The organism is Sediminibacillus terrae, from assembly GCF_009602435.1.
Taxonomy (GTDB): Bacteria; Bacillota; Bacilli; order Bacillales; family Amphibacillaceae; genus Sediminibacillus; species Sediminibacillus terrae.
Window position 1 is genome coordinate 111,818 of the sequence record NZ_VZDQ01000027.1, and the last position, 115,343, is coordinate 227,160.

The 115,343-nt window shown below is 44.1% G+C and carries 129 protein-coding genes, 5 riboswitches and 1 other annotated feature (2 of these 135 running past the window's edge); of the genes, 101 read left to right on the top strand and 28 right to left on the bottom strand.

From position 1 onward, the window contains the following. The 7 genes from splB to F6X55_RS17475 form a co-directional block, all read left to right on the top strand. Positions 1-891, top strand: partial view of a spore photoproduct lyase gene (splB, locus tag F6X55_RS17445; RefSeq protein WP_026571451.1) — the 3' portion only. The gene continues 138 nt to the left of window position 1, outside the view; 891 of the gene's 1,029 nt are visible here — the last part of the coding sequence; the start codon falls outside the window, past its left edge; it ends in the stop codon at positions 889-891. A 60-nt stretch (positions 892-951) separates the two neighbouring features. Continuing rightward, positions 952-1,054: riboswitch (TPP riboswitch) on the top strand. Positions 1,055-1,226: 172 nt separating this feature from the next. After that, on the top strand, positions 1,227-1,931 hold the full coding sequence (gene tenA, locus F6X55_RS17450) for a thiaminase II (RefSeq protein ID WP_153464980.1): 705 nt from the start codon (positions 1,227-1,229) through the stop codon (positions 1,929-1,931). Between the two features lie 24 nt (positions 1,932-1,955). After that, the gene (gene thiD / locus F6X55_RS17455) at positions 1,956-2,783 is read left to right on the top strand and encodes a bifunctional hydroxymethylpyrimidine kinase/phosphomethylpyrimidine kinase (protein ID WP_153464982.1); all 828 of its coding nucleotides are present in this window, start codon (positions 1,956-1,958) and stop codon (positions 2,781-2,783) included. Beyond that, positions 2,776-3,573, top strand: coding sequence for a hydroxyethylthiazole kinase (gene thiM, locus F6X55_RS17460; RefSeq protein WP_153464984.1), 798 nt, complete (start codon positions 2,776-2,778; stop codon positions 3,571-3,573). The genes thiD (F6X55_RS17455) and thiM overlap by 8 nt, the downstream gene beginning before the upstream one ends. Before the next feature lie 3 nt (positions 3,574-3,576). After that, positions 3,577-4,221, top strand: coding sequence for a thiamine phosphate synthase (gene thiE / locus F6X55_RS17465; RefSeq protein WP_153464986.1), 645 nt, complete (start codon positions 3,577-3,579; stop codon positions 4,219-4,221). Positions 4,222-4,375: 154 nt separating this feature from the next. Continuing rightward, positions 4,376-4,900 (top strand): type 1 glutamine amidotransferase domain-containing protein, encoded by a 525-nt coding sequence (locus F6X55_RS17470; RefSeq protein WP_026571446.1) that lies wholly within the window; start codon positions 4,376-4,378, stop codon positions 4,898-4,900. A 112-nt stretch (positions 4,901-5,012) separates the two neighbouring features. Next, positions 5,013-5,486, top strand: a complete 474-nt coding sequence (locus tag F6X55_RS17475) for a DUF456 domain-containing protein (protein ID WP_026571445.1) — start codon at positions 5,013-5,015, stop codon at positions 5,484-5,486. A 113-nt stretch (positions 5,487-5,599) separates the two neighbouring features. On the opposite strand, the gene F6X55_RS17480 is transcribed toward F6X55_RS17475, so the two are convergent. After that, a complete protein-coding gene (locus F6X55_RS17480; protein WP_026571444.1) occupies positions 5,600-5,896 on the bottom strand; it encodes a DUF3817 domain-containing protein in 297 nt (98 codons plus the stop codon). A gap of 114 nt (positions 5,897-6,010) precedes the next feature. Here F6X55_RS17480 and F6X55_RS17485 point away from each other — a divergent pair, with 114 nt between their 5' ends. From F6X55_RS17485 to F6X55_RS17505, 5 genes are all read left to right on the top strand, one after another. Beyond that, entirely contained in the window at positions 6,011-6,340 is a 330-nt protein-coding gene (locus tag F6X55_RS17485) for a hypothetical protein (protein ID WP_026571443.1), read from the top strand. Positions 6,341-6,362: 22 nt separating this feature from the next. Next, the gene (thiD, locus tag F6X55_RS17490; RefSeq protein WP_153464988.1) at positions 6,363-7,163 is read left to right on the top strand and encodes a bifunctional hydroxymethylpyrimidine kinase/phosphomethylpyrimidine kinase; all 801 of its coding nucleotides are present in this window, start codon (positions 6,363-6,365) and stop codon (positions 7,161-7,163) included. Between the two features lie 362 nt (positions 7,164-7,525). Beyond that, positions 7,526-8,428 (top strand): ABC transporter ATP-binding protein, encoded by a 903-nt coding sequence (locus F6X55_RS17495; protein ID WP_153465210.1) that lies wholly within the window; start codon positions 7,526-7,528, stop codon positions 8,426-8,428. Then, the gene (locus F6X55_RS17500; RefSeq protein WP_337189844.1) at positions 8,415-9,362 is read left to right on the top strand and encodes an ABC transporter permease; all 948 of its coding nucleotides are present in this window, start codon (positions 8,415-8,417) and stop codon (positions 9,360-9,362) included. Before F6X55_RS17495 ends, F6X55_RS17500 begins: the two co-directional genes overlap by 14 nt. A gap of 27 nt (positions 9,363-9,389) precedes the next feature. Continuing rightward, on the top strand, positions 9,390-9,803 hold the full coding sequence (locus tag F6X55_RS17505) for a DUF4064 domain-containing protein (protein ID WP_026571439.1): 414 nt from the start codon (positions 9,390-9,392) through the stop codon (positions 9,801-9,803). Between the two features lie 127 nt (positions 9,804-9,930). Here F6X55_RS17505 and F6X55_RS17510 read toward each other — a convergent pair whose 3' ends face one another. Together F6X55_RS17510 and F6X55_RS17515 are read right to left on the bottom strand one after the other, a co-directional pair. Next, positions 9,931-10,725, bottom strand: a complete 795-nt coding sequence (locus tag F6X55_RS17510; RefSeq protein ID WP_153464990.1) for a carbon-nitrogen family hydrolase — start codon at positions 10,723-10,725, stop codon at positions 9,931-9,933. A gap of 19 nt (positions 10,726-10,744) precedes the next feature. Then, on the bottom strand, positions 10,745-11,848 hold the full coding sequence (locus F6X55_RS17515; protein ID WP_419866472.1) for an iron-containing alcohol dehydrogenase family protein: 1,104 nt from the start codon (positions 11,846-11,848) through the stop codon (positions 10,745-10,747). A gap of 83 nt (positions 11,849-11,931) precedes the next feature. Continuing rightward, positions 11,932-12,033: riboswitch (SAM riboswitch) on the bottom strand. A 147-nt stretch (positions 12,034-12,180) separates the two neighbouring features. On the opposite strand from F6X55_RS17515, the gene F6X55_RS17520 reads away from it, so the two are divergent. Then, on the top strand, positions 12,181-13,359 hold the full coding sequence (locus F6X55_RS17520) for a pyridoxal phosphate-dependent aminotransferase (protein ID WP_153464994.1): 1,179 nt from the start codon (positions 12,181-12,183) through the stop codon (positions 13,357-13,359). Between the two features lie 610 nt (positions 13,360-13,969). On the opposite strand, the gene F6X55_RS17525 is transcribed toward F6X55_RS17520, so the two are convergent. The 7 genes from F6X55_RS17525 to F6X55_RS17555 form a co-directional block, all read right to left on the bottom strand. After that, positions 13,970-15,094: an MBL fold metallo-hydrolase gene (locus F6X55_RS17525; protein WP_153464998.1), complete on the bottom strand. Its 1,125-nt coding sequence runs from the start codon at positions 15,092-15,094 to the stop codon at positions 13,970-13,972. Between the two features lie 533 nt (positions 15,095-15,627). Next, positions 15,628-16,440, bottom strand: a complete 813-nt coding sequence (locus F6X55_RS17530) for a TatD family hydrolase (RefSeq protein WP_237648704.1) — start codon at positions 16,438-16,440, stop codon at positions 15,628-15,630. Further along, on the bottom strand, positions 16,398-17,135 hold the full coding sequence (locus F6X55_RS17535; RefSeq protein ID WP_153465000.1) for an ABC transporter ATP-binding protein: 738 nt from the start codon (positions 17,133-17,135) through the stop codon (positions 16,398-16,400). The genes F6X55_RS17530 and F6X55_RS17535 overlap by 43 nt, the downstream gene beginning before the upstream one ends. Beyond that, positions 17,128-17,895 (bottom strand): ABC transporter permease, encoded by a 768-nt coding sequence (locus F6X55_RS17540; RefSeq protein ID WP_026571432.1) that lies wholly within the window; start codon positions 17,893-17,895, stop codon positions 17,128-17,130. The genes F6X55_RS17535 and F6X55_RS17540 overlap by 8 nt, the downstream gene beginning before the upstream one ends. Then, a complete protein-coding gene (locus F6X55_RS17545; protein WP_026571431.1) occupies positions 17,895-18,185 on the bottom strand; it encodes a thiamine-binding protein in 291 nt (96 codons plus the stop codon). Before F6X55_RS17545 ends, F6X55_RS17540 begins: the two co-directional genes overlap by 1 nt. After that, positions 18,182-19,189, bottom strand: coding sequence for an ABC transporter substrate-binding protein (locus F6X55_RS17550; protein WP_153465002.1), 1,008 nt, complete (start codon positions 19,187-19,189; stop codon positions 18,182-18,184). The genes F6X55_RS17545 and F6X55_RS17550 overlap by 4 nt, the downstream gene beginning before the upstream one ends. Before the next feature lie 174 nt (positions 19,190-19,363). Next, positions 19,364-19,475, bottom strand: a riboswitch (TPP riboswitch). Positions 19,476-19,537: 62 nt separating this feature from the next. Beyond that, positions 19,538-20,479: a DUF4349 domain-containing protein gene (locus F6X55_RS17555; protein WP_161993111.1), complete on the bottom strand. Its 942-nt coding sequence runs from the start codon at positions 20,477-20,479 to the stop codon at positions 19,538-19,540. A 416-nt stretch (positions 20,480-20,895) separates the two neighbouring features. Between F6X55_RS17555 and F6X55_RS17560 the strand changes: the two genes are divergently transcribed. The 5 genes from F6X55_RS17560 to argF all read left to right on the top strand — a co-directional run bounded on the left by F6X55_RS17560 (position 20,896) and on the right by argF (position 29,004). Further along, positions 20,896-22,155, top strand: a complete 1,260-nt coding sequence (locus F6X55_RS17560) for an argininosuccinate synthase (protein WP_026770928.1) — start codon at positions 20,896-20,898, stop codon at positions 22,153-22,155. Continuing rightward, on the top strand, positions 22,152-23,570 hold the full coding sequence (argH, locus tag F6X55_RS17565; RefSeq protein ID WP_153465007.1) for an argininosuccinate lyase: 1,419 nt from the start codon (positions 22,152-22,154) through the stop codon (positions 23,568-23,570). The genes F6X55_RS17560 and argH overlap by 4 nt, the downstream gene beginning before the upstream one ends. A gap of 130 nt (positions 23,571-23,700) precedes the next feature. After that, a complete protein-coding gene (locus F6X55_RS17570) occupies positions 23,701-24,804 on the top strand; it encodes a carbamoyl phosphate synthase small subunit (RefSeq protein ID WP_026770926.1) in 1,104 nt (367 codons plus the stop codon). Then, positions 24,797-28,042 (top strand): carbamoyl-phosphate synthase (glutamine-hydrolyzing) large subunit, encoded by a 3,246-nt coding sequence (gene carB, locus F6X55_RS17575; RefSeq protein WP_153465009.1) that lies wholly within the window; start codon positions 24,797-24,799, stop codon positions 28,040-28,042. Before F6X55_RS17570 ends, carB begins: the two co-directional genes overlap by 8 nt. A 2-nt stretch (positions 28,043-28,044) precedes the next feature. Next, positions 28,045-29,004 carry an ornithine carbamoyltransferase gene (gene argF / locus F6X55_RS17580; RefSeq protein WP_153465011.1) on the top strand — a complete coding sequence of 320 codons (960 nt, stop codon included), beginning with the start codon at positions 28,045-28,047 and terminating at the stop codon, positions 29,002-29,004. Positions 29,005-29,175: 171 nt separating this feature from the next. On the opposite strand, the gene F6X55_RS17585 is transcribed toward argF, so the two are convergent. Further along, positions 29,176-30,057, bottom strand: coding sequence for an STAS domain-containing protein (locus tag F6X55_RS17585; RefSeq protein ID WP_037328928.1), 882 nt, complete (start codon positions 30,055-30,057; stop codon positions 29,176-29,178). A 216-nt stretch (positions 30,058-30,273) separates the two neighbouring features. On the opposite strand from F6X55_RS17585, the gene F6X55_RS17590 reads away from it, so the two are divergent. The 13 genes from F6X55_RS17590 to F6X55_RS17650 all read left to right on the top strand — a co-directional run bounded on the left by F6X55_RS17590 (position 30,274) and on the right by F6X55_RS17650 (position 42,045). Beyond that, a complete protein-coding gene (locus F6X55_RS17590) occupies positions 30,274-30,993 on the top strand; it encodes an ABC transporter ATP-binding protein (protein ID WP_026770923.1) in 720 nt (239 codons plus the stop codon). After that, positions 30,990-32,003, top strand: a complete 1,014-nt coding sequence (locus F6X55_RS17595) for an ABC transporter permease (protein ID WP_153465013.1) — start codon at positions 30,990-30,992, stop codon at positions 32,001-32,003. Before F6X55_RS17590 ends, F6X55_RS17595 begins: the two co-directional genes overlap by 4 nt. A 21-nt stretch (positions 32,004-32,024) precedes the next feature. Then, complete coding sequence (locus F6X55_RS17600; protein ID WP_026571421.1) at positions 32,025-32,675, top strand: TetR/AcrR family transcriptional regulator; 651 nt, start codon at positions 32,025-32,027, stop codon at positions 32,673-32,675. Positions 32,676-33,329: 654 nt separating this feature from the next. Continuing rightward, positions 33,330-34,280, top strand: coding sequence for a UDP-N-acetylmuramate dehydrogenase (gene murB, locus F6X55_RS17605; protein WP_026770920.1), 951 nt, complete (start codon positions 33,330-33,332; stop codon positions 34,278-34,280). A 168-nt stretch (positions 34,281-34,448) separates the two neighbouring features. After that, positions 34,449-34,593, top strand: a riboswitch (FMN riboswitch). Between the two features lie 193 nt (positions 34,594-34,786). Further along, positions 34,787-35,881, top strand: coding sequence for a bifunctional diaminohydroxyphosphoribosylaminopyrimidine deaminase/5-amino-6-(5-phosphoribosylamino)uracil reductase RibD (gene ribD / locus F6X55_RS17610; protein ID WP_153465214.1), 1,095 nt, complete (start codon positions 34,787-34,789; stop codon positions 35,879-35,881). Beyond that, a complete protein-coding gene (locus F6X55_RS17615; protein ID WP_026571415.1) occupies positions 35,882-36,541 on the top strand; it encodes a riboflavin synthase in 660 nt (219 codons plus the stop codon). An 11-nt stretch (positions 36,542-36,552) separates the two neighbouring features. Further along, entirely contained in the window at positions 36,553-37,758 is a 1,206-nt protein-coding gene (locus tag F6X55_RS17620) for a bifunctional 3,4-dihydroxy-2-butanone-4-phosphate synthase/GTP cyclohydrolase II (protein WP_153465016.1), read from the top strand. A gap of 20 nt (positions 37,759-37,778) precedes the next feature. Next, the gene (gene ribH, locus F6X55_RS17625) at positions 37,779-38,246 is read left to right on the top strand and encodes a 6,7-dimethyl-8-ribityllumazine synthase (RefSeq protein ID WP_153465018.1); all 468 of its coding nucleotides are present in this window, start codon (positions 37,779-37,781) and stop codon (positions 38,244-38,246) included. Positions 38,247-38,486: 240 nt separating this feature from the next. After that, positions 38,487-38,810 (top strand): hypothetical protein, encoded by a 324-nt coding sequence (locus tag F6X55_RS17630; RefSeq protein ID WP_153465020.1) that lies wholly within the window; start codon positions 38,487-38,489, stop codon positions 38,808-38,810. A 126-nt stretch (positions 38,811-38,936) separates the two neighbouring features. Beyond that, positions 38,937-39,503, top strand: a complete 567-nt coding sequence (locus F6X55_RS17635; RefSeq protein ID WP_026571411.1) for a TetR/AcrR family transcriptional regulator — start codon at positions 38,937-38,939, stop codon at positions 39,501-39,503. 122 nt (positions 39,504-39,625) lie between these two features. Further along, positions 39,626-39,946 carry a DMT family transporter gene (locus tag F6X55_RS17640; protein ID WP_026571410.1) on the top strand — a complete coding sequence of 107 codons (321 nt, stop codon included), beginning with the start codon at positions 39,626-39,628 and terminating at the stop codon, positions 39,944-39,946. A gap of 89 nt (positions 39,947-40,035) precedes the next feature. After that, positions 40,036-40,236, top strand: a binding site (T-box leader). Between the two features lie 68 nt (positions 40,237-40,304). Continuing rightward, entirely contained in the window at positions 40,305-41,744 is a 1,440-nt protein-coding gene (proS, locus tag F6X55_RS17645; protein ID WP_153465023.1) for a proline--tRNA ligase, read from the top strand. Between the two features lie 79 nt (positions 41,745-41,823). Beyond that, positions 41,824-42,045: a hypothetical protein gene (locus F6X55_RS17650; RefSeq protein ID WP_153465025.1), complete on the top strand. Its 222-nt coding sequence runs from the start codon at positions 41,824-41,826 to the stop codon at positions 42,043-42,045. A 43-nt stretch (positions 42,046-42,088) separates the two neighbouring features. Here the strand turns inward: F6X55_RS17650 and F6X55_RS17655 are convergent, their stop codons facing one another. The 6 genes from F6X55_RS17655 to F6X55_RS17680 form a co-directional block, all read right to left on the bottom strand. Next, entirely contained in the window at positions 42,089-42,568 is a 480-nt protein-coding gene (locus F6X55_RS17655) for a glutathione peroxidase (RefSeq protein ID WP_026571407.1), read from the bottom strand. 468 nt (positions 42,569-43,036) lie between these two features. Next, positions 43,037-44,011 (bottom strand): oxygen-dependent tRNA uridine(34) hydroxylase TrhO, encoded by a 975-nt coding sequence (trhO, locus tag F6X55_RS17660; protein WP_026571406.1) that lies wholly within the window; start codon positions 44,009-44,011, stop codon positions 43,037-43,039. A 164-nt stretch (positions 44,012-44,175) separates the two neighbouring features. After that, positions 44,176-45,378, bottom strand: a complete 1,203-nt coding sequence (locus tag F6X55_RS17665) for a site-specific integrase (protein WP_153465028.1) — start codon at positions 45,376-45,378, stop codon at positions 44,176-44,178. 5 nt (positions 45,379-45,383) lie between these two features. Continuing rightward, positions 45,384-45,872, bottom strand: a complete 489-nt coding sequence (locus F6X55_RS17670) for an ImmA/IrrE family metallo-endopeptidase (RefSeq protein WP_161993112.1) — start codon at positions 45,870-45,872, stop codon at positions 45,384-45,386. Positions 45,873-45,948: 76 nt separating this feature from the next. Continuing rightward, a complete protein-coding gene (locus F6X55_RS17675) occupies positions 45,949-46,590 on the bottom strand; it encodes a DUF4352 domain-containing protein (protein ID WP_153465033.1) in 642 nt (213 codons plus the stop codon). Between the two features lie 82 nt (positions 46,591-46,672). Then, the gene (locus F6X55_RS17680) at positions 46,673-47,023 is read right to left on the bottom strand and encodes a helix-turn-helix domain-containing protein (protein ID WP_237648705.1); all 351 of its coding nucleotides are present in this window, start codon (positions 47,021-47,023) and stop codon (positions 46,673-46,675) included. A 151-nt stretch (positions 47,024-47,174) separates the two neighbouring features. Between F6X55_RS17680 and F6X55_RS17685 the strand changes: the two genes are divergently transcribed. The 54 genes from F6X55_RS17685 (at position 47,175) to F6X55_RS17945 (ending at position 87,665) form a co-directional block, all read left to right on the top strand. After that, positions 47,175-47,411, top strand: a complete 237-nt coding sequence (locus F6X55_RS17685; RefSeq protein ID WP_153465038.1) for a helix-turn-helix transcriptional regulator — start codon at positions 47,175-47,177, stop codon at positions 47,409-47,411. Beyond that, complete coding sequence (locus tag F6X55_RS17690; protein ID WP_153465040.1) at positions 47,411-48,088, top strand: Rha family transcriptional regulator; 678 nt, start codon at positions 47,411-47,413, stop codon at positions 48,086-48,088. The genes F6X55_RS17685 and F6X55_RS17690 overlap by 1 nt, the downstream gene beginning before the upstream one ends. After that, the gene (locus tag F6X55_RS17695) at positions 48,089-48,415 is read left to right on the top strand and encodes a DNA-binding protein (RefSeq protein WP_153465042.1); all 327 of its coding nucleotides are present in this window, start codon (positions 48,089-48,091) and stop codon (positions 48,413-48,415) included. It abuts the gene before it with no gap. Positions 48,416-48,475: 60 nt separating this feature from the next. Next, positions 48,476-49,090, top strand: a complete 615-nt coding sequence (locus F6X55_RS17700; RefSeq protein ID WP_153465045.1) for a helix-turn-helix domain-containing protein — start codon at positions 48,476-48,478, stop codon at positions 49,088-49,090. After that, the gene (locus tag F6X55_RS17705) at positions 49,087-49,341 is read left to right on the top strand and encodes a hypothetical protein (RefSeq protein ID WP_153465047.1); all 255 of its coding nucleotides are present in this window, start codon (positions 49,087-49,089) and stop codon (positions 49,339-49,341) included. Before F6X55_RS17700 ends, F6X55_RS17705 begins: the two co-directional genes overlap by 4 nt. 118 nt (positions 49,342-49,459) lie before the next feature. Continuing rightward, on the top strand, positions 49,460-49,603 hold the full coding sequence (locus F6X55_RS17710) for a hypothetical protein (RefSeq protein ID WP_153465050.1): 144 nt from the start codon (positions 49,460-49,462) through the stop codon (positions 49,601-49,603). Between the two features lie 297 nt (positions 49,604-49,900). Continuing rightward, the gene (locus tag F6X55_RS17715; RefSeq protein WP_153465052.1) at positions 49,901-50,161 is read left to right on the top strand and encodes an AbrB/MazE/SpoVT family DNA-binding domain-containing protein; all 261 of its coding nucleotides are present in this window, start codon (positions 49,901-49,903) and stop codon (positions 50,159-50,161) included. Between the two features lie 5 nt (positions 50,162-50,166). After that, positions 50,167-50,448, top strand: a complete 282-nt coding sequence (locus tag F6X55_RS17720; protein ID WP_153465054.1) for a hypothetical protein — start codon at positions 50,167-50,169, stop codon at positions 50,446-50,448. Positions 50,449-50,549: 101 nt separating this feature from the next. Continuing rightward, positions 50,550-52,583 (top strand): AAA family ATPase, encoded by a 2,034-nt coding sequence (locus F6X55_RS17725; RefSeq protein WP_161993113.1) that lies wholly within the window; start codon positions 50,550-50,552, stop codon positions 52,581-52,583. Then, the gene (locus tag F6X55_RS17730; RefSeq protein ID WP_153465058.1) at positions 52,583-52,915 is read left to right on the top strand and encodes a VVA0879 family protein; all 333 of its coding nucleotides are present in this window, start codon (positions 52,583-52,585) and stop codon (positions 52,913-52,915) included. Before F6X55_RS17725 ends, F6X55_RS17730 begins: the two co-directional genes overlap by 1 nt. Then, positions 52,916-53,941: a recombinase family protein gene (locus tag F6X55_RS17735; RefSeq protein ID WP_153465060.1), complete on the top strand. Its 1,026-nt coding sequence runs from the start codon at positions 52,916-52,918 to the stop codon at positions 53,939-53,941. Continuing rightward, positions 53,941-54,645, top strand: coding sequence for an MBL fold metallo-hydrolase (locus F6X55_RS17740; protein ID WP_153465062.1), 705 nt, complete (start codon positions 53,941-53,943; stop codon positions 54,643-54,645). Before F6X55_RS17735 ends, F6X55_RS17740 begins: the two co-directional genes overlap by 1 nt. A gap of 199 nt (positions 54,646-54,844) precedes the next feature. Beyond that, positions 54,845-55,846 (top strand): Lin1244/Lin1753 domain-containing protein, encoded by a 1,002-nt coding sequence (locus F6X55_RS17745; RefSeq protein ID WP_153465064.1) that lies wholly within the window; start codon positions 54,845-54,847, stop codon positions 55,844-55,846. Positions 55,847-55,964: 118 nt separating this feature from the next. Further along, positions 55,965-56,744, top strand: a complete 780-nt coding sequence (locus F6X55_RS17750) for a DNA-methyltransferase (protein WP_153465066.1) — start codon at positions 55,965-55,967, stop codon at positions 56,742-56,744. Positions 56,745-56,761: 17 nt separating this feature from the next. Then, positions 56,762-56,977, top strand: a complete 216-nt coding sequence (locus F6X55_RS17755) for a hypothetical protein (protein WP_153465068.1) — start codon at positions 56,762-56,764, stop codon at positions 56,975-56,977. Then, on the top strand, positions 56,974-57,507 hold the full coding sequence (locus tag F6X55_RS17760; RefSeq protein WP_153465070.1) for a Holliday junction resolvase RecU: 534 nt from the start codon (positions 56,974-56,976) through the stop codon (positions 57,505-57,507). Before F6X55_RS17755 ends, F6X55_RS17760 begins: the two co-directional genes overlap by 4 nt. Before the next feature lie 58 nt (positions 57,508-57,565). Further along, positions 57,566-58,096, top strand: a complete 531-nt coding sequence (locus F6X55_RS17765) for a hypothetical protein (RefSeq protein ID WP_153465072.1) — start codon at positions 57,566-57,568, stop codon at positions 58,094-58,096. Between the two features lie 37 nt (positions 58,097-58,133). After that, a complete protein-coding gene (locus F6X55_RS17770) occupies positions 58,134-58,700 on the top strand; it encodes a hypothetical protein (protein ID WP_153465074.1) in 567 nt (188 codons plus the stop codon). A gap of 67 nt (positions 58,701-58,767) precedes the next feature. After that, entirely contained in the window at positions 58,768-58,974 is a 207-nt protein-coding gene (locus F6X55_RS17775) for an XtrA/YqaO family protein (protein WP_272914952.1), read from the top strand. Positions 58,975-59,042: 68 nt separating this feature from the next. Next, the gene (locus tag F6X55_RS17780) at positions 59,043-60,314 is read left to right on the top strand and encodes a hypothetical protein (protein WP_153465078.1); all 1,272 of its coding nucleotides are present in this window, start codon (positions 59,043-59,045) and stop codon (positions 60,312-60,314) included. 14 nt (positions 60,315-60,328) lie between these two features. Then, entirely contained in the window at positions 60,329-61,471 is a 1,143-nt protein-coding gene (locus F6X55_RS17785; protein ID WP_153465080.1) for a hypothetical protein, read from the top strand. A 416-nt stretch (positions 61,472-61,887) separates the two neighbouring features. Then, positions 61,888-62,379 (top strand): sigma-70 family RNA polymerase sigma factor, encoded by a 492-nt coding sequence (locus F6X55_RS17790; protein ID WP_153465082.1) that lies wholly within the window; start codon positions 61,888-61,890, stop codon positions 62,377-62,379. A gap of 193 nt (positions 62,380-62,572) precedes the next feature. Next, positions 62,573-63,016 (top strand): hypothetical protein, encoded by a 444-nt coding sequence (locus F6X55_RS17795; RefSeq protein WP_153465084.1) that lies wholly within the window; start codon positions 62,573-62,575, stop codon positions 63,014-63,016. A gap of 74 nt (positions 63,017-63,090) precedes the next feature. Continuing rightward, positions 63,091-63,318 (top strand): hypothetical protein, encoded by a 228-nt coding sequence (locus tag F6X55_RS17800; protein WP_153465086.1) that lies wholly within the window; start codon positions 63,091-63,093, stop codon positions 63,316-63,318. A 54-nt stretch (positions 63,319-63,372) separates the two neighbouring features. Then, positions 63,373-63,810, top strand: coding sequence for a hypothetical protein (locus tag F6X55_RS17805; RefSeq protein ID WP_153465088.1), 438 nt, complete (start codon positions 63,373-63,375; stop codon positions 63,808-63,810). Positions 63,811-63,823: 13 nt separating this feature from the next. Further along, entirely contained in the window at positions 63,824-64,243 is a 420-nt protein-coding gene (locus F6X55_RS17810) for a DUF3908 family protein (protein WP_153465090.1), read from the top strand. A gap of 159 nt (positions 64,244-64,402) precedes the next feature. Further along, a complete protein-coding gene (locus F6X55_RS17815; RefSeq protein ID WP_153465092.1) occupies positions 64,403-65,074 on the top strand; it encodes a hypothetical protein in 672 nt (223 codons plus the stop codon). A 1-nt stretch (position 65,075) separates the two neighbouring features. After that, the gene (locus tag F6X55_RS17820; protein ID WP_161993114.1) at positions 65,076-66,698 is read left to right on the top strand and encodes a terminase large subunit; all 1,623 of its coding nucleotides are present in this window, start codon (positions 65,076-65,078) and stop codon (positions 66,696-66,698) included. 18 nt (positions 66,699-66,716) lie between these two features. Next, positions 66,717-69,002, top strand: coding sequence for a phage minor head protein (locus tag F6X55_RS17825; protein ID WP_153465096.1), 2,286 nt, complete (start codon positions 66,717-66,719; stop codon positions 69,000-69,002). Then, positions 68,995-69,234: a hypothetical protein gene (locus F6X55_RS17830; RefSeq protein ID WP_153465106.1), complete on the top strand. Its 240-nt coding sequence runs from the start codon at positions 68,995-68,997 to the stop codon at positions 69,232-69,234. Before F6X55_RS17825 ends, F6X55_RS17830 begins: the two co-directional genes overlap by 8 nt. Positions 69,235-69,238: 4 nt before the next feature. Next, positions 69,239-70,456 (top strand): hypothetical protein, encoded by a 1,218-nt coding sequence (locus F6X55_RS17835; RefSeq protein ID WP_153465108.1) that lies wholly within the window; start codon positions 69,239-69,241, stop codon positions 70,454-70,456. Next, positions 70,456-70,863: a hypothetical protein gene (locus tag F6X55_RS17840; protein WP_153465110.1), complete on the top strand. Its 408-nt coding sequence runs from the start codon at positions 70,456-70,458 to the stop codon at positions 70,861-70,863. Before F6X55_RS17835 ends, F6X55_RS17840 begins: the two co-directional genes overlap by 1 nt. A 15-nt stretch (positions 70,864-70,878) precedes the next feature. Next, a complete protein-coding gene (locus F6X55_RS17845) occupies positions 70,879-71,967 on the top strand; it encodes a phage major capsid protein (RefSeq protein ID WP_153465118.1) in 1,089 nt (362 codons plus the stop codon). Positions 71,968-71,980: 13 nt separating this feature from the next. After that, the gene (locus F6X55_RS17850; protein WP_153465120.1) at positions 71,981-72,388 is read left to right on the top strand and encodes a hypothetical protein; all 408 of its coding nucleotides are present in this window, start codon (positions 71,981-71,983) and stop codon (positions 72,386-72,388) included. A gap of 1 nt (position 72,389) precedes the next feature. Continuing rightward, positions 72,390-72,809, top strand: coding sequence for a DUF3199 family protein (locus tag F6X55_RS17855; protein WP_153465122.1), 420 nt, complete (start codon positions 72,390-72,392; stop codon positions 72,807-72,809). 4 nt (positions 72,810-72,813) lie between these two features. Continuing rightward, complete coding sequence (locus F6X55_RS17860; RefSeq protein ID WP_153465127.1) at positions 72,814-73,173, top strand: hypothetical protein; 360 nt, start codon at positions 72,814-72,816, stop codon at positions 73,171-73,173. Between the two features lie 5 nt (positions 73,174-73,178). After that, positions 73,179-73,583 (top strand): hypothetical protein, encoded by a 405-nt coding sequence (locus F6X55_RS17865; RefSeq protein ID WP_237648706.1) that lies wholly within the window; start codon positions 73,179-73,181, stop codon positions 73,581-73,583. Then, positions 73,580-73,936: a hypothetical protein gene (locus tag F6X55_RS17870; protein WP_153465129.1), complete on the top strand. Its 357-nt coding sequence runs from the start codon at positions 73,580-73,582 to the stop codon at positions 73,934-73,936. The genes F6X55_RS17865 and F6X55_RS17870 overlap by 4 nt, the downstream gene beginning before the upstream one ends. 11 nt (positions 73,937-73,947) lie before the next feature. After that, positions 73,948-74,175, top strand: a complete 228-nt coding sequence (locus tag F6X55_RS17875) for a hypothetical protein (RefSeq protein ID WP_153465131.1) — start codon at positions 73,948-73,950, stop codon at positions 74,173-74,175. Then, positions 74,168-74,977: a phage tail tube protein gene (locus F6X55_RS17880; RefSeq protein ID WP_153465133.1), complete on the top strand. Its 810-nt coding sequence runs from the start codon at positions 74,168-74,170 to the stop codon at positions 74,975-74,977. The genes F6X55_RS17875 and F6X55_RS17880 overlap by 8 nt, the downstream gene beginning before the upstream one ends. A gap of 10 nt (positions 74,978-74,987) precedes the next feature. Then, complete coding sequence (locus F6X55_RS17885) at positions 74,988-75,449, top strand: hypothetical protein (protein ID WP_153465135.1); 462 nt, start codon at positions 74,988-74,990, stop codon at positions 75,447-75,449. Between the two features lie 2 nt (positions 75,450-75,451). Next, the gene (locus F6X55_RS17890; RefSeq protein ID WP_153465137.1) at positions 75,452-75,778 is read left to right on the top strand and encodes a hypothetical protein; all 327 of its coding nucleotides are present in this window, start codon (positions 75,452-75,454) and stop codon (positions 75,776-75,778) included. Between the two features lie 39 nt (positions 75,779-75,817). Then, a complete protein-coding gene (locus tag F6X55_RS17895) occupies positions 75,818-78,115 on the top strand; it encodes a phage tail protein (protein ID WP_153465139.1) in 2,298 nt (765 codons plus the stop codon). After that, positions 78,116-78,979 (top strand): phage tail family protein, encoded by an 864-nt coding sequence (locus F6X55_RS17900; RefSeq protein ID WP_153465141.1) that lies wholly within the window; start codon positions 78,116-78,118, stop codon positions 78,977-78,979. A 16-nt stretch (positions 78,980-78,995) separates the two neighbouring features. Next, a complete protein-coding gene (locus tag F6X55_RS17905) occupies positions 78,996-79,961 on the top strand; it encodes a hypothetical protein (protein ID WP_153465143.1) in 966 nt (321 codons plus the stop codon). Between the two features lie 11 nt (positions 79,962-79,972). Further along, positions 79,973-83,527, top strand: a complete 3,555-nt coding sequence (locus tag F6X55_RS17910; protein WP_153465145.1) for a Gp37-like protein — start codon at positions 79,973-79,975, stop codon at positions 83,525-83,527. Between the two features lie 11 nt (positions 83,528-83,538). After that, the gene (locus F6X55_RS17915; protein ID WP_153465147.1) at positions 83,539-83,817 is read left to right on the top strand and encodes a hypothetical protein; all 279 of its coding nucleotides are present in this window, start codon (positions 83,539-83,541) and stop codon (positions 83,815-83,817) included. Beyond that, complete coding sequence (locus F6X55_RS20350) at positions 83,818-83,952, top strand: CD1375 family protein (RefSeq protein ID WP_272914953.1); 135 nt, start codon at positions 83,818-83,820, stop codon at positions 83,950-83,952. Between the two features lie 85 nt (positions 83,953-84,037). Then, on the top strand, positions 84,038-84,304 hold the full coding sequence (locus F6X55_RS17920; RefSeq protein WP_153465149.1) for a hypothetical protein: 267 nt from the start codon (positions 84,038-84,040) through the stop codon (positions 84,302-84,304). A gap of 77 nt (positions 84,305-84,381) precedes the next feature. Next, positions 84,382-84,591 carry a BhlA/UviB family holin-like peptide gene (locus F6X55_RS17925; RefSeq protein ID WP_153465151.1) on the top strand — a complete coding sequence of 70 codons (210 nt, stop codon included), beginning with the start codon at positions 84,382-84,384 and terminating at the stop codon, positions 84,589-84,591. 35 nt (positions 84,592-84,626) lie between these two features. Further along, complete coding sequence (locus F6X55_RS17930) at positions 84,627-84,887, top strand: holin (RefSeq protein WP_153465154.1); 261 nt, start codon at positions 84,627-84,629, stop codon at positions 84,885-84,887. A 14-nt stretch (positions 84,888-84,901) separates the two neighbouring features. After that, the gene (locus F6X55_RS17935) at positions 84,902-85,912 is read left to right on the top strand and encodes an N-acetylmuramoyl-L-alanine amidase family protein (RefSeq protein WP_153465156.1); all 1,011 of its coding nucleotides are present in this window, start codon (positions 84,902-84,904) and stop codon (positions 85,910-85,912) included. 387 nt (positions 85,913-86,299) lie between these two features. Then, positions 86,300-86,695 (top strand): DUF5412 family protein, encoded by a 396-nt coding sequence (locus F6X55_RS17940; RefSeq protein WP_153465158.1) that lies wholly within the window; start codon positions 86,300-86,302, stop codon positions 86,693-86,695. An 85-nt stretch (positions 86,696-86,780) separates the two neighbouring features. Then, complete coding sequence (locus F6X55_RS17945) at positions 86,781-87,665, top strand: hypothetical protein (RefSeq protein WP_153465160.1); 885 nt, start codon at positions 86,781-86,783, stop codon at positions 87,663-87,665. A gap of 171 nt (positions 87,666-87,836) precedes the next feature. Here the strand turns inward: F6X55_RS17945 and F6X55_RS17950 are convergent, their stop codons facing one another. Further along, positions 87,837-88,169 carry a YolD-like family protein gene (locus tag F6X55_RS17950; protein WP_153465162.1) on the bottom strand — a complete coding sequence of 111 codons (333 nt, stop codon included), beginning with the start codon at positions 88,167-88,169 and terminating at the stop codon, positions 87,837-87,839. A gap of 496 nt (positions 88,170-88,665) precedes the next feature. Between F6X55_RS17950 and F6X55_RS17955 the strand changes: the two genes are divergently transcribed. The 3 genes from F6X55_RS17955 to F6X55_RS17965 all read left to right on the top strand — a co-directional run bounded on the left by F6X55_RS17955 (position 88,666) and on the right by F6X55_RS17965 (position 89,991). Further along, the gene (locus F6X55_RS17955) at positions 88,666-88,863 is read left to right on the top strand and encodes a cold shock domain-containing protein (RefSeq protein ID WP_026571405.1); all 198 of its coding nucleotides are present in this window, start codon (positions 88,666-88,668) and stop codon (positions 88,861-88,863) included. Between the two features lie 119 nt (positions 88,864-88,982). Further along, the gene (locus F6X55_RS17960) at positions 88,983-89,669 is read left to right on the top strand and encodes a class I SAM-dependent methyltransferase (protein ID WP_026571404.1); all 687 of its coding nucleotides are present in this window, start codon (positions 88,983-88,985) and stop codon (positions 89,667-89,669) included. Between the two features lie 10 nt (positions 89,670-89,679). Beyond that, positions 89,680-89,991, top strand: a complete 312-nt coding sequence (locus F6X55_RS17965; RefSeq protein WP_026571403.1) for a hypothetical protein — start codon at positions 89,680-89,682, stop codon at positions 89,989-89,991. Between the two features lie 575 nt (positions 89,992-90,566). Here the strand turns inward: F6X55_RS17965 and F6X55_RS17970 are convergent. Beyond that, positions 90,567-91,448, bottom strand: a complete 882-nt coding sequence (locus tag F6X55_RS17970) for an NAD(P)-dependent oxidoreductase (protein WP_153465164.1) — start codon at positions 91,446-91,448, stop codon at positions 90,567-90,569. A gap of 252 nt (positions 91,449-91,700) precedes the next feature. Further along, positions 91,701-91,893: riboswitch (cobalamin riboswitch) on the top strand. 235 nt (positions 91,894-92,128) lie between these two features. On the opposite strand from F6X55_RS17970, the gene F6X55_RS17975 reads away from it, so the two are divergent. The 4 genes from F6X55_RS17975 (at position 92,129) to F6X55_RS17990 (ending at position 97,091) form a co-directional block, all read left to right on the top strand. Next, complete coding sequence (locus F6X55_RS17975) at positions 92,129-94,381, top strand: ribonucleoside-diphosphate reductase subunit alpha (protein WP_026571401.1); 2,253 nt, start codon at positions 92,129-92,131, stop codon at positions 94,379-94,381. Positions 94,382-94,397: 16 nt separating this feature from the next. Continuing rightward, on the top strand, positions 94,398-95,441 hold the full coding sequence (locus tag F6X55_RS17980; protein WP_026571400.1) for a ribonucleotide-diphosphate reductase subunit beta: 1,044 nt from the start codon (positions 94,398-94,400) through the stop codon (positions 95,439-95,441). 362 nt (positions 95,442-95,803) lie between these two features. Further along, complete coding sequence (locus tag F6X55_RS17985) at positions 95,804-96,256, top strand: GNAT family N-acetyltransferase (RefSeq protein WP_153465166.1); 453 nt, start codon at positions 95,804-95,806, stop codon at positions 96,254-96,256. Positions 96,257-96,389: 133 nt separating this feature from the next. Then, complete coding sequence (locus tag F6X55_RS17990; RefSeq protein ID WP_026571398.1) at positions 96,390-97,091, top strand: TraR/DksA C4-type zinc finger protein; 702 nt, start codon at positions 96,390-96,392, stop codon at positions 97,089-97,091. A gap of 180 nt (positions 97,092-97,271) precedes the next feature. Here the strand turns inward: F6X55_RS17990 and F6X55_RS17995 are convergent, their stop codons facing one another. Both F6X55_RS17995 and F6X55_RS18000 read right to left on the bottom strand, forming a co-directional pair. Continuing rightward, on the bottom strand, positions 97,272-97,670 hold the full coding sequence (locus F6X55_RS17995; RefSeq protein ID WP_026571397.1) for a GNAT family N-acetyltransferase: 399 nt from the start codon (positions 97,668-97,670) through the stop codon (positions 97,272-97,274). A gap of 26 nt (positions 97,671-97,696) precedes the next feature. Then, complete coding sequence (locus F6X55_RS18000; protein ID WP_026571396.1) at positions 97,697-98,152, bottom strand: GNAT family N-acetyltransferase; 456 nt, start codon at positions 98,150-98,152, stop codon at positions 97,697-97,699. 196 nt (positions 98,153-98,348) lie between these two features. On the opposite strand from F6X55_RS18000, the gene F6X55_RS18005 reads away from it, so the two are divergent. Then, on the top strand, positions 98,349-98,639 hold the full coding sequence (locus tag F6X55_RS18005) for a hypothetical protein (RefSeq protein ID WP_026770907.1): 291 nt from the start codon (positions 98,349-98,351) through the stop codon (positions 98,637-98,639). 156 nt (positions 98,640-98,795) lie between these two features. On the opposite strand, the gene F6X55_RS18010 is transcribed toward F6X55_RS18005, so the two are convergent. Continuing rightward, positions 98,796-100,115 (bottom strand): S1C family serine protease, encoded by a 1,320-nt coding sequence (locus F6X55_RS18010; protein WP_153465168.1) that lies wholly within the window; start codon positions 100,113-100,115, stop codon positions 98,796-98,798. A gap of 189 nt (positions 100,116-100,304) precedes the next feature. Here F6X55_RS18010 and F6X55_RS18015 point away from each other — a divergent pair, with 189 nt between their 5' ends. From F6X55_RS18015 to F6X55_RS18040, 6 genes are all read left to right on the top strand, one after another. After that, positions 100,305-101,000, top strand: coding sequence for a response regulator transcription factor (locus tag F6X55_RS18015; RefSeq protein ID WP_153465170.1), 696 nt, complete (start codon positions 100,305-100,307; stop codon positions 100,998-101,000). Then, a complete protein-coding gene (locus tag F6X55_RS18020) occupies positions 100,997-102,319 on the top strand; it encodes a sensor histidine kinase (RefSeq protein WP_026571392.1) in 1,323 nt (440 codons plus the stop codon). The genes F6X55_RS18015 and F6X55_RS18020 overlap by 4 nt, the downstream gene beginning before the upstream one ends. A gap of 133 nt (positions 102,320-102,452) precedes the next feature. After that, the gene (typA, locus tag F6X55_RS18025) at positions 102,453-104,282 is read left to right on the top strand and encodes a translational GTPase TypA (protein ID WP_026571391.1); all 1,830 of its coding nucleotides are present in this window, start codon (positions 102,453-102,455) and stop codon (positions 104,280-104,282) included. Between the two features lie 307 nt (positions 104,283-104,589). Beyond that, positions 104,590-105,672, top strand: a complete 1,083-nt coding sequence (locus tag F6X55_RS18030) for a PQQ-dependent sugar dehydrogenase (RefSeq protein WP_153465172.1) — start codon at positions 104,590-104,592, stop codon at positions 105,670-105,672. Between the two features lie 44 nt (positions 105,673-105,716). Beyond that, positions 105,717-105,998, top strand: coding sequence for a YkvA family protein (locus F6X55_RS18035; RefSeq protein ID WP_153465174.1), 282 nt, complete (start codon positions 105,717-105,719; stop codon positions 105,996-105,998). 745 nt (positions 105,999-106,743) lie between these two features. Next, positions 106,744-107,553: a ZIP family metal transporter gene (locus F6X55_RS18040; protein WP_235162426.1), complete on the top strand. Its 810-nt coding sequence runs from the start codon at positions 106,744-106,746 to the stop codon at positions 107,551-107,553. A 158-nt stretch (positions 107,554-107,711) separates the two neighbouring features. Here F6X55_RS18040 and F6X55_RS18045 read toward each other — a convergent pair whose 3' ends face one another. Beyond that, a complete protein-coding gene (locus tag F6X55_RS18045; RefSeq protein ID WP_153465176.1) occupies positions 107,712-109,061 on the bottom strand; it encodes an ABC transporter permease in 1,350 nt (449 codons plus the stop codon). Further along, entirely contained in the window at positions 109,051-109,749 is a 699-nt protein-coding gene (locus tag F6X55_RS18050; RefSeq protein ID WP_026571386.1) for an ABC transporter ATP-binding protein, read from the bottom strand. The genes F6X55_RS18045 and F6X55_RS18050 overlap by 11 nt, the downstream gene beginning before the upstream one ends. Positions 109,750-109,946: 197 nt before the next feature. On the opposite strand from F6X55_RS18050, the gene F6X55_RS18055 reads away from it, so the two are divergent. Then, positions 109,947-110,042, top strand: a complete 96-nt coding sequence (locus F6X55_RS18055; protein ID WP_110943307.1) for a putative holin-like toxin — start codon at positions 109,947-109,949, stop codon at positions 110,040-110,042. Between the two features lie 442 nt (positions 110,043-110,484). Here F6X55_RS18055 and F6X55_RS18060 read toward each other — a convergent pair whose 3' ends face one another. Next, a complete protein-coding gene (locus F6X55_RS18060) occupies positions 110,485-110,652 on the bottom strand; it encodes a YfhE family protein (RefSeq protein ID WP_074600626.1) in 168 nt (55 codons plus the stop codon). A 394-nt stretch (positions 110,653-111,046) separates the two neighbouring features. Here F6X55_RS18060 and argS point away from each other — a divergent pair, with 394 nt between their 5' ends. Further along, positions 111,047-112,738: an arginine--tRNA ligase gene (gene argS / locus F6X55_RS18065; protein ID WP_153465178.1), complete on the top strand. Its 1,692-nt coding sequence runs from the start codon at positions 111,047-111,049 to the stop codon at positions 112,736-112,738. A gap of 55 nt (positions 112,739-112,793) precedes the next feature. On the opposite strand, the gene F6X55_RS18070 is transcribed toward argS, so the two are convergent. From F6X55_RS18070 to F6X55_RS18080, 3 genes are all read right to left on the bottom strand, one after another. Continuing rightward, a complete protein-coding gene (locus tag F6X55_RS18070; RefSeq protein ID WP_026571384.1) occupies positions 112,794-113,300 on the bottom strand; it encodes a cupin domain-containing protein in 507 nt (168 codons plus the stop codon). 86 nt (positions 113,301-113,386) lie between these two features. Beyond that, positions 113,387-114,196 carry a DUF2935 domain-containing protein gene (locus tag F6X55_RS18075; RefSeq protein ID WP_026571383.1) on the bottom strand — a complete coding sequence of 270 codons (810 nt, stop codon included), beginning with the start codon at positions 114,194-114,196 and terminating at the stop codon, positions 113,387-113,389. Between the two features lie 186 nt (positions 114,197-114,382). Continuing rightward, positions 114,383-115,343, bottom strand: partial view of an ATP-binding protein gene (locus tag F6X55_RS18080; RefSeq protein ID WP_161993115.1) — the 3' portion only. The gene runs 17 nt beyond the window's last position; only the last 961 of its 978 coding nucleotides appear in the window; the start codon falls outside the window, past its right edge; its stop codon occupies positions 114,383-114,385.

Below are 115,343 nucleotides of genomic sequence, written 5' to 3' on the forward strand. Positions count from 1 at the left end.
AATTTGCCGGGTGAAAACGATTTTCAGAAGTACCGCAATGCAAAATCCACCCTCGTTGTAGGGATAAGAAAGACACTGAAATTTGATACCTCCAAGCCTTCTGCTGAATATGCGATTCCGTTCGCGACGGGGTGCATGGGGCACTGCCATTATTGTTACTTGCAAACGACGATGGGCAGCAAGCCGTACATCCGGACTTATGTCAACACCGAGGAAATTTTTGACGCAGCGGAAAAATACATGCGTGACCGGGCTCCTGAATTTACGCGATTCGAGGCTTCCTGTACTTCGGATATCGTCGGGATTGATCACCTGACCCACACGTTGAAACGGGCAATCGAGTATTTTGGAAAATCGACTTACGGGAAACTTCGCTTTGTGACCAAGTTTGCCCATGTCGATCACCTTCTGGATGCCGAACATAACGGCAGGACCAGGTTCCGATTCAGTATCAATGATGATTATGTAATCAAGTACTTTGAACCGGGGACCTCAAGACTTGCCGAGCGGATCGGAGCAGCGGTCAAAGTGGCAGAGGCCGGTTATCCGCTCGGTTTTATCGTTGCGCCGATTTACTTGCATGAAGGCTGGCAGGAAGGCTATCCGGAAATGCTGGAAAGGCTGGCAGATGCACTTCCATCTTCCGCAAAAAAAGATCTGACATTCGAACTGATCCAGCATCGGTTTACGCAGCCGGCTAAACGGGTCATTGAAAAAAATTACCCGATGACCAAACTGGAGTTGGACGAATCAAAGCGAAAATGGAAATGGGGCAGGTATGGTATTGGCAAGTACGTCTATAAGGACGAGGAACAGGAAGAAATGAAAGATGTATTGAAGTCGACCATCCACAAGCTTTTTCCAAAGGCAACAATCGAATATTTCACATGATCGTGGCTTGTTTGACATTATGGTCCATTCATGTTTTAGTGAAAGTAGTTAAATATTTTGGAAGTCCACTAGGGGCGCCTGTAAGGCTGAGATAAGGAATAACCTTGGTCCCTTAGAACCTGAACTGGTTAGTACCAGCGTAGGAAAGTGGAGACGGGATACGTATATCTATGGATAAACCTTACCAAGATTGTATAAACCGCTCCAGTTTTCTGGAGCGGTTTTTTTGCGTTCCGGGAACTGTGCGGCTGACTGCACACTATTTCTCCGATATGGACTCCCCTCCATTTCCCAGAGGTTGCGGACTTCCTCCAAAAAAAGGAGGAGTTTTTACCATGACATTTTCCGAACAGTTGAGAAAACAGGCAGATGAAGTTTTCAAAGGAATCCTGCAGCATCCTTTTATAAGGGGAATAGCCGCAGGAACTGTACCAAAGCAGGCTTTGATTCACTATGTAAAAGCAGATTATGAATATTTGTCTGCATTCAACCGAATATACGGCCTGGCGATTTCGAAGTGTGAGGACAGGTCCGACATGGTTTTTTTCCAGGAACAAATCGGGTTCGTCCTCAACAATGAAATTCATCCGCATGAAAATTTTTGCAGGGTGGCAGGGGTGAACTATGAAGAACTGCAAGGAAGCCCGCTTCCGCCCACAGCAGATCACTATGTCGCCCACATGAGCAAAGCCGCCTACAGCGGAACGATGGGTGAAACCCTGGCAGCATTGCTTCCATGTCCATGGACTTATCTGGAAATCGGTTTGGCATTGAAGGAAGAAAAACAGCCTGACAATTCCCATCCGTTTTATGAATGGATTTCTTTTTATGCAGACGGAGAAATTGCAGAAGTCACTCATGAATTATGCAGGAAAATCGACCGCTGGGCAGCCAATGCCAGTGAACGGGAGAAACAAAAAGCGGCCCAGGCCTTTTTGAAAAGCTGCCTGTTGGAATACAACTTTTGGGAAATGGCCTATACACAGGAAACATGGCCATTCTCTGTGCTTACCAACCAACAGATCCAGCTGTTGCATTAAAACCTGAAAAAAGGGGGGAACCGCATGATTGCAAGTGCTTTGACCATTGCCGGAACAGATCCAACTGGCGGAGCCGGCATACAGGCAGATTTGAAAAGTTTCCAGGAAAGAGAAGTTTACGGGATGAGTGTGGTCACCTCTGTAGTGGCCCAAAACACCATGGGAGTCAAGGATGTCCAGCATTTGTCAGTCGATTTTATCGAAAAACAGCTGGATGCCGTATTTGAGGATATCACTCCCGATGCGGTAAAAACGGGAATGATTGCTACGAGCGATATGATGGAACTGATAGCAGATAAATTGATAAAACAACAGTCTCCATATGTAATCGACCCGGTCATGGTGGCCAAGAGCGGTCACGCTCTGATGGAAGAGAAATCAAGACAGACGGTCAGGGATAAATTGATTCCTTTGGCTGCTATTGCGACGCCGAACATTCCGGAAGCGGAAATGCTGGTCGAGTTTCCGATAAGAAATCTTTCAGATGCCAAGCGGGCAGCCAAGCTGATTGTGGAAGAGCTTGGAGCCGGAGCTGCAGTTGTGAAAGGTGGACATTTATCGGGAGAAGCTATTGATGTTTTATATGACAAACAGGAATATCATTTGTTTCAGTCGCCAAGGGTGGATACCAAGCATACCCATGGAACGGGCTGTACATTTTCTGCGGTCATCGCATCCGAGCTGGCAAAAGGAAGAACAATATACGAAGCGGTTTCGACAGGCAAGGAATTCATCACCGCAGCGATTCATCATACCTTGGGAATCGGCAAGGGTAACGGTCCGACCAACCATTGGGGTTACCGGATACACGGGCTTCCCGGCCTGAAGGAAGGAGTGGAGTCCAATGAATGAGAATACCAGTTTACTAACGAACGTGAGAGATAGGCAACCGTTGATCCACAATATCACCAACCAAGTCGTCACCAATTTCACGGCAAATGGGCTGCTGGCCATGGGGGCTTCCCCCGTCATGGCCAATGCGGAAGAAGAAGTCGCTGACATGGCAGCAATAGCCGACGCGCTAGTATTGAATATCGGCACGCTGACTGCATCGCAGGTAAATGCGATGATCAAGGCAGGACAGGCAGCAAATCAAAAGGGGATTCCAGTCGTGTTTGATCCAGTAGGAGTCGGAGCAACCTCCTATCGTAACATGATAGCCTTGAGAATCCTGGAAGAAATCGATGTATCATTGATTCGTGCCAATGCAGGGGAAATTGCTTTTCTGGCCGGGGCAGATGCAGAAATGAAAGGTGTTGACTCAGCTTTTCAAGGTGATGCCCGGAAGATAGCAGTTGAGGCCGCGAAGCAGCTGGAAACAGCTGTGGTGCTTACTGGAGAACAAGACATCATCACGGATGGAGAAACTATATATGTAAGCAGGAATGGCCATCAATTGCAGACGAAAATTACCGGGGCAGGATGCCTGCTCAGTTCAGTGATTGCTGCCTTTTTAGCAGTGGGAAGAGAAAAACTGCCAGTCGCTGGAGCTGCTGTCAGCTATTATGGGGCAGCTGCCGAAATGGCCGCTTCCATGAGTGATGGACCGGGCAGTTTTCAGCGAGCATTTCTTGATTGCCTGTATCGGTTGGATGAGAAAGGGTGGCTGGAAAAAATGCAGTTGAAACAGGTGGATGGATAACGGATGCTCTTACGTCAGTCTTTACAAGTCTACTTTATCATGGGAAGTAATAATTGCACCGGAAATCCGTTAGCCGTTTTGGAGCAGGCGTTAGCCGGCGGCATAACCATGTTTCAGTTTAGGGAAAAGGGCCGGGGGGCAAAGACCGGTATAGATAAACAATTGCTGGCTTTGCAAATGAAAGAGTTGTGCCATCGACACCATGTCCCATTTATTGTGAACGATGATGTGGATTTGGCCATCGACGTGGGCGCGGACGGAATACATGTAGGTCAGGAAGATGAACCGATTGACTCTGTCCGACGCCGTTGTCCAGGCCACTTTATTGTCGGAGTATCGGCAACCAATGTGAGAGAAGCCCATGAAGCCGACTCCGCAGGGGCAGACTATATTGGTGCCGGACCAGTTTTTGCTACTGCCACCAAACACGATGCCAAGGCACCTATCGGTATAGAAGGCTTGTCCCGGATTAGAAGGTTGATCGGCAACACACCGCTTGTAGCAATAGGCGGCATTCATGAAAAAAATGCAGAAGAGGTGATCATGGCCGGGGCGGACGGTATATCGGTCATTTCGGCAATCAGCAGAGCGGAGAATTCCTTGACAGCAGCACAGCAGTTAAAACTCCGGACGACTGTAACCGAATAGGGTTCTGTGTGAAAAAAGCATGATGCCACTGCAAAGGCTGCTTTTTCCCATCCAAAGCAGAGGGTTATTCATTTCGTAAATTGGCGTTTGATGATAAACTGAAGGGTAGTGAAGTTGCCGACAGTGGCAGCATGTAGTGAAGGAGGGTGCGAAAATGCGCTTGCAGGACAAAAAGGTCATTGCACTCGTTGCCCATGATTTCGAAGATCTGGAACTGTGGTATCCGATTCTTCGTCTTCAGGAAGAAGGAGCGACCGTGCATTTAGTCGGGGAAAAAGCCGGCGAAAAATACATTGGAAAATATGGAGTCCCTGCGATCTCGGATTATGCCTATGCTGATATAAAAGCAGAAGATTACGATGCAATCCTCGTTCCGGGAGGATGGGCGCCAGATAAAATCCGTCGCTTCCCAGAAGTATTGGAAATGCTTCGGCACATGGATCATTATGAAAAGCCGATCGGTCAGATATGCCATGCCGGCTGGGTGTTAATTTCCGCAGATATTGTCAGGGGAAGAAACGTCACCAGTACGCCTGGCATCAAGGATGATATGACAAATGCGGGCGGTAATTGGCAGGACTTACCGGTAGTTGTAGATGGACATATCGTTTCAAGCCGCCGTCCGCCGGATTTGCCTCCATATATGAAGGAGTTTGCTGATTTACTTGCCGATTCCTGATAGAAAGCGGGCTGTACAAGTTGTTGTGCAGTCTTTTTTCATCTTCTTGAATTTTCCTGAGCCGGTGGATTTACGGTGAAACCTGTGACTGAACGGAAGGGAGGTTAACGTCATAGATATTGTCATTTGGATTTTAATTGCAGCTAGTTTTCTACTAAGTTTTGCCGGAATTATTTTCCCGTTGATTCCGGCTCCCCTAATGCTCTGGATCGGCTTTTTGCTGTACTTTTTCTTTATGGACGGAGAATTATCGATACTGTTTTGGATTGCCATGGTGGTACTAACAGTCATCCTGATTGTATCGGACATCATTGCCAATAGCTATTTCGTGAAAAAATATGGCGGTTCCAAGTGGGGAGAAAGAATTGCAGCTGTTGGAGTAATTGTCGGTTCCTTTATCATTCCGCCGTTCGGAATCATCATCGTTCCGTTTGTCGCCGTGTTCTTGACGGAAATCATCCAACAGAAAACGACTGAACAGGCATGGAGGGCTTCGCTAGGTTCTTTGATGGGATTTCTCGGAGGAGCCGCAGCCAAAGTCGTCATTCAGTTAATCATGATTATTTGGTTCTTTTTTGCTATTTGATAAAAAGCAGCCTTTTATCGCCGGCTCGGCGGGAGGCTGCTTTTTATCATCGTTATACTTCTGTCTCCCTCGAGGTCTAAGCTTGCCAGGAGCACCGAGGCGTCCCGTGCATTTTAGACATAACGGGATTTCTGTAGACGATAATCCAATACATAGTTGCCAAAAGGGATGAAAGCTACCAGCAGGGAGCCGAACAGCCACTTGAACGCCCAGCGGATTTTAATTGTCGTATAGGCTATGACCAGCAGGTAGACGACAAAGAAAAAACCGTGAAGGGAGCCGACCAGGGTGACTACCTCCGGGAAGCCTGCTATGTATTTCAATGGCATGGCGATAAACAAAAGGACGACAAGAGAAGTTCCTTCGATCATGCCGAATATCCGGAACAGTCGAATTGGGGAGTTCAACATGCGATACCTCCATTCCAAACATGTTTTCTTCTTTAGTATAATAGATAAAAGGATGCTAAACTATAGATTGCCGAATGTTCTGCATAATTTCATCAAAACAGAGGAGAGAATACGTTGAAAAATATATTGCCGTTGATCCTGCCGACTTTTTTGATCGTTTTTGGGGTCACTAGCTATCTGACCACCGAGTTGGCGGCGGGAGCACTTATCATCTTGTTGATTGGCATGATCGTATTTTTAGTCGAGTTACGATACATAAGAAAAGGCAGGCCGAGGTATCGGACAGCTATTACGTTATGGACAGCGGGTATTGTTTATTTAATGTTCGTCGTTGTGGAACAATACCTCTATGGAAAAGTGTTTAATTATTTCTTTGCGACCGTTCTCGCAATAGGTGCAGGCGTTATTGTCAATGTATTGATGCGGGACGGAAATGGGAATTAGATGACAGAAAGGAGAATCGACCATGATTGCACGAGTACTGACGGTTGCTGGATCTGCGGCACAAGGCAGTGCGGGTATCCAGGCCGACTTGAAAACATTTCAGGAACGGGACGTCTATGGCATGGCTGCCATTACAGCCATTGTCGCCAACAATCCCGTCACCAGTGAAGGAATGTTCACCAATTCGCTGGAAGCGATAGAAGCGCAGTTTTATACAGCAGTTAAAAATGTCGGAGTGGATGGTGTGAAAACCGGTATGTTGTTTACGAAAGAGATCATCAGTCTGGTTGTCCGACTCCTTGAAAAAAATGCCCCCGCAAGTTTGGTGGTGGACCCCGTCATGATCGGTAAAATGGGGTCGCAGCTTTTAAAAGATGACGCAATTGAAGAAATGAGGGAGAGGCTGTTTCCGCTTGCTACCGTTATCACCCCTAACTTGCATGAAGCGGAAAGAATAATGGAGAGCGGTCCGATTACCAGTAAAGAAGAGATGAAACATGCTGCAAAATCGCTCCACCGCTTTGGGGCGGATTATGTCATCATCAAAGGTGGTGCTCTACCGGAAGATGCAGTCGATATCCTGTATGATGGAAATGGATTTATGGAGTGGGAGCAGCCGCGCATCGATACCATTCATACGAGTGGAGCAGGCTGCAGTTTCTCGGCAGCGATTGCCGCAGAACTGGCCAAGGGAGCTGCTGTGGAGCAGGCGGTGAACATAGCCAAGGCTTATGTCACTGCTGCGATCGAGCATGCCCTCGATTTTGGCAAAGGAATAGGGTCCACTTATCACGCAGCATATCGAAAACACCGGCCCCGATAATTGTCATTCTGTGTTTCAGAGTATTTATACTGCAGGCGTTAGCCGGGGCCGCGCAAAATCCGACACACGATAAGTCGTTAAATGAAAAGTTCCTTTTCTTAGAATTAGTGCATTTTACAATGAAACCTTTTAAGCTGCAGTTATGTTCTAAGGTTAGGAAAGATAAGGGTGTGCTAATGGCTATGACCCCCTTTTTACAATCTTAAACAAACGTTTGACCGACTATTCTCGGAATCTAGCTATTTTTTTGTCCAGTGGAAGGAAATAGTAATTTTATTGAAACCTCTGGAAAGGCGAATACGTACAAGAAGGAAGAACGGATTACAAATGGAGGTGTCCAGTAAGTGGCAGCAGAGCCAGCAATGAAATTAATCGACTTAAAGAAAGATATCGGTAAAAAGCAAATAATCAAAGGGTTGACGTTTGATATAAACCCAGGTGAAGTATTCGGTTTTCTTGGGCCGAATGGAGCCGGGAAAACGACGACAATCCGGATGATGGTCGGGCTGATGAAAATTAGCGAAGGGGATGTGGTGATCAAAGGAAGTAGTATCAAATCCAACTACAAGGATGCTATTCGACATGTGGGAGCAATCGTGGAAAATCCAGAAATGTATCCCTTCATGAGCGGTTGGAAAAACCTTCTCCACTACGCAAGAATGATGTCTGGCATCACCGAGGAGCGGATCAAGGAGGTTGTTTCCCTAGTAGGATTGGAGAAGGCGATCCATGAAAAGGCCGGTAGGTACTCCCTTGGGATGCGTCAACGGTTGGGGATCGCCCAAGCCTTGTTGCATCGACCGTCGGTTTTGATTCTTGATGAACCAACCAACGGACTCGACCCGCATGGCATTAGAGAAATACGTCAATACATCCGGAGTTTGGCGGAAAAAGAAAACGTGGCTGTCATTGTCTCCAGTCACCTGCTTTCCGAGATAGAAATGATGTGCGACCGTATTGGTATTATTAAGAATGGGGAACTTGTCGCAATTGAAACAGTCAAAGGACTGACAAAAACAGACGAAGATCTGATACATATTGAAGCTGTGCCGCTTGACCGGGCAAACGAGCTTCTGCGCCAGACGTTACAGCTCGAACCAACCGTGGAAGAGGAGAATATAAAATTGACAGTAAAACGGGAGGAAATTCCGAGTATTGTAAAATGTCTGGTAGAAGGGCAAGTGGATGTATTCGGTGTACAAGTGCAACGCTCGACACTTGAAGATAAATTTTTAGATGTGATTGGGGAGAATGCGATTGAGTAATTTTTTCAAGCTCGTCTATAACGAGCAAGTGAAACTTTATGCCAGAAAGTCTACCTGGATCATGTTCGGAATCCTTGCGGCTATCATACTGGGTGTGGCCATTCTCGGTAAAACGGTAGGAAATGTGGACGAAGCGCAGTATGGCGATGACTGGCGTCAGCAATTGGAACAGGAAAACGCCGAAATTGCCGAGGGAAGCAGTGAGGAAGAGGTCGCCAATCATTGGGGTATACAGGAAAACAACTACTATTTGGATAATGACATTAAACCTTTAGAGTATGACGCGTGGCAGTTTGTGGTGGAAAATGTGATGTTGTCCGCTCTGTTGAGTCTCTTTACCATCATCGTAGCTGCAGGGATCATTGCCCATGAGTTTCGATGGGGAACCGTCAAGCTATTGTTGATCCGGCCGGTTGCCCGGACTAAAATCTTGTTTGCTAAATATGCATCCGTTTTGTTGTTTGCCTTTACATCGCTTGTGTTTTTGCTTGTGTTTTCCTGGATAACAGGGGCGATATTTTTCGGGGTCAATGGCGCGAATCCTTTGCTGGTGATCCAAAACCAAAATGAATATACGCAAATCGCTGCTTGGGCAGAGATGGGCCGTTCCTATGGATTGCAATTGATCAACCTGGTGATGATGGCCACTTTTGCATTCATGATTTCTTCGATTTTCCGAAACAGCGGTTTGGCAATCGGCTTTGCGATTTTCCTGATGATGGCCGGGAATTCCATCATAGGCTTTTTCATGCAATACGATTGGGCCAAATATATTTTATTCGCAAACACAAACTTGGAACAGTATTTTAGAGGAACACCACTGATCGAAGGCATGACATTGTCGTTTTCAATTGGTGTCCTGATTGTTTACTATGTTATTTTCATGGTCCTGTCCTGGTTGTTTTTCACAAAACGGGACGTAGCGGGACATTAAAGAATTCAAAAAGAGGAGGAAATGGAGATGAAACGAACAGCAGAAATTGCACTTGGGGTTATCGGAGCTATCCTGTATGCTCTTTTCACATTCTTCGGAATAGTATTGATGACTTTGAAAGGTAACGATGAATTTATTCAGGAAATGGAAAATGCGTTTGCGGAGCAGGGAATGGATAATATGGGGAGCATCTCTGAGATGATTTCCGGCGGAAGCTGGTACTTGATCATCGTTTCGCTGGTGGCAATTATTCTGGGAATTGTAGCCCTCGTATTTTTGAAGGGAAATAAAAAGCCTAAAGCCGCAGGAATCATATTGATTATCACCGCTGTCTTATCTTTCGTTTTGTTTATGGGAATGAGTCTGATTCCGGCGGTGTTGTACTTGATCGCTGGTATTATGGCCTTGGTAAGGAAGCCCAAAACCCCGATAACAGCCTGAACGGTCGTTGTAGGACAAAGACAAGCGACTGGGAAAAAAGCATCGTAACCAATAAAAACCGAACGATTTATAAAATTCGTTCGGTTTAGCTTTTGTCCCGCTCTGTTTGTTTCTGCTTGGGATTCGCTTATTTCAGTTTGTATAAGTCAGTCCTACGGTCACTGTATATCGGAATCGTAGCCCTGATTTTCTCTACTTCGTTCAAATCAACGGTTCCCGTCAATATCGTTTCCTCCTGTCCTGCCTCGCCAAGAATTTCACCCCATGGATCGATAATCATCGAATTACCGCCAAACTCGTTATTCGGATCAGATCCTGCGCGATTGCAGGCAACCACAAAGCATTGATTTTCGATAGCCCGGCTGATAAGGAGAGCACGCCAATGATCAATACGCTGCTTCGGCCATTCAGCGACGACATAGAGAACCTTTGTGTCATCCAGCATGTGCGTTCGGATCCATTCAGGGAAACGGATATCATAACAAATAACTGCTGCGCTCTTCTGGTTTTCTAATATAAACGTTCCGTCACTGTTACCTTCTATTAAATATTTTTCTTCATCCATCAAACGGAACAGATGAGCTTTGCTATATTGCTTGATAACATTTCCTGTGCGGGCAACAACTATCAAGGTATTGCTTGTTGCTTCCCCGACCCTGTTGGCTACCGAGCCTGCTATCATATTAATGTCCAGTTCCTTTGCCAATCTGCTCAGAAATGCAATCGTCACATTGGCGCCTTCATCCGCTATTTCATCGAGCCGTGTCAGGTCATACCCGGTTGTCCAAAGCTCGGGGAGCAGGATGGTATCCGGCGCGCTTTTTTCCACCGCTTCCCTAATCAGTTTTTCCGCATGCCGGAAATTGGTTTGCGGATCACCGAAAGCGATATCCATTTGGATTAGTGCATAGGTCTGCTTCATGATTGGGTCCCCTTTCTTATTATGAATACGGAGTCGCATTCACCAGCCACTCTTCCAGCTGTTGAATGCCGGCTGTCACCTGTTGCGCGTCCGTTATATGCATGAAATGAATCGACTCTCCCGGGGCTGTAGCAGCAGCGGCAATCGTTTCTACTGCATTCTTCCGTTCCGGATCGATCCTTAAATCGGACAAGCTGACTGGCAATCCCAGCTCCCGATAATGCGGAAGGAGTCTTTTGATTTCCTCCGGTCGTCCTTCTAACGCTAATTGAACCAGGATACCATAGGCAACTTTGTCACCGTGAAGAATCGAGTGGGTTTCCGGCAAATGGGTCAATCCATTGTGGATGGAATGAGCCCCGGAGATGCGGCCGTATTGGTCACCGAAGCCTCCCACCATTCCTCCAGCCATAATGATTGTTTCAACAGTCCGTTTAAATGAATCAGTGATTGTACCTGCCTCGAGTGCCTTCAGTGCTTCTCTACCTTCTCTAAGCAAAGTATCCCGACAAAGACGGGCAGCCTGCAACGCGATTTCCAATGGAACCTCCTTTGTCGGAAGATCACGTGTCAGTACATCTGCCTCATACCATTTGGCGATAGTATCCCCTATGCCCGCCCGCAAAAAGGATGACGGCGACTCGATCAGTATGTTCGGCTCGACAAGAACCAGCCAGGTGCTTCGGGGAAAAACGGTGTACTCCTCGAAGTTCCCCTCCAAGTCATAAAATACACTAAGCGGTGTCCAGGCTGCGCAGTTCGATGCCAAGGTCGGAATCAAGATCACCGGCAGTCCTGTTCGGCTTCCGGCCGCTTTTGCCAAATCCAAAATCTTACCCCCGCCTATTCCGATAATGAACTCGGAACTCTCTTCAAGCGCTGTCTTGCCAATTCGATCCGCTTCTTCATGTGTACAATCATTTTGATAGGATATGTAAGTCATCGGTACTCCGGGATCGACAAAGTGACGCTTCGCTGCTTCCCACGATTTTTCGCCATGCAGCAGCAGCCCGCGAGAAAATCGCTGTTCCGCGATTTTTTCAGGAAGTAATTCCAGTACCCCTTGATAGCAATGATAGATGGCAGGAGCGCCTTGAACTTGGATTGAACTCAATGTAAGCACCTCGTTTTCTAGTAAAATAACATCCATGCATTTCCGTAAAAAAACCCCTTCCACCAAAGGAAGAGGTTGCGTGTCGGCTCTTCCTCTTATCTTGCAGAATTGTTGCAGGATTTAGCACCGTGTGAGTCTGTTCACCGGTTGCCGGGCTTCGCAGGGCCATTCCCTCCACCTTCTCTTGATAAGAGTTTAAGATTCACTATAATTGCTTGCATTATCCCACCATGAATATTTTCTGTCAAGAAACTAACTGGATGGACGGCTTTACAAATTCCAAGTTAGTAGCTATGATTAGATACTATAATTTTATCGATCTATCGGGAGCGTGACACACTGTGAAAAATTTTGAGCAATCAGACTTACTGAACAGACTGCCCGACCAGTTCTTTGCCAATCTGGTGACAAAGGTGAAAGGCTTGGTTGACAAGGGGCACGATGTGATCAATTTGGGACAGGGGAACCCGGATTTGCCGACACCTGATGCCATTGTAAAAGAATTGCAGGCAGCAACGGAAAATCCGGCTTATCATAAATATTCGCCATTTCGTGGCTTTTCGTTTTTAAAGCAGGCAGCGGCAGAATTTTATAAACGAGAATACCAAGTGAACCTTGATCCAGAATCGGAGGTCGCTGTCTTATTCGGTGCAAAAACAGGACTGGTGGAATTAAGTCAATGCTTGCTTAATCCAGGGGATCTCGCATTGCTCCCTGATCCAGGCTACCCGGATTACATGTCCGGAATCGCTCTGGCGAATGCGGAAACACATTTAATGCCATTGGTGAAAAGCAATGCATTTCTTCCAGATTATCAATCGATAGATACGGAAATTTGGGAGAGAGCCAAACTGCTGTTTTTGAATTATCCTAATAACCCGACTTCTGCTGTCGCCGACAAGTCGTTCTTTGATGAAACGATTGCAATGGCAAATAGACATAACGTGTGTGTCGTCCACGATTTTGCTTACGGGGCACTTGGCTTTGATGGCGAGAAACCGCAAAGCTTTCTTCAATCCGAGGGTTCCAAGGAAGTTGGTGTGGAGATTTATACGCTTTCCAAAACTTATAATATGGCAGGTTGGAGAGTGGCTTTTGCAGTCGGAAACCGTTCGGTAATCGAAAGTATCAACCTGTTGCAGGATCACATGTATGTCAGTTTGTTCGGTGGAATCCAGCATGCTGCTGCCAAAGCGTTGACTGGCGATCAGACTGCAGTTGCCGAACTGGTGCAAACCTATCAAAATAGAAGAGATCGATTTATGGAACGATTAAATCAAATCGGTTGGAAGGTAGAAAAGCCGAAAGGGACCTTCTTCGCATGGCTGCCGGTTCCGGTTGGCTTTACTTCTGAATCATTTGCCGATTTATTATTGGAAAAAGCCCATGTTGCTGTGGCACCGGGAAACGGGTTCGGAAAAAGCGGCGAAGGCTATATACGTGTCGGTCTACTGGACAGGGAAGAACGTTTAGAGGAAGCCGCCGACCGGATAGCTGCTTTGAATCTGTTTGATAAGTAGAGAAATAAAAAGGAGGCCGGGACATTCACTCCGGCAAGGTACTTCACTTTCCGCGGGCACGGCTTGAGCTAACTTGGCAAAGAATACCGCTTTGCCAAGTGGATCTTCAGCTCGCGCTCATCCCGCAGGAGTCTATGTACCTTGCCTCCGTTGAATGAAGTTGGTTTCTCCTCTGACGAGAATTCCGTCTTTCTTTTACGCTGTTGATTCGCAACCTACAATTCTCAAGAATATCGAACCTGCCCTTTCTAATTTTTCGTCTTCATCACTGTTTGGAAACCTATCAGTCAATAGAAGAATACGTTTCTCTATTCTATTCCTCTTGTCTTGATCACAAGGAAATCAGACAGCGAAAATGTAGCGAAAGTAAGATACGGAGACTCCAACGGGAACAGCACGAGCTGAAAATCCCGCAAGAAAGCGGTTGGTGCTTTCTGAGGAAGTGGAAGCCGTGCCCGTGGAAGGCGTAGTATCTTGCCGTAGCGATACGAAACACGCATCAAACAACAGGAAAAAAGAAGTTTATCGAAGTCACAAGCAAAAACCGAACGGACATTTCCAATTCGCCCGGTTTTTGCTTTGGTGCCATACTATTGTCCCAGCTTTTTCGTCAGCTGACGGCACACCGATTAGGGCCGGCTTCCATCTCCTGCTGCTGCTTTGGTTCAGGATGGACGAGTCCTAAATTGGCCTGACGTATTTCCTGATAGCTGTTTGGTTGTGGCGGCAGGTTTTCTGTAACCAATTCGATAAACCGCTTTTGTGGAGAAATATTCAATCGCTGATTGTTTGTGTATAACGCTTGTAATGTACTTTGAACTTTGCCGTCCTCAGTCAATTCATTAGTGCTGCTAAAATGCGTCGGCAATACAACCATTCTTTGAGATAAAGAAGGAAAGCGATCATATAACGTAGCATGCAAGTATTTCGCCCACTCGTCTGCCTTTCCAGCTAAATCCGGGCGGCCTATCGATTGGACAAACAGGGTATCCCCCGTCAGTAAATATTCCTGGTCCACGATAAAGCTTGTACTTCCATAAGTGTGACCCGGAGAAGCTAAGACGGTAACGGCTCGCTGATTGTCTCCCAGGGCGATTGTCATGCCGTCTTGAAGGGGGGTATAGGAAAACGAAGCACCTTCGTCATCTGCTTGCGGGAACCAATAGGAAGCCCCCGTCTCTGCGGCCAACTTCCTTCCTCCTGACAGATGATCTGCATGGAGATGGGTGTCGGCCACATGCTTGATCGAGCATTCATGCTTGTCGGCAAAGGTTTGGTAAACCTCGGTGAATCGACTCGGATCAATTACCATCGCCTCGTTTCCGACCACTACCATGTACGATAGACAGCCTTTTCCCAGCCGGAGGAACTGGTAAATGCTTCCGCCGCTCGGAAGTGTTCCGGCCTTTACTGGTTCCAAGTGCTCTCCCCAGCCGGTTATGCCGCCGATCAAGTATGTAACGTTATCCATGCCTTCTCTTTGCAGAAGGGCTGTAGCTGTCTGGGCAGATATCCCTTTATAGCAAACGACATAGACCGGCCTGTCCAGAGGGAGTTGCTGTTTGGCTTCTGCGGGAGCTGCTTTTATTTCTGCCAGCGGTATGTTGATGTTTTCCACGTTCCTGCCTTCGATTTTCCAATCTTGATAATCTTCCCGTCTCCGGATATCCAAAATAAACAAATCTTCGTGTTGTAACACACGACTGGCGAGCTCTTTTACAGTCAATGGATCCATATTCCGATTCCTCCTCCTTTTTTTCAACTAGTATAACAAATCGCGATTCCAGTTGATAATATATATGCAAGTACCCCCGATTGATTGTAAAGAAACGAAAAAAGCCATCCCGTCTCCGATCATATGGGATGGCTGCTCTCGAGATTCAATAATAGGGCACAGCCCGAAGCTAGCTGAAAAAAGGTGATAGAGTGCTTTCAGTTTATCTGATGAACTTTAACCAACTATCACGGAAAAATGCCTATAGGATTTTGGTGGAACCAGACTAATATCAGCGAAGGAAATGCACGTAGACTCCTTGAAAATACAAAACAATTTTCTTCGTGCGATGCATCGCTGCCGCAGTCTTCCTTGGGACTGCGATTACTCGTCCCACCGAAAACACCTGTCCTGCGGGAGGAAAGGCCTAGGGGAGACCCCGGAGAGCGCTAGCTCGAGGAGGCTCACCAGCCGCCCGCGGAAAGCGTAGTGTATTTCCGGAGCGCAGGATGGAGAACCAATGTAAGAAGTCTGACGAAGTCTAAAATAAATTATCATAGCTGATAAAAGTCTTTTGTGTTGGCAAGTAGCTGGTGATAAACCGAGTCAATCGGGAGTCGTTTCAATTCGGCGATCTTGGCAACGCTGGCATGGATCATCTTCGGATGCGTCATCATGCCAAGGAAAGGTCCTTCAAATGGCCATGGACCATCCGTTTCCACCATCAATGAAGTCAAGGGGATTTTCTGAATCAATTGCTGTATTTCCGATTCATACAAACAATCTGGCGTCACGGAAAGCATATATCCATTTCCGACTATCCGTCGGACCGTGCCATTGTCACCTTTAAACCAGTGAAAATGGGCTTGGCGGATCGAATGCTTTTCCAATAGTTCACATGCCACCGGGGCATCTTCATATACAGCGTGTAAGATTACTGGTTTATTCAAGCGTGCTGCATGGATGATCATCGTTTCCAACAATTCTATATAGGCTTCGTTGCTTATCGACGGATCCTCTTTGCGCGTGTAGTAGGGCAAGCCGACTTCCCCTACAGCTTTCATGTCCGTGTGATGACTCTCCATAAAGTCTAGCAGTTCACTTAGTTCTTCGACAGTCGGCAGCTTCTGTTCCGGGTGGTACCCAAAGGCAGGATGGATACGCTTGTCGGTTTGGGCAAGCTGCCATGTCTTTTTAGCCGAAGAAAGGTGGTTGGATACTGCAATCAATCCCTCTGCATGGTGCTCGTCCAGGTCCTGTACCAACTGTCGCTGTAGCACTTCAGGATACATGTCAAGGTGTATATGGGCATCGATAATCGACTTCATGTCATCACCCGCAGTTCCTGATAAATGGTTTTTTTCCATTCTAAAAAATCCTGTGACAAAACCACGGATTCCTTGCGCGGACGCGGAAAAGGAATCGTGAAATCAGCCTTTACTTGGGCAGGACCGCTGGATAAGACAATGATCCGGTCGGAAAGAAATAGTGCTTCTTCGATGTTGTGGGTGACAAACAGGATGGAGCGTCGGTGCTCCTCCCACATGGAAAGCAGCCACTGCTGCATGTCCAGTCGGGTAAATTCATCCAATGCCGAAAAGGGCTCATCCAGGCACATTAACGGTTGGGGACTCAGCATGCTGCGTATGAAGGCTGCCCGTTGCTTCATACCGCCCGAAAGTTGATCGGGATAAGCCTCCTCGTATCCGGACAGTCCGGCTTTGGCCATCATACTGATTGCTTCCTCCCTGTTTTTCTCCCCGAGGAGTTCTCCGCCTAGCATGACGTTCTCCAGGACAGTGCGCCATGGCAGCAAGGAAGGAGACTGCGGCATGTAACTGATTGCCCCTCTTTTTCCATTCACGCGCTTGCCATCCAAATAAATGTCGCCACTGTCCGGTTCCAGTAATCCGCCTATTAAATGAAACAAGGTGCTTTTGCCGCTTCCGGAAGGACCGACAATCGAGACAAATTCGGCATCGGAAACGGACAAGGAAAGGTTCTCCAATACGTGCCTGCCGCTGAAGGATTTGGAAACATCGATAATTGATAAATCAGCCATGCTGTTCAACCCCTTTCTTTTTCCAGCGGATGACGCGTTTCTCGATGGTGATGATGACAATGAAGAATAGTAGGCACAACACCATGATAAAGAAAATCGCTACAAAAACCCTATCGGTCCTAAAAGACGAAGAAGCAAGTGTCATATACACGCCGATTCCTTGTTGGGCACCGAGCCACTCGGATATCACAGCCCCCATCACACTGTATGTAGCTGAAATCTTCAGTCCGGAAAACAGCGAAGGAAGGGAGGTGGGCCATTCCAGCTTCCAAAAAATTTGCCGTTTGTCTGCACCAGCCATTTTTAAATAATGGAGCAGGTCCGGACTTGTTTGACGGAAACCATCCAATGTAGCTACGGCAATCGGAAAAAAACAGACCAACGTAATGATGATTAGCTTTGGAAGGATGCCGAACCCGAACCAGATGACCAACAGGGGTGCAAGCACAATGATCGGGATATTTTGTGAGAGAATCATCAATGGATAAATGGTTTGTCTCAGCTTAGGCAGCAAATGCAGACAGACAGCTGCTGCAATCCCGATACTCGTTCCAATCAAAAATCCAAGCAGGGTGAGCTGGATGGTCGAAAACAAATGCAGCTTGTAATCCTCCCAGCCGGCAACCGCCTCCATCCAGATTTGCGAAGGTGCCGGCAGCAGCCAAGAGGGAATTTCCGCCACTCTGCCCGCCACCTCCCAAACCAGCAGTAAAAGAAGGATGGCTGCAACCGGCCGCCAACCTGTCTTTATTCGTTTCATTAGCGGTATTTCTCCGTCAGTTTTTCCATGGAGGCGCCATTTGGCTGGTAAAGAACTTTTATTTGGGAAATCACGTTGGTGCTGCCCAGTTCGATCATCCTTCTGTTCATTTTTTCGATAACGGCAAACAACTCGCTCAAATTTCCTTCCATCGTCGTTTCCAGCGGGTTTACCTGATAGCGAACCCCGGATTCTTCGATCACCGCGATTGCTTCATCTACATAAGGAATGACATCTTCTCCGTTTTTTGTTTTTGGGATGATTTGAATACTTACCAGTGAATCACTCATTGTTTTTCTTCTCCCCCGTCAGGTAAAAATTCGTTCGTGAAGGCTTTTTCTGCTTTTAACTCATGTTCAAGCAAGCCATTGTCATACATCCAGCCGGCATAATTTTCCCAGACTTGCTGTTGTTGTTCACCCCATCGTGGGGCATCATCCTGGTATTTAGGAGACAACCACTGCTGACTCGCTTTGACCAGTTCGGCGTCCAAATCGGGAACTGCGTCGATGAGAATGTCGGCGGCTTCATCTGGCTGGTCCGCTGCAAACTGATAACCTTTGGAAGCGGCAGCAACAAAGGCCTCGACTGTCTCCGGATCATCGGCGATTTTCTGCTCACTAGTCGTGAGCACGGGTGTATAGTAGTCCAGTTTTTCGGAGTAGTCGGTCAAGTACTGCATGTTCAACTCTTTCCCGCGAAGCTCTGCTTCGATACCTGTCCAGCCATAGTAAATCCAGGCGAAGTCGATGTCACGCTCGACTGCTGTAAAGAAGTCGGTATCCCCCATATTGACGATACTTACTTTTTCTACGTCGGCTTTTTCCTGTTTCATCAGGGAGTCGATGACCGCTTTTTCCACGGGAGCCCCCCAGCCGCCATAAGTTTTTCCTTCAAAATCTTTTGGCGAAGTGATCCCTTTTTCTTTTGGTGAAGCAAAACCGGAAGTATTGTGCTGAATAATGGCTGCAATTGAAACGATCGGTATATCTTGTACCCTTGCTTCTGTCAAGGCTTCCTGGGCTCCAATTCCAAAATCGGCTTTTCCGGATGCGACCAATTGATCAGCCCCGGCCTCTCCTGGCATCAGAATTTCCACTTCGAGCCCTTCATCTTTGAAATATCCCTTTTCCTTTGCGGCATAAATGCCAGTATGGTTCGTATTAGGCGTCCAGTCCAACACGAGGGACACTTTCTTCAATGCGTCCTTTTCTTCGGTGCCGGCATTTTCCTTGCTGCAGCCGGCTGCCAACAACAGAAGCAGGGCGGCAAGTAAGATTGATAACTTTTTCATCCTATTTCCTCCTAGCGATTAATGATGAAGCACTTAAACAATGCAGGACTGAAATAGGGAACAGGAACCGCGTGAAATATCATGATGTAAGCATGCGGTTCTGTGAAGGCAAGCCGTTAAAGGGCAATAAAAAAATGCACCATAGGCCATACCCAGGGTGCATATTATCGCATACTACCGTTCAAATATGTTCCCTACGCTGGTGTCAGCCAGATCAGGTTCCAAGGGTCAGTATCTTGACGGATACAATCTCAACCAGCAGTAACTGGTCCCCCTACATGAAAGTGATTCATTCAATTGTCTTGATTACATTATAACCTTGCCACAGCCTGCCGATTTTTTCAAGGACTAGTTTTCCTTGGTATCTTGCCGCTTCTTTTTTTTGATTGTCTTTCGTGTAATGAAAATACCAGCTGACACCAGAGCGGCAAGCACCAGTAGAACTGGAAGATTGCCGAATAGGAACACGATCAATCCGGAAAAGAAGGAAAGGAGAAAATCGATGCTTTTGATAAATTGTTCTTTTGTTTTTTGCCAGGTGGTGGTTTCTCCACCGCTGCCGGAAATCCGTACATCGTTTTCCTGAAGACTGATGTCGACAGTGGCCAAGTCGGTTTTATTTTCCAAATAATTGATTCTTCCGGTGATCGTCTCGATTTCTTCTTGTACGCCGGCCAAGTCTTCGGATATTTGCAGCAGATCCTCGGTTTTCTTCGCTTCCTCCATAAAGGCCATCAACCGTTCTTCGACAGCCTTCTTGGACTTTAGGCGGGATTGAAGATCGACGTACTCTTCGGTGACATCCTGTCCGGAAACATTGTTTTCCAGTACTTTGCTGCTGCCCTCTTCGACAAAATCGATGAACGGCTGGAACTGCTCCTGAGGTACTCTTGCGGTGATATGCCCCTCTGTAAGGTCATCCTCGGGGTTTTGGTACGTACTCGACTCTACGATATAACCGCCGGCTTCGCTTACCTTTGATTGAATGGTTTCGAGAGTCTGTTGGTAATTACTTACTTCAATCCGTAGATTTGCATGGTAAATCACTTTCCGGTTTGCTTGCTTTGCTTTGCCGACAGCCGATTCCTCTTCCTGTTGTACTTCCCCTTCTTCTCCCGCGCTATCCTCTGCCGCCTTGTTTTCGCTTAGAACTGCAGAGTCTTGACTGCTTTCTGTTCCAGCGCTGTCCATCTCCACGGGCATGTCGGCATTTTCTGGTGAGTCGTTGCTGCATGCTGCCAACAGCAGGAGTAAACAGACCGCAAGTGAATGGAAGTGCCACTTTTTCATATTTTGACCACCCTTTAGTTTTTTAGGTAGACGTCGGGCAGCCGTGAAGGTTACAACTGACTTTCTTTTTTGCATGGATATTTGCATGGATATGAATGAATATGTATAAAATGCTGCATGTGCGAAAAGGAAGGAAGCTATAGGCGATTGTTTCGCCCGGGGTATGGAAATGGGCGGTGGGCAGGAATCACAACTGTGTACGCCCATCATACATTACATTATAAATAAGCGGCATGGGATGTTCTCACTAAAAAAACAGGAGTACCAGTAGGATATCAACAGGATAATCCACTTTTTCTTTAAAAAAATGAAATTTAACGGTTGAATTAATATACTTAATAGTGCATAATAATTCATACAAACCAAACATGCTCAGTCTATTAATAGATTACAAGCAGAAGGGGAGCGTTAATCAAATGAAAAAAGATAAGATTGTGTTGGCATACTCAGGTGGTCTTGATACTTCTGTCGCTATCAAATGGCTTCAGGATAAATATAATTTTGACGTGATTGCTGTCGCGTTGGATGTGGGGGAAGGGAAGGATTTGGACTTTGTGAAAAATAAAGCCCTCGATGTTGGAGCAGTCAAATCATATGTGGTGGACGCCAAATCGCTCTTTGCGGATGAATATGTACTTCCGGCCTTGCAAGCCAACCTATTGTACGAAAACAAATACCCTTTGATTTCGGCATTGTCCAGACCCTTGATCGCCAAGGTTCTTGTAGGAATCGCCGAAAAGGAGGGTGCGGTAGCTGTAGCACATGGCTGTACGGGAAAAGGGAACGATCAAGTGAGATTCGATGTGGCATTTACTGCCTTGAATCCAGATCTGGAAATTGTCGCTCCAGTGCGTGAATGGGCAATGTCGAGGGATGAGGAAATTGCCTATGCTGAAGAAAATGGGATTCCGGTTCCGGTCGATCTCGATAATCCCTACAGTGTCGATCAGAACCTGTGGGGAAGAAGCAATGAATGCGGCATTTTGGAAGACCCATGGGCGGAAGCTCCCAAAGGCGCTTACGATTTAACAACAGATCCGGTCGATGCGCCCGACACACCTCAGGTCGTCCAAATCACCTTTGAACAAGGGAAGCCAGTATCGCTTGATGGTGAAGCGATGGAATTTTCCAAACTTATACTTGCATTGAACCAGATCGCCGGGAAGCATGGTGTCGGACGGATCGACCACGTCGAGAACCGTTTGGTCGGGATCAAATCACGGGAAATCTATGAGGCTCCAGCCGCACTGACATTGATTGCAGCCCATCAAGAGTTGGAAGCACTGACGCTTCCTCGCGAGGTGGCTCAGTTCAAGCCGACGGTAGAGCAAAAGTTGGCTCAGACGGTATATGATGGGCTGTGGTATTCTCCGTTGACAAAGGCCTTGCAGGCGTTCATTGAACAAACCCAGACCCAGGTGTCGGGAACAGTCAAGGTCAAGCTGTACAAAGGTCACGCACAAGTCATCGGCCGGGAATCGGCACAGTCGCTTTATGATTTTGATTTGGCAACCTATAAACCGGAGGACTCTTTCGATCACGAAGCTGCTCTTGGTTTCATCAAGCTGTGGGGGCTTCCTACAAAGGTCCATGCCGCAGTCAATCGGACCAATACGGTAGCAGATGATTCCATTGAAAATGTTGTCGTCGATGTGAAGGAAGCTGTTAAACAATGAAACTATGGGGCGGACGGTTCACCAAGCCGACTAATGAGTTAGTCGATGAATATACAGCATCCATTCATTTTGACCAAAAGCTGGCAGTCCATGATATACAAGGGAGCCTTGCCCATGTGGAAATGTTGAAGGTTTGCGGCATCCTGTCTGAAGAAGATGCGGGTGACATCACAGATGGATTGAAAGCCGTAGGAAGCAAGATAACAGCTGGAGAGGCTGTGCTAAGTGAAGAGAACGAAGATATTCATATGAATATAGAAAAATTGCTTATTGATGAAATAGGCCCTGTAGGAGGGAAGCTCCATACTGGCCGGAGCCGGAATGATCAAGTCGCTTTGGATATGCGATTGTATTTGCGGGAAGCATTGCTGACGATCAGCCAGTTACTGTTGGATGTGCAAAAGGCGCTGCACAAACAGGCCGGGGACAATCTGGAAACGGTGCTCCCAGGGTACACCCATTTACAGCGTGCCCAGCCCGTCCTGTTTGCCCATCATATGATGGCATATGTTTACATGTTCCAACGGGATATCGAACGCTTATCCGATAGCTGGAAGCGGGTTAATCAGTCACCGCTTGGCGCAGGTGCACTGGCCGGGACAACATTTCCGATCGATCGGCAATATGTAGCCGACAAGCTCGGTTTTGAAGGGATTTGTGAAAACAGCCTAGATGCGGTAAGCGATCGGGATTTTGTCGTCGAGTTTTTGGCCAATGCCTCTCTCGTTTCCACGCATTTGTCCAGACTTTGTGAGGAGCTCGTGCAATGGTCTAGTGCCGAATTCAATTTTATCGAGTTGGACGATGCATTTTGTACAGGAAGCAGTATGATGCCGCAGAAGAAAAACCCCGATGTTGCCGAGCTTGTCCGGGGGAAAACGGGTAGAGTGTACGGACACTTGATGGCCATGCTGACGACGCTGAAAGGACTGCCGCTAGCTTATAACAAAGATATGCAGGAGGATAAGGAAGGGATGTTCGATTCGGTTGAGACCTTGAAAGGAGCGCTTGCCTTGTTTGCCCCGATGGTTGAAACCATGGAAGTAAAGGCTGACAACATGTATGAAGCCGTGGCAAAGGATTACTCCAATGCGACGGACTTGGCAGATTATTTAGTGGGCAAGGGCATGGCATTCCGGGAATCACATGCCGTTGTCGGGCAGGCTGTATTGTACGGTATAAACCACCAAAAATTTTTAATGGATTTATCCCTTGAGGAATTCCGGCAGTTCTCTTCCTTGATCGAGGGAGACATTTACGAGGTGCTGACGCCAAAGGCTGTAGTCAATGCCAGAGATGTAGCCGGAGGTACTGCACAAAACCGGGTAGAGGAACAAATAGCTTCTGCCAATCAACTTTTCCAAATGAGTGTGGAATGGATTGAACAACATAAACAATTGATCGGCTGCGAATAATTTATTTTCATAATAAGGATGGGAACGGCTTGCTCCAGATACGAAGGCAGCAGGCCGTATTTTTCCACCCGTATGTATAAATATTCTTATTTACGAATAAATATCAAACAGCCGCGAGAGGAGTGGAACAATGATCGAAACACCAGGCTATCTTGTGTTGAACACTGGGGACGTGTTGGAAGGGAAATGGCTGGGGACAGAAATTGCCGTTGAAGGTGAATTGGTATTTAACACAGCAATGACAGGCTACCAGGAAGTTATGACAGACCCTTCCTACGCAGGCCAGATTGTCACCATGACGTATCCGCTGATTGGCAACTATGGAGTGAACGATATAGACCATGAAAGCATCAAACCGTCACTGGCGGGGCTGATCATTTCTCATCCATGTCAGACACCCGAACATTATCAGGCAAAGTCCACCGTAAACGAAATGGTGGAACAGTATAAGATACCGGCCTTGTACGGCATCGACACAAGGGCATTGACCAGAATTATCCGTGAACATGGAGAAGTTTATGGCAAAATCACAGCGGAACCTGAAGACCTGCCGGTACATCGGAAAGTGGATCCGGAAATCGTCAAACAGGTTTCCGTTCGCAGTCCGGTCGAAATTCCTGCAAAACCGATGCCTGCCATCACCGGAAAGAAACCCAAACACATTGTTTTGTACGATTACGGTTATAAACATTCCATCACACATACCTTGACGGAGCTTGGCTGCAATGTGACAGTGGTGCCCTATGACACGGATTTGGCGGTCCTGGACAACCTAAAGCCCGACGGAGTCGTGTTGTCCAATGGTCCCGGAGATCCTGAAGACTTGGCTGGATTGGCTCGTATTATCAAGCAAATTACCGACAGTTATCCAACTTTGGGCATTTGTTTAGGGCATCAGCTGGTAGCCCTCGCAAACGGAGGGAAGACAGAACGTCTGCCTTATGGACACCGGGGAAGCAATCACCCGGTGAAGGATTTGCTGACCGGGAAGGTTTTCATCACCTCGCAAAACCACGGTTATGTAGTTGATGAAAACTCTATTAAACTGTCAGACTGGGAAGTATCTCATATCAATGTCAATGATCGATCGGTTGAAGGCCTGGTTCATCGTCATAAGCCCGTCCTGACCGTTCAATTCCATCCAGAAGCCCACCCAGGGCCGATAGATACTTATTCGATTTTTCAGGACTTTTTACAGATGATACCGAGCGAGGGAGAGGTGCAGCATGCCTAAGTTTTCACACATCCATAAAGTTTTGGTCATCGGTTCGGGGCCGATTGTCATCGGCCAGGCTGCAGAGTTTGATTACGCAGGTACCCAAGCTTGCCTGGCCTTAAAAGAGGAAGGAATCGAAGTGGTGCTGGTCAACAACAACCCGGCTACGATCATGACCGATCCTGACATTGCAGATCAGGTATATTTAGAACCGCTGACTAGTTCTTCTTTGACAGCAATTATCGAAAAGGAAAGACCAGATGGCATTTTGCCGACATTGGGCGGACAGACCGGCCTGAATCTGGCAGTAGCTCTATCTGAATCCGGAGCATTGGAAAAATACGAGGTCGAATTGCTGGGGACGCCGCTTGATACCATCCAAAAAGGAGAAGACCGGGAAATTTTCAAATCGATGATGACGGCAATTGATGAACCAGTCCCCGAAAGCATCACGACCAGCTCGGTGGAAGAAGCGGTCCGTTTTGCAAGTACCGCTGGTTACCCGATGATCATCCGACCCGCCTATACGTTGGGTGGAGGAGGCGGTGGGATCGCCAATAATGAAAAAGAGCTTAAGGCGATAGTCCGCAACGGCCTGCATGCGAGTCCGATCGGCCAGGTGCAGGTCGACCAAAGTGTGAAGGGTTGGAAGGAAGTCGAGTATGAGGTGATGCGAGATGCCAATGATACATGCATTATTGTCTGCAATATGGAAAATATCGATCCTGTCGGTGTCCATACCGGCGACAGCATTGTTGTTGCGCCTTCTCAAATGCTCAATGACCGGCAGTATCAGCTGCTTCGTTCCACTTCCTGCAAGGTGATCCGGGAATTAGGGGTGGTCGGAGGATGTAACATCCAGTTTGCTCTCAACCCCGATAGCGACGAGTACGTCATCATCGAGGTGAATCCGAGAGTCAGCCGTTCCAGCGCCCTCGCGTCAAAAGCAACTGGTTACCCGATTGCCCGCATTGCTGCCAAGCTGGCATTGGGCTATCAACTGGATGAAGTGATCAATCCGATTACCGGCCATACTTACGCAAGCTTCGAACCTGCAATCGACTATATTGCCGTGAAAATTCCGCGCTGGCCATTTGATAAATTTGCTGGTGCCGACAGGCTGCTTGGTACGCAGATGAAAGCAACCGGAGAAGTCATGGCACTTGCACGTAACTTTCCTGCTGCCTTGAACAAGGCCGTCCGCTCGCTTGAAATCGGTACGGAGTACTTGAACTGGCCTGCGCATGCCGAGTGGGACGCGGGCGCAATCGAGCAAGCGCTCGTCCAGGCGACGGATGAGCGGATATTTATCATAGCCGAGGCTTTTCGGCGTGGATACTCCATTGATGATATTCATCGACTGACGGAAATCAATAAATATTATTTGAGTGAAATTGCGGGGATGATCCAGACGGAGACCGAGCTTCGCGATAAAAGCTGGCAATCCCTTGGTAAGCAGGAATTGAGCAAACTTAAGTATTACGGATACGCTGATCGACTGTTGGCGGATATCTTTCAGATCAGCCAGCAGGAGGTTCATCAACGCTGCATGGAACTCGGATTGACTCCCGCTTATAAAATGGTCGATACGTGCGCTGCGGAATTTTCGGCAGAGACGCCTTACTTTTATAGTTCATGGAAAGAAAGCGATGAAGTAGAAGCAATCCAGGGAAATAAAAAGGTTGCCGTGCTTGGCTCGGGGCCGATACGGATCGGGCAGGGAGTGGAATTTGATTATTGCTCGGTCCATGCAGCCATGTCTTTACAAGCGCAAGGTATCAAGGCTATCGTGATCAATAACAATCCGGAAACAGTCAGCACCGATTTTAATACAGCAGACCACTTATACTTCGAACCGTTGACGGAGGAAGACGTCCTTCACGTACTGGAAAAAGAAGAGGCGGATGGGGTGCTGGTGCAGTTCGGCGGCCAAACCGCCGTGAACTTGGCAGAGGGACTTAGCAAAGCTGGTATGCCTGTGTGCGGTACCTCCTTGGCTGCTATTGAAGCCGTTGAAGACCGGGATCAATTTTATCGTTTGTTGAAACGGCTGGCGATTCCGCACATTCCAGGGGAAACAGTGATGGACGTGAAGGATGCAGAGGAAATAGCAGAACGAATCGGTTATCCGGTGTTGCTTCGCCCTTCCTACGTGATTGGTGGTCGGGGGATGGTTGTCATACAGGATCAAGAGCAGCTGCTCGACTATATTGACAGTCTGAAACAGCATGCACCTGCTTCGCGAATCTTTCCGCTGCTGATCGATCGCTTTATTTCCGGCTATGAAGTGGAGGTTGATGCGGTTTGTGATGGAGAGGATATTCTGATTCCGGGGATATTTGAACATATCGAAAAAGCGGGCGTCCACTCCGGAGACAGTACAGCTGTGTTCCCTGCTCCAGGTTTGACGGAGGATCAGCGGAATACGATCGAGCGGTACACAAAACAAATTTCAACAGAACTCGATTTAAAAGGAATCATTAACATTCAATTTGTCATCAGCGAAGACAGGCAAGACCTTTACGTGCTGGAGGTAAATCCACGGGCTTCCCGGACTGTTCCGATTGCCAGCAAAGTTACCGGTGTCCCGCTTATCGATTTGGCCACCCGGGTGCAAATGGGAGAATCACTGGCAGAAACGGATTGGAGTACTGGTCTTCATGAGCCGGCCGGCTATTATGCCGTAAAGGTCCCGGTTTTTTCTACCAACAAACTGCCAGGTGTCGATCCGTTTCTTGGACCGGAGATGAAGTCCACCGGGGAAGCAATCGGGCTTGGCTTGACTGTAGAATCGGCAATGGCCAAGGCGTTCGGATGGAAGGAAAACAACCTGTTGGACCTGGAGGGCAATCAACAAATTTATTTATCCCTCGGAAATGACTTCGGTCAATTGCCGGCAGAATTATTCGCCTTGCTGGAGAAATTGCCGGTGGATATCTATGCTGACAAAGCGACGGCTGATTCTCTTGAAAGCAGGGATATTGCTGTTCGTAAGGTTATATCACTTGAGGAGGCTGGAAACAGATGTCTGGACAGTGCATTTGCTTTGGTTTGTGACCTGCTGCAAGGTTCCGGAACAGATGGCCACATGCGACTTAGAGAAGATGCCTTGAAAACCGACACATTATGTATTACTTCAGCGGAAACGTTGACTGCATACTTGAAAGCCTCGACCCAAATCAAAGAACAACCATATGCAATGAATCAATATCTATCCATGAGCGAAGGGTTAAACAAAGCGAAGGAGCGTGTGTGAAGATGGGATTGATGAAAGAGATCAGTATCCAGCAACAATTGGCAGGAAAGGATTTTTTGACGCTTGCCGATTACAGCAAGCCAGAAATCGCTTATTTGCTCGAACTTGCCGCATATCTGAAAAACCAACGCCTCAAAGGTTCAGTGGAGCAGCCGTTACAGGGTAAAACCCTGGGAATGATCTTTGAAAAATCGTCTACCCGTACACGCGTTTCTTTTGAAGCGGGGATTTATCAATTGGGCGGCACAGGATTGTTTCTCAGCTCAGATGATATCCAAATCGGCAGAGGTGAACCGATTTCAGATACAGCTAAGGTACTTTCCGGTTATTTGGATGGCATGATGATTCGGACTTTCTCGCAGCAAGTGGTAGAGGAGTTGGCGGAAAATGCCACCATTCCGGTCATCAATGGGTTGACGGACAGCTACCATCCATGTCAGGTTCTGGCGGACCTGCAAACGATTGAAGAAGTTAAGGGCGGATTATCGGGAGTCAAGCTTGCTTACATCGGTGACGGGAACAATATGGCCCATTCTTTGATGCTGGGTGGGTCTATCATGGGGATGGATATCATTATAGCTGCTCCGGGAGGGTATCAGCCGGAAAAGGCGATCACCAAACACGCCCAGTCGATTGCAGCGTCGAATGGCAGCAAAGTGGAGGTGACCTCCGATGTTGTCGCTGCTGTCGATAAAGCAGACGTAGTTTACACGGATGTGTGGGCCAGTATGGGGCAGGAAAGTGAACAAGCGGTACGGGAGCAGGTATTTCTCGATTTTCAGGTAAACAAAAAATTACTGGAGCTTGCTCATCCGGATGCTATTTTTATGCACTGTCTGCCCGCCCATCGAGGAGAAGAAGTCACGGCAGACGTGATTGATGGAAAAAAATCGGTCGTTTTCCGACAAGCGGAGAACAGACTCCATGCCCAGAAAGCCTTAATGACCGCCCTCATGGGATAAGGGGCCGTTGAAATTGGCTGTACAGGTGCATGATAGATAAGCAGCGACATAACGAGAATGATTCTTCGTCGGCTAAAAATAAGTTTTTGACCAGATGAACAAACAAAGCCATGTGAATAGTGCTGAAAAAGGGGCTTCCCAAATGAATGGGACAGCCCCTTTTCAGTATATCTATAGGTTTTTGTTTGCTTGTAAGGCACTGACGCCGTTACTTTGATCCACTCGTTGATTGACTAAATATTCATCGAGGGCTTGCTGTAAGGTTCCTTTGATTTCCGCCTTGTTTTCGAAAACTAAATCCTGTGCCATCATATTACGGACAGTTTCCGGACGTAACCCTGTAATAACGGGAGTACACCCCATCATGCCTATTCCGTCCAACAGTTTCAAGAAGTTTGTGGCGATATTGGATTCCATTCCCAAAATACCGGACAGATCCATGATCAAGGTACGAATGCGCAGTCTTCCGATTTCCATTAACACCTTTTCCTCGATGGTGGTGACGCGGGAGGCGTCAATTTCTCCAATCAAGGGGAGGATACATACATTTGGCGTAACCGGTATAATCGGGACGGAGAGATTTTCGACCATCTCACGTTGTGATTCGATTAATTCATCTTTATATTTGGAATAACTGATAAAAAATCCATTGAGAAATTCGTCGATCAATGCATTGATTTTGCTCTCTGTGTCATAGAATCGCTCCCGATCCACATCCATTCCGGACAGCAATTCATAATCATGCAAGGCTACCCATAGGGTTCTGCGGATGGCTTGTACCCATTCCAATTTAAATGCCAGCGTCAGGGAGTAGTTCGCCCAGGCTATTCCCTCTTGTTTTGCAAAAGCCACTACTTCATCTTTTTGATCCTCCACGACGTAAAGGACAATTTTGAGCGCGTTCTTCAATAGATTTATATTGCCGATAACACGGATTTCTTCAATCTTGTCCCGGACATTGACAGCTTCATTTAACAGTTTTTGTTCGAATGGTTCTCTGTTTTGGATGAGGAAATCTTTGATGTTCATCCCTTCTTCATAATACCAGTCCATGATTATTCACTATCCTTTCTACGAAAGTAGGAAATATGAGATAAAACGATTGTTTTGTCACTTTTTGCTCAAATAGTGATTAGATTATAACAAAATCTCCATCCGATTAAAATTAATAGGGTGCTTCACAATAGGTATTGGTAAAAATTGTTGTCAATCACCAGCATAAGCTTTATTATAATAAGTGAGTAATCACTCACTAATGGAGGGGATGAAATGGAGATTGTGGAACTGCGACATGTATCGCATTCATTCGGTAAACAGAGTGTCCTGCAGAACATTAGCCTGACCATTCAACGCGGAAGGATTTTTGGATTGCTCGGTCCTTCCGGATCTGGTAAAACGACACTTGTAAAAACGATTGTCGGCACTTTAACGCCTGAAGCAGGAGAAGTAGTAGTGTTGGATACCCGGATGCCATCCCTGCAAACAATGGAATCCATCGGTTATATGGCACAGTCGGATGCTCTTTATCATGAGTTGACAGCAAAGGAAAATCTCGCTTTTTTTGCAGCGATTTACGGTGTGCCCAAAAAACAGGTGGCCGGGCGCATCGATGAAGTTTTAGAAGATGTTGGTTTGCAAGACAGCAAACATAAAATTGTCCAGGGGTTTTCCGGAGGTATGAAGCGGCGTCTATCCTTGGCTGCGGCGTTGATCCATCGCCCTGAACTGTTAATTCTTGATGAACCGACGGTAGGAATCGATCCTTTATTACGCAATAAAATTTGGGATAGGTTTGCCGATCTGAAAAGGCGAGGAACAACCGTTATCGTTACCACTCATGTGATGGATGAAGCAGAACGGTGCGATAAGTTAGGGCTGTTAAGGGGCGGAAATATCATTGCTCACGGATCTCCCCAAGCGTTAAAACGGGATACGGGTACCGACTCGATTGAAAAAGCGTTTCTAAAGTACGGGAGGGAAGAAGCATGAAGATAAAGGCGATTGTAGTCCGGATAATCCGTCAATTTATTCGAGATAAGCGGTCACTTGCGTTGATGATTGTTGCCCCTCTACTAATTTTGACGTTGACCTGGCTGGTGTTGGACCAGGAATCTTATCAACCAAAGCTGGCAGTCGAGGGGGCACCTGCTCCGCTTAAAGCGGCAGTGCAGGACAGTATGCTGGAAATCGTCGAGGTGGAGGATCCCGGCCAAGCGCTTGCCGATTCGGAAATCGACGCCCTCCTCGAAGCAGATGGACAGTATATCCATGTCACGATAGACAACAGCAAACCCAATCAAGCCGAAGCAGTGAAAATGGGTTTGCAGGAGGCTTTGGCATCCCGGTCGGATCGTCAGGTTCCGGATATTTCCGTCGAGTTTTTATACGAGGATAACGCGGAGACGACATTTGATTATACGGGACCGGTCCTGATCGGCTTTTTTGCCTTTTTTTTCGTGTTTTTAGTGGGCGGTATCTCCTTCTTGAGAGAAAGATCACAAGGGACGTTGGAGCGGCTATTCGCCACGCCTTTGAAAGGTTGGGAAATCATCCTTGGTTATATCAGCGGCTTTGGGCTATTCGCAGTGATTCAGTCGTTTATCGTCGCGTTGTATGCCGTTTATGTCTTGGGAGTTCCGCTAAATGGATCCTTATGGCTGGTCATTCTGGTCACCATGCTTCTTTCATTGAGTGCGCTGACACTCGGCATCCTGTTATCCTCTTTTGCCAGAAATGAATTTCAACTTATGCAGTTCATTCCACTCGTGATTGTTCCACAGGCGTTCTTTTCGGGGATGTTCAATCTGGATAACGCTGCTGATTGGGTGGCGTATTTAGAATATTTTATGCCGATTTCTTATGGGGCCGATGCCCTCAAGGAAATCATGATCAAGGGGAACGGACTGGCTGATATACAGGTCGATCTATATGTTGTCCTAGGGTTTTCTCTATTATGTTACCTGTTGAATCTTGGTACACTTAAGGCATACCGAAAATAATGAAAAAGTGAGGATCAGCTTATGCGGGAGTCCTATTTAAGAGAATTGTTGAAAGTGGATGGACAAGAAATCCGATTGACCGAGAAGCAAGCAAACATTCTTGCGGCTGCAATCGAGATTTTTGCCGAAAAAGGGTATGCGGGCACAGCCACAAGTGAAATCGCCAAGCGTGCTGGAGTAGCGGAAGGGACCATTTTTCGGCACTACCCGGCAAAAAAGGATTTGCTATTGGCTATAGTGAAGCCGGGAGTGCTCAAGCTCGCTGTTCCTGTGTTCGCTGACAACATGGTCGAAAATATTTTCAATCGCGAATTTCAAGGCTTTGACGAGCTGTTGAGAACATTCATTTACAATCGATTGGATTTTGCCAGACAAAATGTCGCGATTTTGCGGATAGTGCTCCAGGAGTTTGCCTTTCACCCGGAAATCAAAATGATTATCGAGGAGGCGTTCCTTGAAAAAGTGTACCCGAGGATCAAGCAGACAGTCACTGGGTTCCAGGAAGCGGGACTGCTTAAAGAAATGCCGATTACGACGACGGTCCGTTGTATTGTCTCCCCGATATTGGGGTTCATCGTCACCCGTTTTCTCTTGAATCCTGATGCTGAGTGGGATGAGGCCCAGGAAGTGGAGCATCTCATTGATTTTATTTTGAAAGGCATGGAAGCATGACATAGAAAGGAGGCTCGACAAAAAAGCATTGCGAGTCTCCACTACGGCAAGGTACTTCGCTTTCCGCGGGCGCGGATTCAGCTAACATCGACTTTTGTCTCGAATCGTTACGTTCGGAAAGCTAAGCCGCACTTAAACAGGAGTGCGGCTTTTTAACTTTTATGCTGCTGGCCATCGCACATCCAATTGCCGAAGAATAAAAGGAACTTCTCATCCTGATTTTCCGTCTTCGCCAAAAAAGAGTCTGTCATCGCTGTTTATTGCTTTCCTTTTAAAGAAGTTTGGATATTCTATCAGCCAAAAGAAGAAAACGAATATATTCAGCCGGTCCTGATCGTCCGGAAGCAGAAATTCGCTGTATATTTGGAATTCGTTCTTTTTTGCTTTGGTGGCCATATTTTGTCCGGGTCGGTTTTATCGAATGGACAGTGTGGGAATGTTTGACTGACTGGCCAGCGGGTAGTGATAGGGGTGATTGGTGATTAGGCACGAATTCTTCTGGGAAGACATAACCTTTTAATGAGCTAAATAAAGGTTGGGAAAATCGTAGTTGGCGCTGTCAAGTCCACCTGTTATAATCAAGGTTATGGGAAAAGGGATTCATGGGTCACTTTTAACCATCAACGAAGAGGACAATTAAAGGAATGATTTGATTTGATAAATATCAAACATGTTTATCAGGAAATATCACATATAACAGCTACAGAAAACATTATGCTGGATGAGCTGTTGAAAAACCATACGTACACTCGCCTTGGCGGAAAAGCGGATATCCTTGTCACGCCGGAAACATTTTCTGAAGTTCAGGAACTGGTGAAGCTTTCCAGAAGGGAAAATATCCCGTTCACCCTGCTTGGCAATGGCTCCAATATGATTGTGAAGGACGGTGGAATTCGCGGCATCGTCATGAGTCAAAAACGCTTTCAGGATATCCGGGTAGAGTCTGATACGATATTCGCCCAAAGCGGAGCGGCCATAATCGATGTTTCACGCCGGGCGTTGAACGAGAGGCTGAGCGGGCTGGAGTTTGCCTGCGGAATCCCGGGAACAGTGGGAGGAGCCTTGTTTATGAATGCCGGTGCTTACGGCGGGGAAATCAAAGATGTATTAGAAGAGGCGGTGGTCGTCGATCGGGAGGGGGCATTATTGACCCTTGCTGCAGAAGAGCTGGATTTGGAATACCGGACCAGCAATATTCCAGACAACGGATACATCGTTTTAGAGGCAAAGTTCAAGCTCCAACCAGGCGACTATCAGAATATCAAGGCAGTGATGGACGACCTTACACATAAGCGGGAATCCAAGCAGCCGCTCGAATATCCATCATGCGGCAGTGTTTTTAAACGACCGCCAGGTTATTTTGCCGGCAAGTTGATCCAGGATAGCGAGTTGCAGGGTAAAGGAGTAGGCGGTGCAGAAGTTTCCACCAAGCATGCAGGCTTCATCGTCAATAAAAACAATGCGACTGCAACCGAATATATCTCTGTCATTGAGCTGGTACAAAAGACAGTCAAGGATAAGTTCGGTGTTTTCCTGGAAAGAGAAGTCAAAATCATCGGAGAAGATGCCGATGCGGAAACGGTTAAAGCAGTAAAGCAAAATTGACAAAAGAAATGGCTGGCACAGAAGCATATTGGACAAAGCAAAACCGAACGATGATTCGAATATCTAAGCATTCGAACCCGTTCGGTTTTCTTTTTTGGTTTTTTTTGGATAAGGCTAGTTAGATGCATTTTTCACAAAATAATGCTATGATGTCCTTAATTAAATACGAAATTCCTTTGGGGCAGGGTGTAAATCCCGACCGGCGGTGATGGACAAGTTCATGTCCTCAGTCCGTGACCCGTTTGCGAAAGCAACGGTGGATTTGGTGAAATTCCAAAGCCGACAGTTAAAGTCTGGATGGGAAAAGGAACAGGACGTTTGTGACGTTGATTCGAGTACGGGAAAACGCGGGGCATTTTATGCCGCTGCTTTCTTTGCCGTATTCAGGAAGCACCGTCTCAACTTAACTTTACCTATTTTAAAAGCCCCGGCATCTACCGGGGCTTTTTTGTGTTTTGAATGAAATATCGAAACTCCGTGCTCCGGGAAACGAGAGGATGAAGGATTTGGCATCAAAAGAAACCTATATGGATACAGCGTTGGCGTTGGCAGAAGTGACCATTGGACAAACAAGTCCGAACCCTTCTGTCGGTGCGGTCGTCGTGAAAGATGGCAAAGTGATCGGAATGGGCAGCCACTTGGAGGCAGGGAGTGCACATGCAGAAGTGCATGCGTTGAGACAAGCGGGAGAAGCGGCGGCAGGTGCAGTGATGTATGTCACCTTGGAACCGTGCTCCCATCATGGTAAAACTCCGCCGTGTGCCGATTTGATTGTGGAACATCAATTAGCGAAAGTCTACATTGCCTGTCTGGATCCCAATCCCGAAGTGGCGGGCCGTGGTGTGGAAAGGTTGCGTCAGGCAGGAATCGAGGTCGAAGTGGGCTTGAGACAGGAAAAGGCGTTGGAGCTCAATCGCCGGTTTTTTAAACAAATCAGAGAAAAGTCACCCTTTGTTACATTGAAAGCGGCCATGACTTTGGACGGCAAAACGGCAGCCAGTACTGGTGACAGTCGCTGGGTCACATCGGCAGCTGCAAGAGAGGATGTTCATCGGCAGCGTGACCTCCATGACGCTGTCCTGGTCGGTATAGGGACCGTAGTGGCGGACGATCCACGGCTGACTGTCAGACTTCCGGAAGGCGGCAAGCAGCCGATTCGGATAGTGCTGGACAGCGATTTGAGTATTCCTGCCGGCAGCCACCTGCTGACTAGTCCCGAAGCGCCAACGTGGTTGATTTGTGGATCCTCAGCCGATACGGAACAATCCAAGCTGATAAAACCGCATGTGAAAGTATTCCAAATCGGTACAAAGAAAGTAGAGCTGGACTCCGTGTTGAAACTGCTGGGAGATGAGGGTGTGCAGTCTGTCTATGTAGAAGGCGGAAGTACCGTTCATGGCTCTTTTATCGAAACAGGTTTGTTTGATGAGTGCCATTGGTATATTGCTCCGCTCCTTCTTGGTGGGAGTGATGCCATTCCAGTGGTGGGTGGTGTTTCGCCGGAACGGATGGGGCTAGCAAAACAGCTGGACATTAAATCGGTCGAAAAAATTGGCGGCGATCTTAAAGTCATTGCCATACCAAAAAAGGAGGCGGAGTGATTGTTTACTGGTATTGTCGAAGAAAAGGGAAAAGTAACATCCATCCATCGCAAGCAGGACTCGTTGACGATGAACATAGCGGCTGAAACGGTGACAAGCGATGTGAGAATAGGCGACAGTATTTCGGTGAATGGTGTTTGTCTGACCGTCACGTCTTTTCAAGAGACTGATTTTACGGTAGACATCATTCCCGAAACATTCCGTACCTCCTCGCTGTCCGGGGTCACTCCCGGAACTCGTGTTAATCTGGAACGGGCCATGCGTGCTCAGGATCGATTCGGGGGGCATTTTGTCTCCGGGCATGTAGATGCTGTAGGTATCATCACCCATAAGTGGAAGGAAGCAAATGCAGTTTATATAACCATCGAAGTCCCGCCAGAGGGAATTCCGTATCTATCGGAAAAGGGGTCAGTCGCAGTGGACGGCACTTCCTTGACCGTGTTTGCCGTCCATCCATCGGCTTTTACGATCTCGTTGATTCCCGAAACACAGCGGGCAACCATTCTCGCTGACAAGCAGACAGGAGAAACCGTCAACCTGGAATATGATGTGCTGGCAAAATACATCGATCGTCTACTGACGGCAAAATACCAGCCTGCAGAAGGGAAGACTGGGAAAATAACCACAGAAAAATTACAGCAATTTGGCTTTTTAGATTAGGAGGACTAGTTATGTTCCAAACGATAGACCAGGCAATACAAGACTTGCGGGCTGGAAAAATGGTCATTGTCGTGGACGACGAAGACCGGGAAAACGAAGGGGATTTGGTTGTGCTTGCAGAGCATGCCACTCCTGAATCGATCAACTTCATGGCCAAGGAAGGCAGGGGACTTATATGTGCTCCGATGGACAAAAAGCTGGCCGACAAACTCCGCCTGCCAGCCATGGTGGAAGAAAACAGCGACACTTATGGAACGGCATTTACCATCAGTGTCGACCATGAGGAAACCGATACAGGGATCAGTGCTTACGACCGGGCACTGACCATCCAAAAATTGATTGAGGACAAGACAGAAGCTGCTGCTTTTAAGCGACCTGGCCATGTGTTTCCGTTAGTCGCCAAACGGGCTGGCGTCCTGGAGCGGACGGGTCATACGGAAGCTGCCGTCGACTTGGCGAAACTTGCCGGATCTAAGCCTGCAGGAGTGATTTGTGAAATCATGAACGGCGACGGCACCATGGCGAGGCTGCCGGAGTTGGAAAAAATGGCAGAACGGTATGACTTGTCGCTTATCACCATTCAAGATTTGGTTGCCTACCGAAAAGTGAATGATGTTCTGATCAATAAAGAAATAACCATCGATCTGCCGACTGCCTATGGGGATTTCCGTCTGACTGCTTACACGGAAAAATTCACAGGCAAGGAGCACCTCGCCCTTTTCAAGGGTGAGATAAGCCCGGAGAATCCTGTCCTCGTGCGGATTCACTCAGAATGTTTGACTGGAGATGTTTTTGGTTCCCACCGCTGTGATTGCGGACCGCAGCTCGAGCAGGCTCTCCAAGAGATCGAGGCAGCTGGAACTGGCGTGCTGATATACATGCGTCAGGAAGGCAGAGGAATTGGCTTGCTGAATAAACTGAAGGCTTACAAGCTGCAGGAACAGGGTTTCGATACCGTCGAAGCAAACCACCAGCTGGGTTTTCCGGCAGACTTGCGGGACTATGCAGTGAGCGCCCAAATGTTAAAGGACCTTGGTGTCCGGAAGCTGCAGTTATTGACCAATAACCCGCGGAAAATTTCCGGGTTGAGTGATTATGGGTTGGAAGTGACGGAAAGAAAAGCAATCCAAATACCGGCAAATAAAAGCAATGAAAGATACTTGCAAACGAAAAAAGCAAAGCTCGACCATTTATTTGATTTTCCCGGCAGCAACTGATTTTAAGGAGGATGATAAAAATGACAAATGTTTACGAAGGAAACCTGGTAGGTACGGATTTAAAGATCGGAGTCGTGGTTGGAAGGTTCAACGAGTTCATCACCAACAAGTTATTAAGCGGTGCACAGGATGCATTGAGGCGACATGGAGTTTCGGAAGACGATGTATCGGTTGCATGGGTTCCTGGCGCGTTCGAAATACCGTTGGTTACGAAAAAAATGGCTGCTTCCAAAAAGTATGATGCGGTGATTGCCTTAGGGACGGTCATCAGGGGATCGACTCCTCATTTTGATTATGTAAGCAGCGAAGTTTCAAAAGGAGTGGCCAGTGTATCCATGCAGGAGGATTTGCCGGTGATATTTGGTGTGCTGACCACGGATACCATCGAACAAGCAATCGAAAGAGCTGGGACAAAAGCAGGCAATAAAGGAGCAGAAGCAGCCGTTTCAGCAATAGAAATGGCCAACCTGTTGAAAAATCTGGCTTGAAAGACTATATGCGAAGAAAACCGGGCAGCCCTGACTTGAGTGGTTGCGCGGTTTTTTTGAACAGGGTCTGGCGAGTGTTTGCCACAGAGAGGGTGGACGCTGAAGCTGGAAAAGACTGTTCCTGCCAGTAAATATCCCGCCCCTCGCTGGATGTTTGCTAAGAATGTAAAATACTGATTTTCCTATTCTCCAAACGATGCTTGCCTGTTATGGTACGATAATCGTAATAGGAGGGATACGGTGATTACGTATGAAATCTTGGAAAATAATTTAGGCAGTATAAAGCCTATGGATGAACAGTTCATTTGCGATGAAATCGAAGAACTGATCGAGCGTTTTGCCTTGACTATCACCCAAAGAACCACCTTAAGTACAAAAAATGGCTGTTACCATTGGCACACAAAAAAAGAAAGACAAAAAGGGGTACTCGAGATCACCTACTGGCCAAAACACGGAAGGCTTTGGCTGGAAATAGCGGATAACCGTAAGGCGGAATGGAATATCGAGCTAATTGCCGAGCTTGCCGAAGAGCTCGCTGAAAGATATGGCGGCCAAGTAGGGTAAAAGTGTTTCAGCAAACACGGAAGAATTGACAGCTAGAAGGAATCCAGATAAAATGGAAACTGCAAAAACTGAATGAGTTTCCGTGATTTATTCAATTCACGGGGACGATCTAGAAGGGGTCATAGCGTGAAGGAAAGAATTATCAAGCAGGTCGTCGAGGAAATACAGCAAAGCGGTATGCGTTTTACGGTAGATGATATCACCAACCAACTAGGAATTAGTAAAAAAACGGTTTATGAGCATTTTTCCTCGAAAGAAGAAATTATCGAAACCATCGTGGATAATATTTTAGAAGAGACAGACCAGAAGACCAATCAATTGATGGCTGATGATTCTATTTCTTTTATCGACAAAATCAAACAATTGATGCAAGTACTCCCGGAATATCACCAAATCTATGATCGCCCGATATTGGATGAAATGAAAAGGTATTATCCCGATCAATGGGTGAAGATGGAAGATGCGCTCGAAGAAGATTGGGATGATTTGCAGAAATTGATCGAACAGGGCATGGAAACGGGAGAAATTGTTTCAAACTACTCGATTCCCGTCATCATGAAGGTGCTGATCGAGGCAATCAATACAACGTTGGACCAGCACTTTTTCAATAAAAACAACATTACAGTGGCGGAAGCTTTGTCCCAAATAGTCGACATCCTGCTGTATGGATTGGTACCAGAGAATAAAAGATGAGACGCTTTTATTCTTTGATTTTTGTATAAATAAACGATAAAAACGTTTATAGTTTATTGGTTTTTTGGCTGGCGATGCGGGAAAGAAAAAAAGACGAAAACGGAAACAGGGAGGTATTCAAGATGGCATATTTACTATTGGCAGGAGCCATTATAAGTGAAATTGTCGGAAGTTCCATGCTGAAGATGTCTGCTGGGTTCACAAAATTGATTCCAGGTGCCATGGCGATTATAAGTTATGGTGCATCGTTCTATTTTCTGGCGTTGGCGTTGAAAGAGCTGCCAATGGGGCTCACGTATGCGTTGTGGGCTGGTATCGGCACCGTGATGACCGTGATGATTGGCATTGTTTTTTGGAAGGAACAGTTTTCTGTTCAAACGATGGTTGGAGTCGCCGCAATCGTGATTGGTGTCGTTGTCCTGAATATGCCGCAAGGAGCCTGATAAGGGGACTGTCCCCGAAAAGGAAGTTAGCATGGACAACTTGACAAGGAGCCGGTTAATTCATATAGTATTTATACATTTGAATTTACGAATAAGCGATGACAAGAATCAGTACTGGAACAAGCGGTAGCGCAGAGAGGGAATGGTTGGTGAGAATTCCTGTACAGCTGTCCGGGAACCTGCCTTGGAGCTCGGTATCGATAAGATGCAAGCGGAGATATCCGTTATCAAAAAAAGAGTGCGCAGGAAACTGCGAACAAGGGTGGTACCACCAGACCTCGGTCCCTTTTTCAGGGATCGGGGTTTTTTGTTTTTTGCTGCATGAATTGAAAAATAGAAAAAGAAAAGGTGGTTGAACATGGCCAAAAAAAATAAGCAATTTGTCGAAAAAGTCACCGCAATGGAAGACGATTTTGCCCAATGGTACACAGACGTCGTTAAACAGGCTGATTTGGTAGACTATGGTCCGGTAAGAGGCTCGATGATCATTCGGCCGGATGGTTATGCGATTTGGGAAAACATCCGGGATATACTCGATGCAAAAATCAAAGAAACCGGACATGAAAACATGTACTTTCCATTGTTCATTCCGGAAAGTATGCTGCAAAAAGAAAAAGACCATATCGAGGGATTTGCTCCGGAAGTTGCCTGGGTGACACATGGCGGTGATGAAGAGTTACAAGAACGGCTGGTTGTCCGTCCGACCTCTGAGGTGCTTTTTGCTGAACATTATGCAAAAATCATCCACTCCTACCGCGATTTACCAAAGCTGTACAATCAGTGGAGCAACGTCGTCCGCTGGGAAAAAACGACCAGGCCGTTCCTTCGCTCACTTGAGTTCCTGTGGCAGGAAGGTCACACATGTCATGCATCCGATGAAGATGCAGCCAGGGAAACACGACAAATGCTTGATGTGTATGCAAGTGTCTTCGAGGATTACATGGCGATTCCGGTTCTAAAAGGAAAGAAAACAGAGAAAGAGAAGTTTGCTGGGGCTGCCTATACCTTGACGATCGAAAGTTTGATGCATGATGGGAAGGCACTGCAGGCAGGAACGTCCCACCATTTGGGGACCGGGTTTGCCGAAGCCTTCGATATCCGCTTTACCGATGAAGACGGTGAATTGCAGCCCGTTCATCAAACGTCCTGGGGGTTCACCACAAGATCGATCGGAGCAATGATCATGGTTCATGGGGATAACCGTGGCCTGGTAGTCCCTCCGAAAATCGCCGCCAAGCAAGTGATGATCGTGCCGATCGCCCAGCATAAAGAAGGAGTCCTCGACAAGGCATATCAATTGAAAGAACAGCTTGGAAGCATCGCCAGGGTCGATATCGATGCGAGTGATAAAATGCCTGGTTGGAAATTCAATGAGTATGAAATGAAGGGGGTACCGATCCGATTGGAGATCGGGCCGAAGGATATGGAAAAAGGGCAAGCTGTACTGGTGCGCAGAGATACTGGTGAGAAACAGTTCACACCGATTGCTGAACTGGAAACGGCCATTCCGGAGTTGTTGGAGGATATCCAGCGAAGCTTGTTCGAAAAAGCCAAGCAGCACCGCGAGGCTAAAACCACTGTGGCGAGAAACATGGAAGAGTTCAAACAGAATTTAGAACAAAATCCCGGTTTTATCAAGGCGATGTGGTGTGGAAGTCGGCAGTGTGAGGATCAAATAAAAGAAGAAACCACCGCGACATCCCGCTGTATCCCTTTTGAACAGGAGATAGTCGCCGATACTTGTGTCTGCTGTCAAGAGCCAGCAAAAGAACTAGTCTACTGGGCTAAAGCATACTGACGATCCCTGAAAAAGGTTTGTCCTCCTCCCTATGCAGGGAATAGTATAAAAACACTTTAACATAGTGGAGGTTGGTAGCATGGACAAGTCAGAACGCGAGCTTGGCAGTCTGCTCCCCGATCAAAAAGATGAAATCAAGTTCAAAGAGTCTAAGGAAAAACAGGACAAACGTGATACTTTTGCTGAACCGCAGGAGGATTTCCCGATTGATCAGGTGGAAAAAGATGAAAAAGCAGACAGAAAGAAAAGAACCTCTTATAAAGATATCGAAACCGACGAAGAAAAGGCAAAAGACGAATAACTAAAAGCTGCGGCTTCTCCTATCGGGGAGAGGCCGCAGCTTTTTATGAATCCAGAAGTTGTCGGATGTCCGCTTCTATGCTTTCTGGTTTGGTCGACGGGGCATATCGTTTAACGACATGACCGTCCTTATCGACTAAAAACTTGGTGAAGTTCCACTTAATCTGTCCGGAAAGGATGCCAGGCGCTTGCTTGCTTAAATAAGCAAAGAGCGGATGGGCGTCTTTTCCTTTTACATCTACTTTACTGAACAGCGGAAAGGTGACCCCATAATTTACTTGGCAGAAATCCTGGATGGTTTCTTCTGAACCAGGCTCCTGGTTCATAAATTGATTGCTGGGAAAACCCAATACAACCAAACCTTTCTCCCGATAAGCATCATATAACTGCTGCAGACCTGCATACTGGGGAGTGAAGCCGCACTTGCTGGCGGTGTTGACTATCAGCATCGCCTGTCCTTCGTACTCCTTCAGGGAGATGTCCTCCCCCGAAATGGTTGTGGCGGAAAAGTCATAAACATTCATCTAAAATCCCCTCCTTTATTGCAGGATAGCATAAACCACCCCTTTCCTGATAAGGAAAGCACCAATATATACAAAAGACGACCGTAATGGGAGGTCACTGAAACAGTCCTTTTAATCTAAAGTCGCTGACAACGCTTGTTGTTGATCCAGCGTATCGCTTGGCGGTGGATGCTTGCCGCAGGCGTCACCACCGCTCGCTCATCGTGGAATTACCAAGGGCCAATCTAAAAAAGTTGATTTTTCTTTGATTTAAAAAAGAAAATCACTCTTTTTTCTTGCACAATTAACTGTAATGAAGGCCTCTATGATGGCAAACGTAAAACGAATGAAGGAACAGGGGACACAAACCTCTAATAATTAGACGAAAAGCGGTCAGTGCGGAAATTAAATTCCGCACTGACCGCTTTTAAAAAAAATTATACCTATCATAAAACTTCGGTTTTTCAGTGGCCTCCGTGATGGTCGCCTTTATTGATGGGCTACGCCATCTTCCCGTTCGATTCTTTCCAATCTTGCTTGTATTTCTTCTTCGGAAAGATTGTGTTCTTCCACATACATGTTGCGTGGCGATACACGGCATTCATGCGTACATCCGCGCATGTACTTATGTTCGTTCTCTTCCGAGCAAAGGAACTGGCGGTTACATTCAGGATTTGCGCAGTTTACATAGCGTTCGCAAGGTTCCCCGTCAAAGAAGTCTTTCCCTACGATGACATGTTCTTTGCGATTGACTGGTACAGAAATCCGTTCGTCAAAAACGTAAAGCTGACCATCCCATAGTTCGCCTTGTACTTCAGGGTCTTTTCCGTAGGTGACGATTCCGCCATGTAATTGGCCGACATCCTCAAATCCTTCCTTTACCAGCCATCCAGAGAATTTCTCGCAACGGATGCCGCCGGTACAATAAGTAAGGACTTTTTTACCTTCCAGTTTATCTTTGTTTTCTTCCACCCATTCGGGCAGTTCCCGGAATGTTTCAATGTCGGGACGGATGGCGCCGCGGAAATGACCAAGGTCATATTCATAATCGTTTCGTGCATCCAAAACAACCGTATTTTCATCCCGCATTGCCTCATAAAACTCTTGGGGACTAAGGTATTGGCCGGTTGTTTCATTTGGATCGATGTCATCCTCCAGACGGAGTGTAACAAGCTCCGGACGCGGACGCACATGCATTTTTTTGAATGCATGGCCGTCAGCCTCGTCCACTTTGAAGACCATGTCGGCAAAACGAGGATCTGCGTGCATGTCGTCCATATATTTATTGGTTTGCTCTACCGTTCCAGAGACTGTACCGTTAATGCCTTCTTCAGCAACGAGGATACGGCCTTTCAAACCGAGCTCTTTACAATACTTGAGATGTTCAGCTGCATAAGTCTCGGGGTCTTCGATCGGAACGTAGTTATAATACAACAATACTTGATACTTTTCTTGATTATCCATTTTTATTACCACCTATCAATTCATATTTGCAAGATATAAATGTTTAAGGTGAATTATTCGTTTATACTCTTGCCAAACGTTATTCTATCACGGTTCCCCTCATCAACTCAACCAGCGATTGCTGGTAATAATTGATTTGTGACCATATTTTGACCATATTTATTTCAAAAGCTGATTTTTTGACGGACATCGTTCATCAAATTGCTAAATTTGGCAGCCGTTTTTTTCTTCTGCCCTTTTGTCGTGTGAGCGTAGATTTTGTTCAGCATTTTCATATCTTCATGTCCCAGTCGTTCGGATATATCCCTTAATTCTATCTCGGCTTCGATACATAAAGAAGCGTGTGTGTGTCTCATTGAGTGAGGAGCCAACTTAACGGGATACTCCATTCTTTTTAAAATCTTTTTCATATGTTCATAAATATTCTGGGGAGGAATGGGGTAACCGGGATATTTATGAGTATTTATAAAAACGTAATCCCTATCATAGTATATCTTCCTGTTTTTCATTATAAACGATTTTTGCCATGCTTTGTGTTTTTGTAGCTCATCCATTACAAATTCATCAACATCTATTTCACGAATTGATGCTTGTGACTTTGGCGGAACAGGGGTTACATCATTCGCTCTTTTGCTGGCACTATAGTAAGTTTTAGTAATGGAAAAGGTCTGATTCTCAAAATCAATATCGCTCCATTTTAATACTGCGAGTTCTCCTCGTCTTAAACCGGTATATGCTAATGTTAGAAAAATGATGTAATCTTGAGTAAAAGGTTGGGTTTTTGCAATTTGTAAAAAGGTTGCCAGGTCTTCCTTCTCCAGAAATTTTTCATTATCCTTTAGTTGCTTCTCTTCAATCACCATTTTCTTTTTCAAAAAACGAAAATCAATATTGGCAGTTGGATCTTGTTTAATTGCACTTTCTTCCATTGCTGCTTTAAATATCAGCCTGGCTGTAGAATGGATTGCCTTTATTGTATTTGCAGCTGCCTCTTTTTCATGCAAGTCATGGAGCATAGATTCATAGACCGGCTTAGTTATTTTTCTTAATTGAATATATCCGAAGTAAGTCAACAGCTTATTAACGGATGTTCTTCTACTGTCTACTGTCCCTGGTTGTACTAACTTTGCGTATCTTTTAATCCATTTTTCAGCATAGTCATAGAAAGAAATATCCGACTCCTTTGTATAGACGCCATCGTTCACCTCTTTTTCTAGTTTGGCAGCTGCAAACTGAGCTTCCTTTTTAGTTTGGAAGCCTCGCCTTGTTGTGGGTTTTGGTTTTCCTGTTTCCGGATTAATACCTATGTATGTTTTGAAGAGCCATTTGTAGCCGTTCTTTGTTTTGTATTTCTGAAATGATGCCAACTGTATCACCTCATTTTTATCTTTTGGAAATATAGTGATTCATGCTTTTTGCGGAAATACATATCCAAACGCTTTTCAGCAAGAGCGAAATCAACATTAAAAACTTCAGAGATCATTAGAATAGATTGACTCCTGGTAGTTGGCAATTTTAGTTTTTCGAGCATGAATGATGGAATGGCAAGGTGAAGCATAAAGTTATTGGCCTGCCATTCCTGCATTTGTATATACGGAAAAGGCATGACGTTTTTGTCCCCATAATGCCAAAGAGCGTGTCCTAATTCATGACAGAACTGTTTCCATCTATCTACTTTAGAAAGTCTATTGTTTAAAAAAATACTGTATTTGCCTTTGTGAAACGAGCATCTACTAGGCTCGTCCCAAGTATAGACAGGTATTCCTAACTTTATAGAGATATCCTCATTTAACTGGCTAGCCTTTGTTATTTCTAACGACAGAAGTAATTTTTTTATATAATCCTCTAGATGTGTATTCAATTGACCACCTCTAAATAAAGAACAAGTGTTCGCGTTAATTTTAAAAGAAAAACCCTGAGAAACAGGGCTTAATCTTTTATTGTAACTCGATAGTTTCTGTCACGGTACCGAATATACCTTCTTGTGCTTCGACCACTAAGTCATCAGACTCAGCAATATCAGGAGCGATATCAAAAACAACTTTCCCGGACATCTCAGAACCTGGGTTCAGCTGTTCCATAAAAAAGCTATTTTGAATGGTGCCGTCTTCACCTTGATTTGCTGATATACTTGCCATTGAATCAGCTTCAAAAGTTTTATCTCCTTGCTTTAATTTGAAATAAGAACCATCAATTGTTACTGATTCGTCACCGTTATTAAGTGCAGTAATATCCAATACAAGATAAGTACCATTGGCAGTTTCAGGTGCTACAGACGGACCTACTTCATCAGAAGTTGTTTTCTCGTTTATAGTATAGGTCATGGCACCCACTTCAACAGTATCTCCAATGCCAGGAATTTCTTCTTTAGGCTCTTCTTTTTTATCTTCTGATGTACTATCTTCTGCGCCTGAGTCAGCAGAAGCTGTCTGTTCTCCTGAGTCTTCAGCTTTATCTGAACCAGCGGTAGTGTCATCTTCACCTCCACCAGTCGCGATCGCAATGACAACAATAATTGCTAACGCCCAAACCCACCATTTCTTATAAATAGGCTTTTTGACTTTTTCCTTTTTCGCCATTATAATCTCCCCTTTTTGTGTAATATTTTCTATATTTTACTAAACAAGCTAAAAAAGAAAGCCTGTAAAGTTATAGACTAATTCACTTCTTATCCCCTTTGATAATTTCCCACATCTTTCTAAGTTGCCGGAGCTGATCCTCTTCAGATTGAGGCAGTTCTTCATAATACCAATGTTGCAACTCTGGATCGTTGATAAATTTCTGAAAGTCCTCTTCTTCCTTATCTTTTTTGTAGCTATCACTTCTCCCTAATAAATAATCAGTAGTTACATCGAAGAAATCAGCCATTTTTTGAAGGGTTTCGTAGTCTGGTTGTCTGAATCCTCGTTCGTAATTAGATATATTTTGATTAGGAATTTGTAGTTTTTTAGCAAGAGAAAGTTGAGATAGCCCCTCTCTTTCCCTTAAATACCGCAATCTTTTACCCAACATGACAATTCCTCCCATATACTTATTGTAAAATATTATTCAATATGAATAAATTAATTCTACAAAAAGTATAAAAAGATGTTGATTTCTTCAAAACGTATATGTATAATACAAATAAAGGTTCTTCGAATCGTATAAGAAATGAGGTGATTCAATGAATATTAACTCCAAGGTTCGTGAGATAAGAAAGTCTAAAGGAATAACCCAAGTATTTGTAGCCAAGCAGCTTGGAATAGCAGTACAAACATACAACGGCTATGAACTTGGAAGGCGCGAGATAAAAGCAGAAACCCTTCGTAATATCGCAAGTATTTTAAACGAACCAGTAGAAAATTTTTTTGACAATAATTTATACGATTCGAAGAAAAATGAATCGAAGGAGGCAATCTAGTGAGCCAATTAGTTTTTGTTAAGGACAAGCAAGTTGTAACTGACAGCTTAACCGTCGCTCAAGTTTTCGGTAAGTCACATGACAAAATTCTGAGAGACGTAAGAGATATGGAATGCTCTCAAGAATTTTCACTCGCCAATTTTGGAGAGTCAACTTATGTAAATGATCGTGGCAGAGAGTACCCGAAAATCATTATGACCGAGCAAGGCTTTACAATCCTAGCTATGGGTTACACCGGATCGGAAGCAATGAGATTCAAAGAACAATACATCAACGAATTTCACAAAATGCGTGAACAACTTACTAACAATGTCAAAGTCCTAGATGATCGAACAGCGTTAATTCAATCTCTGAAAATAACTGCTGAAACAGCCGAGAAGCAAGAACAAATGCAAGATTTGCTTAACACCCAGCAACTCAAACTTTCAACCCTTGAAACGAAAGTGGACGAGCAAATCACCTTGAACAGTGGTGAACAGAGACGATTCCAAAAGGGCGTTGCTCGTCGTGTATATAGCTTCACTGAAGACAGAGATGAAGCTAGTCGATTATTTCGAGAGCTTTATCGAGAAATCAAAGATCGTTTCGGGGTTGGCAGCTATAAAGATGTGAAACGAGAGGATCTTCAAAGCGCCCTGGCTTATATCGAAAATTGGATTCCAAGGCAGGTGTCTTAATTGTTTAAAGCAGAACTTCAACCAGAGCCGGGATTTGAAAGCAAAATGTACGACATCATGTTTCAAATCGCAAATAAAGCACAGCAAGATAGAGATCAGCTTAACGACTTACCCTATTTATTGAGTAAAGAACAGCTGGCAAAGCATGTATTTAATATTAGTCCGCAGTCGCTTAGAACCCATGTATTGATCAGACCAGATTTTCCCAAGGTACGCATTGGTGAAAGAGTTCTATATCCAAAAGATAAAGCGATAGAGTGGATTACCAATCACACTGAAATCGCTGATAAATATAGTCCCGCTAGAAAAATCGGAATTGTTAAATAACGTAATTAGTTTCACAAATTAATAATAAAAGATTTTTAAATCCATAAGGAGGAGAACGAGTTGGCGAACATTACAAAGCGTTTAAGTATCTATAGAACCTCATCGGTACCATCCCTATTGAGAATTGCCCGAGAGCGTTCTGACAACCCAAACATGAGGGCGAAAGTAACCCTCTCAGAAGAACTGGGCATTGACAGGAAAAGACTTTCCAGGATGGAGGAAGGTACTTCCCCGATTCCCCTCGATTTAGCGTATGAGTGGTGCAAAGTCTGTGGAGACATGGTGGCATGGAGAGCTATCAAGCATGTGTACGGTGATGGATTGCCGCCCACCGATCCTAGATTAATAGAATCGCTACCTAATCAGCTGCAGAACTACATAGAGCAGGCGGAGGAAGGAATAAAGGCTGCTAAAAAGCTACTGGATATGAGCGCAGACTTGAGACCTGGAATCGGTTTTAACAATCAACAGCTCGAAGAAATTGAAACATTGGCCACTGAGATACGCGACACGGACCAGGCTTCCGAATGTGTCCTGGATTCCTTAACGATTAACTGGGGCGTTTCTCTTGAGGAGGTGGATAGGCGGTGGACTCAGCAAGCATTAGCTGACCATATAGTGATTCCGAGCGTTGATCAGATGGATGAAATCAAAAGGGAGGCTGTCCATGCATGAATTATATGGATCATTTTTTGCCGGAGGATATTGCCGAAGCTGAATTGGCTGTCAAAATAATTGGCTCAACATTATATAAGATTCTTAAACTAACTGATCAAGGAAAGGTCGCAGAAGCAAAAAACGCATCCATTGATTTAACAAAATCACTTGTAGCATTGGACATCTTGGCATATAAAAAACGATCAAATAACCGGATGTACTTACACCATATTATGGCTAAGCCGGATAGGTGGTTCAAAAACGAATGAACTGGCTGAATGAGTTATGCAAGAAAAGGTGGTTTGTAGACATGTGGTACTTATTACTTTTTGTCCTCACTATTTATGTATTTTATCAATCACTGATTTCCGTATAGGAGGGTTGAACTTGAAAGACTGGGAGCTTATCGCAGAGTACGGCTATACTTTTGAATTTGAGTACAGGAATGGAGTAGAAGCAACGGTAATTGCAAGAAGCGAAAAAGAAGCCTGGAAGAAGCTCAAGGCCGCAATGACACAAAGAAAGCACTAACCGCCGACCAAAGCAAATTAGTGCGTCTCAATTTATTAATTAAATTATACCATCAATTTTTGATGGGAGGCAAGCTTTGCTGGTTCTGCCTCAGTGGCCGGGACGGTATTTCCCCCCTAAATATTGACTTTCCCGGCTGCTGAGGTGCAACTAGCAAATGCACCACGTTTCAGTCACCTGCTTAATTCAAATGCCTGGAAGGAGGGTCTACAATGATCCGGCTGGTAATGCGGCCATAGCTTTCATCTAAATGATGGCGGGCTGCGGCCCGCCTTATAAAAAGGAGGATATCACGAAATGAAATCAACTGGTGTAGTAAGGAAGTTGGACGAACTGGGAAGAATAACTCTTCCGAAAGAAATTCGGAAGGTAAATGGCTGGGAAGAAAAGCAGCCCCTAGAAATATTTACGGATGGAAACAAAGTAGTGCTTAGTGCTTATGAAGCAAGCGAGGACAAGAAACAGGTACTTGAAGACCTCAACTACTTATTGGGTGCTGCAGATAATCCAGAAGCTAAGCAAAAGCTTCGCAGTGTACTTACTTATTTGAGGGGGTGAATACTTTGCCAAATCTATTAGATCAACTTAGAGAACATACTGCAGCTGCAGAGCAGGCGGAAAGATTCGGAATCACTTGCAACTGGAAAAAGGAAATGTCTATCAACTCAGAGCTTCTTTTGAAAGTTAAAGAATCCACTGATGTAGAAGTGCAAGTGAAGGTTACTACCTCATTCAATCCTTATGCCATTGCCGCATTTGAGCTAGATGGTTTTGTTTATATTGCAGGATTATCCAGGGAGCAATTCGTAAATCATTTCGCTAAAAAAGAAAAAATGACCAGCTGATAAGCCGGCCATTTCTGTGTAAGGGATGTAACTTCAATAAATCTCGGATGATTTTATTGTAAGTTACATCCCGAAAAAAATCAATCATGGAGGGATTTGTAATGAAAAAGATTCAACTATTGGAACTGCACTTGAGAAATTTTAAAGGCATAAAAGAGTTTTCTTTGAAGGCGGATGGGCAAGATCTGAATATTTTCGCCCAGAATGAAGGTGGTAAAACGACAATTTTTGATGGGTTCACTTGGTTGCTTTTCAACAAAGGCAGCAATGATGACCAAGATTTCGGTATCAAGACTATCAAAGATGGCGAAGTTGTCCATAATCTGGACCATGAAGTCGAAGGGCTGCTCGATGTTGATGGAAAAGTATATAAGTTGAAAAAGACATTCAAAGAGAAATGGACGCAGAAAAAGGGCTCCGGTACCAAAGAATTTACCGGTCACACTACCAAGCATTTTATCAATGGAGTTCCCGGCAGTAAAAAAGAATACGACGATACTATTAGAGAAATCATCGGAACGGACCAGGTCGATTCTTTCTTGAAGCGTTACAAAAAAATGAAGGTCGAAACTGTGTTTAAGTTACTGACTGTACCTAACTTTTTTGTGAACGGTTTGCACTGGAGAGAACGTCGTGACTTGTTGTTAGAAATCACTGGTGATATTTCAGATGAAGAAATCTTGGATAGTGAAGCTAAGTTTCAAAAATTGAAAGAAGCATTGAATGGAAACAGCATTGACGGTCATAAGGAAATCATCGCTTCTAAAAAGAGAGAAATAAACGAGAAGTTAAATACCATTCCAGATCGCATCGATGAAAACCACCACAGTATCCCTGATATTTCGGATTTGGACAAAGCCTCTTTGGAATCTAAATTAGAAGGTCTAAACGGTCAGGTGGAAGCTAAGCAACAACAGATAAATGACATCCGAAACGGTAGCGAAGTTAATACCAAGCGGAAAGCCATTAGCGATATTGATCTCGAGTTAACCAATATCAAGAATGAACATAACCAGAACGGCCAGCAGGAAATTTACAGTATCAAGTCACGCATTCAGGAAGAACAGTCCAATGTTTCTATTCTTCAATCGAAAATAAAAGGACATCAACAACAAAAACAGATGAATGAGGGCCTCATTGCCCGGACTTCTAAAGAACAAGTAGAACTAAGGGAAGAATGGCACGAAGAGAGTAAAAAAGAATTCCAGCATGATGTTGAATGCGAATGTCCGACGTGCGGGCAAGACCTTCCGGGAGAACAGGTAGAAGCAGCCCGGGAGAAGGCACAGAAAGACTTTAATTTAGTCAAAGCTAGAAAGCTGGAAGCCATACAGAATAGAGGGCTCGCTGCCAAAGAAAAGGTGGAAAAAACCCAGGTAGAAAACGAGAAGATCGAGAAAGAAATCACAACTCTGAACGGACAAATCGAAGTGAAACAAGATGCAATCAAGCAGCTGGAAGATAAACTAGTTGCTTTAGAAAGCAATGTAACAGATATCACCGAAAACCCTGCTTATGTAGCCAAACTGAAAGAAAAACAAGCAATCGAAGAAGAAATCAGTCAGATGCAACAATCAGTCGAAAGCTCAATCAAATCTGTCCAACAAGAAATTGTCTCGATTAAAGAACAACAAAGCGCTGTGCAAATTGACTTAAGTAAGATTGAACAAGTGAAAAATATTAAAAATAGAATTGCGGAATTGGAAGAACAGCAGAGAGCTCTTGCTGCTGAATACGAGAAGTTGGAGCAAGAACTAGATTTGATTGATGGGTTCACAAATAAAAAGGTAACTGCAATCGACGAAAAAGTAAGTAAGTATTTTGAAATTACTAGATTCAAGATGCTTGAGAAACAGGTTAATGGAGGTTTAGACGAGAAATGCGAACCAACTTATAAAGGAGTCGCATTCACAGAAGGGTTAAATGATGGAGCGAAGGTATCTGTAGGTTTCGACATTATCAATGTGTTGTCTAGGTACTTCGATATCCAGGCACCTATTTTCTTCGATAATGCGGAACAAGTGACAAAGTTCTTGGTTGAACCAGAAGCACAAATAATAGCTTTGTACGCCCATAAAGATTTCGAGCAACTACATGTAATGCCGAAGTCAGGTTCTATGAAGGAGGCTATCTAATGAATAAACAAACACTAGCAGAATGGCTTGAAGAAGGCGAAAACACATTCGGCTCTCATAAATTGAAATGGCGCTTTAAGTGTCCGGCTTGTGGCCATGAAGCAAGTATAGAAGATTTCGTAGAACACGGCGCTGATCCTAATGAAGCACACCAAAAATGTATAGGACGTGTGAACGGTAAAGGAACCAAGCACCAGAAGGATGAGGGTTTTGGCTGTAACTGGGCGGCTTACGGATTATTTGGCACTTTAGGGAATGGTCGCCTGGTAATCGCAGATGATGGAAAAGAAATCGAAGTATTTGATTTCGCAAAAAGTAAGGAGGCGGTCTAATTGGCGAACGAAAACGCTGTAGCTAAAAAAGAAAAATCACAATCTGAACGATTTATGGAGAAGGTAGTTAAGGAATACGGTTCAGGTGTCGGTGAGGTAGCGCTTACCGATTTTCAAAAACGATTAGCACAAAATTACTTTGTCGCTTTGGACTCTGTACTGAAAGCCACAGAAGAAAGAAGAATGAGAAAAAGCGAAAAGTACCGCGATGCGTTACCTGTCACATGGGCCAATGTCAACATGAGTAAACTTGCACGTGATGTGGTGACAATGGCCAGGATTGGGTATGACCCAGCTCAGCCAAATCACATCAACTTAATTCCTTTTAAAAACAACAACACAAATCAATATGATATTGGCTTTATTGAAGGCTATAGGGGATTAGAACTTAAAGCAACTAAGTACGGTCTTGAGGTGCCAGACGACGTGGTGGTCGAACTTGTTTACTCTAATGATGTCTTTAAACCAATCAAGAAGGATAGTTCAAACAAAGTTGAAGGATATGAGTTTTCAATTGAAAATCCTTTTGATCGCGGAAATATCATCGGCGGTTTTTACTATCACGTTTACTCAAATAAACCCGAAAAAAACAAACTGGTTATCATGACGATCGCAGAGATTGAAAAACGCAAGCCAGACCGTGCCAGTCCTGAATTTTGGGGTGGAGAAAAAGATAAATGGTCAAACGGTCAAAAGGTGGGCAAGGAGAAAGTTGAAGGCTGGTACGACAAGATGTGCTGGAAAACAGTTTACAGAGCAGCATATAACGACATCACGATCGACAGTCAAAAGATCGATGACGATTACTTGAAGCTTAAGCAAATGGAAGAAGATTTCACCGAATCTAAAGTAAGAAAAGAAGTCGACGAAAATGCGAACTCTGAATTTATCGATGTGGAATACAGCGAAGTCCAGGAAGATGAAACAGCGCCACAACAGGAAGAGCCACAGAGCGACTTAGAACAAGCTGCAATGGATTTGGAAGAAGCAGAGAATATTGCAGCAGGTAACGGGCCGGGATTCTAATGATCGAGGTAACTGCACTTGCTTCCAGCAGTAAGGGGAATTGCTATCGAATTACCGATGGCGAGACTCCTCTTCTCCTGGAATGTGGAATTAGATACAAGGATATTCAGAAAGGCTTTGGATTCAAAATGTCAGAGGTTGCAGGCTGTTTGGTCACACATGAACACAAAGACCACTGCGCAGCTATCAAGGACGTATTAAAGGCTGGAATCGATACTTTCGCCAGTTATGGCACATGGGATGCACTTCGACTGGATGGCCACCATAGAGCGCACCCAGTTAAATCACTTCAGCCGTTCACTATCGGAACATGGACTATCATGCCCTTTGATGTGCAACACGATGTAAGTGAGCCTTATGGCTTTCTATTGGCAAATAAAGCCGGCGATAAGCTTTTATTTGCCACAGATACCTATTACATCCGATATAAATTTCAAAATCTAACTCACATCATGGTTGAGTGTAATTACAGCATGGATATTTTAGACCAAAACATCTTAGATGGCAGAGTGCCACAGGTGATGCGTAAACGCCTGATTCGGTCTCATTTTAGCTTAGATAACGTCAAAGACTTCCTGAGGGCTAATGATCTATCTAAGGTACAAGAGATATGGTTGCTCCATCTGAGCGATTCAAACAGTGATGCTGAGCGTTTTAAACGGGAGGTAATGGAGTTGACTGGAAAGGTTGTTTATGTTCCATGAAAGTGAATATTCCCATTCCACCAATCTATGTGGAGATGGCTAAGAGTTCTGAAGAAAAGGGAGAGCTGTTAAGGGTTCTTGTAGACGGCTATGTGCGGAGAAATATTCCTGGATGTAAGTTTATTAGGATTAAAAAAATGATCGCCGAGTGCGTAATAACACCTCAGAAAAAATGACAAAGCAAAGGTGGTGAAGATCAATGGCACGACCCAAAAAAGAAGGGCTCGATTATTTTCCTTTGGATGTAGATATTGACCAAAACGATAAGGTTGCATTGATTGAAGCAAAACACGGAGTGGTTGGTTTTAGTGTGATCGTTAAATTGTTCATGAAAATTTATAAAGAAGGCTATTTTTATAAGTGGACAGAGCGTGAACAATTACTCTTCTCTAACCGAGTTAATGTCGACATTAATATTGTTAAAGACGTAGTTATTGACAGCATTGAGTGGGATTTATTTAACAAAAAACTATACCAGGATCATGAAATATTGACCTCACAAGGCATCCAGGAGCGCTATTTAGACGCAATTACCAGGAGGAAAGAGGTCAATTTGGTAAAAAGTTTTTTGTTGATAGACCCCTTGGAATATATAGGAAGCAGCCGGATTGCAGTATATGTCGTTAATGATGACGGAAACCGAGTTAATGTAAACATTAACTCAACTAAGCAGAGTAAAGGTAAACATAAGTCCGGCAATAATCCCCAAAGTAAAGTAAAGGAAAGTAAAGTAAAGGAAAGTAAAGTAGAGGAGAGTAGTAGTAGGGAAGAATCGTCAGCAGCCTCACCACCCGATGCTATTGTTTTTTATCAAGAGAACTTTGGCCCTATAAGACCCTACATGCAGGAAAACATGCTTAAGTGGATTGACGATTTTGGAAATGAAGGCGAAGAGATGTTGATCGAGGCAATGACTAGGGCTATGAAAAAAGGCACAACATCCTGGCGATTTGTGGAGTCGATTTTAAAGGACTGGATCAATAAAGGAATAACCACAAAAAAACAGGCAGATGCCGAGGAAGTAGAATTCCAAAACAGCCAAGGACAGAGGAATAGTCGTTCAGGAAAAAGAGAGATTGTACCTGAATGGTTTGAGAATCGCAAAAATAAGAACCATCACGGACAGGAGTCATCTCAAGAAAATGAACAAACGGATGAAGACTTGGGAGAAATGATAGCTGACTACTTATCGCAAGGCTGACTTGGAATAAGAAGGACATCGATAGAGATTAAGATAGAGACTTGTTTCCAAGTCTCTATAGACAAAAAGGAACATGTGTTCCCCTTAATTATATTAGCATAATGAGAGGGGAAAAGAAATGACTTTACTAAAAAACACGATTTACAACAATGAATGCATCCAAGGAATGAAAAAGGTTCCTGACAACTCTATCGATATGATTCTTTGTGATCTTCCTTACGGAACTACCAACTGTAAGTGGGATGAAATAATACCGTTTGACGAACTATGGGAGCAGTACAAGCGAATTATTAAAGACCATGGGGCTATCGTATTAACGGCAAGCCAACCATTTACCAGTAGACTGATTAATAGCAATTTGAGTTGGTTTCGTTATGAGTGGGTTTGGAAAAAAGGCAGACATACAACTGGTTTTCAGAATGCAAAGCGCATGCCTTTAAAGAATCATGAAAATATATGTGTTTTTTATAAAAAACTGCCAACCTATCATCCTCAAGGGATCGTTCCATTGGTTAAAGTAAGGAAAAATAAAAAGAAAAGAATCTCTGGGGTTTTTAAAGAAAATGATCCTAGTTTGTTGAAAGAGTACACCACAACACACACTAATTATCCGAAATCGGTTTTAGACATACCTCGTGAAAGTGGTACCTTTCATCCGACGCAAAAACCTACTGCATTATTTGAGTATTTAATTAAAACTTATACCAATCCAGGAGATGTTGTTTTGGATAACTGCATGGGTTCCTGTACTACTGCAGTTGCCGCAGATAATACGAGGCGCAATTGGGTAGGTTTCGAATTAGACAAAGATTTCTGTCATAAGGGTTTGAATCGCATAAACGAAAATCGAGAAAAATTAAATTTGCCCTACGTTTCGATAGGTACTCTAGAAATCTAAAAAAAGGGGGATTCTATATGAATCTAACATCACTCAGTGAACGAAAAAGGCAGCGAGAAGCTGCTGAAAACAGGAGTAGAATGGAAAATCTGCTTTACAAGATGGGGCATTTCCACGCTGCTGATGGTACACCGATTGAAAAACTAAGCGTCAATGACCTAACAGCTGAATATGTAAATGAAAGCTGCCGTGCAACCAAAATAAAGCAAGCCCAGAATGGAGACCGCCTATGACTTATACAGGCAAACGGGGCATGTCCTTCGAGAACACGATTACTTACGCCAATAATGTATATCTGAACAAGGGGGTTGCGGTGATCAATAAGCGGCCTACTCCAGTAAAAGTGACGAAATCAAAAGGTACTAGGGTGCTTTCTGGATTCTTTGAAGAAAAATCTACGGTTGATTTTGACGGTGTTTATAAAGGGCGAGCGATTTACTTTGAGGCAAAGTCTACTAAAAACGATACCAGGTTCGATTTAAAAAATATCCACAAGCACCAGGTTGATTACATGTATGAAACACAAAAGGCAGGAGCTCTTTGCTTCTTCCTCATCGAATTTAGGGGTGCTAGAGAGGTGTTTTTGGTTCCTTTCGACTTCATACACCATTACGTCGTAAATGCAGACAGAGGGGGACGGAAATCGATACCTCGAGAAGATTTCAACTATTACTCGGCTGGACTGGTAGAAGCGAAGAACGGAGTGCCTCTTGATTACCTGAGCATTGTGGAAGCTTTATTATGCCAGTCTGACAGACAATGAACTGCGGATAGAATTTCAAAAATATAACGATGAAAAATCGGGAAAGAAGGTCTAATCCATGTTGGAAATCAGGGTTAAAAATAAGCAGCAGAGCGCTGTCATCAAGATGGAACAAGAGGGGGAAGAACTGAAACGAGGGGCAATCAATAAGGCACTCTCGTTCCTGGATACATACCAGGGTGAAAGAACAGTATCTGCTCCAAAAATAACGATTCAGGAAAAGCCTAAAAAGCCAGTTAAAACAAATAAAGGACCCCTCGAAGAGGAGACTAAAGAGAACCAAGTGGATCCGTTGGACGACATGATAGAGAAGACTTTTCGTCCAAGGAATCGACAACTGCCATTAATCCGTCCAAGCGAATCTCCTGCCCACAGGGATGAGAATGACTGCAGGGCTAAAATAAACTGTCCTTCATGTGATACGGAATCTCATCGATACGTTAAGTTTGGATTTCGATATACGTTCTGCCCGGGCTGTAATGAAAAGCTCCACTTGAAGAGCGCTACAGGCAAGTGGGGAGAAGAAGACGACGACGGAAATGTTTATCTGGCCTTTGAAGAATACCAGGAGGTAAGTGAGCGGCACTAAGTAAGTGCCGGCTCGGTTACAAAGGGAGAGAAAACCATTGAAAGGTATTTGTGTAGATCCGTCACAATCAGCGTTACTTGAGGAAAATAAGGAATATTTTATTTTTCCGAACGGCGCTACAGCTTTCTATGTTTCTAAATTCAATAGAAAGGGCGCGCATTTTGGATGTTTCCAAGCTGATAGATTCGAAGTAATAGCTGAAGACTCAACGGTCGAAAAAGCAGCTAATGAACCTCCGGATAAAGTAGATTCAATCACATTCGAAAAAACCGGGGAACAACCTCCTATCGAAAATATGGAGCTGCAACTAAGTATTTTCGACATCGAACCAGAAGAAACGGGAGAGAAAAACAGTGGTTATATCCTGGTACAAGCGCTCATTCCGGAAGATCTTATCTCACCAGTTCACTGCACTTCCAGCCCGAAGAGTAAAGCATTTAAGAAAGTGCAGCAGCAATGGGGCGATTATGGCCGATCGATTCAAAATCAATATAAATGCTCTTGGGCTGAAGCTACCAAAATATTAGAAAAACATCGTGACAATCAGCAGCCGATATCACTCAGTATTCATCCAGGAAGTGACTTTCGACCAGAAGTAAAGTGATTTATTGGATGAATAACGACCAGACGCCCGGCAATTTAAACATTTATATAATATGGGGGATTATTACGTGCGATCTAAAGAATTAAATGTAGAAGTAGAAACAATGTCGATTGCTCCACAGCAAATAGAGAGAGGGAGAGTGAAAATTATAATTTTAGACGGCGTACAGGGGAGAGCAAAGGTAACTGAGGCAGTTGAACATGGTTCTACTATTATTGAGACAGCTAAAGGAAAAACGACTAAAATAAAATTTGAGGAAGGGGAACTTTTTTAAGTCAAAATAGACAAATTTCCACAGGAAATCTTATAATAGACCCATACAAAAAATGGGAGGGATTTCCTGTGAGTAGTACACAAGATGTGGGTTATTGGTCAATTGCAACACAAAAACACTTAAAAAAGTATCAGAGTGATAGCGCTAATTTTGACGAATTTGATGCTCTTCATGTCTCTGGAAAAGCAGGTCGGTTAATTGGTATGTTACGAGGTAACAACAAAATAGAATCAATGCCAAAATTAAAGAAAATGGCAGGAACTATTGGTATAGGAGGATTTGAGTTAAACAATATTCTTCCGGTATTGGAAAAAGTTTCTGATAAACAAATCGAAGTAAAAAGAAATACCTATGATGAGATTATAGGAATAGAAGAATATGTATATACTAATGAGGACGTACTTAATATATCCGGCAGTCTTTTTGAATACCAAAATCCATCGGATATTCAGAGAATAGCGGTTCATTCCTTAGGTGAAACAAAAAAGTTACCTCAATTAGAAATAGAGTTGATGCAAAAACTTCATAAGCTCGGTTACTCAGATCAGGATATAGAAATCTCATGTGCAATACAACAACAGTTTAAATTGCTTCAAAAATTTGATAAAGGTAAGGAACCAATATATAGTAACGAGTATGTATGGGGGACCAATCATCATAAAATTGCTTATGGCATCAAGGATCTAGATATAGCTGATAAAGATGATCTAACCGCTCTAATAGATTCTATACAAAAGAAACAAGGGTTTCCCATTGAGGATTTACCTCCGATAGCACCAAATTTATTAAACCTTGCATTAAAAACGGGAATAATAAACCCTACTATAGTAGCAACTAATAGAGGCATCAAAAAAGAATTTGGTTTTAGCTCTAACCTTATAGGTGAAGGTTTATATAATGACGATATACTAGATGATGTTAAAATACTTCTGGCGTCTATGCGTTTTAGTGAAAGATATACTCAGTATTCAAAGATTCACGATCTGAATTCATTTTTAAGAGCTTTAATTGATAGAGATAAAGTAGGTCCGCATTCCGCCAATGGTACAGATTACATACTTTTAGAGAAAAAAGGAATAATAGAGACAATTCCAGATTCTAAAGGAAAATATTTTATGAGATTACTTAAAAAAGATGTCGGGGAGGCAGCTCTGAAGATAATAAACGAGCCAAATTTTGATATCCAAACAGAAGTTGAACCTATTAACGCTAACAGGTTTAACACACAGGGCGAGTTCATTTCACCTGAGGAAATTCGAATGTCTTATAGCGAATCACCAGAAAATATAAAAGAAGCAACAGACCACTTACTTAGAACGGTGAGAGGCGAAACTATTTAATTGGGGGAGGTATTATGACTAAAGAACAAGGAAAAAAACAAAAAGGATTTAATAAAGGGGACTACTTAGAATATAGAGCAAAGAGATTGTTATTTCATATGGGTTACTACACTACTCAAGGCGTTATAGTTAAAAGTAGTTTGAAAGATGCATATGATGTTGTAACTGATTTAGATGTATATGGTGTTTATATACATAAAGATTTTCGAAAAAAATCAGTTTGGTTGGATTGCAAAAGTGGGTTTACGAAGCCATTAGAAAGAATTTCGTGGATAAAGGGTGTTAAACAAGAAGTCGATGCTGATGATGCGATTTTTATTACAAAAAGAATTAGAGATACAGTAAAAACTTTTGCGAGAGATTCTTCTATTCAAATATTTGATAGGGATATGTTATCTCAAATTGAAGAATCCTATGGTATTGGAGAAGATGATTGGAAGGGTTCCTGGAATCCTGATACTATGAACAATAAAATTAAAACTTTCTCTCAGCTAAATTCACCAGATAATAAACATTTCAAAGATATAGCTAACTTTATTTCATCAGACTATTGGGCAATTGACTATTATTCACAAGTGAAAAAAGTTATTACTGCACTAAAGACAATAAATAATGAAACCCCCCCTTCATTGAGAGAAGAGGATTCAAAGGCTTTTATGTGGAGCATATATAAATTAATTATATTATTTACTCTTTCATTACTAAACATTTCAAGAGAATTATATTTTTTCTCTGAAGAAGAGAGAAATACACAGCTTCTTGATGGTCTTCTTTCCAGCGATATTCCATTAAAAAGGAGAAATGAAATCTTAAAGGCTTCCTATTCTTTGGCTTATGAGTTGGTAAGAGATAAATTTCCGGACACAAAATTTTCGTTTGATAAAGATATGATAAATATCGCGCCACCAAGTTACTTTGAAGCACTAAAAGATTTGCTATCCAGAGTTATAAAAAATCCGTTTACTTATTATGATATTTTACGAAGTATGGACTTTCTACTAATGGAATACGACTTAAATCAAAAGGGTTATAACGAAAAAGAAATTCTAAATTATTGCTCTAAGTTTGAGGAAAACAAGGTTGGTTTAAAGTCTATTTTTCATTTTATTAACCAAGTAACAGGAATTCCTAAAGACTATTTTCAAATAATTTCATAGGTCCAAGATAGGAAAGCCTGAGGACACTGATTAAGTAAGTTGCACATGCAGCTGCTTAGTTGGTGTCTTTTTTTATATTTTCAAAAGGCTATTGCGAATGCAACCAAATTGCAATTTCATACTAATTTTTGCAACTAAAGGAGAGATTTACATGATTATTGCATTTCAGATTTTACTCATGTTAGTCATTATCGTTTCATTTTGTTACATCGTTTCGGATGAAGAGAGCAGTAAAGAAAATAAGTTGAATCTAACACTCATTTGCCTTTCATCCATTGCTGCATTTGTCCTAAGTGGGGTGTTGTTATGAAATACTCCATTTATTTTAAATACAGTGAATACCGGCGGATTGGCAATACATCTAAACCTGTCACCAGAAGTAGATATGCAGAGGAGTTATTCAAGGAGGGAGCGGGATGGAAGAAATGAAATCTTGGATCGATGATATGATCGATGAATATAAGAGTGGCCGCAATGAATTAGAAAAATTAAAGCAATCCCTCGATGGCAAAAGTCCTCAAATTAAAGAGGACAGGAAGCTAGTGAACGGTATGATTAACGATATGACTTATTCACTCGATTGGCTAAAAAAAGGCCGTCGACCAGGTAACCGCAGAGGGCTGGATAGGCGAGCTGCTTACCAGCGTTCAGCCTATATGGAAATGGATATTCTGCCTTCCTTCGATCCCGTAAGTACAGAATTAACTGAAGAAACAAAAAAACGTCTGGTGGACGTGCTGCTGGAATTCTCCAACCGAGAAAGAGAATGTTATTTAATGCATATGGCTCAGGGATTCAGTTATCAGCAAATCGCTGATTTATTAAGCATCAGCAGACGTACAGTGCAACAATATGTCGAACGCGCAAAAAAAAAGTTAAAAAAATCGCTTAGTTTGACGTACAAATGACGTACACTTGCCACCTATTAGTGAAAGGGCTTTTGGATAGAGCACTAAATATAAATAGAATTACAGAATAAGACCGGGAGGTCTATTAAAGTATTTAATTTTAATATGTTAGTTATTAGAATTTCACTTTTAATAACAACTAGTACAAAGCTTCCTATTGTTGGTGTAAAATTGAGCTAAGGGAGGTATGAAAATGTCCAATATTGATGATGTGAGAAATAAAATAGATTTCAAAACACCTTTGGTACCAAAAGATTTTAAACTTCCTAGTGTGGCAAGTATGGTTAATACAGGATTATTAGAAAGTGTTGCACAAGAAACCTTAAAGATGAAGAATGATTATGAACAAGCAGTCCTCCAAACACTACAAAATATAGAGAGCAATACTGCTGATATCGGTAATTTAATATCTGTTGTGCAAAAGAATAAAGAAAACCAAGAAGAAGTTTTAGAAGTTTTAAAAAGTATAATGGAGATAACAAGCGTAAGGACTGAGGAAGAGGCAGACATTAAGTACAGAGAAGTAATGGATAAAGCAAATAAATTAAATAGTGATATCCAGACCATTGACAGCCTAATAACCTATGGAAAAACGATGTGGATTGGTATTAAAAATTACTATGGTTTTGGTGAATAAAACAAGTGTACCAATTGGGGCTTTCCCTTTTAATAAAAGTGTCTATCCTCCGATATAAAATAAGGGGGGATACTATGGATTTTGAGGTAGAGTTATTTGATTGGTCCCAATTATGGGAAGTCACTGGCCCTTTTATTATTATGGGTATAACAGCAGTTGTATTATGTGTGATAGCTTTAATAGTTATTTCAGTTATACCTAAAGGCATTGTTAAAGAGTTAGTGAGAGTGATAGCGATTGTTTGTGTGTTGGGTGGTTCTGTTCTTTCATTGTATATTGCTTCGCAAATATGGGGAGCTTAAAGGAAAAAACTCCCTTTTTGTCGAAGTAGTTCGACGAGGAGGGAGGTGAGAAATATGGAGTATAGCGAATTTAAGACATTGCTATCTGATGTCTCAATTGAAAACAGTATAAATCTTAGGGTATTAGAACACTTCGTAGAGACATTTGAACGTTTAGGTCTAGAAGCAAAGTTAAAGTATTTCTACCCAAAAGGTATATACAGAGATGAGAATATGGAACTGTTTTTCTTTTGTGAAAATCAAACAATCATAGTTCAGTTTAGTGATGGCGAGTTCAGCTTCCTGACCATAAAAAATAATCGAATTAAAGAGCTAGAACTGATAGTAAGCTCAGGATTCACGATTCAGCGAAAGCTTTTTTTATCTGTCGAAGGAATAGGAAATCCTATAAAGCTAGACTCGTCCACGGATACAGAGAGTAGTCATTCTCGTGATTTAGCTGAATCGATTGATGAAATATACCAGTACTTATTTAATGCGTCAACGTTGTAAGGGGGTTGAAAGATTGAGGATTGATTATCAAGGATTTAAAGAATTAATGAGAAAAAGCAGCTTTAGCGATTTGAGAATTGATGACCAACTCGAGTCATTGGAAATACTGGTAGAAGAAGAAAAGATAAAAGCATTTTATGCAAAGAACCTATTCGGTGGTCATGAGTTTTATGAAGTGGAAATTTATATATTTGAAGAAGACAGGGTTACTAAAATGTCTTTTGACCAACAAAGAGCAGTTAGAACAGTTGTAAAGAATTTCAGAGACATAGCAGAAACAGAGCTAATTTTTAATGCTAATGGTCAAGGTTGGATGAAGGTTATATTTAATGATGGGAAGAATTATACCTTTGATAGTGATAAGGATTTAGGAAACAAAAAAGTAGAATGCAGGGATAATATCTTATCAATATATAATTTATTGAAGGCGTAAATCTTTTCAGCATCCCAACCGGGGTGCTTTTTTCTATGCGTAACGTTACAAACGAGACAATGATACAAGGCGTTAGAATAATAACTTCATCTAATGTCCCCATCGTTGTCTGGTCTGTAACGTTAAAATGTATCGTTACAAAGTGAGGTGTATCGGAACATGCCGAGACAGAATAAAATCGAAAAACACGGCTGCCAGGAGATTGTTGCTGCAGGTATGAAAGAGGGGAAATCAGTCAGGCAACTTGCAGAGGAGTGCTCGGAATGGGCCGGAGAGAAAATCTCTCATACTGCAATTGCCCGATATGTCGAATCTTTAAAGAATAAAGAGCAGCAGCAAAAGAAGGAGGTCATCCAACAGGATCGCCGGCGCGTCCTGAAGACAGTTAACCAGGAGCTGGACATTATACAGATCCAGTATAAGACGACAGAAAAGCTGTTAGAGCGCTTCGAGTTGCTGGATGACTTACCGGAATTTGTGAATGATCGGATGGATGAATTGGTGAACCAGGTAGTTGAAAAACTGATGGCTGAAGAAGACATTACTCACCAATTAGAAAAATTCCAATCAGCCATGACAAGAGAGTTAAGTCGTAAGGTAACGGAGATCACCTCACTGAACAGGGAGCTGAGGGAAAACAGCAAGTTCCTAGCTGACCTAAGGGAAAGGGCTTTTGAATTTAGTTTAGTTCAAGAGTACCTTTCTCTTTTTATGGATTTATTTCAACAGGCAAATGAGGAAGCATACCAGGAAGCCATCCAGAAGGTTGCTGCAAATCCTCGAATGCAAAAGCTCGTTGACCAGCAGATGCAGCTAAGGGGTGAAAGCTGATGTGTTAGCGAATATCCATGATCGAATAAAAGAAACAGCAAAGCATACTGCAGAAAAAGAAACATTAACGCCAAAGCAACGGATAAATAGGCAGCTGTTTATTCGGACAAAAAACAAAGAGGTAATCAATTTAGAATTCAATCCTATTCAGGCTATTTATTGGGAGGATAAGACACAAAGGGATATTATCCTTAAGCCTCGTCAGTTGGGTTTTTCCACGCTCATATTGGCGGAGTTTTTTGACGATACGATTAACACACCAAACACCACAACCGTCATTATTGCACATGATGCAGACAGTACAAGAAAGCTATTTGATGCTGTCCAGTTTATGTATAACAGCCTGCCTGAACAAAAGAAAAAGGAACTTAATGACGGTAGAAGCAAGCCTAAGTACGGCAACCGGAAGGAATACTATTTTGAATCCATAAATAGCCGGATTTATGTGGGTACCGCAGGGAGTACAGACTTCGGTCGTGGTTCCACAATCAACAATCTCCATTGTTCCGAGGTAGCCTTCTGGCCGGATCCCGAAACACTAATGACTGGGTTGCTGCAGGCGGTACCAAGAGATGGCCGTGTTGTCCTGGAGACTACAGCAAATGGTGTGGGGAATTATTTTTATCGTACCTATCAGGAAGCGAAGGCGGGCGAAGTTCAATGGGAACCGCACTTCTATCGATGGTTTGACCATCCGGATTATCAGCTGTCACTTGAGAAAGGGGAGAAGCTGTCCCCAACAAAAGAGGAGCAGCGAATTGTAGATCAATACCATCTTACTCCGGAGCAACTGAAATGGCGCCGTTGGAAGATATCCGAAATGCCAGAGAAGGACGGGCTCTCGAAAGAAGAACGTTTCCTTCAGGAATATCCCGAGGACGATACCAGCTGCTTCTTAAGCTCTGGCCGTCCTGTTTTTAATATGAGCAAGCTGAAGGTACTGCTGGAAAAGGTACAGAACAATCCTTATGGCGCTTATGAAATTGATTATGAAAGCAGAAGCGTTTATGAGACCACTTCTTCAAGTCCGGAACTTAAGATATTCAAGCAGCCGGAACCTGGACATCGATATGTCCTTGCCAGTGACGTGGCAGAAGGGAAAGCGAATGGAGATTATTCAGCAGCTCATGTTATCGATTGGGAAACCAACGAACAAGTTGCCGAGATACACGGGCATTGGGATCCCGATATCTTCGGGAAGAAGTTGGCCGTTGCCGGCTGGTATTACAATACGGCACTAATTGGGGTGGAGAGGAATAACCATGGCCACTCCGTTCTTAATACGTTAATCAACCAGGTTGGCTATGAAAATCTATATCACCATGTCGATTATGATTCTGCAAATGGCGAGGAGAAAAAAGTACCAGGCTGGCCGACTGATAAGAAAACCCGACCAATTATGATGTCTGATTTGCGGACAGTCATGAGAGAGGAATCGATGATACTAAACAGCCCAGCGCTTTTAAATGAGCTATTTACCTTCATCGTAAATGAGAAGGGAAGGGAAGAGGCACAGTCAGGTTGTCACGATGACTTGGTGATGGCCTTGGCCATTGCTATTCAACTAAGGAAGTATATGCCGGCGCTGAAATATATTACGGTTCCACGTATTGGCGGCTGGTAATTGAAAGGTGGTGAATGAATGGGACCAATACAAACATACCGGGCATGGCGAAACAAAAGGCAAGCAAAAAAGTATTTCACAGGATTACGCCAAGCTGTTGCAACTCGACTGGAAAGTGGAAAGGCGACAACCGACAAGTGGGAAAAGCAATTTGGTTGGTATGAGGGCCTTGTAAGGCGTGATCAGTTGAGAAATAAAGATGTAATGGAATCCCTGCAACTGATCAGGGACCTTAACCCTGACGCATCGATGGCCATTTGGAATTTTCTTCGGCTAGGTAACCAGGGGCACGAATTAGAGTGTCTGAAGCCATCGGGAGCTCAATATAAACAAGGGCAAAATATCTTGGATGATTTGGCCAAACGTGTTGGAAAGCTATACGGGGGCGGAGCAGACCAACTTATCAACGTTCTTAACCTTACTGGTTACACGCAGGGAGCCATTGCCCTCGAGGTGGAACTTAACGAGGGACTAAATGATGTTGTAGATTTTCATGCGGTGGACCCGTCTACACTTGACTGGCGCAAGAACAAGGAAACAGGGGAAATGGACCTGGTACAACGGCAACAGGATGGTACTTACAAAATACTTAATCAGGAGCAAGTATTCTATTATCCTATTGATCCAGACATCGGTGATCCATATGGGAGAAGTCCAATACTTCCTGTACTGCAGATTATTTTCTTTCAGGTAGAAGTTTTGAAAGATTTAAAGGCTGTCGCCCATCACCAAGGTCATGCTAGGTATGATATCTCAATTGCTGAAGAGGCAATCATGAATAGTCTACCTCAATCTGTAGCTGCGAAAGGCCCGGAAGCGGTGCAAAGGTTTGTAAATGACTTCATCGACAACATTGAGAAAGGCTTTAAAGAGTTAAAGCCTGATGATAATTTCGTTCATCAAGATGCTGTTAAGGTCAGCATGGTCGGAGGAACTAGTGGAAAATCGATGGATGTTTCCAAGATAATTAATGTAATCAATCAGCAAGTCGTAACCTCCTTGAAGCAGCTTCCTATTCTTCTGGGGAGGAATGAAGGGACTACAGAAACACATGGTACCGTGCAGTGGCAAATCTATGTTGCCGGTATTGAAAGCATCCAGAGGGCTACTAAACGTGTCATGGAGCGGGCTTATAATTTATCTTTAAGGGTCAATGGTATAAATGCTAGGTCTCGGTTAACCTTCAACAAGCTAAGGACAACTGATAGACGGCAAGAAGCACAAGCCGCTCTTACAGAGACCAATATGTTGATTAAGCAGGTACAACAGGGATGGATTGATAATGATGAAGCAGCGGTATCGGCAGTCGGACATGAAGCTGTAGGAGAGCCGCAGGCACCTTCTACTCCCTTCAGGACTAACAGGTCTCGCCAAAGCAGAAACGCAGCGAGAACTATTAAAACGAAATCCTCACGGGCCGATACGGATGAGGAGGATGAGTTTGCGAAGGAACTTGAAACCGACTGGGCCTCCGATGTAGCAAAACTGACAACAGATGCCAAGAAGGCTTTTCATGAAATACTGCAAGACCAGCAAGCAACATATATCCAACGAATAGAAGAGGCGGACGCTCCACCGACACGGGTCTTAGTTGACAGTTATCAGTTCTTAAAAAGAAATAGGGCAGATGATGACAGACAGGAGATTCCGGAGGCTTTTAAAGAGTGGGTAAAAGTGAATATCCTCCATGATTCCGAAGAACAGTTGGAATTATGGGATGAAGAAGGCCGCGACTGGATAGAACAGGCGGCTATTTTAGCTGGTGAAGCTTCGATCTTGGAACTTGATCCACAGGCTGAATTTGATCAAAAAGATGAGCAGTTGCTAACTTGGTTGCAGGCACGATCCAGAAGGGATGCTGAATTAATTCAAGGCGTTACTGACGAGTATGTGATTATGACACTTTGGGATGTAGTGGAAGAGGGAAACTACAGTATCGCCAAGGCTGTAGAAGCTTTAGAAGTCCATTACGGTTTCGGCGAATCACGTTCAGCGGTTATTGCCAGAACTGAAATGATTTCTGCTGCCAGGGCAGGGCAATTCCAAGGAGACTATCAATCTGGCATGGTTATCGGAAAAACATGGCATAGTGCTCACCAACCAAATACACGGGATGCACATGCTGCAGCTGACGGCCAAACGGTTCGATTTGAGGAGACTTTCATTGTTGGCGGTGAAGAGTTGATGTTCCCAGGCGATACTTCTCATGGAGCTTCGGCCGAGAATACTATCCAGTGCCGGTGTTTTTACACAAGGATCCTCGAAGGCGAGGAAGATGATTTGGAGGCGAAGCTAAATGAATAGAGCAGAAAGACGGAGGACCGAACGAGCCCAGAAAAAACAACAGTATAACAACTTTGAAGAATTGCCTAGATTTGCACAACAACATCAGGAAAACATGGCTGCAGCTTTGGTGACAGCCGCAATCCAAACGTTGGCCGAAGAATTCGACTTCAATGCTGAGGACTTAAGCAAGTTTAACGAGGGCCTACAGCACAGGGCGGAGAGGATTATAAAAGTACCTGAAAGGGGGTGAGAAGTTGGGAGAAGAAACTAATATGCTACATTTGCCTGTGCGTCTTTCTGTAGACGATAACCAGGACGTGGATATGGAGAAAATTAATCGGTTTGCTTTAAACCCACTGAATGAAGAAGATATTTTCGCTTTTTCTGGCAATTGTTCCAATGACCGAATGGACTCTTTTTTTACAAAAATGGATCCAGTAACAACGCTCCGGAACTATTCAGAGGACTTGAAAAACGGTGTGGCACTCCAAGAAGGTCATAATATTTTCACCAATCCATATGGCCGTTCCTATGAAGGCATTCTGGTGCCGGCTACCGAAAGTGGAGATGATTATAATTCTGTTCGTGGCAGCTGGTACATCATTCGAGGATTAACTTTGAATGGAAACAAGACTGATGATACTGTCAAAGCCATTCAAGGCGGAATCATTCGTGATATGTCAGTAGGCTTTGGTGGTAATAAGCTATGGTATCGATGCGGATCCTGTGGCAGAGATTTGTGGGACTGGGAATGTCCACATATACCAGGTCTCGAAGACGAAGAAGGGCGAATGTCTTTTGCCTGGGTAGTCGATGCGAGACTCAGAGAAGTATCTACTGTTTACAAAGGTTCAACACCTGGAGCCTATATCGACAAAGCAAGGCAATATGTAGAGCAGAAAGAATTACCAGAAGAAAAAATCACGAAGTTAGAGCAGCGTTTCCAGACTCGATTTGAGAGAGGAAGCACTGCTATTTTTATGCCAAAAAGGGAGGAAAAAACAGATATGAGCCTATTAGATCAAATCAGAACAGCAATCCAGGAAGGGAAACTCGAAAAGCGATCAGTGTACGACGTCCTATCCGGGGAGGGAGAAACATTCCGTCAACCAGATGACGTTAAGCTACGGAATGAACTTGGGGAAGCGGCCACCGTAGAGGGTGTTAGGGCTCTCAAAAAAGAAGCGGAGCAAGGCCGTCAGTATTTTGCTGATACCGTTGATGAAGCTGTGAAAGCCCGGGTACGTGCGCAAGGTGACAAGTTCAACGAGGAAAAGTACCGTCAGATGCTGACACGGACAGCTGACTTGGAATACATCAAAGACGAAATTGAAACCTATAATCGTTTGGCCAAGGATGGTCTTACACCTGGTCGTCAAACAGAGGTAGATGATCCAGGAACTCGTGGAGTTGGAGTCCCTAGTGATGACGATGTAGTGGTTTCAGAAACTTATGAAGGAGATGGTAAATAATGTTGTTTAAAAAAGGCGGAGTTGTACCAGATGATTATGGCTTGTCACTGACTGTATTTGCTGTTGAAGCAACAGAAGAAAATCCCGTGACAGCAGGAACACCTTTAAAGCTAGATAATTCTGGAGAGTACCAGGTCCTGAAATGCCAAGACGGAGACGCTATTCAGCTGGTTGCAAAGCATGCCGTTCAAAGCAAAGATCAACCTCTAGGGGCATATGCCTACAGTTTTTCTCGTAACAATGAGTTTACTTATAGCGGTGACATTTCTATTGGTGATTCTATTGTTGCCGATGGAAACGGCGGGGTCAAAAGAGCGGCGGATGTAGACGGAAACCCAGTTGATAATGGTACCTACGTTGCTCTAGTTGATGCAGGAAAATCTAAAGTTGAAGTTCTACTACCATAAGGGAGGAAATAGAGAATGCCATTCAAAAAAATTAAAAACAAACGCGGAGACACAGTTGAATTACAGACGGGTGCAGCATTGAAATCTCGTATGAAGGATATTGCCAAGAATGACAAAAGGTTATCGGTAATGGGAGATACCCTTGCCAGGGAAGATAGCTCCCTCCTTTTCCGAGCTTATCTTGAAGACGAGGGCGTAACTTTGAAGGATGCTGTTCGAGCCCTTGGGATTAACAACCTCGGTGTTGAGACCGTCCGTAGCTTGTATGAGAATGACAATACAAAGCCATTGTTCAATACCATCATCGAAGATGGAATCCGTATGGGCTTCCAAAAAGCTGGCCGTGCTGACCAGTTGATTGCCAAGACTATTCCGATTGATCAAATGACATATGGCTACTACACCATGGAGGACCCTGATAAAGAAGAACTGGACTTCAAACTGGTTGGACAAGCGGCTCCTATTCCAGTAGCTGTTATCAAGCTGGATGATAAGCACACAGTTCGGGTTTACAAGCGTGGTTCTGGTGTGGAGATCACTGACGAAGCGAAGTCTATGAATATCGATTTGCTACAGCTGCATTTGCAATTGCGTGGCCAACGGATGGGGCGGACAGATGAATATCTTGCGGTTGAGCGTCTTTTGAACGGTTACTACAAAGATGGTACAGATGCTGCTCCTACACTGGGTGTTAAGACAGCAAATGACTTCAAGTTGACCGATATGTGGTATGCCGGCCAGTACATGCAAGATAAGTACGGATTTACACCTAAACTTGCTGTAATGAACCTGACAACTGCAGAAAAGTGGTCCTCTCAAAAAGAAGATAGCGGTAACCTTATCTTCTTGAATGAATTGAAAAACGGCCAAATCCCTGAACTGGTTAATTCCAAGCCATTTGTATCTGACCAAATGCCGGACAATCGCATCATGTTGGTTGATACTGATTTCGCGCTTGCTGAATATGAATACAAAGGGCTGTCGGTTGAAAATGATCGTAACGTTAAAACACAGGTGGAGGGCTCTTATGCTTCCAAGTCCACCGATTATATTCCGTTTTCCAAAAATGCCAGGATGATTGTAAATCTTGATCAAGCTAGATAAGGAGGGTTAACCAATGGCCAAACCAGATCTAATCAAGGAAGTTATTGAGGAGTTTCCAGAAAAAAATTTTAATGCGGAGCAATTGAACAAAGACTACACGGTTCAACAACTGGAGGATCTGCAGGAAAAACTCCGAAAAGAAAAAGGCAGCGCAGATGGCGATGATGACAAATCCGAGGAAACAACCGAAGCAAATACTGCAGATACTTCTTCTGCCAACACAGAAAAGAGCAACGAATCCGTAAACAAGGAACAACAGGATTCTGCTTCAAAGAAAAAGTACCGACTGAAAGACCCTTCCACCCAATACGCGGAGAAGGGTTTTACTTTGGCCGGAAAACAGGTGAAAGAGCTTCCGGAAAACCCTTCATCGGAATTGCAAGATCGAATTGATGTTGGGTTTATCATCGAGGTGAAGTAGCATGTTTGCTACAGCAGAAGAAGTTAAGGAGAGGGCCTCTTTTGAAGAGGTTTCCTCTCTTTCTAATGAAAAGCTGGAAAACTATATATTGAGGGCTGAAAGATGGATATTCCGAGCGACCGGAGTAGATTATTCGAATGAAGAAGACATTGGCATCCTAGAAGATTTAAAAGTTGCTACTTCTCATCTAGTAGATTATTTATGGCTTTGGGACCAGCCAGATATCAAAGAAGCGTTAACTAGCCCTTATGATTCAGAGTCCATTGGGTCATACTCTTTTCAGCTCAAAAATCTTACAACCATGAAAAATGCAGTACCAGGTGAAAAAACCGGAATTAAGGAACTGGACAATATCTTAGAGGATTTAAAGCCTGCTTTTACAGCTCCTAACTTTTTTCGCGTTTCTGGTCCATCGAGGTGACAGGATGAGATTTAAATCGCTTCTGAACATGGAATGCAAGCTACTGGAAAAACAGAGTGTTGGTACTGACCAATATAACAGGCCGATTAAAGATTTTGTTCCTGTAGTAGAGGGTTTGGGTTGTCGCGCAGATAAAATGAAGCGCCGCGTTTCAAGAGATGAGTATGGAACAGACATCATTGTAGAAACTATTCTGTTTGTCGATCGAGACGTTGAGATACAGGATGAGCATAAGTTTAAAGACATCAAAGAAAAAAAGACAGGTAGAGTGACTTATCCAGGAGTTTATAAAGTGAAAGACATTGCTCCGGTCTATAAACGATCTTCGCTTCATCATTACGAAATCACTTTGGAAAAGGAGTAATCGATGTGGGTGATATTAAATTTGATATGAAGATTGATCGCAAAGCCTATGACTATTTTCGAAGGGAGTTCCCGGAGAAGCTAGGGGAGGCAAGAAAAAACATGGTGGAGGCTGCAGGCAAAGTATGGGCAGATGAGGCTAAATTAATCACAAGAAACGATGACCACATTGATACAGGCTTGTATGTTAACTCTATTGGATATAATACCGGATCTCCAGCAAGCGAAGCGGATGTCCTTCACCAATTAGACGAAGGAAGCAGCAAGACTGTCCTTAGCACAGGCTCCAATGTGTCCTATGCTACAGAGTTGGAAAAACGGTACAACATACTCGCCAGGGCCTTAGATGATGCAGAAGATAGGATGGGCAAAGTGGCAGAAACGCAGGCTAAAAGGACGTTGTTCGGATGATTGATTATGTGAGCCCAATACCAGCTGCAGTTCAATTATTGGATGTAAGGATGGAGATTCCGGTAATCGGCAATTCTTTCCCGAGAGAACAGACCTATCCGGCCGTCTTGTTGAGAGCTGCCGGCGGTACAGGCTATAGCAGAATCCAGGTGATTAGCAGAGCGGAATCTGACATAGACGCTGAGCTTAACATGGCCAAAGCTATAAATCTGTTAGAACGCTACGCTTACCTGATGGAAGGAATAAGAGTTATATCCTGTATAAGAGATTCCAATCCTATTCCCAGCATAGATGACGACACTGGAAAACCGGAGTTTTGGTGCTATATGCGATTAGAACATTTAGAAGGGTGAGGTGAACAACTTTGGCTGAAAAAGAAAAGAAAATAACGAAACTTGTTTGCAAGGGCCCCAGGAATGAGCGTAATGGGGCTCTTTATTTACGCTTTAAAAGAGAGGATAAGCGAAAGGCGGATTTACTTGTTTATCCTGGTGACTCTCTTATTGTAGGGAAAGACGTGACGGAACAAGAAGCAAAGAAGCTTTTGAATAATCCCACTTGGAAATTTGAAGGAGTGAAGGGAAATGCCTAACGATATTTATAATGTGAATTCGGCGGAAGTGATTGGCGGTCCGGGGCGGTTAGTTTGGGCCCCTTATGGAACAGAGGCGCCAACAAAAATCAGCGATGTCATGAACCTTTCATCCCCATATGATTTGAATGATCCTTGGACAGATGTTGGGGCTACTAATGAAGGTATCACTGTAAACCGTAGTTTTGAAACAGAAGATGTAACTGTAGACCAATCCATTGCTCCGATTGATGATGATATCACTGGTTGGAACCACACTTTATCTACTCAGCTTGCACAGAACACGGTGGAAAATAGAAAGTTGGCTCTAATTGGCAGCACCATTGAAGAGGTGCCACCGGAAACGGGTACAGCAGCTGCGCTATCAAATGATGTTGCTGCAGGTGCTACCACCTTAAAAGTTGCAAGTACGACAGAGTTTAGCGAGGGTGGATGGCTCCAAATCGGCGAAGAAATCAAGAGAATCAGTAAGGTATCTAGCGACTCCATCTATTTGGCAGAGCCTTTAAATACGTCTTATACAGCGACGGACGAAGTGACGCCCATTACAGAACTCGGGTACAAACGTATCGGATATGGAGCTGTAGAAGATCGTCCAATGATTATGCTTGCACTTATTAACCAGAAAAAAGATGGTTCGCTTTATATGAGCGTGTATCGTAAATGTAAAGTTTCCGGAGACGACAAGGAGCAGAACTTCCAGAAAGCCACCAGGTATCTGCCGTTGAATTTGGCAGCATATCCTGACGATACTGCACCAACAGACGAAAATGTTTATTACGAAATCGACCAGGTGAGATAGGAGGATATTCATGACAAATTTTAAAATGGCTGATTTATCATCGCTAGATATGGGACCACTAGCCACCGTTACACTTTCAAATGGGGAACTTTTTAATATCCCCCGTCTATCAACTCTAAAGCTTATCCGAATTGCGAAGTTTGCGGCGATTGACGGATATAAAATTTATGACAAGTATGAGAAAACAATTGCTGATCCTGACCTGTCAGAAGCGGAGAAGGTAGCCATTGTTCTAGAAGATTTGAAGGAAGAGCAAATCATTCATATTTTGTCTATCCTACTAGATATTCCGGATAAAGTAGCATTGCAAATAGACCCCTTTGATACGCTTGAAATCATCACGACCTATGTTGAGAAAACAGACATAGAAAAGGCTTTTACGAACGTCCGGAAGCTGATGAGAAAGTTCAGACCTCAAGCTCCGGACGAGAACCTTCAAGCACCGATACAGAACCCTATCTCGAATGGCTGAAATTGATTGATGATCTAGTTGAGAAGGTTGAAATCGTATCTTCTCACTTTGGCTATACAGAGGATTACGTTTTAGATAAAACACCTCAATGGCTAGGCAGGAAATATCAACAAGCCGATAGAGAAAAATATCAGGAGAAACAAAATGAAATAGACAACATTTTTAGAGGTGTTTCCTTAGTTATTGAGGGCGTATTTAACGAAGGGAAAAACGCAGATAATATTATGCTCCCAGACTATGAGGAAGCTATTAGACGGGCAGCAAAACAATTAAATAATAGCGAGCATTCTGAGTATGTAAGCGGAGTGTGGTGGAAGTCCGAGGATTAATCTCGGGCTTTTTATTTTGGAAGAAGGGAGGTTGGAAATATGCCTAATAACGTTGGATCGGCTAATGTAAAAATTACTGCAGATGACAGCCAGGCCAGAAAAACGACAAAAGGCTTTTTTGGTTTTTTGAAGAGTACAGGAAAAGTAGCTGCAGGTGTAGCCGGTGGTATTGCGATTTTTCAAGGAATTAGTAGGGCTGTAAGCGGGGCAAGCAGCTCTACTATCGGAGCCAATGCTTCGATGGAGCAGTACCGGAATACTCTCGCTGTTGTATTAAAAGACAGCGAAAAAGCAGTAAAGACATTAGCTTGGGCTGAGAAGTTTGCAGCAAAAACTCCTTTCGAAATTCCGGATATTATGGAAGCTACGGTTCGTTTGGAGTCTTATGGTCTTAAAGCTCAAGATGTGTTAGAAACAACCGGTGACATGGCTGCAGTAATGGGGAAACCTCTTATGCAAGCTGTTGAGGCTGTAGCAGACGCCCAGACAGGGGAGTTGGAACGACTAAAAGAGTTTGGCATCACAAAGGACATGCTCATTAAAAAATCAGCTGAAATGGGTAAATCCGAGGTAGTGAACGCCAAGGGACAAATCACGGACATGGAAGCATTTAATGAGGCTCTGTTCGCTCTGATGGAAGATCGATATTCTGGCGGGATGGAGATTCAATCAAAGACGTTCAATGGTTTAATTTCAAATGCCAAGGACTCAATGGGAACCATTGCAAGAGAATGGTCGAGACCTATATTTAAAAAATTTAAAACTGGACTAGAAAGAGTTGTCCCTGTAATGAGCGCTGTTGCATCGATGGCGAAAGGAGACGTAAAAGGGGCAGCAGACACTTTAACCAATGCCTTTGGGGAAGATAAAGCCAGTAAGATCATGGGATTCTTTAACAGTGTTAAATCAGGCTTTGACCAATTTGTTCAATATGCAGGTATGGCTAAAGAGGGTCTGGAAGCCTTGTTCGCTCTATTCACTGGCGATACGGCAAAAGGATCGTCCTTGTTACTAAAACTAGGATTATCCCCTTCGATGGTTCAGCAAATCATTGCAGCAATAAATCTCATCAAGCAGATTATAAATGGCTTTATACAGAGTACAATAGCTCGGTTTCAGATAATGTCGCAAATTGTCATTCAAGCGTGGTCTGTTTTATGGCCATTTATACAGCCTTTGCTCCAGCGAATTGTTTCGTTTGTCGGTGAAATCGTCTCCCAAATCACTCAATTTTGGCAAGAAAACGGAGCGCAAATTATAGCAGCGGCACAAAATTGTTTTGGTTTTATACTAACCATTGTACAGGCGGTCATGCCGGCCGTTATGGCCATAGTCAATATGGTCTGGACAAATATAGAGGGCGTTATCCGCGGGGCTCTAAATATCATTATGGGCTTGATCAAAGTTTTTGCCGGCTTATTTACTGGCGATTTTTCCAAAATGTGGGAAGGTGTAAAGCAGCTCTTTAAAGGTGCTGTCCAATTTCTTTGGAATTTTATTAACCTCATGATGTTTGGCAGGATCCTGGGTGGAATCAAGGCTTTTGCTACAAAAGCTATTTCTTGTTTTTCGAGTCTTTGGACTAAAGCGGTGCAGATATTCAAAAATCTAAATAACCAAGTATTTGCGATTATAAAATCACTTGTGTCCAAAGTGATTAGCTCGATAGTGAAATTTGCTACAAGTGTACGAAATAAGTTCAACACAATGAGAGCGTTTGGCCAGAATATTTTCAGTTCCCTTGGCCAAGCAATTCGATCAACCATAAGCAACATGGTTTCCAATGTGATTTCTAGAGCCCAAAGTTTGGTTACTGGATTACGGTACCGATTTGAGTCCATTCTTTCTAAGGCTAGATCGATCTTTAAGAAAATAAAAAATGCTGTTATGGATCCGATTCGTACTGCCAAGGACAAAGTGACTGGATGGATCAGCGATATAAAATCAGCATTCAGCAATTTCACAACCAAAATCAAACTTCCGCACTTTGGGATTTCTAATGCCTCTTTAAATCCTAAGGATTGGATTAAGAACGGGTTACCTAAATTAAGTGTTGATTGGTATGCAAAAGGTGCGCTATTTACTCGTCCGACGATCTTCAACACACCTGGTGGATTGAAGGGCTTCGGTGAAGCTGGACCGGAAGCTGCCTTACCATTAACTAAAAAGGTGTTAGGTGCTATTGGCGAAAAGATAGCTGGCCTGATGAGTCCTACTCGAGGAGAAGGTTTGAGAGCAGACATACACAATTACTTTACACCCGCTGAGTCTACGCCGGCAGAGTCAACGAAAAGACAAAAGAAGATGTTAAGAGATTTAGCATTGGAGCTGGACTAAATGAAAAAGATTACTTTTACAAATACACGTGGGGAATCAATTGTAATAGGGAGCCAGGCTCCATTTTTTTTAACGTCAATCGATGGGTTAGGTGATGTGGAAGCTGATAACCAGTCACAAAAAGCACCTTACCAAGATGGTTCTATTCCTTTTGATTCTAGGTTGGAGGAAAGGGTCATCCCATTTACTGTCTCGATTAAGGCAAACACACCCGGGGATTTGCCTGGATTACGACAAACATTGGCCAGGGTTTTCAACCCTAAACTTGGTGAGGGAACATTAACTTATGAGGATGGTTATCAAACAAAAGTCATAAAAGGAAAGGCAGATAGCATCCCTACATTTCCCTCTGGAAAAGGGAACAGGACACCATTAAAGCAGACCTCTTCTGTCTCTTTGACTTGCTATGATCCATATTGGAAAGACCCACAAGAAGTATCGCGAGCTTTAAAGGCTTATGAAGGGAGGTTCACATTTCCTTTCAATTTTCCAGTAGAGTTCGGGGTTGAGGGTGATTCTACAAGTATTTATAACGAGGGAGACGTAGAAACACCAGTTCAAATTAATATCCAGGGACCCGTAAGTAACCCGATGGTAAAAAATCGTACAACTGGAGATTATATAAGGATTTGGAGGACACTTTCTGCTGACGAGGTTTTGCATATAGATACCAATCAACAAAACAAAAGAGTAGAAATCTATCTCAATGGAAGCGTTATTCAAAAGGCGTGGGGTTATTTAGACGATTATTCGGAACTATTTAAGTTGATCCCTGGCCAGAACGAAATAAGTTATGTGGCTGATTCATCAACCGATAACGCAATTGCATCCATCGCTTGGAAGAATAGATATGTAGGAATATAGGAGGGAATAAAGACTAATGGTAGAACGAAGCTACTTTTTTAATACGCCTGAAGGCGGACCTGCTTATGAGTATAAAGCGGGAGATTTCGCTCGATTTCATGCCCAAATTATCGGTAATGGCGTGTCCAATACAAATACGTTAGATGACTTAGCTGTATCATCAAAGCAAAATATGACTGTGTCATTAGCAGCTGGATATGCATTTGCGAATGGTTATATGTACGAAAACACAGCAGCCAAAGACTTAATTCATGATATTGCGGAGCCTGACACCGACCGTATAGATCGCATAGTTATTGCATTCGATAATACTCCCACTCAAAGAAAGACCTATTCATATGTTAAAAAGGGGATTCCGGGTACGAACCCAACTCCGCCGTCTCTTACTAGGAGCAGCTATATTTATGAATTGAGTGTAGCCCAAGTGTTAATCGAAGCGGGAAAATCTTATATTGAAAATTATCAGATAACCGATGAACGAACAATCGATTCGGTTTGTGGATATATTCCATTGCATAACATTTATAGGGCGCTTTCCATTGATGAACATGGGACGGCATCGTTCCTTAATCAGTCCTTCATCAAGTCTATAAACGAGCAAGGCGTAACATTTGAACAAAGCCAAGTAAGAGAGGTTCCGTGGGGAACTATTATAGAAGATACACAAGGTGAAATTAATTCTGATTCCACATTCATTGCAAGAGCAAGGGGCATTTATAGCTTTTGGGCAGAAATCGGTTGGTGGGGTATATCTTTCCCTGTTGGAATTGATGTTCAGATTTATGTCTACGTCAACGGAGAAGAAGCCTTTCCTATGGTTGCGAAAGTGTTAGATTCATCGAATGATAACTTTGTGATTGCTAGTGGAATAGATCGCTTGCAAGCAGGGGATGAAGTACAATTCAAAGCCATAGTATTCCATACTGGCGGCGACCCTGTAACGCCAAACCTTATACGCCTAAGAGTTGCTAAACTTTCATAAGGAGGGAGTTAATGAAAAGACCTATTAGAGTGTACACTCCATACCTTGATTTAGAAAAAGAGTTTGAGAGATATGAAAGTTTACAGTTCCCCAGAAGTTTTTATGGAAAAGGTGAGTTTGAGCTGCATATTAACCGTTATATGGACGGTGCGGAAGTCTTAAAGAAAGGCAATATAATAGTTTTGGATAAAAAAGCAAACAAAGCCGGAATCATTCTGACTAGGGAGATTGCCCTCGATGAGAAAGGGAAAGCATCAGAAAACTGGAAGATTACTGGCTATACGTTAGATGGGTTAATCAGTCGAAGGCAAACAGTTCCAAGTAGTGATGATGCCGGAGGTTATGATCGGAAAAGTGGTGATGCAGAAACGGTAATGAAGCACTATGTGAAAAAGCATTTTGTTAATCCAGAGGATCCTAAAAGAAAAATGCCTATGATAGAAGTTGCTCCTAATAAGCACCGTGGTGACCACATTGCTTGGGAATCTCGGTTTAAAGTAGTGTCTGACGAGTTTGAAACAATTGGCAAGCAGACAGGGCTAGGTTGGACAGTATATGCAGATACGGCTAACAAAAAATTCATTTTTGATGTTATGGAAATGAAAGACTTGACGAAGGGAAACAAATCAGGGTTTACCCCTGTTGTGTTCTCTCCAGAATTCGGGACAATTAAAGATCAGTCATTTACCGATAGTGACAAAGATTACAAAAATGTAGGATATGTAGGAGGCCCTGGAGAAGGGGAAGAAAGGATAATAGTTCAAGTAGGTGAAGAAGCAGAAGGGCTGGAAAGAATTGAAACTTTTATTGACGCTCGGGATATCGGAAGTGAGGACGAGGAGCAGACTAATCAGGAAGTTGAACATCAACTTAAGGAACGAGGGGAGCAAAAGTTATTAGAAAAAGGAAGACTTCTGTCCTTTGAAGCACAAATCTTCACTCCAATAACAGAAGAAGTTAATCGAATTCCTAACGGTAAGCCAATCGCTAAAACCCCTTTCGAATATGAAGTTGACTTTGATATTGGTTGTCGGGTAACAATTCTAAACAAAAAATGGGGGATTATGCTTGCTGCACCAATCGTTGAATTAAAGGAAATTCATGAAGTGAATGGTTTTACACTCGAAGGAACGTTCGGGGAGGCTAAACCGACTCTCATTACGAAAATAAAAAAGAGGTTCGATGAACTTACAGGTGTAGAACAACAAGAGTTTCCCGTAAAATACTCAAAGGTTCAATTAGAAAAATCTATAAAATATACGAATGAGGGACTGACAAAAGAAGAACAGGAACGTATTAAACAAGCCGAAGAGAATTTAAAAAAGTCCAAAGAGCATACGGAAGAGTATGCAGAGCAGAAGTTTTATCGAGGTCCGACTGAACCTGAGAATAAACAGTTAATATGGATTGATACTTCAAATCCGGACCAGGACTTATGGAAACGTTGGGACGAAGCAACGAATTCATGGCAAATAGGTCCCGGCGGTCCGCAGGGTGTGCAAGGTCCTCCTGGTCAAGATGGACAAACGTACTGGACATGGATAAAGTACGCTGATGACGAGCTAGGAAACGGAATGAGCGATAATCCAACGGGGAAATCCTACATGGGGATTTCATATAATAATGAAAGTGCCGTTGAGTCCTCAAATCCTGCTGATTACCAATGGGCGAAAGTAGAAGGACCACAAGGACCGGAAGGCCCGCAAGGGGTTGAGGGTCCTCCTGGAGCAGACGGCCAAACTCGTTATACATGGATTCGATATGCTGACGATGAGCAGGGCAATGGAATGTCGAACATTCCAGATGGAAAGGAATACATTGGACTGTCGTACAACAATGTAGAGCAAACGGAGAGCGATGATCCTGCTGACTATTCGTGGTCGAAGTATAAAGGTGATAAGGGTGAAAAAGGCGAGACAGGCCCCCAAGGAATACAAGGCCCTCCTGGAGAAGATGGACAGCCACGTTTTACTTGGATACGTTACGCTGATGATGTAAACGGAAATGGGATGTCAAACTATCCAGACGGTAAAAGATATATCGGTTTGGCGCATAACAAGACGACAGCAACGGAGTCCACAGACCCTTCCGACTACACGTGGGCGAAAATAGAAGGCGAGACAGGACCACAGGGTCCAGAAGGCGATCAAGGTCCGCGGGGTCCACAGGGACCAAACATAGTGGACACCAATACTTCATTCGGTGTTAATTGGTTGGTAGCCGATTATATCAAGTCCTTAAACGGTTTGAATGTAGGTAATGGCCAATTCGTCGTAGATGACGATGGCAATGTACGTTTCGGTGGGGAATTGCAGGGTCCTAGCGGTACATTCGGTAATGTATCTGTAGTGGATGGCAATTTCGTGCTTAAGGATAGCACATCGGGTATGGAATACAATATCGCCAGCTTGCAAAATTATATACTAGATCATTCATTCGAGTTGATACGGGGCAATGGCAATGTCAATTATGATTATATGTGGTTGGATTATAATTCCGGTGATAGCAATAATGTCAGATCTTCATTATGGAAGAGCAATGGCACGCCAAGAGTAGGGCTAAGACTGGACAACAATAGCCATACAGTAGATTTTGGCAACCAAAATATATGTGTGCGTAATAGCGATTATGTGTCGCAATTTATACCTGCAGGAAAATTCAAAGTGGATACTGTATATTCTGTCAGTGCCCATTTTAGGAGACAGAGGAATGTATCGGCCGGAGCACGCCCGCGCATATCAATACAACTTTATGATGACATAGACGGCACTATTATCGAGACTTTCCAGCAAACCACATTTCCAGAAGTGCCAAGCGATTATAGCTCCGTACGTAGGTCCACTACTTTCAGTATACCTGCTTCACGGGAAAGCGATCTGGTAGATTACGTATCGGTCCGCATTGTATTCTGGGGGGCAAACAACTATTGGCATGCTGTTGATGGCGCACAGCTGGTGATGGGTAAATATCCGTCGATATACGCACCAGAGGAAGGTCTATATAGTTTCTTGAGTGGTACAGATGATCTAACCCTGCGTGAGGGTGTGCGATTCGGGCATTTGTCTGGGGCTACATTTGATAAATACGGAAACCTACACGCACCACCATCAGCATCTGCAGGGGCTTATTGGAACATACAGGATTACGAGGATAATGTCATACTCAAGGTTCCATGGGGATCTGATGGTGGGGACTTACAGTGGAAGGGAATAAATCTCACCCTAATGGAGCATTTATGGTCTGGGTCCATATATCCTAAGGGTGATCAAGAGGCATATCCATCCAAGAAGCTGTCGGAATGCAAAACTGGGTGGATTCTAGTATGGTCCGACTATGACGTTGGCTCTGGCTCCAATGACTTTAACTGGGTATTCAGCATAATACCCAAACGTTTCGGAATGACGTCACTGGAGGGCGGAGGATGTTACTTCGTAACCCCGAATAGTGATAATCTAGATCATGGCGCCAAATATATTTACGTATATAATGACCATATACGGGGCAATGACGGTAACAATAATGCCCCACTAAACGACGTGGTGTTGCGATACATTTTCGAATGTTAGGAGGGAACATGGTGAAGATATATCTATTCCTCGATGGCGACAGGGTAACGGGGTATGGTGATAGACCATCCTACATCCCTAATGAGATAGAGGTTGAAGTCGACGAAGGCCATGAATTACTAAGAAACCCGGTCATTTTCAAGTACGTGGACGACAAATTAATAAAAGACGGAGAGTATCAACAACAATTAATAAAGGAACGTGAGGAAGAAAAAAACAAGCCTAGTGACGAAGAGCTTAACGCCATCGCTCTAATGGAACTCACTGAATTAATGATGGGAGGTAAGTGAATGTTGGCTATGTTATTTGCAACTTACATTATCCGTGGCAAATGGGACTATAACAGAGTGCCAGACGTGCTTAAGCCGGACGTTGATGCCATTTTAATCGCCGAGGGCCGCGAAGATTTGATTATCGCCGAATAGTCGTATTTTTTATGCTTGTATTGTTGTATCATTGCCAAATACGGGTTGCTAAAATAATATAGATAATAAAGGTAGGAGGGGTTTTTTGGATAGAGTTAATTTGCTAAAAGGAGCACAAGGTCTGTTCATTCTTATAGCAGTTTTTGCTGGAATAGTAGTTTTATTTAAATATGTAACAGTAGATTTAAAAGCTCCCATTCCAGGTGGCGGTAACACCATAGTAGATATGAGTAGTCCCTATGGTGAGATTGGCAAGTTCTTACTTTCCATTCATTCTTTTGCAATTAAGACATTTGTAGTATCGCTAATAATAACAATACTGCTTAATATTCAAGTCAAAAATTCATATTAAAAATTATACGCTAGATAACTCTGGCGTATTTTTTATATTTTTAGAGAGAGGCAAATTATTGGGGGAGGGTCATTAGAATGGAGGAGATTACCGTGGATACGGTATTACAATATTTTTTAACTCAAGGGCCGTTTGCGGCTCTTTTTGTTTGGTTGTTGATATATGTCATGAAGGCTAATCAGGCTAGAGAGATGAGATTGCAAAGCTTATTGGAAAAGTTCAGTGAAAAGTACGATGTCGTTATAAATGAGTTAAAGGATATCAAAGATCGATTGCCCCCCAGGTAGTCGGTTTTTTAATTGACTAATAAGGAGGTGAGAACATGGAAGACGTATTGATTTTTGCAACGGTCATTTTGCCAATCGTGACGGCCTTGGTGGAACTGGCTAAGCGTACAGTGACTATTCCAAAAAACATTGTACCGTCTGTAAGCTTTGTGGCCGGCATTGTTATCGGCGCAGCTGCCTATCCGTTTACGGACCTGGAGCTTGTATTGAGACTGTGGGCCGGTGGCTTTGCTGGATTGGCCGGGACTGGCTTGTTCGAATTGGCAGTGAACAAACGAGAAGGAACAACAAAATAAAGGAGCGTGTTAGCATGGTAAAAGTAGCAATCGATATCGGACATGGTTCCGATACGTATAATCGTACAGGAGGGAAAGGCGTTAGGAAAAATGGCAAGGTGTATGAGGAGCATGACTTCAATTCTCTTGTCGCCCAGGAACTGGATAAGCTGCTACAAGCAAACAACATTGATACCTTGATGGTCCAGGAGCCGTTCTCTTCGGAGGTTGGCTTGACTGAACGGACCAATTATTACAACGAGAAGGGCGTTGACCTGGTATGGTCTATCCATGCAAATGCAGGAGGAAAAGATGCTAGTGGCCGGTGTGCTTTCTACTGGTACACTGCTGAAGACTCTAAGCGGTTGGCGGAATTGTTTGTAGAGGAAGTAAAGGTAGCAGGTTACAGTACACACGGAAACGGTTTGCATGCATCTAATCCAGACAGTTGGACTAATCTCCACATTTGCCGGGAGACAAACATGACAGCGGTTCTGACGGAGAATGGATTTATGACAAACAGTGAAGAATTTGAATTGATTTTCGGTAGTAAGCAAAGCGAATATGTTGAAGCGGTAGCGCGGATCCATGCCAAAGCGATCACGCGCTATTTTAATGTCGATTTTAAGGACACGGAGACTGGTGAGGTTGTTAAGCATAAGCCTGCCAAGAAGCAGAAAACTAGGTCTGCCACAGCTAAAAAAAGCAAAGACAATCCTAAACTTAAAGTTGATGGTGTGTGGGGCAAGCAAACAACTAGGGTATTGCAGGAGGTACTTGGCACAGTTGTCGATGGTGTGATTAGTAATCAGTTGCACAACAGTGTAACCAAGATGATTGTCAGCGGTATTACCTTCGGCAAAGGCGGAAGCATGGTTATCAAAGCCTTACAGAAATTAATTGGTGCAAATGCTGATGGATATCTTGGGCCCAATACTGTGAGGAAGCTTCAACAGTATCTCGGTACGCCAATTGATGGTATTATCAGTGATCCATCGATGATGGTAAGAGCACTACAGCGGAAACTTAATAGCGAAAAGTTGTAATAAAAAGTCAAAAGAAAAAGCCCTCCTTAGTGGGGGCTTATTTAGTTTCTTCTGTATTACCTTCACCTTTTAGTTGTTCCACACATTCCTTTAGTAACTGCCGAAGCTACTCTATATCATCCAAAGTTGCTTTGTTGCGGATAAAACCACGTGCGCCAGACCTACCCCTCAAAGTAACGAGAGCGTTCTTTATTCTTTTCTTGCCAGTGTTTATTCGCTTCTGTTAAAAATCAAAGAATCAATGAAGACAAAGAATCATTTTTAACAAGATAGGTTGATTATAAAAAAAATTACAACTAGACTGAAATTTAAATAGATGTAAAAAAATATATTTATACCATGTTTTTACAATTAAAACATGGTAATCTCTGATTTGGAGGGCAGAGCATGAATTTACTTAAAAAACACAAGTTTAAAATTATCCTAATTTTGATTTTAGGTATTTTTTTATTTTGGATTAGATCCTTTATATGGGGGCCTATTAATTTTGAACAAATAGACGTTTCAGATAATCAAGTTGTATATGAGTCTGATCCAAAAAACAATGAATATTCAATTAAGGTTTATTATTATAAAGGTCCTATGGCCTATTTTGAATATTCATATATTGGGTCCTTATATAAGGATGGGAAATTTGTAAAAAATATATTCTGGATTTCACCAAGCGGTAACGATCTTGAAATAGAATGGCTAAATGAAAACACTGTTCAATTGCATAATGTTAAGAAAAACAATGAAGGAATTAAATTAAATATTTTAAGAGATAAATATGATTTCCGATAATAATTGGGATTTTTTTTAAAAAAAGGAGGAAAATACCTATTTTTGTAGAAATAAGTACTGACACTATTTAAAAGGAGATGTTTTTATGAAGGTGAGAAAGTACTTATTTTTGATTATGGTGCTGTTATTGTTAGTTGCAAACAATCCATTTCAAGTTCTTGCAGCTGAAAGTAGTGGTACAGCGACTGTTAGTGGAGTTGCAGGAGTATCTTTGACTCAAAAATTTACAGATGAGGAGAATAAAGAATTTGGAGACAAATTGGAGGACATAGAAAATAAAGTGGAAAATGTAGAATATAAAAATAAAAAAGTCTCTAGATTTTACCCTGCAATCGATGGTTTAGTTAAAATAAATGGTGAACCTGTTACAGTAAATGACCATGGAGAATTTAATTTAGATGTGGAGCCAGGAAAATATATTGTCGAATTTGAAGATGGGGTATCTTGTATAACTAAGAAAATTAATATAAAGGAAGGAGAAACTATTGATTTAGAATTAATTAAAGAAAGGAATTTTAAAAAATTTATAGACTCTATGGACAAGAATCACAAAAATAAAAAAATGGAAGAAAGCTCCAACGGGAATATGGGCCACCATGATAGTAACAATGTAAATACAGAACAGAATGATGAGGTGACCATTTTGTTAAACGATCCTATTTCTGGGGATCATCAAATTGATGAAATTGGAGAGAAAGGACGAACTGGCGCTTTTGTTCATTGTAACCGGTTTAACGGAGATGCACCAGGTATTAGTCAAGACGAAACTTATTACTCATCAAGTACTTACCAAGCATTCAGAAATTTCATAGGTAGTGATTGTGACAAGGCAATGGTGGATTATGGATGTGTCAGTATTGGAGATATGGGACCCTGCCAGGGATTACATCATTATCAGGATTGGATAAATACAAATATCCAAAACTGCTCACTAGAAATAGGGCATGGTATTTTATATCATAGTCATTAATTTCATATATAATGCAAGTGTTAAAGATAATAATAAATAGTTTGTTTTGAGAGAACATACCTGAGTATGTTCTCTTTTATAACAATGTTCTACAATACTCTGGAGTGTTAAGAAATACCGCATAAAAAAATGCATACAAGTCCATATTCTTATTACACTTCAGCTAATTGCTCAACCAATCGACACATCCACAATCTCACTCGGCATCAAATAATCAATCCCGTCCGAAGTCTCAACTTCCAGCTGCTCCATTACTATGCCACGGATTTGACCGTCAATGACTCTAATCCGCATGTCTTCATAATACTGTATATCGACCAGAGCGCCGGAAGCCATAGCCTTATGTAAGGTGCGCTCAATTTGATAAACCTGGTCATCGGACAGGATAGGCTTTTCTACATCTTCCTCGGATTCGTACCAGGCCTGCAGCATAGCTTGATGTTCCGGCAGCATCATTTTGGATGCTTCCCATTTTATATTTCCGCGATCGTTTAGTTGGACCATGTAATCACTCCTTTATAGGAACGTATGTTCTATTAATTATATAAAAAGAGTGGCCATAAAGCAAATTGCTGACCACAATTTGACCATATTGACCACAAAAAGACCTTAAATTATTTATCTGTCATTAAACACTATTGTTGCGCTTTAATAAAACAAACAGCAGTAAAACGTTAATTTTTATCTTGAAATAATACTTATTTACCCTTGTTAACATCGGGTCGCATATTTGCAAGATATAAATGTAGGGTGGAATCTATATAACATTGTCTCTTGCAAGCATATATTTTAACAGAGGTTAAAGAGAAAAATCAACTTGTATTTAAAGGTAATAAACGCTCTCAATTTCCGGTTTAGAATGAAAATCGTCGAGGAAATGAAGAAAAGGAAATGGGAATTGAATAATTCTTTCCCATTTCTTTCACAATAAAGAAGGTAAGGGAATTAGAAATACTTTGTGCCCCTTTACCCGCATTATTGTAAGAAGGAGGTTTTTTTCATGACAGGAAAAGTCAAATGGTTTAACGCCGATAAAGGGTTCGGATTCATTGAAAGAGAAGATGGCGACGATGTATTCGTACACTTCTCAGCCATCCAGACTGAAGGTTTTAAAACGCTTGATGAAGGCCAGGAAGTCGAGTTCGATATTGTCGAAGGCGACCGCGGTCCGCAGGCGTCTAACGTCCAGCCTTTATAATCTGCCACTACGTAAAAAAGTGCATCGGTCGATGCGCTTTTTTTGTTGGAGGAAAAACGCTAAAATAGAGGGGATATTCATATGATGGGGATCGGTTAAATGACGGAGGGGGAAGCAATATGGCTGATAAGACGTTTGACTGGCATGAAGAGGCAGGAAAGCAGTGGGATGAACGGGCATCCTTTTGGAGTCAAAACAGCAGAAATATGTGGGATACCGGCAGCAGAAAAGCGATTATTCCATTTCTGGAGCGCTATTTACCAGCGGGTGCTTCCGTGTTGGATGTTGGCTGCGGAGATGGTTATGGTTCCTATAAGCTGAAGCAGGCAGGATACGAAGTGACAGGAACGGATTTATCAGAAGAGATGATTGAAAAGGCAAAGCACATGGCAGGGGAGGGCATAACCTTTCTGAGGGAAGATATCATCCATCTCTCGTTTGGAGACGAAAGCTTCGATGCCGTCATGGGCATCAATGTACTGGAATGGACAGAGTATCCACTGAATGCCCTACAGGAGCTGGACCGGGTTTTGAAGTCGGAGGGAAGCGTGTGTATCGGTCTGTTGGGACCGACCGCAGGACCGAGGAACAATAGTTTTTCCAGGCTATACGGAAACAAGGTAATCTGTAACACGATGATGCCGTGGGAATTGAAAAGACTGGTTGAAGAGGAAATCGGCTGGACCACCATCAGTGGAAAAGGAGTTTATAAAAAAGGTGTCACCGAAAAGACGACAGCCGGTTTAACAGAAGAATTGCAACAGGCCCTGAGCTTTATGTGGCTGTTTTTGTTTCAAAAGGAATGAGGTGAAAGACATGGATAAAAAAGAGATGGAAGAAAAAATTATCGAGCAATATCGGCAGGACGAGAACATGATGATTCTTGTCTTTGCTCAATGGTGTGTCAATAACGATTTGCAGCCTGAAGAGCTCTACCGGGAAGCCTATCCGGAGCAGGGGAACAATAAAGAGTTGGAAAAGACGCTGGAGCTGACGGTGCCGAAACAGGAGTCGGAGCCAATTCCCGACACCACCGTGCTGAATGTTTTGCAGTTATTCGGAAATGATGACCTGGCTTTCATCGTCAGTCGGGAAATAGAAAAGCGCAAGAAGCAGGAGAACGATTAAAAGCGGGCCGGACAAAAGCATGGCCACCGAAGCAAAAACCGATTCGTTCGGTTTTTATTTGGATGATAAACTTCCTTTTATCCTGTTATTTGATGCGTGCTTCGAATCGCTACGTTTTTGTGCACTGATCTCCACATGATCAAGACAAGATAAACCGTATTCTTCTATTGGTTGATAGGTATTTAAACAGTGACGAAGCCGAAAAATCAGCATGGGGGTCCTTTATTCTTTAGAGATTGGACAAAAGCATAAAAAGGCGACTTCCATACAGCTCAGCTTTCTATGTAAAGGCAATAGGCAAAACGGAAATCACACCAGAAGACTTCCAACGGAGGCAAGGTATGAAGACTCCGGCGGGATGAGCGCGAGCTGAAGATCCACTTGGCAAAGCGGTATTCTTTGCCAAGTTAGCTGAAGCCGTGCCCGCGGAAAGCGAAGTACCTTGCCGGAGTGGAGAGTTGCACTTTTCATAAGGTAGAACGTTTTGCTTTTTGCTCATCAAAAATACCGAAGGAATGGTGTCATTGTTCGGTTTTTATTTGGAACACGATGCTTTTGTCCCAGGTTCTTTTTTATTAAGTTCTGAACAATCTGATCAATGCGTGCGTTCCGTCATCTTCGCCGCCAGATTCTGCCAACCTTTGATACAGCGACAGGGACAGCTCCAATCCAGGGGTGAGAAGCCCCATTTCTTGAGCAGACTCCAGGGCGATTTTCATGTCTTTAATAAAGTGTTTGACATAAAATCCCGGCTCATAGTCACCAGCAATCATCCTGGGGGCCAAATTGCTTAACGACCAGCTTCCTGCAGCCCCGGTAGAGATGCTGCTTAACACGCGTTCAGGATCAAGACCTGCCTTTTCTGCATACGTTATTGCTTCACACACACCGATCATATTCGAAGCAATTGTAATCTGGTTACTCATCTTTGTGTGCTGACCAGAGCCGGCTGCCCCCTGATGTACAACATTGCTGCCAAGCACGTCGAAAATCGGCTTGAGCTCTTGAAAGGCAGCTTCAGACCCGCCGGCCATGATTGCAAGTGTACCGTTTTTGGCCCCGATGTCGCCACCCGACACGGGTGCATCGACAGCTTCGATTCCTTTTTTCGCTGCTTCTTTATGAATTCTTTCAGCAAGCTTGGGCTTGGAAGTAGTCATATCGATGACATAACTGCCGGGCTTAGCGTGAGAAAGAATGCCGCTGTCACCGAAGTACACTTCTTCGACATCAGCGGGATAACCGACGATGGTGATGATCACATCTGAATCCGCCGCAAGGACAGCTGCGTTTTCTTTCCAAACGGCTCCAGCCTCCAAGAGTTCATCTGCCTTTGTTTTGGTCCGTGTATATATGTTCAAGGTAAAACCGGCTTCCATCAGGTTGGCAGCCATGCTTTTCCCCATGACACCTGTACCGACAAAGCCAATGGTTGTTGTATCTTTTGCCAGGGTCATATCCACCCTTCCTTTCTGTTACTTAGTCCATAATTAGTTAATAATTCGATAAAAAAGAAAAAAATCCTTCCTGAAAAAACTCGATACTTCGACAAAAAATTTTTTAATCCAGCATTTATCGCGTGATGTCAGGCTTTGTTCCGAGTGAAAGAAAAATAGGGGAATTATTTGGATTGCAAGAAAAAAATGATTGTGATAAAGTCTTAATTAACACAATATATTGTTTAGTTGTCTAAAATGAATACTATATGTTGATTCTATGCAAGATCAGGTGACACCTTGTCTTAAAAGGGAATCCGGTGAAAAACCGGAACTGTCCCCGCAACTGTAAGTGTGGACGAACGAGAAGTTCCACTAAACCGCTTTGCTTCACGGCGTCGGTTTGGGAAGGTCTCTAGTAGGAAGAAGCACGAGTCAGGAGACCTGCCTTTTCTTGTAGCGTTTCATTTCTTCGGGGACTGGGGAGTGAAAACGATAGGGAAGAAGTGGCTGTTTATGCCACATTTACTGTCGTTTTCAATCCGTCCATGTCCCATGGACGGATTTTTTGTATGCTCAAAAAACCTTTTACAGGAAGAGAGATACAAAATTTCTTAGGAGAATTCAACATCTTGTTAAGGCCAGACATCTATAAGGAAACTGGTCCCATGTGTTCATTTAGATAAAAGGAGGAGTAAGGAATGATCGAAACAGAAGTTAAACAGAATGACTGGAAGAGCAAAATGAAAATGGTTCTGACCGGACGCTTTCCGGATTTGGATATTCAAGGTTTATTTGAGCATGGTGACAAAGTACTGGAGCAAAAACCATGGCTGCCGGATGATGAATGGATCCACCAGTTGATTTTGGAGGCGCTGGCCAACTTGGACGAAAATGAACCGGATTGGACCTATGCAGCAGCGGCTTTATACGTGCAGCAGTTATACCAGGAGGCAGCCGAGAACAGAGGGTACGATCCTGGCAGGAAATATGGTCCATTTGGACAAGTCATCCGTCATTTGACGGACATCGGCATTTATGACCGCTTTCTGCTTGATACATATAGTGAACAGGAGATTAAGGAACTGGAACAGACGATCGATCCTGACAAAGACAACATGTTCACGTACATCGGCCTCCGGACTTTGGCGGACCGTTATATCGCCAAAGATTATCAAGGCAAGGTGTATGAGCTGCCGCAGGAACGGTTCATGATCATTTGTATGACATTGATGAAAAATGAACCGGCAGAAAAACGGCTAGACTTGATTAAAGAAGCGTATTGGGCATTGAGCAATCTGTACATGACGGTGGCTACTCCGACGCTTTCCAATGCCGGAAAAAGCTACGGTCAGCTGTCCAGCTGCTTTATTGACACAGTGGATGACAGTTTGCAGGGGATTTTCGACAGTAATACCGATATCGCCAACCTGTCCAAGAATGGCGGGGGAATCGGTGTTTACCTGGGGAAAATCCGCAGCCGGGGCAGTGCGATAAAAGGGTTCAGCGGTGCTTCGTCAGGTGTTTTGCCATGGATGAAACAGTTGAACAACACAGCGGTTAGTGTCGATCAGCTCGGTCAGCGCAAAGGGGCCATCTGTGTTTATCTGGATATTTGGCATAAAGACATATCTTCTTTTCTGGATGCGAAGTTGAATAATGGGGATGAGCGGCTCCGGACCCACGATTTATTTACGGGAGTTTGTCTCCCCGACCTTTTCATGGAGCAGGTGGAAGCCAGAGAGAACTGGTACTTGTTCGACCCCCATGAAGTGCGGACGGTTATGGGGTATTCTCTCGAGGACTACTTTGACGAGTCGAAGGGCGATGGAAGCTTCCGGGAAAAATACTGGGAATGTGTCCAGCACCCTCATTTAAGCAAGCAGGAAATCCCTGCGATTGACTTGATGAAACGGATTCTGAAAAGCCAGCTCGAAACCGGGGGTCCCTTCATGTTTTATCGGGATGAAGTCAATAGGCATAATCCGAACAGCCACCTCGGCATGATTTATTCGAGCAATCTTTGCACGGAAATCACGCAAAACCAAAGCCCGACCGTGGTAGAAGAACAGCAGACCGTCGACGGGAAAATCGTCGTAAATAAACAACCCGGTGATTTTGTTGTCTGCAACTTGTCCTCCATCCATTTGGGCAGGGCGGTGACGGAAGGCGTTCTGGAACGATTGGTTCCTATCCAGGTGAGAATGCTGGACAACGTAATTGATTTGAATACGATTCCGGTTTTACAAGCACAGCTCACCAATCAAAAGTACCGTGCAGTCGGGCTTGGAACATTTGGATGGCATCATCTTCTTGCACTGAAGGGGATACGTTGGGAAAGCGAAGAAGCGGTGGCCTATGCGGACGAGCTGTATGAAAAAATAGCATTTTTGACAATCCGGTCCAGCATGGAACTGGCAAAAGAGAAAGGTGTTTGTGCTGCGTTTGAAGGTTCAGACTGGCAAACCGGAAAATACTTCGAAAATAAGGGTTATACCGCTGATACGGATTCGGACTACGATTGGTCCGACTTACAGAAACAGGTTCAGGAGCATGGAATCCGCAATAGCTATTTGATGGCAGTTGCACCGAATTCCTCGACATCTCTTATCGCGGGGAGCACCGCCAGTATTGATCCGATTTTCCAGAAGTTTTATGCGGAGGAGAAAAAGGATTACAAAATTCCTGTGACCGCTCCTGATTTGAACGCGGATACCACCTGGTATTATAAATCGGCTTATTTTATCGATCAGCACTGGAGTATCAAACAGAACGCAGCCAGACAGAAGCATATCGACCAGAGTGTATCCTTCAACATATACGTTCCGAACACCGTCCAGGCCAAAGAATTGCTGAGCCTTCATTTGGATGCCTGGGAATCGGGGCTTAAAACAACCTATTATTTACGGTCGACATCATCGGAATTGATCGACTGTGAATCATGTTCCAGCTAAGGAGAGGAGATCGACAATGGTTGTATCACTGAATAAACGGAATATCATGGACAAGACTGCACCGAACAATTCTACTAGTATTATCAACGGGAAAAGCTCCAATATTCTCAATTGGGATGATGTCCGATTCGCCTGGGCATACCCGAAATATAAAAAAATGCTTTCGAATTTTTGGACCCCCTTTGAAATCAACATGTCGCAGGATATGCGGCAATTTCCGGGATTGTCTGACGAGGAAAGGGACGCTTTTTTGAAAATAATCGGATTATTGGCTTTGTTAGACAGTATCCAAACTGATTATGCCGGGAAGGTTGCGGATTATTTAACGGATTCGAGTCTGAATGCTCTCATGATCATTCTCGCTCAGCAGGAAGTCATTCACAACCACTCTTATTCCTATGTCTTATCCAGCCTTGTATCCAAACAGGAGCAGGACGAAGTGTTCGAATTTTGGCGGACGGAGCCCATTTTGGAAAAGCGCAATGATTTCATCACCGATGGTTATCGGGCATTCGCAGAAGAACCGACGGTAGATAATCTGCTGAAATCCGTTGTTTTCGATGTAATACTTGAGGGACTGTTCTTTTATTCCGGTTTTGCCTTTTTCTATCATCTGGCAAGGAATCAAAAGATGGTCGCCACCTCTACGATGATCAATTACATCAATCGCGATGAACAGCTGCATGTCGATTTGTTTGTACGGATTTTCAAAGAAGTGCTCACGGAGCATCCAGAATATGACACAAAGGAATTGGAAACATTTGTACAAGACACCTTTAAGCAAGCGGTGCATCTGGAGACGGAATGGGCCCGCCACATAATCGGCAACAAAATCGATGGCATTTTGCTGGAGGACGTGGAAAATTATATTAAGTTTTATGCCAATACACGCTGTAAACAGCTTGGCTATGAAAAACCGTATCCGGAAATAACCAAAAATCCGCTCCGCTGGATAAAAGCATATGAAGAAGTGGATCTGGGCAAGTCGGATTTCTTTGAACAGAAGTCGAGACAGTATACCAAAGTAAATTACACCGATAATGGTTTTGACGATTTATAATAGGAGGAAAATCCCTGCTGTTCATCAGTGAGGGATTTTTCTATTTCGTTGTACCAGGACATTGTCTGTGGATAATGATTGGCTGAAACAGCCGAGTCCAGCTCCTGCGCCTACCCACTCGAAGTCTTAAGACCGCCCTTTGTATGGCAAAAAAGCGCCACGACGGAGCCGTCCTTAAGCTTGTCGGAGGCTCAAACGATGTGGGTCATGCAGGCGTGGCGGCTTTAGCCTGTACTCCTTTAAACAGGCGCTTCCGCTTTTGTCCAAAACCTCCCACTTTACAAATTTGATGGCATTGGAGAAAGTTATACTGTACACATATACTTTGCTGTCTTGCCGCATGCTAAACAAGGAGGATTTAGATGGACTGGATTCGCAAGTCATTTGGTGAGTTGGATGCAAAAGAATTATATACCATCATTAAAACAAGGGTCGATGTTTTTGTCGTTGAACAGCGTTGTCCATACCATGAGCTGGATGGACATGATGATAGTGCCGACCATTTATTCTGCAAGGATGGGGAAAAAATTGTGGCTTATGCACGTCTGCTTCCGAAAGGGACGGTGTACGAACAGGCTTCCATCGGCAGGGTGCTGGTTCATAAGCAGTACCGAAGACAAGGTTATGCCAGAGAGCTATTGGAAAGAGCAATATCCCATATAACCGATCAGTGGCAGGAAGCGGCCATAAAAATCCAGGGTCAGGAATACCTGAGGCACTTTTATGCCTCCTTTGGTTTTAACGAAATATCCGATGTCTATCTAGACGATGGAATCCCTCACGTCGACATGCTGCTCACCACTTTACCGAAGTAATATGGTACCACAGTGGGGGTCAGTCCCCTGCCGGTAGTCCTTGACGAATTTCCATAATCTTGACTGGTTGGCGGTTTGTTTTCGGATATACTAAGACTGTTCTGCATGATCGTTCATTGCAGGAGGCGATAATGTGCTAACGCAACGACAAGTGCAAAAGTGTGAGAAGATGTTAACAGAACGCAAGCGTCACCTGGCCGATCATCTTGAAGACCACTATGGAACGCAGTATGAATTGATCAAGGAATCAATGGGAGAGCTATCGAATTATGATAACCATCCTGGCGACCATGGATCAGAGCTTTTTGAACGGGAAAAGGATATAGCCTTGAATGATCATGCAGAACGGGAAATGAAAGATATCAACCATGCTTTGGCTGCGATACAAAATGGGCAGTATGGTGTTTGTGAAGTGTGCGGCAAAGACATTGCGTTTGAACGACTGGAAGCGATGCCGACCACCACACGGTGCCTGGAACACGCCGAAGATGATATTTCCAACGACCGGCCGGCAGAAGAAGATGTCTTCCACCCAAGTGTCAACGAAATGGAGACAGAAGTAGAGGAAGAAGAATCCACTATTTTTGATGCAGAGGATTCCTGGCAGCGGGTTGCAAAGTATGGATCTTCCGAAAGCCCATCCGACTTTTACGACACAGAAAAGGATTATGAGGATATGTTTTTCAATTCTGACGAGCTTGTTAGTGCTGCGGAAGAAATCGAAAACTTTTTGACAGCCGATATCGATGGGAAATTCAGCGGCGTGAACCCCGCGCACGAAAAATACGAAGACTACCTCGACGAAAACGAAGTAAACTCCATCCTTTATGATTAGAATGAAAGGCAAAAGCGACTGAAAAGCTGCACCCCCGAAACCGGGGGTGGTTGCTTTTTATCGAGGGAATTGGGCACAGCGAGGACCTGGAAGCTTAGTGGCCATAACAAAACTGAACGTTGAATCGAAATCCTGAACTTTCGATTCAGCGTTCGGTTTTTGCGATTTTATAAGAAATCCCTATTTTTTTCTAGGTATGAGAAAAGCGTTGTTGGCTTGTTGAAAACCTGCTTTAGGATAGTATTCCATTGCCGAAGGGGCAGAAAGCAGAATCAAAGCTGTTCCTTCACCGATTTCCGTCTGCACCCGGGAAACCAAATGGCTTCCAACGCCTTGATGCTGGTACTGCTTATCGACTGCCAAATCTGACAAGTAACAGCAATAGCAAAAATCTGTCAAAGCTCTGGCAATGCCGATCAGCTTACCATTATCCCGTGCTGTAACCAGTAAGTCTGCTTGCTCGATCATTTTCCCCATCCGCTCCAGATCCTCATAAGGGCGGTTTATCCCGGAGGACGCAAACACCTCTGCCAGTTCCCTGCTCAATACCTGTTCACCGATTGCGTATTGTATAGTCAATGTAACTCCCCCTTATTTAATCTATTTCAGGTTAACTGCTTGGATAGCCGGATCATGTCCCTGCAAATGATTCCATTTTCTTCTATCGGATCCTCATAATGGTCTGTGAAAAAGTCCTTGATAATAGCTTGCATGGAAAAACCACACTTTTGATACAGAGCAAGTTGGCCGAGACTTGAATTCCCGGTTCCGATTTCAATATGTTCGAACCCCATGCTTTCAGCTACCTTAATGGCATGCTCGATCAGTTTGCGGCCGATTCCTTCGTTTTGACGATCTGGATGGACCGCGATATTGGCAATTTCGGCTATTTCCGATGATTTATTGATCAGTACATAGACTCCGATCAGGGATCCCCTTTGATAGGCACCATAACAATGTCCATCTTTCAGGTAATTCTCGACGATCTGTTGATTTGGATCTGCCAATAACAATAAATCCATAGGAGCTTGTTCTCTGTCAGTGATTTGATTTATTTCCATTGTCTCTCCCCCTGTTTTCGTTATGGAAAAGGTAACTGAATCTGTACTTCCAGCTCTGTAAATGACTGAAAGGCATTAATCGGTATGAAGGATAAGCAAATCTGCGCTTTTTTCATTGTATCAAATTATCGGTGTTTGATGCCGGAGAGCGATGGGAAAATGAATAAAACGATTCCGTTCCGGAGGGGATGCTACCGTGAGCAGTTTGTTTTTGTTGTTGCTGTTTATTCTCAGCCTGGTTTATTTGGCCGTCAAACATAGAAAGACGATCCGTAGCTCGCACCCGCTTGCAATCGCGGGAACTGTTTTCTTGTTTGTAATGGAAGCCGTCGTGGCTTTTGTTTGTTTTTACTATGGTGGCCAGTGGCTGGCCGGCCATGTTGATAATAACTTTGCGCTGGTGATATTGCAGTTTGTCCTCTTGTTTGCATTGATTGTTGTGTGTCTGGGCATTCTGAGGAAAATCCTCAAGCAAATGGAAAAATAAGTTTGTATAAAAAATCGGCATCTGCTTCTAAAGCAGATGCCGATTTTTCAAAAAGAGGAGGATCATTACAATTGCCAGCCTGCATTTAAAACAGACTGGACTATCTATATAAGACCCCGGCGTTCGGGGGAGGTGTCCGCCGAGGTTTGTTTGTTATCAGGCTTGTTCATCCTGCTCGCTCAGGGTCAGCGAGGTGTTCTGCTTTGTACCATCTCGGTAATAAGTGACATCTACCTGGTCGCCGACTTCTGTTTCATCGTAAAGGTATTTTTTCAAATCAAGCATCGAACCGATCGCCTGATCATTGATATGGGTGATGACGTCATATTTCTTCAATCCTGCTTGTTCCGCTGGCGAACCAGTTTGTACCTGTGCAACGACGATTCCTTCTTCTACGTCTTCTGGCAGGTTCAGTGTTTCTTGTTTATGTTGCTTTGGAACAGTGGCCAAATCCATGGCGCTTATCCCGACAAATGGACGGGAGACAGAACCTTCTGCTTCAAGCTGTTCGATAATCGGTTTTGCTGTATCGATCGGAATGGCAAAGCCGATTCCTTCTACAGCACTTTCCGCAATTTTCATCGAGTTGATGCCGATTAGCTCTCCATTTCCATCGACCAGCGCTCCACCGCTGTTGCCCGGATTTATCGCAGCATCGGTTTGGATGACTTCTGTTGTCCAGTCCGCCACACCATCTTGGTTGGAATCTATTTCAACCGAACGTTCTAGTCCACTGATGATCCCTTTCGTTACCGAGCCTGCAAATTCCATTCCGAGCGGGTTTCCGATGGCAATCGCTGTTTCACCGACATTTAAGTCATCGGAAGAACCGAGAGTGGCGACCGTATCAACATTGCTGCCGTCGATTTCCAATACTGCCAGGTCGCTCAATTCATCGGCACCGAGAATTTTGGCGCTGACCGTGCTCCCGTCTTGTAAATAAACTTCTACTTCGCTGGCTCCTTCAATGACATGGTTGTTGGTGACGACATAGGCTTTGCCGTTTTCTTTTTTATAGATGACACCTGAGCCTGTTCCGGCTTCCTGGGTATCATCTGCTTGTTCCCAAAAATTCGCCGTTGTTTTTTGTAAGTTGGAAACCCCTACGACAGCTGAAGCAGATTTTTCAAGTGCACTTTCTACTTCTGGGTCGTCCGACGTGTTTGCCGTCAGGGTGACGTTATCACTGTCTGCCGATTCTGAACCTGTTTGCGTGTCCGCACTTTGAGATTCTGAATTCAACGACTGTAGTGGTAGAATGTTGGTATAGATTAATAACAAGCCAATGATGGCGACAATCAATCCACCAGTGATTCCGCTGACAAAGTAACCTTTTTTGTTTGAACTGGAACCTTTCTCCGGTTCGTTTGGTTGTTTACCCGGCCGTGTGTCGGCATCTTGCTCATTTTCCATGTATAGCTGCCTGTCACTTTCTTGACTGTGTTGGTGATCATGCTCGTGTTCATTCTCGTGCATGTAAAATCACACCTTTCTTTTATGCTATTTATCGGGGAAGGATTTTTTGCTTTCGCGTCTACATTTCCTATTGTAAGCAGAGGGTTCGGCAGTCCTTTGGTAAAAATGTGTAAAAAGTGTGGAATGATCAAAAGGGAATCGACAACCGGCGGATATATGCGACAATATAACGAGTAAGGAGGCGTTTGGATGAAACACAGCATTGTGGTAGTGGAAGATGACGTGAACATCCGCAATATCGTTTCGGCCTATTTAAGAAAGGATGGCTACCAGGTAAGGGTAGTGGAAAGCGGAGAAGAAGCGTTGACTATATGGAAAACCGATCCCCCTGATATGTGGATCCTCGATATTATGCTGCCGGGGATAGATGGGTATGAATTATGCAAAACCATCCGGCAGGAAAGCGAAGTGCCGATAATCATTATATCGGCGAAGGATGAAGAGTTGGATAAAATTCTCGGACTGGAATTGGGTGGCGATGACTATTTGACAAAGCCTTTCAGTCCAAGAGAGATGGTGGCCCGGATCAAACGGCTATTCAAACGTGTAGACAGGACCCGGCCGGAAAAAGCGGGTGAAAAGAAGGAGCTTCAAGCTGGAGGCCTTGTTCTTTATCCAGATGAAAGACTTGTCTTCTGGGAGGGGGAAGAGGTGGAAATAACCGCTAAAGAGTTTGAAATCTTGAATATCTTTATCACCAACCTAAACCGTGCTTTTTCAAGGGAAGAATTGCTCACCAAAGTATGGGGAGAAGACTACTTTGGCAGCGACCGAGCCGTCGATGATTTGATTAAACGGCTGCGGAAAAAGATAGACGGACTTCCGGTCGAAACGGTGTGGGGCTACGGGTACCGGCTTAAAATAGAGAAAGAGGAATCGGAATGAAGCTCCAGTCCCAGCTCAACATCGCATTCACCACATTACTGGTAGTCATCATGTCTGTTGCCGCATTCACCATTTACTCTTTGATTTTGAATTTGCTGATTCACAATGAACAGACCCAGCTTGAAAAAAACGGGCGGATTATCACGGGGATGATCAATGAATCTCCGAGTCTCAATATGCAACAGTTATCGGGACTGTTGGAGGATTTAAAGCTGCAGGGGATCTTTTATTACCGCAGTGGTGGTTCGGAGGACACGATTATTACCAACCTGCCCCGTGATGTGGCGGAAAACTGGGTGAATAACTACGACTTATCACAAAACGAACAGCCATTATGGAAAGCGGGAAACGAGCGATATGTGGTATCCAGGATGAGTTTTTCCCCGCGTTTCCCAGCCTGGGAATTGATCCTGGTGACGCCGCTCAATGATTTACAGGCTGTCCAGCGGAACTTTATCGGCATCTTGCTTGTTGTATTTGCTGTAGGAATCATTGTGGCAGTGTTATTGAGTTATTACATGACCAACCGTTTGGTGACGCCGTTGACAAGATTGAAGGAACAGGTCAAGAAAATCGAAAAACGGCAATTCAACGAAATTCAATCGGTGAATGCCAGTGGCGAAATCAAAGAGGTGGAAGAAAGCGTCATGGAAATGGCTCAGGAATTGGAACGTTATATTCAATCCCAACGGCAATTTTTCCAGAATGCCAGCCATGAACTGAAGACACCTCTGATGACCATCCAAGGTTATGCCGAGGGAATAAGAGATGGAGTATTTGAGCAGGAGGAATCCGAACGGGGATTCGATGTGATGATCGCGGAAATCGGCAGGTTGAAAAAAATCATCAATGAAATGATTCTGTTGGCAAAACTGGATAGTGAAGAAAATATTTATCGGAAAGAAAACATAAAAGCTGCTGATTTAATCAAACTAACGATGGAGAGGGCTTTGCCGCTGGCCAATGAGAAAAATGTAAAGCTGGAAACATCCGTCATCGAAGATGCGACCCTGACAGTCGATAAAGAAAAGCTGTTGCAGGCAATGATGAATATCGTTGCCAATGCAATCAGGCACGCTGATTCTGCGGTAAAGGTCAGCGTCGAAAAAGCCGGGGGTGTGATTATCAGAGTAGCGGATGACGGAGAGGGCGTACCGGCAGACCTCATGCCCCATCTTTTCCACCGTTTTGTCAAAGGAGAAGGCGGAGAAACAGGTCTCGGATTGGCGATTTCCCGGGCGATCATTGAACGATCGGGCGGACGTATAACTGTCGGCACCTCTGAGAACGGCGGTGCATTATTTTCCATCCATTTATAATGGAACGCGAAAGAGACTTTTAGATATTTCGCTGAAAGGGAATGGTATACCATCTTCTTTGTGTTTGTGTTACAATAGATTGGTTGTAGTCGGAATGTTGAATTCGATACAAAAAGAGGAGAGTATATTCATTATGCAATTAAGAGAAGATCTTCGCAATATTGCAATCATTGCCCACGTTGACCATGGAAAAACGACGTTAGTGGACCAGCTGTTGAAGTATTCTGGTACCTTTCGCGAAAATGAACAGGTCGACGAACGTGCGATGGATTCAAACGATTTGGAAAAAGAACGTGGTATAACAATCTTAGCGAAAAACACGGCTATTAATTATAAAGACACGCGTATCAATATTTTGGACACTCCGGGACACGCTGACTTCGGTGGTGAAGTAGAGCGGATCATGAAGATGGTTGACGGTGTTTTGCTTGTGGTCGATGCATACGAAGGCTGTATGCCGCAGACGCGCTTTGTATTGAAAAAGGCATTGGAGCAAAAACTGACTCCGGTTGTCGTCCTTAACAAAATCGACCGGCCCAATGCCCGTCCGGCAGAAGTCATCGACGAAGTGCTTGATTTGTTCATCGAGCTTGGCGCAGATGACGACCAGTTGGAGTTCCCGGTTGTTTATGCTTCGGCATTGAACGGTACCTCCGGCAATGAACCGGAAGAACAGGAAGAAACGATGGAGCCCGTTTTCTCTACTATTATGGACCATATTCCGGCGCCAATCGATAATTCGGATGAAGGATTGCAATTCCAGGTTACCTTGCTGGATTATAACGATTATTTAGGAAGAATCGGGGTCGGCCGGATTTTCCGTGGCTCCATCAAGGTAGGCCAACAGGTGGCATTGATGAAAAAAGACGGTTCTGTCAAATCATTCCGTGTCACCAAGCTGTTCGGGTTCATCGGTCTGAAACGGATCGAAATCGAAGAAGCGAGAGCGGGAGACATCATTGCTTTGGCAGGACTGGAAGACATCAACGTCGGCGAAACCGTCTGCCCGCAGGATCAGCAGGAAGCCTTGCCGATTCCGCGAATCGACGAACCAACCCTGCAAATGACATTCGTGGTCAACAACAGTCCTTTTGCCGGCAAGGAAGGAAAGTATATTACATCGAGAAGAATTGAAGAACGCTTGCTTACCCAGCTGGAAACAGACGTCAGCTTGCGCGTAGAACAAACGGAATCGCCGGATGCTTGGACTGTTTCAGGACGCGGGGAATTGCATTTGTCCATTCTTATCGAAAACATGCGCCGTGAAGGTTATGAACTGCAGCTTTCGAAACCACAGGTCATCATTCGCGAAATTGACGGCGTGCAGTGTGAACCGGTTGAGCGTGTCCAAGTGGACGTGCCGGAAGAACACCAAGGTGCTGTCATGGAATCGTTAGGCTCCCGCAAAGGGGAAATGATCGACATGGCCAACCACGGAAACGGACAAGTCCGAATGGAATTCAAGGTGCCTTCCCGTGGCTTGATCGGTTATGCAACCGAGTTTATGACACAAACCAGAGGTTACGGAATCATCAACCATACGTTCGATTCTTATGAACCTCTTTTGCAAGGACAAGTGGGCGGAAGACGTCAAGGCGTTCTCGTGGCATTGGAAAATGGCAAAGCCTCCACGTATGGCATCATGGGTCTTGAGGACCGCGGTACGATTTTTGTTGAACCAGGTACAGATGTGTATGCAGGCATGATTGTCGGGGAGCATAACCGTGACAACGACCTGACTGTCAATATAACCAAAGAAAAACATTTGACCAACGTCCGTTCTGCTACAAAAGATCAGACGGCGACCATCCGTAAAACGCGGACGCTGACCCTTGAGGAAGCGATCGAGTATTTGAACGATGATGAATATTGCGAAGTGACACCGGAATCCATCCGCCTTCGCAAAAAGATTCTCAACAAAAATGAACGGGAAAAAGCAGCGAAAAAGAAAAAAACAGTTTGAGATAAAGAAGAGACTGTCTGACAATAGCATAGTGACCATAACAAAAACCGGACGATTATTCGTTCGGTTTTTGTTTTATCATAACCTGGTGTTTAACCTTTTCTTATGAATAGTTGCCCCGCCTATCCGGCAAGGTGCTTCGTTTTCCGCTGAAGTCTGCTTCCCTTACCTCGTGCAGTTACGTTTGAAGCCAAGCAGTAAGAAAACCATTTGCGCTGATTCCGTTTTATTTTTTCGTGGAAGGGTTATCGGGTAGGGAAGTCGAAGCAGTATGACAGAAAAAGACTGACGAGTGGAGGGGGAAAAAATGAAACTTCCAATGTGGGCGGCAATCTTATTCTTGCTGATTGCTGCAGGTTGTTCAGATAACAAAAAGCCAGAGGGGAATCAAGACGATAATGGCCACTCTGCAGGAAAATCATCAAGCGAACCAGAGGTCGAGACAATCGCCTCTGAACTTCAAGAACCTTGGGAAATAGTAAAATCAGAAAATACCCTTTACATAAGTGAGCGGACAGGTACCATTGTGGAAATTTCTTCAGACGCAGGGAATGTAACAAGAAAACCGATTGAATTGGAAGAACCCTTGGCAGAGGTGCCCGAATCCGGATTGCTTGGACTTGCTTTCCCGGAATCATTTACAAAGGAGAAAGAAGCATTCGTTTACTATTCTTACTCCAGTGGGCAAGATGTCTACCAGAGGGTAGCCAGAGTGAAAAAAGGAAAGGACAGTTGGATGGAAACTGGGGTGTTGCTTGATGACATTCCGGGTGGACAGGTCCATCATGGGGGGAGAATAGAAATCGGTCCGGATGATAAGCTGTATGTGACCGTAGGGGATGCGACGGATAAAAGTTCAGCCCAAAATCGGAATAGCTTGTCCGGAAGTATATTGCGCATTAACCAGGATGGGAGCATACCGATTGACAACCCGGATCCACAATCTGCTATCTATTCTTGGGGTCACCGAAATCCTCAAGGTTTGGCATGGGATGAACAGGGTAATTTATATGCAACAGAACATGGCGACCAAGCCCATGATGAAATCAATTTGATTAAGCCGGGTAACAACTATGGATGGCCGGAAGTGGAAGGCGATCATCAACAGCGAGGAATGGAAACACCGCTGATTCACTCCGGAGAGGAAACATGGGCACCATCCGGAATCGATTACAAAAATGGTGCATTTTGGTTTGCAAGTTTGCGAGGCGAAGCGCTTCGCAAATTCGATCCGGAAGCAAACAGCCAGGAAGCGGTCGTCGAAGGGTATGGCCGCATTCGTGATGTACTGGCTTCCAGCGATGGTATTTACTTTATTACTAATAATACAGATGGACGCGGGACGCCGTTAAAGCAGGATGATCGGCTGCTGTTCCTATCAGACGAGTGAACTGAATAAGCTTATACAGTGATATAGAAAGGAAATCTTCAGACATGTTGAGGTTTGTACGCAGGTTGAAATTTCTGGTCAATTTTAAAAAGTCCGTCCCTTTTTTAAAGGATTTTTTCTTATCAAAAGAAGTAAGATTGGCAACCAAAGGAATATCGGTTGTGCTTATCATTGGATATATTTTGTTCCCGTTTGACATCATTCCTGACTTTCTTTTGGTTTTCGGGATATTCGACGATGTAGCCGTTGTCGGTTTTATTCTTCAGCAAATGGTGAAGATGGCTCCGGAGGCGTTGAAGGAAAAACACGGTCTTTATAAAACGTAACGAAGTCAAAGTGACGGGACAAAAACATGACTACCAAAGCAAAAACCGAGCGAATTAAGCGTCAATAAATTCGTTCGGTTTTTATTATTTTATGTTTGATGCGTGCTACGTATTGCTGCAGCTAGATACTACGCGTTCCATGGACACGGCTTCCACTTCCTCAGAAAGCACCAACCGCTTTCTTGCGGGATTTTCAGCTCGTGCTGGTCCTGTTGGAGTCTCCGTATCTTGCCTCTGTTCGTTTTCGTGATCTGATTTTCTACATGATCAAGACAAAATGAATAGAACCGTATTCTCTATTGGCTGTTAGGTCTCTAAACAGGGACCAATACGAAAAATCAGCTTCAGGGGTTCCTTTACTCTTCGAAAATTGGAAGGTGCGAACCCTGTCATGGTATGAGAAAAAAAGAAAACAGCTCATATGCGAATGATTCCATGTGAACGGAGGCAAGCGTTGCTCTTTTTATCAAAGTTCTGGAAAAGTCTCGTGTAAAAAGCTTTTCGCGAACGATCTCAGAGGAAGTCGATCCCTGGTGATGTTTTGTTATCCATCCAGCCGGACAGAAAGCCACCGTGGATGAATCGCTACTCGGGTGAGAAAATAAAATAGTGAAAATTGATTGACACTTTAAACAGAGAGTCATACACTGATGAAGTGAGAGTTTTTCCTTGGGGAAACAAAAGTGCGCAAGTCAAAATCAACCGTTTGTTGGTTTGGAATAGATGTATTAAAGGAGATGTCTTTGTGACAGGATGGTTTACTGAATTAAGCCCAGTGATGCAAACATTAATAATGACAATATTCACCTGGATCAGCACAGCGATAGGGGCTTCTTTTGTCTTCTTCACTAAGAAAGCAAATCAAAAGCTGTTTGACAGTATGCTCGCATTTGCAGGCGGCGTCATGATTGCAGCCAGCTTTTGGTCCTTGCTCGCCCCGGCTATCTCGATGGCAGAAGAACAAGGAATTGCCCCCGTAATTCCGGCTGTGACAGGTTTTTTACTCGGAGGAGTATTTTTGATGCTGGTAGACAGGGTGTTGCCGTTGATTGACGAGCAGCTTTATTTTAAAGACATTAAAGATAAGGCGGCAAAGCGGCGAACCGCGATGCTGGTCTTCTCCATTACCTTGCATAATATTCCGGAAGGTTTGGCAATCGGGGTGGCATTCGGTGCTTTGTCGTCAGAATTCTCTACTGCCTCCTTATCGGGGGCGATTGCGTTGGCGATCGGAATCGGAATTCAAAACATCCCGGAAGGTACGGCCGTTTCCATGCCGCTTCGAAGAGATGGGATGTCGAAATGGAAAAGTTTTTACTACGGTCAATTTTCCGGGATGGTAGAGCCAATCGCGGCTGTCGTCGGTGCTTTGGCTGTCGTGATTATCCAGCCGCTTTTGCCTTATGCGTTAAGCTTTGCTGCCGGAGCGATGATATTTGTGGTGGCAAAAGAGGTCATTCCTGGCTCACAGGAGAAAGGGCATGTGCAGCTGGCCACGATGAGTTTGATGGTCGGATTCGCTGTTATGATGATATTGGACGTAGCCTTGGGATAATATGAAAAACGTAAAACTGAGGGTGGTCATAAAACTTAGAGGGATGCCGAAGCCGGAAGGCACATCTGGAATTTTCAACTTTGATCATGAAAAAGGAGACGGACCTGTTGCATAAGGCCCGTCTCCATTTTTACATGTATTCATTTTTCTATAGTCACTTATACTTCGCGTCGCATTGCTTTCAGGACATCGATTTGTGTCGCACGTTTTGCTGGACGCAAGCCGGATAAGACCGTGACAATCAGACAGATACCTACAGCGATCAATACCAGTGTCCAAGGAATCATGGAAAAGCGCAATTCCGGCGGTAATTCCTCCTGGAATACACTTTCGAGAATCAGAGGAAGCGCAAAGTTCACTGCCATACTAACGATGTAGGCAATAGCTGTACCGATGACGGCCCCGGCCAATCCAATCATACTGCTTTCGAGGACAAAAATCCGTTTAATGGTTTTCGGTTTTGCGCCGATCGCTTTCATGATACCGATGTCAGGAGCTCGTTCCGTTACAGCCATGGTCATCGTGTTGTATATGCCGATGGAGGCAATCAACACAGCGATAGTGCCGACGATGATCAGTCCTGCCTTGACAATCGTGAACATCATGTTGATTTGTTCCATTTCACTTACCACGGAATAGGAAGCATAGTCCTTGCTTTCCAATAGATCGGAAATCTCTTGTACCACTTCAATATTTTTCGCATAAATTGTCACTTGATCATAGTAATCCTCTTGTTGCTGACCAGAAGACATATCTTCTTGACCAGGTGTGGACACCATTCCTCGACTCGTCCCGGTAAATTGTTCAACTTCTTCCAGGACCGACTCAGAGATATATACATTCTGGTCTTGAAACCATTCTCTGTTAGGAGCTTCGGTAATTCCTGTAATCGTCAAAGGAATGGTATGCGTCTTTTCTTCATTGTCTTCAATTTGAATCACTTTCATCTCGATTTCTTTGCCAAGCAGTTTCCCATCGTACTGGTACTCTTCTTTTACCTGATTTTCATCATTATAAAGTTCTTCGTCACTTATATTGCTTTCCGCAAGGTTGGAGGCAAAATCATGGCCGACGATGATTTCGTTGTCTTTTTCAGGAAGTTTTCCCTTGGACAACTCGAGACCGGCTTTCAATTCAGATGGAAAGTCTGTGGTCATCGCCATCGTCTGAAGCTGATAGTCATCATCAATCGAGAAAACGGGTGACTGTTGTAGCTGTTTATTTCTTGTTACAGCCTTGACACCGCTGATCGACTCAAAATACTCGATATCCTCGTCTTGCAAAGTTTGATAAGCCCCGTCCACTTCTTTACCATGCACCTGTATTTCCGTCACAGCCCGGTCCTGCATGGTGTCCTGGATCAGGGAATCATGAAGACCGAAGCCCACCGAAGCAAGGACGATCAGAAATGCACAGCCGATTGCCGTGGCAAGCATCGTCATGAATACCCGGACTTTATTTTTCTTCATATTTTGCCGGACAAATTGAAATTGATCCTTAAATTTCATGGGTAACGCCTCCTTCCACCAATAACCCGTCGGCAATTTCGATTGTTCGATTGCCGATATGGGCAACTTGGTCATCGTGGGTGATGATCAGGAAGGTAATGCCCATCTCTTTGTTGAGCTGTTGGATTAGTTCCAGCAGATGCTCTTCTGTTTCGCTGTCCAGACTTCCGGTTGGTTCATCGGCCAATATGAGCGGCGGGTTCAACACAAGAGCCCGGGCTATGCTCACTCGCTGCTGCTGCCCGCCGGATAGTTCGCTTGGATAATGTTCACCGTGGTTTTCCAATCCTACTTTTCGTAATGTTTCCCCGACTATCGTTTTCCGCTTTTCCTGGGGCGTCCCATCCAGAATCAATGGGAGCTCGACATTTTGGTGGGCGGTCATACTAGGAATCAGCTGAAAGTTTTGAAAGATGAACCCTACATGCTGTAAACGAAAAGCAGCAAAATCAGTTTCATTCAAATCAGTTACTTTGGTGCCATCAATCCAAATTTCCCCTTGCACAGGACGGATGAAGCCGCTGATTAAATGAAGCAGTGTTGATTTGCCGGAGCCGCTCCGGCCTTTGATAGCTACGATTTCTTTTTCCTTTACTTGAAAAGTAATATCTCGTAATACGGAAAGGGTTGATTTCTCCCCTTTTTTGCCAAGTTCAAAGTGATGATGTAAGTTTTTAACGGTTATCACGCTATTCCCCCCTGAATTATGCTCACTATGTAGACGGCTAAACGAAGGAAGAGACTACAAAGAATAAGAAAAAAGTCGGGTTTTTTTATCGATGGGGAACGTTTGTTCGATTTTGTGTTATACTAAGCGGTAGGATAGGCTGTTCTCGGAGGGCGGGTCGGCTAGCTCCCATGCAGGGAAGATCGGGGGTGATGCCAGTGGAAACGTTTGAGGTGTTCATGGTTATGTTTTCGTTTGGAACCTTTCTCATTGCGTTGTTCACATTGGTGATTAAATTGACCAATAAAAAATAGACCTCCCTGCCGGTAAAAAGGGAGAGGTCTATTCACCAGGCCGATCCCCTGAAGGAACGGCTATCTCAGGCCGCAGTTGCAGCTGCGGCCAATTTCATTCATGTTATCTCTTATTATGATACCACAATTTGTTAGCAATTTGATAACAAAAGCAAGAAAAATGATCAAAAACATTTGCCATTTTTCACAGCTGGAAGAGGGAAGCCAATGTGGGTAGAAAAGAAAGCTTCTTTGGAGGAAAGGAGGGAGCTTCTCTGCTTTTTCTCCATTTACCGATGCAGGATCCCGCGTTCACAGGAGACAAGTTTTTATCGTGATGATGGGTACCTTGATCCAGGCATTCCCGTTGTAGCTGTTACATGGTTCCCCACAAATAAAAAAGGACTGTCCATGAAAGCCGTCTGTGACTTCCAGGACAGTCCCTATCCAAAAGGCAATAATATTATTTTAACAAGTCAGGATTCTCGCTTTTTGCTTCTTTCACTCGTTCCCGACGATAGCCGCCTGCTATGTCAGCCTGCTTGAATTCTTTTGCATAGCGCACTTCCTGTGCATCCGATAATTGTACCCCTTCTCCTCTAATCGGCTGATACTGCGTTTTTTTCGCCATTGTGTTTCATCCTTTCAGTTGGATTTGGGATTTCTCTATTTCTGTACCCAGAATGCTAGGACCGTAAAACATAAAAAAAAAACTTGCATAATTTGATTGATTCTCTATAATGGAGATAATATTTAGAAATGTCGATCAGGAAGAGAGTACTCCTTTGGAAGCCTCAGCGAATTGGGAATGGTGGAAGCCCAGTGTGGAAGAAGCGGGGAACCGGACTTTCTGGACAGCGGTTTTGAACGGATAGTAGGGACCGCCGGTTTATGGCCGATATCTCATCAAAGCAGGTTCGATTTGGACAATTAGGGTGGTACCGCGGGAATAGACTCTCGTCTCTTTTTACAGGAGACGGGAGTTTTTTAGTTAGCGGAGGAATGGTGAAGAAAGGAGAAAACAAATGAAGATCAAAGAGCAATTTGCAGCAGATTTGCAAAAACAATTCGGGGAGCATCTTGACCGCCACAACATCTATCATCTGATAGAAGTACCAAAACAACAAGAACATGGGGATTTGGCGTTCCCTTGTTATACACTGTCCGGAAAGTTGCGCAGAAACCCGGCATTGATTGCCCAAGAAGCGGCAAATCAATTAGAAGATGCAGCAGGCTATGAAAAAGTGGAAGCGGTAGGAGCCTATTTGAATGTGTTTCTTAATAAACAGCTTACAGCCAGTGCCATTTTGGCTAGGATCATGGAAGAAAAAAACAACTATGGAAACAGCCAGGTTGGTCAAGGTGATGTGGTTGTGATGGATATGTCGTCCCCGAATATAGCTAAACCATTTTCGCTTGGTCATTTGCGTTCCACTGTCATCGGCCATTCGTTATCTCTGATAGCGGAGAAGCGCGGGTACAAGACAGTCCGAATCAATCATCTTGGGGATTGGGGAACACAGTTCGGTAAGCTGATCGCTGCCTATAAGAAATGGGGCAGTGAAGAAAAGGTGAAGCAAAACACGATACAAGAACTGTTGGCCCTTTACATCCGTTTTCATGAAGAAGCAGAACATTCTCCGGCTCTGGAGGAAGAGGGACGCTTGTGGTTTAAACAACTGGAAGAAGGACATGCGGATGCATTGGCGTTATGGAAGTGGTTCCGTGCGGAGTCCCTGCAGGAATTTGAGAGGATTTATAAGTTGCTAGGTGTGTCGTTTGACTCCGACAACGGGGAAGCCTTTTTCAATGACAAGATGCAGCGTATTGTCGATATATTGGAAGAGAAGCAGTTGCTGACAGAATCAGAAGGAGCCATGGTGGTGGATTTAAGTGAAGATAACCTGCCGCCATGCCTGATTAAAAAATCTGATGGCGCTACGCTTTATGCCACAAGGGATTTGGCAGCAGCTGTTTACCGCAAGGAGACTTATCATTTTGGCAACTCTGTCTATGTGGTGGGCAACGAGCAGAGCTTGCATTTTCAGCAACTCAAAGCTGTGCTGCGTAAAATGGGTTATTCCTGGTGGGAGGATATCCGCCATGTTTCTTTTGGAATGATATTGAAAGAAGGAAAGAAGATGTCGACACGAAAAGGGAAAGTCATCCTTTTAGAAGACATTTTGCAGGAAGCGATTGAATTGGCAAAAACGAATATAGAGGAAAAAAACCCCGGGCTTGCCGATAAACAATCTGTTGCTGAGAATGTTGGAGTCGGAGCGGTTGTTTTTCACGATTTAAAAAACCATCGTCATAATGATATCGAATTCTCTTTAGAGGATATGCTGCGAGTGGAAGGAGAAACAGGTCCATATGTACAGTACACATTTGCGAGAGCCCGATCTTTATTGCGTAAAGGAGGATATCAACCGGCTGCAGAAGAGGTGAACGGATGTGATCGGGAAGCATGGCCGGTCGTGAAACAATTGGACGCTTTTCCGGCGGTGATCAACCGGGCGGCGGAGCAGGATGACCCATCCCAAATAGCAAAATATGTCGTCGACCTCGCCCAGGCATTCAACAAATACTACGCAGGTACGCGTATCCTGGAGGAAGGGAAGTGGAAAGGGCAGCGTTTGGCACTTACTTTCGCGGTGTCCATCGTCCTTAAAGAAGGTTTGCGTTTGCTCGGTATCCATGCCCCTGAAGAAATGTAGCCAACAGAGCAATGGCTGTCCTGACTAATGACGGACAGCCATTGCTATCTCTCTGTTAACCTTTAGTCCATAATTCCAGAAGCGGCCCGTCTTCTGCAAATACAGGATCCAGGTCGGGAACAGGTACTTTCGCGATATTTTCAAGTGCTTGTTCTCTTTCCTCGGGTTTCCCGGTAAGTAAGTCATGACTCGCTCCGTCGGGGTATGCACCGGCCACTTTGAAGTCAGGACTTGCTTCGATTTTTTTGTGGCCGACGCCTGCCGGGATCACGACCACGTCTCCCGCTGCAACATGGATTCTTTTTCCTTGTTCTCCGCCAAATGCAATCAACGCCTTGCCGCTGATGACGCCGAGCACTTCGTGGGTGTTGCTGTGAAAATGATGATAATCGAACACACCGCCAGTCCAGCTGTTAAGCCAGTTGTTCCCGTTAAAAATCATTTCACAATCGACTACTCGGTCCAACAACACTTCTGGATAAACAACTAACGGAAGGTCGGAGTTGTTCGGGATTTTCCCGTCATCCGAAAACAAAAAAGTGGAAATCCTTTCTCTTGTCATCGTATCACTCCTTCAGCAAACTTGTTCCACTATCCGTGCAAAATCAAACCGTCAGGAAATAGTTTGAAGAAGGCATTTAGTCAATATCAATGGGGATCTTTTAGTCTTGGCGAGGTCGGATCACAGTCGGGAGGGGCCGACTGGGTTGATTCCGCCAGTTTCATCAAGTAGTAGCATTCTTCCCGATACATATGATCAGCCATTAAACCGGAGAATGTTCCGAGCACGGTTTCCGACAATTCCATCTCTTCCAGTTCATGCAAAAACGTCTTGAACAGGTTGATTTCAATTTGAACATCGCTGTTAAACCGATTCAATGCCGGGAATGCTTCCAGGTTGGTCCGTAGGTAGCCGGTGAGCTCGACGGCTTTTATATAGAACTGATCGAAATGCTTGCTGAAATCCTTGCTTTTTTTCTTCAGCCGCTTTTCTACTCCGTCGAGCTCGTCGTTGATGGCACCGGCATGGCCGGACGCGTCGAGGAGCCAGACCAAATGATGATGCAGTTCATGGAATACCGGGGGTGACTCACCTTGCTTCAAATAACGGATGACGAGCTGGTATTCTTCCAACTCATTGACCATATGATTGATAAAAGTAGGAGTTAAATGGATACCGATTTTTCCGGTTAGTTGGCGCTCGATGATGGCCAGTTTGAATGTCTTCATTTCGTCCACAACGGACTCCGCCCGTTTGGTAAAGGAAATCACATTTGAATGAGTAATCGTCTCCGTTCCATCTAACAATGTGTCAAACTGTTTGACAAAATGTTTAGCCAATTCGACATCCTTTGTTTCTGATGGATACAAGGAATCACGGATAAAGCGGGCGTGATCTCCCAGAACCTGCAGCCAGAACCGATGTTCAAACATGGCATTATCAATAAAATCCCCCACAGTACACATCCCCCTTCAAAGAAGTATCAATTAAGTGTATTTCCATGGTGGAAGGATTATCACTGTTTTTCAGGCAAAGAAGTCAGGGGGAAGTCTAGGGACAGTCCCCCAACGATGTAACACTGCGTCGCGCTAATACGGTGGGGGACTGTCCCTCGATTACGGTGGGGGACTGTCCCTCGATTATTATCGCCACTGATGGTTCAAGATGGTAAATTGGTCCAGGAGTTGTTTTTCTTCTGGTTGCAAAATTCTAAGAGCAGTTTTGCGTCTTTTTTTCGAGGTTTCTGTTTCCAGCATGTGCAAGCTGATAAGCTTAGCCGTGGAGTGAACAAAAGCATGAGAATACCCCAGGCTTTGCAATAGTTGAATGGCCAGAAAGGCACTGACGTTTTCATGGCCATCAAAGTGGGCATACATCCTTTTTTCTCCTCTGAAATTGAAGAACGATTTGCAGAACCCTTTTCCAAGGTCATGCAACATACTGAGCCAGAGCAATTTTTCCTTGGCCGGGCCATGATATTGGTTCACCACTTCTTGATGCATGTAGTAACTATGCCTGCTTACCGATAAATGATGCACCTTGGAATCGTGAGGAAGCTCGTAAATTTCCGGGAATCCAGGGAGGTGACATAGAATCCGGAACAAATCCTGATAGGGAGCAGTTTCCCCTATCATACTTCGAATGTCTTGTTTTAAGACGGGTTCAAGCGATAAATCGGGAGCATAGTATGCCACCTGGCAGAATCCTTCTTCGGAAAAAGGCAACTCGAATTGTTTATACATCCGTTGCAAAACCTTTTCATCGACCTTGCGTTCCCGCTGCTGATTTCTAAGCAGACAAGTATGATAAGGAGTGCAAAGGACATGGGCGACCACCGGGAAGCCGCGCACGTCGTTACGGGTGAAATGAATCCGTTTCCTTCTGGATAGATTGGTGGCATCGAAAACGATATCGCTCCCCTCTGCCAGATGGGTGCGGATCATCCTTCGTATGGCATCAAAAATCCTGCTGTTGTCTCCCTGGATACCGGCATTTCCGTACCACTGTTCACGTATATCATCACTGGATATGTAAACCGCCTGTTTCGCTGCTGCCAGTTTTTTTGCAAAAAAACTTTTGCCGCTGGCGGGAATGCCTGCCATC

Coding starts and splice junctions, on each gene's coding strand:
- tenA (WP_153464980.1), top strand. CDS start 1,227: ATGACATTTTCCGAACAGTTGAGAAAACAGGCAGATGAAGTTTTCAAA.
- thiD (WP_153464982.1), top strand. CDS start 1,956: ATGATTGCAAGTGCTTTGACCATTGCCGGAACAGATCCAACTGGCGGA.
- thiM (WP_153464984.1), top strand. CDS start 2,776: ATGAATGAGAATACCAGTTTACTAACGAACGTGAGAGATAGGCAACCG.
- thiE (WP_153464986.1), top strand. CDS start 3,577: ATGCTCTTACGTCAGTCTTTACAAGTCTACTTTATCATGGGAAGTAAT.
- F6X55_RS17470 (WP_026571446.1), top strand. CDS start 4,376: ATGCGCTTGCAGGACAAAAAGGTCATTGCACTCGTTGCCCATGATTTC.
- F6X55_RS17480 (WP_026571444.1), bottom strand. CDS start 5,896: ATGTTGAACTCCCCAATTCGACTGTTCCGGATATTCGGCATGATCGAA.
- thiD (WP_153464988.1), top strand. CDS start 6,363: ATGATTGCACGAGTACTGACGGTTGCTGGATCTGCGGCACAAGGCAGT.
- F6X55_RS17495 (WP_153465210.1), top strand. CDS start 7,526: ATGAAATTAATCGACTTAAAGAAAGATATCGGTAAAAAGCAAATAATC.
- F6X55_RS17500 (WP_337189844.1), top strand. CDS start 8,415: ATGCGATTGAGTAATTTTTTCAAGCTCGTCTATAACGAGCAAGTGAAA.
- F6X55_RS17505 (WP_026571439.1), top strand. CDS start 9,390: ATGAAACGAACAGCAGAAATTGCACTTGGGGTTATCGGAGCTATCCTG.
- F6X55_RS17510 (WP_153464990.1), bottom strand. CDS start 10,725: ATGAAGCAGACCTATGCACTAATCCAAATGGATATCGCTTTCGGTGAT.
- F6X55_RS17525 (WP_153464998.1), bottom strand. CDS start 15,094: ATGGATCCATTGACTGTAAAAGAGCTCGCCAGTCGTGTGTTACAACAC.
- F6X55_RS17530 (WP_237648704.1), bottom strand. CDS start 16,440: ATGGAAAAAAACCATTTATCAGGAACTGCGGGTGATGACATGAAGTCG.
- F6X55_RS17535 (WP_153465000.1), bottom strand. CDS start 17,135: ATGGCTGATTTATCAATTATCGATGTTTCCAAATCCTTCAGCGGCAGG.
- F6X55_RS17540 (WP_026571432.1), bottom strand. CDS start 17,895: ATGAAACGAATAAAGACAGGTTGGCGGCCGGTTGCAGCCATCCTTCTT.
- F6X55_RS17545 (WP_026571431.1), bottom strand. CDS start 18,185: ATGAGTGATTCACTGGTAAGTATTCAAATCATCCCAAAAACAAAAAAC.
- F6X55_RS17550 (WP_153465002.1), bottom strand. CDS start 19,189: ATGAAAAAGTTATCAATCTTACTTGCCGCCCTGCTTCTGTTGTTGGCA.
- F6X55_RS17555 (WP_161993111.1), bottom strand. CDS start 20,479: ATGAAAAAGTGGCACTTCCATTCACTTGCGGTCTGTTTACTCCTGCTG.
- F6X55_RS17560 (WP_026770928.1), top strand. CDS start 20,896: ATGAAAAAAGATAAGATTGTGTTGGCATACTCAGGTGGTCTTGATACT.
- argH (WP_153465007.1), top strand. CDS start 22,152: ATGAAACTATGGGGCGGACGGTTCACCAAGCCGACTAATGAGTTAGTC.
- F6X55_RS17570 (WP_026770926.1), top strand. CDS start 23,701: ATGATCGAAACACCAGGCTATCTTGTGTTGAACACTGGGGACGTGTTG.
- carB (WP_153465009.1), top strand. CDS start 24,797: ATGCCTAAGTTTTCACACATCCATAAAGTTTTGGTCATCGGTTCGGGG.
- argF (WP_153465011.1), top strand. CDS start 28,045: ATGGGATTGATGAAAGAGATCAGTATCCAGCAACAATTGGCAGGAAAG.
- F6X55_RS17585 (WP_037328928.1), bottom strand. CDS start 30,057: ATGGACTGGTATTATGAAGAAGGGATGAACATCAAAGATTTCCTCATC.
- F6X55_RS17590 (WP_026770923.1), top strand. CDS start 30,274: ATGGAGATTGTGGAACTGCGACATGTATCGCATTCATTCGGTAAACAG.
- F6X55_RS17595 (WP_153465013.1), top strand. CDS start 30,990: ATGAAGATAAAGGCGATTGTAGTCCGGATAATCCGTCAATTTATTCGA.
- F6X55_RS17600 (WP_026571421.1), top strand. CDS start 32,025: ATGCGGGAGTCCTATTTAAGAGAATTGTTGAAAGTGGATGGACAAGAA.
- F6X55_RS17620 (WP_153465016.1), top strand. CDS start 36,553: ATGTTCCAAACGATAGACCAGGCAATACAAGACTTGCGGGCTGGAAAA.
- ribH (WP_153465018.1), top strand. CDS start 37,779: ATGACAAATGTTTACGAAGGAAACCTGGTAGGTACGGATTTAAAGATC.
- F6X55_RS17640 (WP_026571410.1), top strand. CDS start 39,626: ATGGCATATTTACTATTGGCAGGAGCCATTATAAGTGAAATTGTCGGA.
- proS (WP_153465023.1), top strand. CDS start 40,305: ATGGCCAAAAAAAATAAGCAATTTGTCGAAAAAGTCACCGCAATGGAA.
- F6X55_RS17650 (WP_153465025.1), top strand. CDS start 41,824: ATGGACAAGTCAGAACGCGAGCTTGGCAGTCTGCTCCCCGATCAAAAA.
- F6X55_RS17655 (WP_026571407.1), bottom strand. CDS start 42,568: ATGAATGTTTATGACTTTTCCGCCACAACCATTTCGGGGGAGGACATC.
- trhO (WP_026571406.1), bottom strand. CDS start 44,011: ATGGATAATCAAGAAAAGTATCAAGTATTGTTGTATTATAACTACGTT.
- F6X55_RS17675 (WP_153465033.1), bottom strand. CDS start 46,590: ATGGCGAAAAAGGAAAAAGTCAAAAAGCCTATTTATAAGAAATGGTGG.
- F6X55_RS17680 (WP_237648705.1), bottom strand. CDS start 47,023: ATGTTGGGTAAAAGATTGCGGTATTTAAGGGAAAGAGAGGGGCTATCT.
- F6X55_RS17685 (WP_153465038.1), top strand. CDS start 47,175: ATGAATATTAACTCCAAGGTTCGTGAGATAAGAAAGTCTAAAGGAATA.
- F6X55_RS17705 (WP_153465047.1), top strand. CDS start 49,087: ATGAATTATATGGATCATTTTTTGCCGGAGGATATTGCCGAAGCTGAA.
- F6X55_RS17715 (WP_153465052.1), top strand. CDS start 49,901: ATGAAATCAACTGGTGTAGTAAGGAAGTTGGACGAACTGGGAAGAATA.
- F6X55_RS17725 (WP_161993113.1), top strand. CDS start 50,550: ATGAAAAAGATTCAACTATTGGAACTGCACTTGAGAAATTTTAAAGGC.
- F6X55_RS17730 (WP_153465058.1), top strand. CDS start 52,583: ATGAATAAACAAACACTAGCAGAATGGCTTGAAGAAGGCGAAAACACA.
- F6X55_RS17740 (WP_153465062.1), top strand. CDS start 53,941: ATGATCGAGGTAACTGCACTTGCTTCCAGCAGTAAGGGGAATTGCTAT.
- F6X55_RS17745 (WP_153465064.1), top strand. CDS start 54,845: ATGGCACGACCCAAAAAAGAAGGGCTCGATTATTTTCCTTTGGATGTA.
- F6X55_RS17750 (WP_153465066.1), top strand. CDS start 55,965: ATGACTTTACTAAAAAACACGATTTACAACAATGAATGCATCCAAGGA.
- F6X55_RS17755 (WP_153465068.1), top strand. CDS start 56,762: ATGAATCTAACATCACTCAGTGAACGAAAAAGGCAGCGAGAAGCTGCT.
- F6X55_RS17760 (WP_153465070.1), top strand. CDS start 56,974: ATGACTTATACAGGCAAACGGGGCATGTCCTTCGAGAACACGATTACT.
- F6X55_RS17765 (WP_153465072.1), top strand. CDS start 57,566: ATGTTGGAAATCAGGGTTAAAAATAAGCAGCAGAGCGCTGTCATCAAG.
- F6X55_RS17785 (WP_153465080.1), top strand. CDS start 60,329: ATGACTAAAGAACAAGGAAAAAAACAAAAAGGATTTAATAAAGGGGAC.
- F6X55_RS17790 (WP_153465082.1), top strand. CDS start 61,888: ATGGAAGAAATGAAATCTTGGATCGATGATATGATCGATGAATATAAG.
- F6X55_RS17795 (WP_153465084.1), top strand. CDS start 62,573: ATGTCCAATATTGATGATGTGAGAAATAAAATAGATTTCAAAACACCT.
- F6X55_RS17800 (WP_153465086.1), top strand. CDS start 63,091: ATGGATTTTGAGGTAGAGTTATTTGATTGGTCCCAATTATGGGAAGTC.
- F6X55_RS17805 (WP_153465088.1), top strand. CDS start 63,373: ATGGAGTATAGCGAATTTAAGACATTGCTATCTGATGTCTCAATTGAA.
- F6X55_RS17815 (WP_153465092.1), top strand. CDS start 64,403: ATGCCGAGACAGAATAAAATCGAAAAACACGGCTGCCAGGAGATTGTT.
- F6X55_RS17825 (WP_153465096.1), top strand. CDS start 66,717: ATGGGACCAATACAAACATACCGGGCATGGCGAAACAAAAGGCAAGCA.
- F6X55_RS17830 (WP_153465106.1), top strand. CDS start 68,995: ATGAATAGAGCAGAAAGACGGAGGACCGAACGAGCCCAGAAAAAACAA.
- F6X55_RS17840 (WP_153465110.1), top strand. CDS start 70,456: ATGTTGTTTAAAAAAGGCGGAGTTGTACCAGATGATTATGGCTTGTCA.
- F6X55_RS17845 (WP_153465118.1), top strand. CDS start 70,879: ATGCCATTCAAAAAAATTAAAAACAAACGCGGAGACACAGTTGAATTA.
- F6X55_RS17850 (WP_153465120.1), top strand. CDS start 71,981: ATGGCCAAACCAGATCTAATCAAGGAAGTTATTGAGGAGTTTCCAGAA.
- F6X55_RS17855 (WP_153465122.1), top strand. CDS start 72,390: ATGTTTGCTACAGCAGAAGAAGTTAAGGAGAGGGCCTCTTTTGAAGAG.
- F6X55_RS17860 (WP_153465127.1), top strand. CDS start 72,814: ATGAGATTTAAATCGCTTCTGAACATGGAATGCAAGCTACTGGAAAAA.
- F6X55_RS17870 (WP_153465129.1), top strand. CDS start 73,580: ATGATTGATTATGTGAGCCCAATACCAGCTGCAGTTCAATTATTGGAT.
- F6X55_RS17880 (WP_153465133.1), top strand. CDS start 74,168: ATGCCTAACGATATTTATAATGTGAATTCGGCGGAAGTGATTGGCGGT.
- F6X55_RS17885 (WP_153465135.1), top strand. CDS start 74,988: ATGACAAATTTTAAAATGGCTGATTTATCATCGCTAGATATGGGACCA.
- F6X55_RS17895 (WP_153465139.1), top strand. CDS start 75,818: ATGCCTAATAACGTTGGATCGGCTAATGTAAAAATTACTGCAGATGAC.
- F6X55_RS17900 (WP_153465141.1), top strand. CDS start 78,116: ATGAAAAAGATTACTTTTACAAATACACGTGGGGAATCAATTGTAATA.
- F6X55_RS17905 (WP_153465143.1), top strand. CDS start 78,996: ATGGTAGAACGAAGCTACTTTTTTAATACGCCTGAAGGCGGACCTGCT.
- F6X55_RS17910 (WP_153465145.1), top strand. CDS start 79,973: ATGAAAAGACCTATTAGAGTGTACACTCCATACCTTGATTTAGAAAAA.
- F6X55_RS20350 (WP_272914953.1), top strand. CDS start 83,818: ATGTTGGCTATGTTATTTGCAACTTACATTATCCGTGGCAAATGGGAC.
- F6X55_RS17925 (WP_153465151.1), top strand. CDS start 84,382: ATGGAGGAGATTACCGTGGATACGGTATTACAATATTTTTTAACTCAA.
- F6X55_RS17930 (WP_153465154.1), top strand. CDS start 84,627: ATGGAAGACGTATTGATTTTTGCAACGGTCATTTTGCCAATCGTGACG.
- F6X55_RS17935 (WP_153465156.1), top strand. CDS start 84,902: ATGGTAAAAGTAGCAATCGATATCGGACATGGTTCCGATACGTATAAT.
- F6X55_RS17940 (WP_153465158.1), top strand. CDS start 86,300: ATGAATTTACTTAAAAAACACAAGTTTAAAATTATCCTAATTTTGATT.
- F6X55_RS17945 (WP_153465160.1), top strand. CDS start 86,781: ATGAAGGTGAGAAAGTACTTATTTTTGATTATGGTGCTGTTATTGTTA.
- F6X55_RS17950 (WP_153465162.1), bottom strand. CDS start 88,169: ATGGTCCAACTAAACGATCGCGGAAATATAAAATGGGAAGCATCCAAA.
- F6X55_RS17955 (WP_026571405.1), top strand. CDS start 88,666: ATGACAGGAAAAGTCAAATGGTTTAACGCCGATAAAGGGTTCGGATTC.
- F6X55_RS17960 (WP_026571404.1), top strand. CDS start 88,983: ATGGCTGATAAGACGTTTGACTGGCATGAAGAGGCAGGAAAGCAGTGG.
- F6X55_RS17965 (WP_026571403.1), top strand. CDS start 89,680: ATGGATAAAAAAGAGATGGAAGAAAAAATTATCGAGCAATATCGGCAG.
- F6X55_RS17970 (WP_153465164.1), bottom strand. CDS start 91,448: ATGACCCTGGCAAAAGATACAACAACCATTGGCTTTGTCGGTACAGGT.
- F6X55_RS17975 (WP_026571401.1), top strand. CDS start 92,129: ATGATCGAAACAGAAGTTAAACAGAATGACTGGAAGAGCAAAATGAAA.
- F6X55_RS17980 (WP_026571400.1), top strand. CDS start 94,398: ATGGTTGTATCACTGAATAAACGGAATATCATGGACAAGACTGCACCG.
- F6X55_RS17985 (WP_153465166.1), top strand. CDS start 95,804: ATGGACTGGATTCGCAAGTCATTTGGTGAGTTGGATGCAAAAGAATTA.
- F6X55_RS18000 (WP_026571396.1), bottom strand. CDS start 98,152: ATGGAAATAAATCAAATCACTGACAGAGAACAAGCTCCTATGGATTTA.
- F6X55_RS18010 (WP_153465168.1), bottom strand. CDS start 100,115: ATGCACGAGAATGAACACGAGCATGATCACCAACACAGTCAAGAAAGT.
- F6X55_RS18015 (WP_153465170.1), top strand. CDS start 100,305: ATGAAACACAGCATTGTGGTAGTGGAAGATGACGTGAACATCCGCAAT.
- F6X55_RS18020 (WP_026571392.1), top strand. CDS start 100,997: ATGAAGCTCCAGTCCCAGCTCAACATCGCATTCACCACATTACTGGTA.
- typA (WP_026571391.1), top strand. CDS start 102,453: ATGCAATTAAGAGAAGATCTTCGCAATATTGCAATCATTGCCCACGTT.
- F6X55_RS18030 (WP_153465172.1), top strand. CDS start 104,590: ATGAAACTTCCAATGTGGGCGGCAATCTTATTCTTGCTGATTGCTGCA.
- F6X55_RS18035 (WP_153465174.1), top strand. CDS start 105,717: ATGTTGAGGTTTGTACGCAGGTTGAAATTTCTGGTCAATTTTAAAAAG.
- F6X55_RS18045 (WP_153465176.1), bottom strand. CDS start 109,061: ATGAAATTTAAGGATCAATTTCAATTTGTCCGGCAAAATATGAAGAAA.
- F6X55_RS18060 (WP_074600626.1), bottom strand. CDS start 110,652: ATGGCGAAAAAAACGCAGTATCAGCCGATTAGAGGAGAAGGGGTACAA.
- argS (WP_153465178.1), top strand. CDS start 111,047: ATGAAGATCAAAGAGCAATTTGCAGCAGATTTGCAAAAACAATTCGGG.
- F6X55_RS18070 (WP_026571384.1), bottom strand. CDS start 113,300: ATGACAAGAGAAAGGATTTCCACTTTTTTGTTTTCGGATGACGGGAAA.